The sequence below is a fragment of the Rhizobium sp. KNZ14-9A genome (assembly GCF_056755015.1).
This window is the reverse complement of the sequence record NZ_JBPGXB010000004.1, coordinates 2,070,641-2,182,625: the sequence shown is the minus strand read 5'-3', so window position 1 is coordinate 2,182,625 and position 111,985 is coordinate 2,070,641. Positions and strand designations below refer to the sequence as shown.

Sequence of the window (111,985 nt, the reverse complement as noted above, 5' to 3'; positions counted from 1 at the left end):
GCGCTCGGCCTTGGGCTGGCGATGTTGCTTGACCGGGCGCTGTTTTTGCGCGGACCGATCCGCGCGGTGGTCTTCATTCCCGTGACCCTCTCCTTTGCCGCCACCGGGCTGCTCTGGTCCTGGATCTACAATCCGGTCTTCGGCCTTCTGAACGCCGCGCTCGACCTTCTCGGCCTGTCGGGCCTGCAACAATCGTGGCTAGGCGATGCCCATATCGCGCTTTATTCCATCATCGCCGTCGACATCTGGAAATGGCTGGGCTTTCATGCCGTGATCTATCTCGCCGGCCTGCAGACGATCCCGCAGGATCTCTACGAGGCAGCCCGCTTAGACGGCGCCGGGCCTATTGCTCGATTTCGCCATGTGACACTGCCCCTGATGATGCCGGTCGTTCTCATCAACGTCATTCTTGGCCTCTCGGGCGCTTTCGTGCGCAACTTCGATATCGTGCAAGTGCTGACCCAGGGAGGGCCGAACCACGCGACCGAGGTCGTCATGACGCTGATGGTCAAGACCGCTTTCCAGGACGGCAATATGGGTTACGCCAGCGCCATGGGCTATGCCCTATTCCTCATCGTCGCTCTCGCCTGCGTGACGCTTCTCGGCCTGATGCGTCGTTCGAAGGTGGACCTATGAGCATGTCACTCCGCTCTCCCCTTCCGCTTACTGCACGTCGCGAACGCAGAACAGCTTCCGGACGGAGCTTATGGCAGAGCCGTATCGACGGCCGCTCGATGGGCGAACTCATCCTCGTCTATGCACTGCTCGCACTTGTGCTCGTGGAAACGCTCTATCCGCTTGTCTGGGTGCTCTTCGGTTCGCTGAAGACCAAGGACGAAGTCATTGCCAATATCTGGGGTCCACCCTCCGGGTTCGTCTGGCAGAATTACGTCGAGGCCTGGCGCGTCTCCGGCATGGGTGCGCGTATCGTCAATAGCGCCGTCGTGACCGCCACCGCGCTGGCGCTGCTTGTGGCAGCGGCGACGCCTGCAGCCTATGCCCTTTCACGGTTGGCTTTTCGAGGGCGCAACATCGTTTTGGCCCTGGTCGTCGCCGCCATGCTGGTGCCCCCGCAGGTCATGGCCATTCCGCTATTCATGACGGCGCGCGATCTCGGTCTCATCAACAGCCGGCTCGGTATTGCGCTGATCCATGCGGCCGCCAATCTGCCGCTCTCGATCTTCATCCTTCGCAGCTTCTTCCTGTCCCTGCCGATGGAGTTGGAAGACGCAGCCCGGATGGACGGAGCAAGCCGGTTTCAGACCCTGTGGCTGATCATGCTACCGCTGGTGCGCCCGGGGATGGCGCTTGTCACCATCTTCGGCTTCATCGAAATCTGGAACGACTTCTTCCTCGCTTTCCTGCTGCTGCGCGATCCGTCGGTGCAGACCATTCCGCTTGGCCTTGTCGCTTTCTTCCAGCAGTACGGCTCGATGTGGAACCTCTATTTCGCGGCACTGACGATCACGACCCTGCCGGTGATCGTTGTCTTTGTGCTGATGCAACGGCAGTTCATCGCCGGATTGACGGCTGGCGCGGTAAAAGCATGAGACGGAGCCCTTCTCCATGAACCAATCCACTATCCCTGCGCCGATCGGGGTCGGCGTCATCGGCTGCGGCGAAATCGCCCAGCTCATGCACCTGCCGATCATCCATGAGCTGCCGGAGTTGAAGATCGCCGCGCTCTGCGATTTGTCGGAGACCGTGCTCGACGCACTTGGCACACAATATGGCGTGGCCGCTCGCTATCGCGACTACCACGACCTTCTCGCCGATCCGGCCGTCGACGCGGTCGTCATCTGCACATTCGACCATGGCCCCGTTGTCGCCGCAGCTATCGAGGCCGGCAAACATTTCATCGTCGAAAAACCTCTGGCCTTCACGGCGGAGGAAGCCCGGCCGCTGGTTGCGGCAGCCGAGGCAAGTGGTCTCGTCGCCATTGTCGGCTATATGAAACTCTACGATCCGGGCTATCGCCTAGGCCTCGAACAACTTGCCCGCATCGGCCGACCGAAGATGATCCAGGTGCATGACTTTGCCGGTCGCTTCGATCGTTACCAGCAGCTCTACACACAGATACGTGGCACCGACGTCGATCCGGCACTTCTCAAAAGCACCCAGGCCGAAGTAGCAGCCCGGGTGACCAATGCGTTGGGCGACGGCCACGCTGCCTATCACGATCTCTACATGACACTGCTGATGCTCGGCAGCCATGATCTCGCCGTCTTACGCGGCGCCTTCGGCATGGCCGAACGGGTGGATTATGCTCAGGCCGTCGGTCCGACACATCTTCTGGCCGTGCTCGGCTTCCCCGACCGCGTGCCCGCCCTTCTGGAGATCGCCTTTGGCGCGCAATATGAATGGTGGGACGAGTGGATGACCGTCCACGGGGAGACCGACGAGATGCGCATCGAATTCCAGAACCCTTACGTGCGCAATGCGGCCGCCACCGTGCGCTTGCGCGAGGCGTCGGGCCAGAGCCCGAGTGAGCGCATCCTGCCCGGCACCCCCGACACCGCCTTTCGCAAGCAATGGCAGCATTTCGTCGCCTGCATTGCCGGAAAGGCGACGCCGCTCACGCCGCTACAGGGCGGTCTGGACGACCTTGAACTTGCCGCGCGCATCATCCGGGCGCTTCCCGCGAACGCCGTTACCGCCGAAGGAGCCGGTGCATGAGCCGTATCCTGGTCACCGGATCGAGTGGCCTTCTCGGCCGGCACGTGGGCGAGGCGCTGGTTCGGGCTGGCCATGCCGTCACCGGGCTTGATGTCGCTCCGCCGCCCGACAACGCGGCATGGACGCACGTCACCGGCGAGGCGGACACGCTTGCCGTGGTGGCGGAGCTTGCGATGGGGATGGATGCGCTGGTCCACATTGCCGCCATTCCAAGGCCGACGGGCCGGGCAGCCTCGGATGTTTTTCGCATCAATATGGCCGCCATGTATGCGGCGGTGGAGGCCGCACGGCTGGCGCGCATCCCCCGTTTTGTCTATGCCTCGTCCTTTAGCGTGCTCGGCTATCCCTTCTTCGAGAAGACAATCGTGCCGCCCTATCTGCCTGTCGACGAAGGTCATCCGCCCGGTGCGCAGGACGTCTATGCCGTCACAAAATGGCTGGGCGAGGAAATGGTGGAGGCGGCGGTTAGGCGTGGTGTCTTTTCCGCTGTCAGCCTGCGCATGCCCTGGATCCAGACGCCGGAGACTTTCCACGCCGCCGTCGGCCCGCGCCGCCGGCAGGCGGAAGCCGCGCGTGACCTCTGGGCCTATCTCGACGCCCGTGACGCGGCCAGTGCGTTCGTGACGGCGGTGGAGCGGCCCGTCGAGGGACATCTACGCCTCTTCCTCAGCGCCGCTGACAGTTACATGGAACGACCAAGCGCCGACCTGGTAGCGGAGGCCTATCCCGGCACGCCCATCAGGACACCGCTGGAAGGGACCGCCGCGTTGATCGACATAAGTGCTGCTCGGCAAGCGCTCGGCTTCGCGCCTCGCTTTTCATGGCGCGACTATCCCGCGCCGGCGCAGGAAGATTGAGCGCTACGGCCTGAAAACACCTCGGCTGAAGTCAAGAGAACTTGTAGACCGGGGTTGGCCGGGGCAAACCGGCCGGCATCTCTTACAAATGGACGGTCGTCTTCGCAGAAACGGGTGACGCCAATAGAGAGGAAATAACGATGCGGTTCAACGACAAGGTCGTGCTCGTCACTGGGGCGGCGGGCGTTATCGGTACAGCGGCTGTGCGACGCTTCATCGCCGAAGGCGCCCTCGTCGCGATTGCGGATCTGAACGCGGAGCGGGCCGAAGCCTTGGCAGCCGAGTTCGGCACGCGGGCCAGGACATTCCCTGTCGATGTCGCCTCTCCGGCCGCCGCCGAGACCATGGTGAAGGACGTGGCGCGCCATTTTGGTCGGATCGACGTGCTGTTCAACAATGCCGGCATTTCCGGCACGGTTGCCTCCGTTCATCAGCTCCCGATCGAGGATTGGCATCGTATTATCGGTATCAATTTGAATGGAATCTTCTACGTCCTGCGCGCCACGCTCGCTGCCATGATCGAAGGCAAGGTTGAGGGCGCGGTGGTCAACATGGGCTCCTCCATGGCCGGCTGGGACGTGCTTGCTGGCGGTGCGGGCTATGCCGCTACCAAGCATGGCGTGGTGGGACTGACACGCATCGCCGCACTCGACGCCGCCCCCTATGGAATCCGGGTCAACGCCATCTGCCCCGGCGTCATCGAAACCCGGCTCGGCGTGCCGGCAGAAGATGACGCCGCCTATCAGGCTGGGATCCGCCGCTTCGCCGACCGCATCCCACTGCGCCGTATCGGCCAGCCGGAAGACGTCGCCGCCGCCGTCGCCTTCCTCGCCTCCGACGACGCCCGTCACGTTACCGGTGTCGACTGGCTTATAGACGGTGGCCAGACGCTGCAGAGTTGGGCCAATGCCCCGGATACGACAAGCTTCCCGCGCTTCGTGTGATGACATTTCGACGTTCTGATACGGGGTGTCGGAGCAAAGCATCCTCGGTTAACTTGACGGGTCTTGAGATCCCATATGTGGACGGCCCCAACTCGCAAGATATTTCGAGATAATTTGACCAGATCGCTTGCGTCCATATGTCCGGCCGGCGATGTCACGTTGGTTCATCGAAGTGCGCCAAGGCGTTTTCCAATGAACTCACGCAGCTGCGCCGGTCACGGCTTTCCACTGCGCCATTGCGCGGATCCGATGAAGGTGAGTGGCGAGCGCGGAGTTCTTTTGGCGCGGAGGGACGAAATGATTTCTGACCGCTGAAAACACCGACATAAATAGCTGCAGGCCACCTACGGATCGGAAGCCCTGCATCACGCGTTCCCGTTTTCCCAGAGGCAGATGGGAATTTTCCGCCCGATTGTTCAGCCCCTTGTGCGATCGATGCTCGACTGTCGGCATCACATCCCGCTTTGCCGCTCCATACGAGCGAAGTTTGTCGGTGACGATCCGCTTTGGTGCAAGGCCTTGCTTCTTCAACAGCCTGACCAGTAATCGCTTGGCAGCCCTCGTGTCGCGGCGAGCCTGTACGATTTCGTCGAGAACGTCGCCGTCCTGGTCGACGGCTCGCCAAAGCCAGTGTTTCCTGCCGCCAATGGAAATCACCACCTTTCGCGACGGCTTCTTTCTTCGCATCTGCTTTAAGTAGGCCGCCCCGAACTTGCGGCCCCATCGACGGATCGTTTCGTAAGAGACGACGATGCCACGTTCCAGAAGCATCTCCTCGACCAACCTCAAGCTCAACGGGAACCGGAAATAAAGCCAAACCGCATGGGCAATGATCTGCGGAGGAAAACGATGGTTCTTGTAGCTGACGATCGATGAGTTCATACGCGACGGCTTAGTCATCAACCGTTAAGCCACCAACAACGTGACATCACCCTCGACTGCATAGGGTAAAAATAAATCATGACATTTCACCCTACTTCCCGCCATGCGGGGGAACACCTTCGGAAACTACCGTATTGACAATACTGCATATATTGTTCGGAAAATTGCAACCTTTACTTCTCTCCGTCGATGTCCAGGGGCCGCACGACCGGCATCCAATACCTTCCCGGTCCCGCAAGCCTCTGCTACCGACAGAAATCACGAACCGGTACAAGGCGGGTTTCACGCAAGCAATGAAGAGCATCGGAGAAACCTACAGCGAGATAGCAAGCAGGATCGGGTAGGCGGACCGGCCACTCTTAGTATATCCAGAGTTTCAGGTGCCGCTTCCTTGACCGGTCTGCTTGTTTTTTATCTCTTTGCCGCACAAGACTTAAGCATCTGAACTTAAAAGCGAATTTTTCGGCCAAGAACGACAATAATATGTGCGCTTGCCGACAACGGCACCCGGCGCGATTGCCCCTAAGCTTCAATGTGTCTGCTGGGTGAAGAAAGCAGCACTTAACTAATGGAGCGGGACATGAGAATATTTGAAACTGGGAGCATCAAGACACTTCGCCGGACATGGCTTGGCCTCGGCATCGCTGCTCATCTCTTGGCGGTAACAATGGGCGCCGCAGCCTTCGTGCCGTCGTCAGACGCCCATGCCGCAGCGCCGGCCGCCTGCGCCGACCTCCAGGCGAAATATCCGTCGCTGAAAGGCAAGACGCTGGTCAACGCGGTCAATCCCCACACGCCGGGCTATGAAGCCATCGACCCGAACGATCCGACCAAGTATGTCGGTTTCGATATCGATCTCGGCGAGGCGATCGGCGAATGCCTAGGCTTTAAGCTTGAATACAAGGCCGTCACCTTCGCGGCACTCCTGACGACACTGCAGGCCGGCCAGGCCGATATCGTCATTTCCGACATCTACGCCACCAAGGATCGCGCCAAGGCCGGCGATTTCATTACCTATCTGAAGGTCTATGACGGCGTTCTCGTCGCTAAGGGCAATCCGAAAAAGATCGACGGCATCAACAAGTCGCTCTGCGGCACGGTTGCTGCTGAGAACACTGGCTATGTCGAAGTGCCGCTGATCCAGGCACTGGAAGCGGAGTGCAAGGCGGCCGGACTGCCGGCGCCGGAAATCCAACTCTACGACAATAACGCCAATTGCATCCAGGCAATCCTGGCGGGCCGTGCCGACACCTATATCAACGACGTCAACACCGTCGATGGTGCAGTCAAGGCTTACCCCGACAAGCTGGAAAAGGCGACGGCCGTCACCTTGCCCTACTCGGTCGGCATCGCCGTCCCGCTCGGCAAGCACGACTTCCGTACGGCGGTCATGGCAGCTCTTACTGAAATCCAGAAATCCGGCCAGCAGTTCGAGATGATGAAGAAATGGAACCTTCCGGAAGCGCAGATGGAAGAGCCGAAGCTCGTGCTCGCCGACTGAGCCTAGCTCCACGAACTGGCCGGGCACTACCAAGCCCGGTCAATGCTCCTCGAACGCCAAAGCGGGCTAAGATGGATCTATTCTTTCATTATCTCAGTCAACCTTATCTTGTCACCGGTATCGTCTACACCTTGCTGATTACATGTTACGGGCTCCTCGGCGGTGCCGTCATGGGCGTTGTGCTCGCTGGCATGCAGCTCAGCCGGTTTCGCATGCTGGCCATTGTTGCTCGCGCCTATGCGATCATCTTTCGTGGCACGCCGCTAATTCTGCAGATGATCTTCTGCTACAACGCCTTGCCGCTGATCGGCATCCGGCTAACGGCCATCGACGCAGCAAGCCTGGCGCTCGCCTTGAACGAGGCGCCGTTCATTGCCGAGATCGTTCGCGCGAACGTAATCGCCGTCGATCGCGGGCAGATCGCGGCAGGCCAGGCTCTCGGCATGCGGCCATTTGCGATCATGCTGCGCATCGTGGTTCCCCAAGCTGTCCGCACCATGGTGCCAGGGCTCGGCAACGAAGCGGTCAGCGCCCTTAAAAATTCTTCGCTCGCCTCGGTCGTGTCGGTGCAGGAGCTAACCCTTCGCAGCACCCAGCTCGCGTCGGCAACCTTCGATTTCTTCTCGATCTTCTTCGCTTCGGGGCTGATGTATTTGGTTCTGACCGGCGCCATTGCCGTTATCCAACTGGTGGTCGAGGCAGCACTCGACCTCGAAAGGCAAAAGGCCGGCAACCGATTCGCGCGGCTGCTGCCGTGGCGCAGGGCGGTGACAGTCGACGAGGCCGCGCCCGATCCTGCGCCCTCGGTCGTCGCCGTAGATGCGCCGCTGCCGCCTGCGACGGCGAAAGCCTCGCGGCCACTGGACAAGGAGAAGCGCTGGGCAGCAGTCGCTACCAGCCGTGCGGCGGTGGAAATCCGCGATCTGCGCAAGAGCTATTCCGGCCGCACCGTCCTGGACCAGCTGAGCCTTGATGTGCGCGTTGGCGAGGTCGTTGCATTGCTCGGACCGAGCGGCTCCGGCAAGAGCACGCTTCTTCGCTGCATCAATCGCCTGGAAACCTGGGATAGCGGTATAATCGAGGTTCTGGGGCGCCGGATTGGGACGCGAGCTGATGGCCGTCCGCGCTCTCCGCGCGCGATCGCCAACGAGCGGGCAAGTGTCGGCGTCGGCATGGTGTTCCAGAACTTCAATCTGTTCGGCCACTTGACGGCGAGGGAAAATATTGCCGGTCCGCTGCGCTGGGTGCAAGGTCTCTCCGTCAGTGAAGCAAACCGTCGGGCAAACGGACTTCTTGACCGCGTCGGCCTTTCGCATCGGGCGGATGCTCTGCCGCGCCACATGTCGGGTGGCCAGCAGCAGCGCGTCGCCATTGCCCGGGCACTGGCACCCAATCCCGCCGTGTTGCTTCTCGACGAACCGACCTCGGCGCTCGATCCGGAACTGGTCAGCGAAGTGCTTGAGGTCATCCGCAGGCTAGCGGTCGAGGACGGGCTGACAATGGTAATTTCCACCCATCAGATCGGCTTTGCCCGCGATGTAGCAGACCGGGCGGTGTTCCTCGCCGATGGCGCAATCGTCGAACAGGGTGCTGCAGACGAGATGCTTGTCCGGCCCAAGAGCCCGCGCACCGCGCAATTCCTTCAGATCATGGAAGACGAGGCCGGACAGACCGCATGACGGTCCATGGCGAGCCTCGCAATCGGAGAACCAGATGAAACACCACACATTGCCAGTTTCGCCTTCCACGGTGCATTGGGGTTATTTCAGCAAAGCGGTAAAGCCTGCACTGGTGCTGAAGTCCGGCGACCGGGCGACGATTGAGACGCTCACCCATCATGCCAATGACGATTACGAGCGGATGATCGAGGGCGACCCCGCTGCGGAAGCGATCTTTCACTGGACGAAGGAACAGAAGACGATCTCGCGTCGCGGTTCCGGCCCGACCGAGGGGCCGTTCAAGATCGGTGCGGGTGAGGGGGTGGGCGTCCATCTGCTGACCGGACCCATTGCCATCGAGGGCGCCGAACCCGGCGATATCCTGGAAGTGCGCGTTCTTGATGTCAGGCCGCGTCCGAGCTGCAGCGCCTGCTATGCCGGCCGTTGCTTCGGCTCCAACGTGGCGGCGAACTGGGGTTTTCACTATCACGACCTGATCGAGGAGCCGAAGCCACGCGAGGTCGTGACCATCTTCGAGCTCGACACAGCCGGCGACCCCTATGCCAAGGCGGTCTACAACTACATCTGGACGCCGCAGACCGATCCGGACGGCATCGTCCATCCCACCATCGACTATCCCGGCGTGCGCGTCGACCATCGGCTGGTGAAGCGGCGTGAAAACATCCTGCAGAATGTGCGCGTGCCGGCACGGCTGCATTTCGGCACGATGGGCCTGGCACCGGCGGAAGCGGATTTCGTCAGCTCTATCCCACCCTCCTATACGGGCGGCAATATCGATGACTGGCGCATCGGTCGCGGTGCACACATGTATTATCCAGTCGCCGTTGACGGCGCCTATTTCTCAGTCGGCGATCCCCATGCGGCACAGGGTGACAGCGAACTCGGCGGCACGGCGATCGAGACGTCATTGACGGGCGATTTCGAGTTCATCCTGCACAAGAAGGGCGTTCTGGGTGGCACGATCCTCGAAGGCCTGTCACATCCGATGCTGGAGACCGACGAACAATGGTCAGTCTATGGCTTTACCTATGCCAATTATCTCGAAAGCCTCGGTGACAATGCACAAGCTGAGATCGCCCAACATTCCAGCGTCGACCGTGCCATGCGCGATGCCTTTCGCAAGCTTCGCCGGTTCCTGATGACAGCGCATAAGCTGAGCGAAGACGAGGCAATTGCGCTGATGTCGGTCGCCGCCGATTTCGGTGTGACGCAGGTGGTCGACGCAAACTGGGGTGTCCACGGATCGATCCGCAAGAACGTGTTCCGATGCTATTGAGACCGGCTATGGCGTTTCCTACTTCGCAGGTGCAATATAATCAGACCAAGGCGCTGCACGCGCCGCTGCGCACCTCGGATGAAGGGATGAATGTCAGGCAGTTCATAGCCGAATCCTATCCCAGCGATACCCGTGCCCACATGTGGCGCGAGGTACTGGCGGAGCTTCATCTTCATTCGGTCGCTGTCGACGGAGAGAGCGGCAGATATTCGAGCGCGATCCTGCGAGGCGACCGTGAAGGCGTTATCGTCGCCCGCCTCGTTGCAAGCTCGCAGGTTCTGTCTTCGATCCCGCAACGCTCGCGCATCCTAATGGGCATGATCCCGCTAGAGGCAGCTCTGGACGTCGCCGGCGGCAGCTTCAGCCTGAAAGTCGACAGTGGCGCGCTGGTCGTGGTGCAGATGGACAGGCCATGGGAGATCAGGATTTCGGGCAGTAACCGAATCCTTATCTTTGGCCTGTCCGACGCGGCCATGCAACGACGCGGTGCGGGCTGGACGCCATTTGCTCAACCGCGTTGTTATTCGCCGAAGGGGCTTGCCTCAGTCTTCATTCGCGCGATGGAAAGTGCTGCTACGGAAATCGACGGCTTTTCGAATGCGGAATGGCAGTCGCTCGAGCAGTTCATCGCCGACCTGTTCGTCACCATGATTGTCGAGACCGAAGCGACTGATATGCGCTCGACGCCAAGCCTTGCGGCATTGTTCAACCGGATTACGGTGGCGATCGAAAAGCGCCTGCATGACTCGGACCTGTCGTCTGCCAAGGTCGCGCGGGTCGAGGGGATCTCGGAACGCTACCTGCAAAAACTGTTCGAGCAGAATGGCGAGAGCTTCACCCATTACCTGCGCGAGAGACGCCTGCAGCGCGCCCGCGCGGCTCTGGTCACTTCAGCGGAAATCAGGCTTCCGATTGCGGATGTCGCCTATAGTTGTGGTTTTGGCGATGCGGCGAACTTCAATCGTGTCTTCAAGGAACGTTTCGGCCTGCCGCCGGGAGCCTTCCGTATCCGTCACCTCGAAAGCCAAATCGACGGGCCCAATGCCGAACAGCGCGGATGGCCGGTAAAGGCGCTTGCCGCCAAAAAAGCAGCATCGCGGACAAGGGCGGATGATAGCCCAAGACGAGACGAATGGGATCTGCCGACCGCGGGGCGTCCTGCGAGCACGCACCACAAGCTCGACGTCAACGCCTCGAATGTTCACTGGGGGTATTTCAGCCGGTCGCTTGAGCCGGTTTTGGAGATCAGTTCCGGCGACACGGTCGAGATCGAGACGCTCAGCCAGCACGCATCCGACGCACCCGACCTGATGATTGCGGGCGATGCCGCAGCCGAGGAGGTCTTTCACTGGACAAGTGACCGCAAGTCGGTCGACCGCCGAGGCGCCGGGCCAGTTGACGCCTCGATCTTCGGGAGGGGGGCCGGCGAAGGCTTCGGCGTGCATATCTGCACTGGCCCGATCTATGTGAAGAATGCCGAGCCTGGTGATGTCATCGAGGTCCATATCGAGGACATGCTCCCACGACCGAGCCGCGGGCCGGGCCATGGAGGGCGGTATTTCGGCAGTAACGTCGCAGCCTGGTGGGGCTATCACTACGGTGAATTGCTGAGCGAACCCAAGCCGCGCGAGAATGTCACGATTTACGAGGTCTTTCCCGAGGATGGCTACGCTCAGGCGCTCTATTCCTATCCCTGGGCCGCGCAGACGGATCCCTATGGTGTCGTCCATCGGACCTATGATTATCCCGGCGTGCCAGTAAATGCGGCGAGTGTCGATATCCGCCGGGCGACGCGCAGTGACATCCGCATTCCGCTTCGACCGCATTTCGGCGTCATTGGGCTGGCCCCACGGGAGGTGGATCTCATCGATTCCGTGCCGCCGGCCTATTTCGGGGGCAATCTCGACAATTGGCGGCTTGGCAAGGGTGCGAGTGTCTTTCTTCCGGTATCGGTTCACGGCGGGCTTCTGTCCATCGGCGACCCGCATGCCGCCCAGGGTGACGGCGAGCTTTCAGGTACGGCGATCGAATGCTCGATGACTGGACGGGTGAAGATCACGCTGCACAAGAAGGATCCACGCTTCAAAGACCTGACCTATCCTTTGATCGAGACGCCCGGTGAATGGGTACTGACCGGTTTCAGCCACCCTGATTATCTGGCAGAGTTCGGCGCTAAGGGGCAGGGAGAGGTCTATGCCAAGTCCTCCCTCGACCTTGCGATGAAAGACGCTTTTCGCAAGGCGCGACGTTTTCTTATGTCCGTTCAAGGGTTCAGCGAAGACGAGGCGATTGCGGTCATGTCGGCTGCCGTCGATTTCGGCGTGACTCAGGTGGTCGATGGAAACTGGGGCGTCCATGCCATCATCCGTAAGGCCATATTCGAAAGCGAACAGGAATAGCGAAATGCAGTTTCACATGATTTCCGGCGGACCGAAGCCGGTCGCGCCCTTCAGCCATGCGGTGGAAACGGATGGCTTCGTCTTCGTCACCGGTCAGATGCCGGATACGCCGGAGGCCCCGGGCGTTTTGCCGGACGGTATAGAAGCCCAGACGCATCACGTCATGGCAAACCTGAAGACGGTCCTCGCCGGGCTTGGCCTGGGGCTCGAGCATGTAGTGATGGCGCGGATTTACCTGACGCGCTTCAAACAGGACTATGAGGCGATGAATGCCACCTATCGCAGCTATTTCCCCGCCGACCGACTGCCGGCGAGGACATGCGTCGGGGTGACCGGCCTCGCCTATGACGCACTGATCGAGATCGATCTCGTTGCCCGACGCCGGGATTAGGGTCATCTCGTGATCAATGGAGAGCTGTCTTTCTCGGCTAGATCAATCGAAGCCGCCACCATCATGCATCCAGGAAAAGCGTGGTGTGCTCTACGAACAAGTCCGGATACTGGCTACGGCCCGTGGTTGGCGTCCGGATGAAGCACGACGAACTGAGCGTTTGGGAGACAGTGTTGCACGGCGAAGGCGTTGATCGGCGGCATCAACACATCCAGCCGCCGTGCGCCATGAATACCGGAAGCTGGATCCTCTGAAGATATCCGCGCTCAATCTCGCTGCCGGCGAACCTCACTCACCATCGCGTCGGGCCGAAGACTCTCCGAAACGATCTATGCCTTCACTGTGAATCAGCGTCGTGAAATAACCCCACCAGCACATGTCTTTACAATGGCTTGTCGTGCGTATCGGCATCGGGCCCCTGCCGATTTACAGCGTGAATTTCAGCAGCAAGAGACGCACTGTAGAGAATGATGCTTTTCCGCCGATGGGGTCGCAAGTGCCGCAAGACTCAGTCAGTCGCAGGAATTCGCAGCCAAAACGCTGCCGTATAGTCGTGGAACAAATTTCTCCATCAAGAAAAAATTTCTTGATGGAGAAAATACTTTCTGCTTATAAGTTGGTCAGAGATTTAAAATGCTCTTTTATTGTGCTTCTCGTCAATCAGGAGTTCCGCATGCATCTTCGTCTCTCATTTGTCCTGATTGCCCTGACAAGTGTCGCTGGAATCCCATCCGCCTTCGCCGTGGAACAGAAGACGCTAGTGGTGTCCGAATGGGGTTATACGCAAAAGCAGTCTGAGGAATTCCTCTACGCACCGTTCGAAAAGCTCTGTGGCTGCAAGGTGGTCGTTGATACCGGCAATAATGCCGACCGACTGAACAAGATGCGTATTCGCGGCGGCATAGACGTCATGTTCATCACCGATGCTTTCACGCAGCAGGGCATTGATGCCGGTGTGTTTGCTAAGATCGACCCGACAAAGCTGCCTCATCTGGGCGAGATTTACGATATCGCCAAGGCGCCGCAGGGGCCTGACTTCGGCCCCGCCTATGTCGCCGGCCACTACGGCATCATCTATGACGCCTCAAAGGTCAAGCAGCCGATCACATCATGGAAGGACCTTTGGAGACCGGAGCTCAAGGGAATGGTTGCTGTTCCCGGCTTCAATACAACGACCGGTCCTGTCACCGCGCTGATCGCCGGCGACCGGGTCGGCGTCGATGCCTTCAAGGATCCAGATGCAGCCTTCAAGAGCCTCGCGGAGCTGAAGCCCAATATCCGCAAGACATACAACACGGGATCGGAGTTGGTGAACCTGTTTTCAACCGGCGAAGTGGTGGCCGCGGCGGTCCAGGACTTTGCCGCGCCGGCCATCCACGCAGCCGTGCCCAATGCCAAGTGGGCGCCGCTGTCAGAAGGCGACTACGCCATCTTCAACACGCTGAACATCGGCGCGAAATCCGAAAACCAGGACCTTGCCTACCAGTTCATCGACTACAAGCTGTCGGCCGATGTGCAGCGGAAGTTCGTCGCCGTCGGCGACAGCCCCGTGAACAAGAACGTTGCCCTGAGCCCCGAGCAGGTCGGTGACATGGTCTACGGCGCCGATGAGATCGGCAAGCTTCGCAGGCCCGACTTCAAGGAAATCCTCGCACACAAGGCCGATTGGGAAGCCCGCTGGAACAACATTTTCGGCCAGTGAGCGGCTCTCTTTTGAACGGCCGGAGGGTAGCAGGATGACCTATCCGCTCAAGCGGACGCTGCCGATGTTGCTGGTTCTGCCGGGAACATTGATCGTGCTTGGCTTCCTCGTCCTTCCGGTGTTAGCAACCTTCTCCGACACAATCGGACCGGCCGGCCAACGGCTTTCACTCTACACCAAGTTCTTTGGGGTCAGTTACAACATCGTCGTCCTTGTTCGCTCGCTTCGCATTGCGCTGATCGCCACGATCATCTCGTTGTGTTTTGGTTTCTGCGCAGCGACGGTGATTTCGCGAAGTTCAGGAACGTATCGCCAAGCATTGCTGATCGCCAGCGTCTTTCCGCTGCTGACCGGGGCGATCGTGCGCAGCTTTGCCTGGATGGTGATCCTCGGCCGTAACGGCGTCTTCAATTCATCGCTGATGTCGCTGGGGCTGATCGACACGCCGCTACCGTTGCTGTTCACCGAGGGATCTCTGATCGTCGGTCTGGTCTATCTGTTCACGCCGCTTGCCATCCTGTCGCTGATCGGGGTCATCGAAGTGATCGACCAGAGCGTCATCGATGCGGCAACTTCGCTCGGCGCCAGCCCGTTCGGAGTTCTCAGGCAGGTGACACTGCCGCTGATCGCGCCGGGGCTTCTTGTTGGCGGTGTGCTTGTCTTCACCGGCAGTCTCGCAGCTTTTGCCACCGGCCATCTTCTCGGCGGCGAGGCTGAGACTATCTTGCCCACCCTGCTGCAGGACAAGGCAATGGTCAGCTTTGACTGGGATGCCGCCGGCGTCATCGCCGTGGTGATGGTCGCGATTACTTTTGCCGTTGTGCTTCTCGGTCAGTATGCCGCCGGCCGCCTCAACCCGGCCGCGGGGTGACGACGATGCCAACCAAAACCTCCCTTCCCGTGCTCATCCTCGCTGCTTTCGTCTTCTTGTTCCTGCTGTTTCCGCTCGTCATCATCGTTGGTGCTTCGTTGACCAATGGCAGCTATCTCGCCTTTCCGCCGCAGGGCCTTTCACTCAAGTGGTTTGCCTTCGTGCTGGGTGAAGAGAGCTTCATCGAAAGTTTTAACACCAGCATCATCGTCGCCACGGCGAGCACGTGCCTGGCGATGCTTGTGGGAATTCCGGTCGCCTATGCGTTGATCCGTCATCGCGGCAGCCTTCCGTCCTGGCTGGGGTCGATCTTCTTTCTGCCGGTTCTGGTTCCGGAGATCGTCTTCGGTTTTTCGTTGTTGAAGAGCGTCATCGTCGCGTTCGATCTGCCCGTCATGACAGCCCTGCTGATCGGTCATACGATGATCACCCTGCCCTATGCGGTACGGGTCGTCGGCGCCAGCCTCGCAGGCTTCGACTTCAGCGCCGAAGAGGCCGCGGTCAGTCTTGGTGCTTCGCCGATCAAGGCGTTCTTTGTGGTCGTACTGCCGAATATCAGTTCCGGCATCGTTGCAGCCTTCATCCTTGCCTTCATTACCTCGATGAACGACGTGTCAGTCTCGCTATTCCTCACCGGGCCGGGCATCAGCACGCTTCCGATCAACCTGTTCACCTATGTCGAACAGCATTTCGACCCCTCCGTCGCCGCCGTGTCGGTGCTGCTCATGCTGCTGACTGCGGCCGTGATCATCGTCGTCGAACGGACGCTCGGGCTGTCGAAAGTCATGAGGTAGCCGATGTCCAGCCCTCCCCTCTCCCTGCGCGGCATCAGCGCACATTATGGCCAGACCCACGTGCTCGACGATCTCAACCTTGAGATTGGAAGCGGAGAACTGATCTCGCTACTGGGCGCCTCGGGTTGCGGCAAGACCACGACGCTGCGCCTGATCGCTGGCTTCCTGCAGCCTTCTTCCGGCACGATCCGGCTCGGCGCAAATGAACTCACGACGCTACCGCCGCACCGCCGCGACATCGGGCTGGTGTTCCAGAACTACGCCCTGCTGCCGCATCTGAGCGTCCTCGACAATGTCTGCTTCGGACTGAAGCAGCGCGGCATTGCCGCGGCCGAGCGGAAAAAGCGGGCCATGGAAATGCTGGAGATCGTCGGCATGGCGCATCTATCCGCCCGCCTTCCCGCAGTCCTCTCCGGCGGCCAGAAACAGCGCGTCGCACTGGCACGCGCCTTAGTAATCGATCCGCCGCTGCTGATGTTTGACGAGCCGCTATCCAATCTCGACGCAAAACTGCGCGTCGACATGCGCGTTCAGATCCGCCGGCTGCAGATGGCCGGACGACGCACCGCCGTCTACGTGACGCACGACCAGGAGGAGGCCTTTTCGATTTCCGATCGCGTCGCCATCATGGACGCTGGCCGGGTCGTCCAGTTCGACACGCCGGAGACGCTGTATCGTCGCCCGGCCAACGCTTTCGTGGCGCGTTTCGTCGGCTTCGACAACATCCTTGCGTTCCGGGTCGTCGGACGCGGGCCGGAGGGCGCGACCGAGGTGGAATATGGCGGCGGCGCACGGAGCCTGCTGCACGCGGCGGACTACGGTGAAATTCCCGATCGCGGCCTGATCGCCGCACGGCCCGAAGGGCTGGTCGCCGGATCGGTAGAGGCCGGTATCGCGGCCACCATTGGCGTGCGGACCTTTCTCGGGCGCAGTTACCAATACCACTGCGAAAGTCCGGCAGGCAGGCTGATTGCCCTCGGTCCAACCGAGGCGCCGCTGGAGGCCGGAACAACCGTCGGGCTGTCGATCAATCCCCTGGCTGCCGCGGTGCTACCCTATGAGGATATTGGCGCAAGCAAGGAGCAATGACCATGAGCCGTCTTGTCAATATCGCCTGCGCGCAGATGGGACCGATTGCGCGCAGCGACAGCCGCACAGCCGTTGTCCGGCGACAGATCGCACTGCTCCGCGAGGCAAAGAGCCGCGGCACTGACTTCGTGGTCTTTCCGGAACTGGCCTTCACGACCTTCTTTCCGCGCTGGCTTCTCGACAGCCAGGCGGAGGTCGACGGATTTTTCGAACGGGAGATGCCGGGACCGGAAACGCGGCCGCTTTTCGATGAGGCCAAGCGCCTCGGCATCGGTTTTTACATCGGCTACGCCGAACTCGCGGTGGAAGACGGCAAAACGCGACATTTCAATACATCGATTATTGTCGGCGCCGATGGCGAACTGGTCGGTAAATATCGCAAGGTTCATCTGCCGGGTCATGCCGAACCCGTTGCTGACAGGCGATCACAGCATCTGGAAAAGCGCTATTTTGAGCCCGGAAACCTTGGTTTTCCCGTCTGGCGGACGCTCGGAGGCATTGTCGGCATGTGTATCTGCAACGATCGCCGCTGGCCGGAAACCTACCGTGTTATGGCGCTTCAGGGCGCCGAGCTTGTCTGCCTCGGCTACAACACGCCAGATGATCACACGGGCGTCTTCGACTTCGATCAACTGACAGGCTTTCACCATCAGCTCTCCCTCCAGGCGGGTGCCTACCAGAACGCCACATGGGTCGCAGCCGCGGCCAAGGCCGGCTGCGAGGAGGGCTCGAACATGATCGGTTTGTCGATGATCGTCGCACCTTCAGGCCAGATTGTCGCCATGGCCTCGACGACAGGCGATGAGCTTGTCACGGCCCGTTGCGATCTGGACATGGGGGCGCTGTACAAACGCACGATCTTCGATTTCGCCCGGCATCGCGAGCCGTCCCAGTACAAGCTTATTGTCGAGCGCAAGGGCGCGATCCTTCCGGAGTAGGAAGATGGAGGTATCCATGATCGACATCGAGAGCACATCCGCCAGGCCCAGCGGCGACAAGATTACCGGCAAGGCGGTCGGCGAAATGCTGGCACGGCTACGCTTCGAGAAGCGCTGGACGCTGGCCGAAGTGTCGCGCCGCACCGGCGTTTCGATCTCGTCGTTGTCAAAGATCGAAAACAACCAATCATCGCCGGCCTACAGCGTGCTTGTGCGGCTGGCGGAGGGATTGGATATCGATTTTGCCGCGCTGATCGGCAGCCCGACCGAAACGTTCGCCTCGGCCGCCCGCGTCATCACCAGGGCGGGCGAAGGCACTCGCTATACGACGCGGATGGGCCTCTACGAGGCCCTCGCCCCTGATCTTGCCGCAAAATCGATGCAGCCGATGATCATCGATCTTCCGGTGCGAACGGCAAGAAGCCGCCCGGTGCGCAGCGCCCACAGCGCCGAGGAATTCGTCTACGTGCTCGAGGGCGAGGTCGTCTTCTTCATGGCCCCCTATGCGCCAGTCGTGCTGTCGAAGGGCGATACAGTCTATTTCGATTCCGCCAGCGAGCACGGCTTTTCGTCCAACCTCGATCAACCTGCGCGCATTCTGTCGGTCTGCCTGGAGCGACCCGGCGCAAGCTCCCGCTCTGCAGAGGACCATCCTCATGAGTGACCCGAAAATCGAAGATGTGGCAATCGACGCGACCAACGAGGTGCTCATCCGCCAGCGGCTGACGTCGGTGGCGTTGGGCAAGGAGAAGGCGGACGTGGCATTGCGCGTCGGCAAGCTTCTGGACGTGGCGACGCGGACCTGGCTGGAAGACCAGGAAATCGTCATGAAGGATCGGCGTATCGCCTATGTCGGCAAAGCGGGGAGCTATGTCGGCGAAGTATCGCAGCGCGTGCATGAACCGGGCCTTACTGCTGTCCCCGGTTTGGGGGAAGTGCACAAGCATATCGAAAGTTCCCATCTCACGCCGGAATGGGAAGCTGCATTGGTGCTGCCGCGCGGCAACACCTGGACCTGCGAGGCCAGCCACGAATTCTCGAACGTCAACAGCGCCAGAACACTCGACTTCTGGCTCAAGGCACGCGCCGGCGGTTCGCCGCTGAAAATTTTCCCCCTGCCTGGCTCGGCCGTGCCGCCGACCGGCTATGAGCACGGCGGCGGCTATCTCGGCTATGACGAGCAGAAGGCTTTCTTGCAGGACAGCCTGATGACGGCCGGTCTCGACGAGGTCATGGACTGGCCGGCCGTCTGGAATCCGGAAAACCCGTCCTATGATCGGCTCTGGGGGATGATCCGCGCCACTTTCGAAAAGCGCGCTGTTGTTGAAGGTCACGCTGCCGGCATCCGTGACATCCAAACGATCAATGCTTTTGCAGCGGCAGGGCTTTCCTCAGACCACGAAGCCTGGACGGTGAACGAGTTCTGGGACAAGCTCACCCATGGACTGTTCATGGAATTGCGGCCGCACAGCGTGCCCGAGGTCATCAAGGGACTGCTTGAACGCGGCCTGTCCGACTGGTCACAGATTGCCCTGACCACCGACGACCGTTCGGCATCCGACACGTTGAAGCTGGGGGCAACGGACTACAACGTCCGGCTCGCGATCGAGGCCGGGTTGGCGCCGGAAATCGCCATCCAGTGTGTCACCATCAACCCGGCGCGCCACATGCGCCTGACGCCGTGGGTCGGCTCGATCGCGCCCGGCCGCTATGCCGATATCGTCCTGCTGTCGGATGTGGCGACCTTCCAGATCGCCAAGGTGTGGGCCGATGGCCGGCAGGTCTCGGAGGGTAAGGCCTATCTCCCGGAGGTTCCAAAGATCGCCTGGCCGGATTGGGCCACCAAGACGATCAACATCGGCCGCGCACTCGATGCCGCCGACTTCCAGATTGCGGCGGAGGCGGGCCGGGAGACCATGAAGGCGGCTGTTCTTCGGCCGTTCCACTGGACGGACGACTTTCTGACCTACGACCTGCCCGTGAAAGACGCCATGGTCCAGCGCGACGAGAGCCGAAACATTACCAAATTCTCGATCGTCGACCGGTTCTCTGGCAAAGGCAGTGTCTCAAAAATGTTCTGGATCGGCTGCGGGCCGCGCACGCCGAACACCGCACTTGCCTGCTCGATGGCCCATGACAAGCACAATATCTGGTGCGTCGGATCATCGGACGAGGCCATGGCGCTGGCTGTCAATTCCGTTGCCGACAATGACGGCGGATGGGCGCTGGTGCGCGAAGGCCGGCTGGTCGCACGCGTGCGTTACGAGGTGGCGGGCCTGATGAGCTGCCGGCCGGCAGAGGCGCTGCATGCGGACATGGAGGCGCTCTATGCCGAGGGCGCCTTGGTCGACTGGATGTATGAGCCGAGCTTCCAGCCACGCTGGTTCCCCGGCTTCCCCGAGCGCCTGGCCTTCGCCACGCTCACCTGCGCGCCTTGGCGTTGGGTGCTTGTCGCGCCGAGCGACTATGCCCCCGAAGGCTTCGTCAACGTCCAGACGGGTCAAACCCACCCGGTGGTGTTCTAGCGGCTGGAAACAAGCCGGCGCGGGCGACCGCTTGGTTCGACAACACATGAAAGCAACGCATGCTGACCGATACAGACAGGACGACAGAGATGAAGGGTCCGGCGCTCGATCACCGTTTCGGTGGCTTCGAGCGGCTCGAGGAGCCGCGTGTCGTAGTCGATGTGCCGACCCTTCGACGCAACCTCGCGCGCGCCATTAACCTGGTCGGCGGTCGGGCGGCGCTGCATCCGCACGTCAAGACGCACAAAAGTCTGGAGATCGCGCGTTTGCAGAGGCAGACGGGCGCTGTCGGTTTCACCGCGGCCAGGCCATACGAAGCCCTGATGCTGCTGGAAGCGGGGCTCTCTCCTGTCACCCTCGCCTACCCGATGACCAGCCATCGGACGGTGTGCGCGCTGCTGCAGGCGAGTAGCCGGCAGGGCGATATCCGTTTCATCGCCGACAGCAGCGAGACGATCGAAATCCTCTCCAGGGCCGCGCTTGAGACCGGCCGTACGGCATCGGTTTTCCTCAAAATCGACGTCGGGCTGCATCGATGCGGCGTCGATCCGCGAGCGCCGTCGACTCTGAAGCTGTGCGCTGACATCGACCACGATACGCGGCTGGCATTTGCAGGCCTTCTCTCCCATGCCGGCCATGCCTATGGCGCGACGTCCGTGACGGCGATCCGTTCCATTGCCGAGACTGAACTGAGCCTGCTGCAGGATTTGCGTCAACGGCTGCGCCTGTCCGGCGTGAATGTGCCCAGCTTGTCGATAGGCAGCACGCCGACCTTTTTCGCCAATGCCGGTTTTGACGGTGTCGATGAAGTCAGGCCCGGCAACTACGTGTTCATGGACCTGACGGCCGTCCGCCTGGGGTTTGCCGAACGTAGCGACCTTGCGTTGGCTATCGCGGCGCGGATCATATCCGTCAACGACCGCTACGCGATCGCCAATGTCGGCTCCAAGATGCTCTCGTCGGACCTCGGCGCGCATGGGACATCGGCGACAACCTCCTTTGGTGAGGCATGGCGGGACGATCGCACGGCACCATTGAGCGTGGCGAAGCTCTCGGAAGAGCATGCCTTCCTCGTCCATGACGGCGACCGCCCGCCGGTCGGCACCCCGGTCCTGATCCTGCCCAACCACGCATGCCCCGTAGCCAATCTTAGCGGCGGGCTGTTGTCGCTCGGCGAGCCCGATGGGTCGCGACGGATCGCAACCGAGGGCGTCTTTTCGTGGTCGTCAACATGATGACAGCGCATCGATCCGGACATGACCGTCATGGACCCGACAGAGGGCACCGAGAAGCGATCAGCCAGCCCGGCGCCCGTCACATCATCAACATCGGTGACCTCCTCGCAGCGTTCGCCTCCGCCCCGACATTCAACTCCAAAGGATAGAGAAGATGACATTTTCGCGCATACTCATATCAACCGTTGCGAGGCTCGTCGCCCTCTTGGCGCTCGTGCTTTCGCTCGCCGCCGTGGCAATGCCCGTCGGCGCACAGCAGTCCCTGAAGATCGCCATGATCCTGCCGGGCCCGATCAGCGACAATGACTGGAACGCCGGCGGCTATCACGGCCTGCAGGCAGCCGGGAAGGCGCTCGGCGTTGAAGTCGCCTACTCGGAAAATGTCGCCGACGCCGATGCCGAGCGCGTGCTGCGCGACTACGCATCGCGGGGCTACGGGCTGATATTCGCCCATTCCTTTTCCTATGGCGATGCCGTGCTCAATGTCGCCGCCGATTTTCCGAATACGGTGTTCATGGCCGGCACGGCCCAAAACCTTGCGCCGAATGTCGGCACCTACGACAATCCGGACTATCAGGGCGCCTATCTGAGCGGCATGCTATCTGCCGGCGCCAGCAAGAGCGGCGTTATCGGCTGGGTCGGCGGCAATCCTGCGCCGAACATGCTCGCGAACTTCCACGCCTGGAAGCTCGGCGCCGAGGCGGTCAACCCGAACGTCAAGGTGCTGATCACCTTCATCGGCTCCTGGTTCGACCCGCCCAAGGCCAAGGAAGCAGCCATTGCCCAGGTCGAGCAGGGCGCGGACGTTCTCAGTGCCCAGGCGGTCGGCGTCATCGACGCGGCGTCCGACAAGAAGGTGCTGGCGATCGGCGCCGTTTCCGACCAGAACCATCTGGGCCCGGATGCCGTGCTGACCAGCGTGCTGTGGGACCTCGGTCCCCTGGTGACCGATACCGCCAAGGCGGTGATGGACAAGAGCTGGACCAGCAAGGCCTGGACGTACGGCATTGCCAATGGTTCGATCAAGCTTGCAGACTTCCACGGCCTCGGTGACAGGGTTCCGGCGGACGTCAAAAAGAAGGTCGACGAGAAGTTCAGCGCCATCCAGGCTGGACAGTTCGAAGTTCCGCACGACATCACCATGGTGAAGTGAGCGAATGCCAGCCTTCTCCGCCACAGCGCAGCCCTCTGCGGACCGGAAGCCCGTTCCCCTCGAACTCAAGGGGATCACGGTCCGCTTCGGCCAGATGCTGGCCAACGACGACATCGGCTTTTCCGTTGGCCACGGAGAGGTGCATGCGCTTCTCGGGGAGAATGGCGCTGGCAAGAGCACGCTGATGCGCGTCGTGGCGGGGTTGCTGCGACCGCAGGCCGGCGAGATCCAGGTGGACGGCAAGATTGTCCACCTGCAGTCGCCGCTCGATGCGACGGCACTCGGAATCGGCATGGTCCACCAACACTTCATGCTGGTGCCGACACTGACGGTGGCGCAGAATGTCTGCCTCGGCCTTACCCGTGCCGGCCGCATTTTTCCGAATCTGCGCAAGGTCGCCGCCGAGCTCGACGAGCTTTCCCGGCTCTACCGGCTCGATATCGATCCGTTCGCCTGGGTTGGCGACCTTTCCGTGGCCGGCCAGCAACGAGTCGAGATCGTCAAGGCACTGTATCGCGGCGCCCGGATTCTTGTCCTCGACGAGCCGACCGCCGTTCTTGCGCCGCAGGAGGTCGATGGCCTTTTCGACGTGCTGCGAAAGCTTTCCGCTGCCGGCACGGCCATCGTGTTCATCAGTCACAAATTGCACGAGGTGATGACGATCAGCGACTGCGTCACCGTCCTGCGCGGAGGTCGAGTCATTGCCAGCATGGACAAGCAGGACACCTCCGTGGCCGAGCTTTCCCGGCTGATGATAGGTGGAGACATCCAGTTGCCGACGGTTGACGGGCATGCGCGACCCGCGACGGCGCAACGCCTGCAGGTCGATGGGTTGACCTACAATGACGGACAAAGCCTTCGCCTCGAAAATGTCGGCTTCACCGTCGGCTCGGGCGAGATCGTCGGCGTCGCCGGCGTCGATGGCAACGGCCAGCAGGAGCTCGCCGAGGTCATTGTCGGGCTGATCCGTCCACAGAGCGGCCGGATCGTTCTGGATGGTGAGGATATTTCGAATGCCCACCCGGGTGCACGCATCGCGCGTGGCCTGGCGCACATTCCGGAAGACCGGCATCGGACTGCCCTGGTTGATCTCGCCATACGCGACAATGCGATCCTGGAAGTCTCCGGCCGCCAGCCGTTCTCCCGCCATGGCCTGATGGCCCCCAAGGCTGCCGATCGTTTCGCGCGCGACCTGATAGACCAGTACGACGTGCGGTGCACCGGGCCGTCGCAGGCCATTCTCACGCTTTCCGGCGGCAACCAGCAAAAGGTTGTGCTGGGACGCGCGTTGATGCGCGACCCGAACCTAGTGATTGCGGTGCAGCCGTCCCGCGGCCTCGACATCGGCGCAACCGCTTTCATCCACCGCCAGCTGCTCGCCCAGCGCGAGCGCGGGGCTGCCGTCATGCTCATCTCCACCGAACTGGATGAGGTCCTGGCGTTGTCGGACCGGATCCTCGTGTTGTTCAAGGGGCGGATCGTCGGCGATCTCGCCCGCGCCGACGTCACGGTCGAGCGCCTTGCTACGCTCATGCTGGGGGGCGGAGAATGACGGCCATCGATCCTGCTTCTGAGACAGTGTCAGCGGCACAAACGCCCGTCCTACGGCGGCTGCGACTTTTGCTGCCAAGCGCCGCAGCCTTTCTTCTGGCCCTCGTCACCGGAGCAGTGCTGATCCTCCTGTGGGGTGGCAATCCGTTGAGAGCTTATGCCGCGCTGGCAGACGGCGCCTTCGGCAGCTGGAACAGCGTCGCGGAGACGCTGCTGCGCTCCGTCCCTCTGACCTTCACAGGTCTTGCCGTCGCCATTGCCTTTCGCGGCGGCGCTTTCAACGTCGGCGCCGAAGGCCAACTCTATGTCGGCGGGACGGCCGCCGCTATTGTTGCCCTGTGGCTGCCCGCCCTTCCCGGCTATCTGCTGCTGCCCCTGATGATGGCAGGCGCCATGGCAGCGGGTGCCGCCTGGGCGGGCCTTGCCGGCGTACTGAAGCTGCGCTTCGGCGCATCGGAGCTGATAACCACGATCATGCTCACCTATGTCGCCATCTACCTGGTGTCCTATCTCCTGCGTGGTCCACTGCAGGAGGCGGCAGGCTATCTGCCGCAGACCGACCGCCTGCCTGGCGCAGCCCGCTTCGCCGGGCTTGTCCCTGCAACCCGCCTGCATATCGGCTTCCTGGTGGCTCTCGCCACCGTCGCGCTGATGCATTTTCTGCTCTGGCGGGCGGTCTGGGGTTTTCGGCTGCGTGTGACGGGTCTCAACGCCCGTGCTGCAATGGCCGCCGGCATGGCCGTCGACGGTCTCAGTCTCTCTGCCTTTCTCATCAGCGGCGCCCTCGCCGGCCTGGCTGGCTTCATGGAGGTGGTCGGTGTACAGCACCGGATGATCGAGAACCTGTCGCCGGGTTTCGGCTATACCGGCATCATCGTTGCCCTGCTCGGCCAAACCAGCCCGCTCGGCGTGCTGGTCGCGGCGGTCCTGTTCGCCGGGCTGCAGGTCGGCGCCACGACGATGGAGGCGGCGGCAGGCGTTCCGGCCACCTTGACGATCATCATCCAGGCAATGGTGGTTCTATTTCTGATCGGGCGACCGGCCGTGGGTCAGATCGTCCGTGCCATGAGGCGGCTGAAACGATGATGTCATTTTTTTCGGATCCCGTCACACAGGGCTATCTCGAGGGCAGCATGCGCCTGGCCATGCCGATCATGCTTGCCGCCATGGGCGGCATCTTTGCCGAACGGGCGGGTGTGCTCAACATCGCCCTTGACGGCACGATGCTTGCCGGCAGCTTCACCGGCTTCGTCATCGCCTACCTCACCGGCAGCCTGTGGCTTGGGGTCGCGGCGGGCATGCTGGCGGGCGCGCTCGTCGGTGCTGTGCTCGCCCTCTATGCGGTATTGATCGGCAGCAACCAGGTGGTGGTTGGTGTGGCGATCAATCTCCTCATTGTCGGTGCCACCAGTTTCCTTTACCGGGCGATCTTCGGGGTCGGCATCACCCAGCCACGCGTGACGTCGTTTGCGCCGCTCGAATTGCCTGTGCTCTCGGATGTTCCGCTGATCGGCCCGCTGCTGTTCCATCAGGCGCCCATCGTCTATCTTGGGCTCGTCCTCATTCCCGTGGTCTGGATCGTGATGACAAGGACCGCGTTCGGGTGGCAGGTCGTCGCCGTCGGGGAGCATCCAGAGGCGGCCGAGACGCTTGGTATCTCGGTTGTGCGAACGCGCTTTCTCTGCCTGTTGCTTTCGGGCCTGCTTGCAGGCCTCGGGGGTTCCTTTCTGTCATTGAGTGCAACCGGCATCTTTATCGACAACATGACCGCAGGGCGTGGTTATATAGCGCTTGCCATTCTGGTTCTCGGCCGCAGGAATCCGCTGGGTGTGTTTATCGCCGCGATGCTGTTCGGGGCTGCGGATGCCCTGCAACTTCGCGGTCAGAACCTTGGCATAGAACTGCCCTACCAGGCATTCCTGATGTTTCCCTATATTCTGACCATTCTTGTGCTCATTTTCTTTGCCGGCAAGACGCGCAATCCCGCGGCTCTCGGCATTCCTTTTGACCGTGACAAAGCTGAGTGAGAGATCCTATGATTGTCGATAGCCATTGCCATCTGGACTTTGACGAGTTTGCAGCCGACCGCGAGATCGTCATGGCACGGGCGAGGGAAGCCGGCATCGGCGTGTTTCTGACAATCGGCATTCGTGTCCGCCAGTTCGACAGGGTGCTTGCCATGGCGGAGCGATACCCGGACGTGTATTGCAGCGTCGGCACCTTGCCGCATTACGCGGACGAGGAACGCGATGTTACCACTGCCGAACTGATTGCGCATTCGCGCCATCCTAAGGTGGTGGGGATCGGCGAGGCCGGTCTCGATCGATTTTACGGCAGCGCCTCCTGGGACGCCCAGCTAGATGTTCTGCAAGCGCACATCGCCGCTGCCCGCGAGACACAATTGCCGCTGATCATCCACTCCGTCCGCGAGGACGAAGCAATGGCCGAGATGCTGGTGCGCGAAAGCCGGAAGGGCAGCTTCCCGATCGTCATGCACTGCTATTCCGGAGGTGCTGAACTGGCTGAAAAATGCCTCGCGCTAGGCGCTTATTTCTCATTCTCAGGCCTGCTGACCTTCGAGGAAAATGACGCCCTTCGCGCCATTGCCGCGGGGCTTCCCGAGGATCGAATCCTGGTCGAAACAGACGCACCTTCGCTGGCTCCGGTTCCCCATCGCGATGAGCGGAACGAGCCAGCGTTTATCAGGCACACGATCGATATGTTGGCGCTGATCAGGAGGACAAGCGTGGAAAATGTCATGGACCTGACGCAGGGAAACTTCTTCAAGGCTTTTGCGAAGATAAGGCTGTAGCCAGCAAGCGTGTCGCGACCGCGACGAAATTTAAGCGTGGATAGTGAATGTCCAATGAGCGGCAACGTTACGAAGCAGCGCGGAACTGTACGCCTTGAGGGATTGGAACCAATGGCCCTGTTATTTCAAATTTCCTCTGTAACAGATTCGTTAGGGGAGCCAAGAACTTGGCCTGGCTGGAATGACTGATTGGGGCCGGAAGCACACTGGCAACTTCAGGTGCGGATCTTCAAAGAGCGGACATACGGGTGGACGCGGACATCGTCATGACCTGACCCTCGGTGGGCTTCGGACGGCCGGGAGCCCGACAGAACTGTCATTGCGTGGGCTACAACGTCGGCTGCGTCCACATGAGCCATGGCCAACTCGATCTCAACCAAGATCGCTCTGAGCAGCGGCTAAACTTCTTTCTTGCCCCCTGTCTCCCTGCTATCGTGGGAGTTAGGAGACGGCGCCATGAGCGAGAACCGAAAGCTGGTTGCAATCCTGGCCGCGGACGTGGTTGGGTACAGCCGTCTTGCCGGCGCCGACGAGGACCTCACCCTGGCGAGGTTGCGGACACTGCGCAGCGATCTCATCGATCCGACGATCGCCGTGCACCATGGCCGGGTGGTGAAGCGCACCGGCGATGGTGCGCTGGTCGAGTTCCGCAGCGTGGTGGACGCCGTGCGCTGCGCCATCGAGGTGCAGAACGGTATGGTGGAGCGCAATGAAGGCGTCCCGCGGGACCGTCGCATCGAGTTCCGGATCGGTATCCATTTGGGCGATGTAGTCGAGGAAAGCGACGGCGATCTGATGGGCGACGGCGTCAACATCGCCTCGCGATTGGAGAGCGTCGCCGCGGCGGGCGCGATCTGCCTGTCCGAGGATGCCTATCGCCAAGTCAAGGCAAGACTCGACCTCTCGGTCAGCGATCTCGGCAGCACACAGCTCAAGAACATTGCCGAGCCGATCCGGGTCTATTCGCTGCAAGTCGGCAGCGCAGGGACCAAGTTAGCCGCGACCCCGGAAACCTCGACGAGCCAACCGGCGACGGCAGCGGCGCCGAAGCTGTCGATCGCCGTCCTGCCCTTCGCCAACATGAGCGGTGACGCCGAACAGGACTACTTCGCCGACGGCATTTCGGAAGACATCATCACGGCGCTATCGAAGCTGTCGCAGCTCTTCGTCATCGCTCGCAATTCGTCGTTCACTTTCAAGGGCAAGAACGTCCATGTGCAGGAGGTGGGCACAAAGCTCGGCGTGCGGCATGTACTTGAAGGCAGCGTACGCAAATCGGGGAACAGGGTACGCATTACCGCGCAGCTCATCGACGCGACCACCGGCGGGCATCTATGGGCGGAGCGGTTCGATCGCGACCTCACCGACATATTCGCGGTTCAGGACGATGTCACGCAACAGATCGTCGGCGCGCTGGCGGTCAACCTGACAGAGGGCGATCGGCAAAGGCTTGCACCGGGGCAGACCCGGCACCCCGAGGCGTATGACTGCTTCTTGCGTGGCCGGGAGCTGTGGCACCGGCTGACGAAGCAAACGAACAGCGACGCCCGCGACCTTTTGCAACGTGCCGTCGAACTGGACCCGAACTTCGCCTCGGCGCACGCCTTCCTCGCCCTTACCCACGGGCTCGACTACCTGAACCGGTGGAGCGCGTCGCCGCAGCGCTCGATCGAGCAAGCCGAAGAGGCTGCGACGCTGGCGGTAGCGCGGGATGATAGCGATCCCGTGGCGCACTGGTCGCTAAGTCTGGTCAACCTTTACTCGCGACAGCACGATGGAGCCATCAGCGAGGCCGAGCGTGCGATAGTCCTCAATCCGAACTTCGCGGAAGGGCAGGTCAGCCTCGGCGAGGCACTTGTCTATTCAGGCAGATCCGAGGAGGCACTCGGCTATTTCGATCGCGCGAGGGTTCTGAACCCTTACTTTCCGGATGTCGTTCTTCACTTTCAGGCCTGGGCCTTGTTTCAACTGGGAAGGTACGAAGAGGCCGTCGAACCGTTGCTGCAGCGCGTGAACCGCAACCCCGTCACCGATGTCTCTCGCGCGCTTCTGGCTGCCTGTTACGGGCACCTCGGCCGTTTCGAAGAGGCTCGCGCAACGTGGCAAGAGGTGCTGCGCGTCAATCCCGACTACTCCTTGGAATACCGGCGCAAAGTCTTGCCCTTCAAGAACCCCGCCGATTTCGAGCTCGTCATGGAGGGGCTACGCAAGGCCGGTGTCGTACAATGACGGTGATTAATGTCCGATCCTGAACCTGTTGCCGCCATTTGCACAGAGTATGAGCAATAGCCAGTGCCGGCGCAACGACGACTCCAGCAAGATCTGCTTTCAGGAAGCTGTGAAGCCGCCCTCTATGCCAGGCATGAAAGCGCATAGCTGCCGAAGCTTTCGACGCCGACAGATGCCCGCTCGGCCTGGGTGCGCTCTATACACTCCAAACTCCTGAAAGGATTCGAACCCGTCGCGACGCCGTCCAGTGGATTGGATAAATAGAGATGTAGGCTCCAGAGCACCTGTTGCGCCCTTCCAGACTCTGCCTGCGGTGCCATGGCTCTCTCTCAATTGAACACAGTCGCGACATTAATCGGAACAGTCGACGGGACACCCGATGGTCCGGCCACGACAAAAGAGGCGCCGACCGTCCGTTCGCCGCCTCTTTGATTTTGAAGGCGCTTCGCGATCCTTTATGAAAAGGGTTGCGCGCAGGCATCGGCTCCCAGGCAAGGACACAGATGGCGCCTCGGCCGCGCGGAACCCCTTGCTTCGCCTTTATTTGGTCCTCCTGACGCTCGTCTCAATTCTCCCCAATCGAGAGCTCACGTAGTCGCCGTGGCGAAGCTTTGCGAATTCGTCGGTTGCTTGTGCCGGTGCGCTCTTGAAAACGTACCATTGACCGTCCGGTTCGCGTTTTTGATAGATCAGGCCGCCCTTCTTGCGGTGGCTGAAGCAGGTGATTGCCGTCGCCGTTCCGGTCTTGGCGTGCCAGTCGGCGTTGAAGCAGAGTTTACCCCGCTCCGTGATGAACCAGCGGCCCACGCCGAAGGACGGCGAGCCGTTTTCCCGCGACCAGGCGGTAAAGCGGCGCGCCTTTGTGGAGAAGTAGCCGGCGCCGGCTTTCCACATCCAGGAATTCTGGTTGTAGAGCTGATAGATTTCCGCGCTGCTCATCGGCTTTGCGGTCTCGATCCCCGCAGGCTCATTGGTTCCCGCAGCGGACGCGGCCGTGGCGATACCGCCGGTCAGGGCCACGGCCAGGAGCGTTTTTTGAAGCATGGACATGTTCAGGTTCCTTCTTGTTCAATTGATGCTTTCGCGGACGACCCGCCAGTCGGGGCGGCCATAGCCGTCCGGCCACGGATAGACTTCACGGTCGTTGAAGTAGATAACGGCGCTCAGGGCCGGGAACTGTGGATGGCGTTTCGCTACGCTCTCAGCCCAGTTTCGCACGTATGAATCGTCGCCTTCGTAGCCGAGTTCCGCAACCATGATGGGCTTGCCGTAACCAGCGACACGGGCGTATCCGGGCGCAAGGCGCTCTGCAAACGTCTGGTCATGGCCGGTCTTGTCCCTGTCGTATTGCTGCAGGCCAAAGACCGAGAGCCCGATGAGATCGACGACATCGTTGCCGGGATAAAAGGCTTGAAGCCCCTCATTGCCCTTCGGTGACCACATGTATCTGGCCGTCTTCAGGTGAACTTTGCAGACCTCCACCATTCGACGATAGGCCTTGGCATAATCGGCGCCATGCCAATGCGACCAGGAGAACTGGTTGTCGGTTTCGTCCATTTCCTGTGCCCAGCGAATGATGACCGGACTTTTCAACTTGGCAGCAGTCGAGCAGACGGCGGCCATGTTCGCATCGCGCGAACCGTCCAGGATGCTGTGCAGCAGTTCTTGCGAGGTTTGGCGCCAATCGGGTGACCAGGTCCAGGGCTCGACCGAGATCAGCAGGGTGCGGCCATGCGCTCGCGCATAATCATCGGCGAGGGTGAGCGTGCGCAGATCGACGTCTTCCCAGGGCAGGAAGAGGTGTTCGATCTTCGAATCGGGCGAGGCGCCGAAATCTCCGTGCGGATCATAGGCGCCGAACGTGATCGACTCCTTCGTGACGACCGGCATCTTGGTCGGCGGCGCGATGGACGATGTCGTCATGGCAAGCGGGTTGCCTTCGGCAAAGCTGCCCGGAGCGGTCGGTAGGACCGCAACTCCCGACAGCAACAGGCCGGTGAATGACAACAGGGCTATTTTGGATGGGCTATACATTGTCTACTTCCTCTAGGCTCGGCCGCAAATCCGGGTGAGCGGCATCCGTTCTCAGTTGGATTTCCTCCGGATCGGAGATCCATCGTGGTTTGAAGAAGATCGTGCGCAGGGCGGTTCCGCCCCGGCCTGCACCGGAGACGGCGTAGCGTTCTTCGAACAGCTGAAGACGGCCGCTGCCCCAGGCGAGTGCCTCGGTCGCATCCTTTCCGCGCATGATGGTTGCAGCCCCCGGCAGCGCGACGAGCGCAAGAAGCAAGGTCGCCATTACCGGACGGTAGAAACGCGGGGCCGCCGCAATCTTATTTTCCTTCGAATGGCGCCCGACGATCACCAGCAGCAGCGCGCAGTAGATTGCCGCGTTCAGGACGGTAAAGAAGTAGCTCCCCTTGGAGGCGCCGGCATCGCCGATCGCCAAGGCAGGCAATACCGCCATGAGCGCCAGCGCAGCGTAGGGCGCCAGGACTCGCGCCGGCAGCAGATCGACTTCGGACCGCCCTTTTGGCGTGACGCGAAAATCGACGAAGGAGCCCGTCAGAAAATCGTGCACCGCAGCCAGGGTGCCGGCGAGCGCCCAGGGCCAGCGCGCGAAGAGAAAGAGCATGCATTCCCAGCTCAGGATCTTGGCATCGTTGGGACGAAACGAGCTGCTGGCGCGCCAGCGATAAGCCATCACCACGAGCGCGATAGAAAGCGGCGCGAAATGCGCGAGGAAATCGAGATAGGTCACCGTCACGAAGTTCTGGCCGCGCACGAGCGCGATGATCGGCATCGCAAACATGAGCAACATGAAAAACGCAAACAGGGGATACCAGAGTTGCGAAAAGAGGAACTGGAACCTGAGCCGAGGCGGCAGCCGGCCGACGAGGCTCGGCGAGTACCGCAACAGCAGCATGACCAGGCTGCGCGACCACTGGAATTCCTGCGTCACGAGATCGCTGAAGGTTCTGGGGCCGTCACCATGGGCGATGGCATCCAGCGCATGCACACCCCGCCAGCCGCCGGCATTCATCATCAATGTCGTCGAATGGTCTTCAGCCAACTCTGGGCCAAGGCCGCCGATCTGTTTGAGGGCGACGGTACGCACCGCGTAGTGCGACCCTATGCACAGCGGCGCCAGGCCGTCATTGTAACCGGCTTGGAGCGAGCCATGCATGCTGGCTTCGGCATAGAGCCTTCCCCGCGCCGACCAGCTTTCGGAAGCGTTCTTGTCGCAAATGCTGGGGGCCGAGACATAGCCGACCTTTGGATCGGCGAACGGACGCAGCATGTGGAAGAGATAGTCGGGCGCGGGAACATGATCCGCGTCGAGTTGCGCCACGAAATCGTAGCGGCTGTAGCCGTAGTGGTCGTAGAAGAAGGCGAGGTTGCCTTCCTTGCACCGCGTGCGTCTGGGCCACGACGTCCGATGGTAATCGGATCGCCCCTTGCGGGTCGAGACGAAGACCCCGTGCCCGGAGCACCAGTCGAGGGTCTCGGGGGAAGGGTCTTCGTCGGCAAGCCAGGTGTCGTGTTCCACATCCTGGGCAAGCATTGCCAGCAGGGTTTCACTGACGACCGAGAAAGGTTCCGACGGCGCCTTGGTCACGACCATGGCCACTCGGCTGCCGGCCGGTAAGCGCAAGGGACCGTTCGGTCTTGCCGCCCGATAGAAGACGACGATGAAATAGGCCGGCAGAGCGGTAACCCAGGCAAGAACGAGGCTCACCGTAATTGTGCCGAAAGCATCGACGTGATGGCGCGGCTCCAGCCACCAGATCCAGAAATAGGCGAAGGCGCAGGCCCATACAGCCGCCGAGAACAGATATTCGGCCCGCCGATATCCGGTCAGAACCGGGACAAGAAGCGGCTCCCGGCAGGGTTCCGGAGCATGCTTCGCTTGGGTGATCGCGGGTTCGGTCACGCGCGCCTCCAGTCCGAAGAACGGAGCCGCGGTCCTCACGATGGTTTCCAGGTCGGAATATCGAGGCTGGAAGCAGAGCGTCTCGCGGGCCAGGCTGGCGTCGGCGTAAAGGCTGGGCGGATCGCCCGGCCGGCGCGGATGGATGACGACCGGGACTTCGCACCCGGTCGTTTCCTCGATCACGCGCAGCACTTCCCCAATGGAAAACCCTCGCCCGGTGCCTAGGTTGACAGCGAGGTTTGATCCGCCATTGGCGAGATGGGTGAAGGCCTGAACATGGGCACGCGCGAGATCTGCGACGTGAATATAGTCCCTTATGCAGGTCCCGTCAGGGGTGTCGTAGTCGTCGCCAAATATCTCCAGGTGCGGAATCCGGCCGGCCGCGGCCAGCAGTGCCCGCGGAATGAGATGGGTTTCCGGAACGTGCCACTCGCCAAGCTCGCCGTCCGGATCGGCTCCACAGGCATTGAAGTAACGCAGGGCAACATAACGCAGGCCGAAGGCCGCCGCATAATCGGCGAGCATATGCTCGCCGATGAGCTTCGTCATGCCGTAGGGATTGATCGGCGCCTTTGGCATCGTCTCGTCGATCGGCAGCACAGAGGGGACGCCATAGACGGCACAACTCGATGAGAAGATGACGTTCTGAAGCCCCGTCTGCCGGCAGGCATCGATAAGCGACAATGTACCGCAGACATTGTTGTTGTAATATTTTGCCGGGTTTTGCACGGACTCGCCCACGTAGGCAGAGGCGGCAAAGTGGATGACGGCATCGGGAGCATATTTCTCGATGACCTCGATCAGGCTTGGCGAGTCGAGGACGTCACCTTCGACGAAAGGGCCCCAGCGCACCGACGAACGGTTTCCGGTCGTGAGATTGTCGTAGACGACAGGCTCAATCCCCTCCGAGCGGAGGAGCTTGGCGGTGTGGCTGCCGATATAGCCGGCACCGCCCGTAACAAGGACCCGGGGCGCATCCATCAGACCGCCTCCAGTTCTCGTGCCGAACGGGTGAGAAGGCCATCGAAATAGTCGATCGTCTGACGCAGGCCGCTCGACAAGGCCATCTTCGGCCGCCAGTCGAGTTCCTGCATGGCAAGCGAAATATCGGGGCGACGCTGACGAGGATCGTCAACCGGCAGAGGGAGATGGATGATTTGCGACCGGGAGCCGGTCAATCCGATCACCTGCTCGGCCAACTCCCGGATCGTGAATTCGCCCGGATTGCCGAGATTGACCGGCCCCGTCAGCGACGACGGCGAGGCCATCATGCGCACGATGCCGCCAATGAGATCATCGACGAAACAGAACGAGCGGGTCTGCGAACCGTCGCCATATATGGTGATGTCTTGCCCCGTCAGGGCCTGAACGATGAAATTCGAGACGACGCGGCCGTCGTCCGGACGCATCCGCGGGCCGTAGGTGTTGAAGATGCGGATGATCTTGATCTCGACGCCGTGCGTGTTGTGGAAGTCGAAGAACAGCGTCTCCGCGCACCGCTTGCCCTCGTCATAGCAGGCGCGTGGCCCGAACGAATTGACGTTGCCCCAGTAGCTTTCAACTTGCGGGTGGACGCTCGGGTCGCCGTAGACTTCGGAGGTGGATGCCTGGAGGATGCGTGCGCCGGTGCGCGCGGCCAGCTCCAGAAGGTTGAGGGAACCCAGCACGCAGGTCTTTGTCGTATGGACCGGATCAGCCTGATAATGCGGGGGCGATGCCGGGCAGGCGAGGTTATAGATCTCGTCGACTTCCAGATCGAGCGGGTGGACGATATCGTGGGCGACGACATTGAAGCGATTAACGCGCTTCAGATGGGCGATATTGCGCCTCATGCCGGTGGAAAAATTGTCGAGGCAGATCACCTTGTGTCCGGCGGCCAAAAGGGTCTCGCACAGATGTGATCCGAGGAAACCTGCACCGCCGGTGACAAGAACTCTCTTAGGCGCACAAGATTTTCTCGATGAATAATTTGCGTCACGAGCCGACGCTTGCGCAGAGCGCGCACGAATTTTACCAAGATAGTTCACGACTACCTCCCGTTTTTTCAGATTTGTCCTGTGGAAGTTTCGTTTTTTACTTCGCCATTCCGAACAACTACGTCGTTCGACCAGGAGAATATTTTATTAACCTGGCTTTTTCTCTGGAAAGAACCGTTGTTTATTTAGATACAGCCAAGGGAGGCAATTGTCGTTATCCTCACATCCTGGAAATTATCGCTCCGTACATTTCTGAGCGAAAAGGAGTATGATAAACAACTTATGGAGGTGGCTTCGGGCACATCCGCTTTTTAAGGCGGGGTTCTGCGGAGATTTCAGCCGCAAAACAATTGCTTTTGTCAATTTCCATGGCTCGCGTCGGGTCATGCGCTGGAGGAATTGGATGGCTACAGGGGCTGAATCCGACGATGGTCCTCCTCCAGAACAGGAACGGCCGGCGCATATGGAGCGGCGGCGCTGGCCGCGTGAACCGGCCGTGCGCAAGGAACGCCCGCCCCATGCCTCCCCTGCCCTCGTGCCGCTGCGATTCTCGACGCAGGACCTACCACCAGCAGAACAATTCCCGGCCTGGCGGGCACATATGGCGCCGCTCGTGGATGTTCATCTGCCGCAGGGAAAATCACCGGAAGACGGGTTCCTCGCGGAGCAGATCGGCTGGCATCTCGGCGATATCCTCATCGTCCAGCAGCGCGCGCAGGCCCACAGATATATCCGCGATCAGGCCGTGCTTCGATCAAGCCCCATCGACCATTGGAACGTCGGCCTGCTGCACAGCGGCCAGGCCTGGACCGAGGTCAACCGTCGTGTCACCGAGACCGGCGCCGGCGAGATATTTTTCATGTCTCTGGGCAGCCCCTATCGCGGACGGATGACCGACACCGAAGCTTTGCTCGTGTTCTTGCCCTATGAGCTGCTGGCTCGCGATGCGAGCCTTCTCCAGAGCGCCGGCAACACGGTTCTCTCGGGCAGCCTCGCCGAGCTGCTCACGGGCTATCTCACGGGCCTCGAAACGAACCTCGGCAATCTGACGATAGAGGAAGTGCCCCGGATCATCCAAACCATCGGCGATATGGTCGTTGCGGGCGCGGCATCGTCGACAAGGACGGATACCGGTCAAAACCAGACCAACCTGGGACTGATGGAGCGGGCGCACCGCTACATTCACGTCAATCTCCATTCGGAAAACTTGACACCGGACATGATGTGCCGCGCGTTGGGGATTTCTCGTACGCGGCTTTACCAACTGTTCGAGGCGAACGGAGGCGTGCTCAATTATATTCGCAGGCGGCGATTGCTGCAGGCCTATGCGGATCTCAGCATTCCGGCCGACCACAGGCCGATTTCAGAAATCGCAGAAGCCGCCGGTTTCGAGGTCGCCGCCAATTTTACGCGCGCCTTCATCCATGAATTCGGGCTGAGCCCGCGTGAAATCCGAAGGGCGGTGGCAACCGAACAGCGGCCGGCGCCGGCCGTCCGCTCCACGCGGCGTTACGGAAAAACGATCGGCGATTGGCTGGCGCTGACGGGTTGATCCGGCATGCCGTTTTTCGGATCATTCAAATCAAAATTGCCGAAAGAGCTTGCTCGGCCTGAACATTGTATCGGCGTTGATCGGAACCGATCTGGCGCCCTTTATGCCCTCACCTCCTACGCCCCGCCTTGGCGAAGGCGATTTCGAGAAAGCTGACAACGCGCTTCAGCGTGCCCTTCATCCGCATCAGGCAAAAGCCTCAACTCAATTCTGGTGCCGTTGAAAGATTGCCGATGTACGAAGGCGGTGACGGCGAAGACTAGGCTGCTGTAGCATTCTGCCTCGCCGTTGACATAAAGCGTCGCAAGTTCGTCCATACTGACATTATCCCGAAATGCATTATCGATCTTCGTTTGGCGATCGAGTAGGCATTGATGAAGTCGAAGGTAATTTTCATTTGCTCACCTTCCGGCTGTCGCTAGAGCAACGAATAGAGGTGGGTCATCTTGACGAAGGTAGATGTGTTTGTGATCGACCAGCGCTCAGGTCGAAGTTTTTAACCTCAGTATAGTCAATTTGCCGGCGAGCGATCACGAGCCGAGCGATGTCACCGTCCTTGTCGGCAAGAGCGACCTCGTAGTTGTCCTTGATTTGCTGCGGTACAAACGTGCTGCGCGTCGGCAAGGGATTCCGAGAAGACACGGTTCTCTTCACCGATCCACAGCACGTCAAAGGTAGCTGTAAGCTGCGCGGATGTGATGTAGTTCTGGATAGCAACAGACAACACGACGAACAGGCCGAGACGACCGAGACGACCACGAGCAATGTGGCACCCGAAGATTAATCCACGCCTCAACAGTTGAGTATCTAACAGGTCTCGCAAGGAATCGAACTCGGGCTCACCTGTTACAGCGAGATAGAGTCTGGGCAGAGCCTGCCTAAAATCGAGTCGAAAAGCTGTTCACAATGCCGCTTCAGGTATCAGTTGCGCTCCCAATCGAGCGACCTCAGTAGCCAGTTCAACAGACCGAGCCGACGAGATCAACGCCGCGTAAGAACTAATGCGTATGTTCGGAGCCAGGTGCTGCGTGCTTAAACTTTGAACCCGATCACGTCCCAGCATCAGGATTTCCCTAACTGAAGATGACGAAACCCGCACGCCAAGATCGTCGCGATATTTCTCCGCCTAGTTGACGTCATCTCGGTCTATCGGGTGGCTCGGCCTCTTGAATTCGACAAGCATAAACTTGTCGCCGAAGTCCTGCGCGAGTAACAAATCTGGCCCCTTGGTGGCTCGTGAGCCGCCAAATTCGCTGTCGCAATAAGTTTCAAGTATCGATAGTGATCGATGTGCGGGGCGCAGATCATCGATGCCAGAATTGCGATAGTCAGCGGAAACGCGCGGTTTTCCGCCGCTTCCGGATCGATTTCACATTAGGTAATCGGACATATATGGTCGGGATCATACCCGGTTGGAACTGTGAGGCGTTCCGGCAGCAACTCGTTCGAGGAAGCGCGGATGACCACCAAGCCCCATTGATGATTTAGGGGGGCGGTATCTCCATCCACTGCGAGAATGTCGCCGCCTGGCCCAAATCCTGTCCTTCTGCGTTCCGGAGCTGCCAGACTATTCCGTCTTCCATCCAGAACCGGCTGCCCGACTTCGTCACCCGCAAACCACGATAACCCGTCATAAACCCGTTTCGCGCCACCGCATCGAGCAACGCCTGACGCTCCGACCGTTCACTTGGACCAGCGGACAACCGGGATTGCAGCTTCACAAACTCGCTCCAGCTATACCCGAACCGCCTCTGTGCTGCACCATTAGCATAGACAAAGACGGGATCGGGCGCGGAATTGTGTGCAAGGACCACAAACGGGGCATCGCCGTAGAGCCACTCGGGGCCCCGATCCCTGGGAAGAAGGTCCCGGCCGACAAGGCGCCGGAAGCTCCCAGTGAGAAGTTCGAAGAATTCGGGATCGTTCGGATTCAATTCGCCGTTCAGCTGCATCTCGTCTCCTTCTCCAGTGCGGCCGCTTCGCGAGCCTGTTCCGATCTAGTCACGGGATATGGCATCGGTGCGGCAATCCGCACCGATCAGAAGGGCTTAATTCGGCAGGAGATAATTCTTGCGGATATAGGATGGATTGAAGCCTGCCTTCGTCAGGTTGGCGAAGGAGATGTTCGGTTGATCTTCCCGAGGTTCGGCAGTCTCCACAGCAAAGAGAGAAACGCCCTGCGCGAGACCCTCGTTCAATCGAGCGTTGATCAGCGCCTTTTGTGCGCCACGGTTCCGGTACTCAGCATGTGTCGTTCCGCCTCCCAGCCAAGCGCATCCGTCCTCCATGAACATCGCCCCGGTTCCGATCGCCGTTCCCTCCAATTCCGCAATGAAGCAAGCCCAGCCTTTCTTGCCGACCAGGCATGACCACAACGGCTCAAGTTCCGTCGGAAAACCAAAACCTGCGCACATCAGCCTGCCGAAAATCGGCGCGTCATCGATACCGGCCAAGCGCGTGTGCACAGGTCCTTCGATTGCAAGCGGAGCCGATGGCGCAGGCCGCGTGAGTTTCATCCAGGCGCCGTTTTCGACCAGTTCCTGATCCAGTATCCAGCCACGCAGCTCGTTGGCGGCAAAGGTTTCGCGGATCTGGACATGCCGCCTGCCTGTTTTGGTCTTCAGCCATTCGAATGCGAGATTGAGTTCGTCTCTGTCATTCAAAGCAAAAATGCGATTGAGCCCAACGGCGGGAGCCGCGGGCAGCGAAATGGCGCAGCCGGTACCCACCGGCATGCAGGTAAACTCGACGCTGTCTTTAAAGGGCTGGGGCGTGATCCTGGCCATATCAATGAAAGCCTTGGCCTCGATAATCTCTTCCCAGGAGATTCTGTCGCTTGAAATGCTCAATTTATTTCCTCTTTAAATGACGGGCCCCCGAGAGCCGCTGCGCAAGCCCTGGCGGATTTTCCCGTCCCTTTCACGAGCGGTATCGCGGATGTCGAGATAACCTGCATCGCACTCACGAATAAAGTGTACGGCTGGTTAAAAGAGAGTATGGGCAGCCATCGGGAGCGTAGACAGGCTGTCAATTGCGCCACTGTTGCGGCAATCGTCGTGCACTCGTCGTCCGTCAGAAATAGATCGACATGACCAGATCCTGGTCGAAATCACCAAACCCCTTGCCGAAGAGGTTCATACCACCTGGATTTTCGGCCTTTTCGTCGATGCCGATGCGAAAGCGGATCGAATGGTGATCGGCTATGCGCAGCGAGGCGATGGTCTGGGTCGAAACCATCGCGCCATCGATCCAGGTCCCGGTCTCGTCGATCGTCCACGTCTTGAGCTTGCCGTATTGCGAGCCGGACAGCTTCCACCAGGAGGGCGAATACATGCCGCGGCGGTCACCGAAATCGCCGGGCGAGGTCCAGTGCCCGGCCTTTATACCATTCACCCAGATCGAAATGTCGGAAGGCCAGTTGGCATTCGTGGCCGGCGTCTCGGAACTCAGTTCGGCCGAGAATTCCACCTTGCGGATCTTCTTGCCGGAGACCTTGGCGTTGTTGGGAAACTTGTATTCGACATAACCGCGGGTAAACCAGAGCAATGCCGCCTGCATGCGCTGCGGATCGAGGAAGACCTCCTGCACGTCAAGCATGCCGATGACGTTGTTGACCGAACAGAGCCCGCAAGGCGCTCCCACGTCGAATTCGGTGAAGAGGCCGATCGGCATGCTGACAGTGACCACATCCTCGCTCGCCTTGGTGCCGTTGGTATCGAAGCGGATCAGGATTTCATCGTAGATGCTGGAGCAGACCTTCTGATTTCCCTTCGTCGCCTTCATCGTCTGAGTCTGGATGAGGCCGGCCTGCTCGAGCGACTTCAGATTGGTTGCCGTCGTCGATTGCGGCAAGCGCATCTGCGCCGCAATGTCGTTGACATTCAGCGGCCCCTTCTGGCGCAGCAGGTTGAGGATTTCGATGCGCGTCGGAGAGCCGAGAGCCTGAACGACGTCAACGTCCCTCATTGGATCGACGGTTAGAAGTTTCGTCTCCATACTTTAATACTGGTTCTCCAGTCTTTCTTGCTGGTTTCAGCTGATATCACGGCGTCATGTCCGATGTCGCCGCTCTTTTTCATAAGCGCCGGTCCGCGCCTCGGGAGAGCTCTCGCGGACCGGCAGGGCCTTCTCACCTCGGCCCGGAAGCAAATCTCTCACGCACTTATCCCTTGATGCCCGACGACAGCATCAGCGCCTGCGTTACGCGTTTCTGGAACAGGAGGTAGGCGACGGCGACCGGCATGGCAGCAAGGATCGCCACCGCCATATCGCGTGCATATTTGACGCCGAAGGCATCTCTCGTCTGGGTAATGCCGACCGTGATCGTCATCATGTCGTCGGAGTTGGTCACGAGGAATGGCCAGAGGAAGGCATTCCACGCCATGATGTAGGTGATGATGGCAAGGGCCGTGGTAATTCCCCAGTTCAGCGGCAGATAGAGCTTGAACAGGATCTGGAATTCACCACAGCCATCGAGTTTGGCGGCCTCGCGCAGTTCCTTCGGCACGGAGTCGAAGAACTGTTTGTAGACGATGACGACCACGGGAACGATCAACTGCGGCAGGATGATGCCGCCCCAGGTATTGATCAGGTTCAGCTTATGCATCAGCACGAATTGCGAAATCACCAGCGCCTGCGAAGGCACCATGAAGCTTGCCAGAATAATGCCGTAGAGAAGCTTGCGGCCGGGAAAGACGATCTGCGACAGTGCGTAGGCGCACATGACGCTGATGAAGATGACGACGACAGTCACGCTCACCGAGGTGACGATGGAGTTCAAGTACCACGTCGAAAGCTTCGTCTCGAAGAGTGCGTAGTAATAGGCAGAGAAATTGAAGACGTCAGGGAAAAGGGTTGTCTTGTTGACCACATCCTGTTCCGGCTTGATGGATGTCACGATCGCCCAATAGATCGGGAAAGCCCAGGTGCAGGCAATCACCAGCGTGAGGATCAGAAGCAGCGCGTTGCCGATTGTCTTGCCGGGCATCTCAGCGCTCCCGTACACGCAGGAGCTGATATTGCAGCACCGAGACGACGACGATGATGACGAACAGGATCACCGCGACAGCTGAGCCGAGACCACCATGGTTCGATCGGAAGGCCTCGCGATAGACGAGCTGCAAGAGCACATAGGTCGAATTGAACGGCCCACCCTCGGTCAAGAGATAGACCTGGTCAAAGATCTTGAGCTGAAGGATGAGCTGCAATGTCAGCACCAGCGCGGTCACCGGCCAGATCAGCGGCCAGGTGATGCGCTTGAAGCATTGCCAGCGCGTCGCGCCATCGAGCATCGCCGCCTCGTAATAGTCGTGGGGAATGTTGCGCAGGCCGGCGATGAAGAGCAGCAGGTTGAAGCCGTTGGTCCACCACACTGTGACGAGCGCCACCATCGGCATCGCCCAGATCGGATCACGGAAGACACTGACCCGCCCGCCGGTGAAGGCCTCGATGAGGAATTGCGCGATCCCGAATTGCTGGTCGAGGACCCATTTCCAGATCTGGGTGACTACGGAAACCGGAAGAATATAGGGGATGAAGAAGAGCACCAGCACCAGGCTCTGCACCCAGCCTTTCAGGCGCACGACCATCAGCGCCAGCCCAAGGCCGATCAACGTGTTCGGGATGACCGTCAGCACGACGAAATATCCGGTATTCCAGACCGAAGTGTAGAAGAGCTTCTGATGGAAGAGCTTCACATAATTGTCGAGGCCCACCCATTGCCCCTCGCCGACGAGCGGGGCGTCGGTAAAGCTCAAGGCGAACATCTTGTAGACCGGATAGGCAAAGACGGTCGCATAGGCGATCAGGAACGGCGCGATCATGACGATCGCCGTCAGCGTCTTGCGTCGCTTTTCAGTATTGACCACAGATCATCTCCCTGGACGAAGGGCTGGCCGGAGACAGGCTCCGGCCAGCATCTTCTCACTGCTGGCTCTGCAGCTCTTCGCGCATCTGTTCGATCGCATCTTCCGGATCGAGTTGACCGTTGAGTGCGGGAACCACGAAGTTCTGCGTTGCCTCGTAGATCGGGCCGGCAACGCCCGCGAGCTTGGAGACCGGGTCGAAGACGGCGGTATCGGCAAGCTTCGCATAGGTAGCGTTCGGCTGCATTTCCTTGAATTCCTTGCTGTCAGTCACCGGCTTGTAAGCGGGGATGTGGCCAGCACTTGCCCAGGAGATGCTGTGCTCGTTCATCCAGGCGATGATCTGCAGCACGGCCTTCAGCTTTTCAGGCGTGATCGGCTTGCTCTCGCTGTTTGGAACGGCGAAGGAATGCGAGTCCGCCCAGGTGGCCTGCGTGCCCAACAGGTTCGGGATTTCGATAGCCCCCCATTCGAAGCCGAGCTCACCCTTCTTTGCGAGGTCGGCCATCGTCGGCACTTCCCAGACGCCGTTGACATGCATCGCAGCCTTGCCCGAGGTGAAGAGCGCGATTGAGGCTTCATAGGAAATCAGCTTCGGCGAATAGCCTGAGGAGACCCAGTTCGCCATGGTCTTCAGCGCCTTTACGCCGGCATCGCCCGGCAGGATCTGGTCACCGTCGATAAACTTGGCGCCCTGCTGAGAGAGAAGCGTATAGAAGACGCGCCACATGGAACCGCCTTCATCCGTGTGCAGCGACAGCGGATATTCCACCTTGCCCGTCGCCTTGATCTTGTCGAGCGCAGCATTGAAATTGTCGAGACCGTCGAGACCCTTCGGCAGACCGTCGTCGCCGAGCAGGCCGGCTTCCTTCAGGATATTCTTGTTATAATAGAGGACGATCGAATGGACGTCGAAGGGAATGCCGTAGACCTTGTTGTCGAAGGTCGCCTGCTTCCAGGCCGCATCGACATAGTTTTCCTTCTTGATGCCGGCGGAAGCCAGTTCCTCATCCGTGAAGGGACGCAGGATGCCGGTCGGTACGGCAAGCGGATAACGCGACATATGATAGGTCATGATGTCGGGCTGCTGGCCGACGGCAGCCGACGTTTGCACCTTGGTGTAGAACGGCACGCCCCATTCCAGGGTCGTGGCATTGATCTTGATGTCGGGATGGGTGTCGTTGAATTCCTTGATGAGCGCTTTCATGCGCACGCCGTCGCCGCCGCTTAAGAAATCCCACCAGGTAATGTCGGTCTGGGCGAATGCGGCTGCCGAGGGCAGCAATGCGATGGCCGCCGAAACGGCAAGTTTTAAGAGTTTTCTCACGTTTGTTCCTCCTCTAAAGCATGGGTTGGGATCATCCCGCGTCACGGGATGACTTGTGCCGCGAGCCTCCTCCAAAGGCGCGCGATCAAGATCTCCTGCATTCCTTTCCGGTCTCCGGATCTCAAGCTCCGGACCCGTTCATCAGCTGAGCCTCCTGCCTTCGGCATCGAAAGCCAGCATCTCAGGCACTCTCAGAGAGAGGCTGATCTTCTCCTTCGGCTGAGGCCTGCTTTCGCGGCACTCGACCGTCATCTCCGCATCGGTTGCGGTCAGCACGTGAAGATATCCGGTGCCACCAAGCTCTTCGGTGAACTCCGCAGTGACGGGCAGCGTCAGGCCGGCCTCCCCGTTGTTGAGCCCGATATGCTCGGGCCGGACGCCGATATTGATGGCAGCGCCTTCGGCGACCGGCGTGCGTGTCGGCAGCTCGAAAGCCTGGCCTGGTGCGTCATCGAGCTCGACGCGGGCAGAGCCCTGTCCGGCGCCGATGACCTTGCCCTTAAGGAAGTTCATGCCCGGCGATCCGATGAAACCGGCGACGAACATGTTCTGCGGATCGCGATAGAGCTCCAAGGGCGCGCCGACCTGCTGGACGATGCCCTCCTTCAAGACGACGATCTTGTCGGCAAGCGTCATCGCCTCGACCTGGTCATGGGTGACGTAGACCATGGTCGCTCCGATCTGCCGGTGCAGGCGGGCGATTTCCATGCGCATTTTCACGCGCAATTCGGCATCGAGATTGGACAGTGGCTCGTCGAACAGGAAGACGCGCGGCTCGCGCACGATGGCGCGGCCGATCGCCACGCGCTGGCGCTGGCCGCCTGAAAGCTGGCTCGGCTTATGCTGGAGATAATCGCCAAGGCGAAGGATATCGGCGGCCGCCTTCACCTTCTCTTGAATCTCTGCCTTCGGCCGTTTGGCGATCGACAGGCTGAAAGCCATGTTTTCGAAGACGGAAAGATGCGGATAGAGCGCGTAGGACTGGAAGACCATCGCGACGCCGCGCTTCGATGCTTCCCTGTGCGTGACGTCTTCATTCTCGATGCTGATCTGCCCGCCGCTCGTTTCCTCGAGCCCCGCAATCATTCTCAAAAGCGTCGATTTTCCGCAGCCGGAAGGGCCGACGAAAACGGCAAACTCACCCTGCTCGATCTCGATATCGACGCCGTGGATGACCGCGAAGGCCCCGAACGACTTCCTGACGTCAGTCAGTTTTATCCCAGACATATATCCTCCCGATGGACACTCCAGACGGGGCAGCCTCCTCTGCTGCCCCGATGGCGATCAACTCACGCCGAAGCGACGGAGAGCAGGATGAAATGATAGGATTTCGCCGGCAGCGATCCGGTGAGCCTGCCCTCGTCGGTGACCTGGAAGCCGGATCCTGCCGTCGGCACGATACGGTTCTGATCCTCGACGGAGTTGCGCGCCTTGAGGTCTTCGCCCGCCATCGTGTGATGCTGGATGACCTTCGCGCCCTTGAAGCCCTGCAGGGCAACATCGAGATCGATGGCCTCATCGAGACTGCGGTTAATTGCAAAGAGCGCGATGCTCTTGCCATCCTCCTGCAGCACGGCCGAAAGATCGAGATAGGGAACGTCCTGCGCCACATCGCAATCATAGGTCGGGCCAGAGGCCGAAACCGTCAGCGCCGTGCCACGGCCATACTTCGATGCGAACTGTAGCGGATAGTAGATCGATTGGCGCCAGGCCGGGCCTCCCGCCTTGGTCAGGATCGGGGCGATGACGTTGACGAGCTGCGCCATGCAGGCGATCTTGACGCGGTCGGAGCGGCGGATGAAGACGTTGATCAGCGAGGCGACGAAGATCGCGTCCTCGAGATTGTAAAGCTCTTCGAGCAGCGGCGGCGCTTCCGGCCAGTCCCAGTTCTTGTAGCGCTGATCGTCTTCCTTGCGGTCGTGATACCAGACGTTCCATTCGTCGAAGCAGATCTTCACGTCGCGCTTGGAGCGCTTCTTCGCCTTTATGTAGTCGATGACGCCGCCGATCGTGACGATGTAGCGGTCGAGCTCGATCGCCTTGGCATAGTAGTTCAGCGTGTCGCTTTCCTCGTTGCCGAAATACTTGTGCAGCGAGATATAGTCGACGCTGTCATAGCTCGCATCGAGAACTTGTGCCTCCCATTCGGGATAGGTCTTCATCTTGTCGTTCGACGAGCCGCAGACCACGGTTTCGAGCGTCTTGTCGAAATATTTGAAGGCTTTACTGACTTCGTTGGCAAGCAGACCATATTCCGTTGCGGTCTTGTGACCGACCTGCCAGGGGCCGTCCATCTCATTGCCGAGGCACCAGATGCGGACATTGTGCGGGTCCTTGTATCCGTGCTTGGCGCGTAGGTCGCTCCAGTAGGTGCCGCCCGGATGGTTGCAATATTCCAGGAAATTGCGAGCGTCATTCAGGCCGCGCGAACCGAGGTTCATGGCGAGCATCATCTCGGTCTTGGCGAGCTTCGACCAGTCGGCAAATTCGTTGACGCCCATCTGGTTGGTCTCGCGGGTCCGCCAGGCAAGATCGAGACGCGTCGGACGCTGGTCGCGCGGACCGATGCCATCCTCCCAATGATAGGCCGAAACGAAATTGCCGCCCGGATAGCGGACGATCGGCATATCGAGATCGCGCACCATATCAAGAACGTCGGTACGGAAACCGTCCTTATCAGCTTTTTCGTGACCCGGCTCATAAATACCGGTGTAAACGGCACGACCCATATGCTCCAAGAAGGAGCCATAGACGCGCTTATCGACGGTCGAGATGGTAAATTCCCTGTTCAGGGTCGCTTTAGCCCGCATTGATGTTCCTCGTTTATTGAATTTGATTTTTGAGCAAGCTATTCTGAGAGATTTTTTTAATCAAGTAATTTGTTTAATATCCGAAAATCAGTTTTAGTATGGCGAAGGATCAACGAAATCTGTGAGAAACCAGGCGTTTCAGGCCCAATCGTCGGTCTCCGCCGGGTCGTTAAAGCCGCGATTAACCAACCAGCCTCTGGCGCGGGAACAAATTCTGCTCGGCAACGTTTTGGCGCTCGCGACAGGAGGAGGAAAAACAGATGCCAAATGCCCAATGGAGCGAACCGGTCGAAATCGAGTTCGACGATGCCGGATCCCGGACCGTCAGAGGCCCCTTCGACGCACTCATCTATCTCCACGACATGTGGCCGCGGCGCACGGGAGCGAAATTCGTCAGGGCAAGCAATGCCTGCAAGGGCGCCGTCGAAGGACGCGTTAGTCTGGAAACAGCAAGGGAAGATTTTCTCGCGGCGGCAGCAGAAGCGAGACTAACCACACATTGACCCCGAGGGGTGGACGCGCACATGCCGCGTCCACCCATATTTCTGAGGAAGGAGACTGCATGCGCGCCCTGTTGGTATCGTTGCTGACCTTGGCCGTGACCGCCATTTCGACAGGCCCGGCCCTATCTGCCGACATGATCCAAGGTTATGAACGCCCCCATGTCGTCAAGCATCGACCGAAGCCGGTCATTCGTGCACGCTATGTGCAGCGCCGGCATCTCGATTGCACGGATATGACTGTCGAATACCGCTACATTCCGCGTACGGATTTCGTGACCGTGTGCCATCGTATCTGAGGCCAGCCAAGGCCGGTGTCAGATTGGATAGTGCCCGGGCTGCGATGCCACCGTCATCCACCTGAGGTCGGTGAATTCGTTGATGCCGGCCTTGCCGCCGAAGCGGCCATAACCGGAGGCTTTCACACCGCCGAAGGGCATCTGCGCCTCGTCATGCACGGTCGGTCCGTTCACATGACAGATGCCGCTTTCAATCCGTCTTGCGACCTCCATGGCGCGGGCCGCATCCCTACCGAAGACGGCGGCGGACAGGCCATATTCGGTATCATTGGCAACGCGGACAGCCTCATCGATACCGCGCACGCGCACCATGCAGGCAACCGGACCGAAGCTCTCCTCTCCATAGATCCGCATCGATGGTGTCACGTGGTCAAGCACCGTGGCGTCCATCAAGGTCCCGATCGCACGGCCTCCCGCAAGCAGGCGGGCGCCCTTGGACACTGCATCCTCGATCAAGCCATTGACGCGTTCAACCGCATCGAGGCCGATCATCGAGCCGAGCGGTGAATTGCTCTGGCGCGGATCGCCGGCAACCAGCGTCGAGGCCTTGCGGGCGAACTGATCGGCAAACTCGTCGGCCACCGCCTCGTCGACGACGATCCTCTCGGTCGACATGCAGATCTGCCCCTGGTTCATGAAGGCACCGAAGGCAGCGGCTTTCACGGCTTCGCCGATATCGGCATCATCGAGCACGACGAAGGGCGCCTTGCCGCCAAGCTCCAGCAGCACGGGCTTCAAATGGCGGGCGGAGACCTCGGCGATGATCCGGCCGACGCGGGTCGAGCCGGTGAAATTGACACGGCGCACGGCCGGGTGGGCAATCAGCTTTTCGACGATGGATGCAGCATCGGCGGGTGCATTGGTGAGCACATTGACAACACCGTCGCCGAGGCCCGCTTCGCGCAATGTCTCGCCGATCAGATGATGCGTCTTCGGGCAAAGCTCGGACGCCTTGAGGACGACGGTGTTGCCGCAGGCAAGCGGCAGGGCGACGGCGCGCACGCCGAGAATGACGGGCGCGTTCCAGGGCGCAATGCCAAGGACGACACCGGCCGGCTGGCGCACGGCCATCGCCAACAAGCCGGGCTTGTCCGAGGGGATCACTTCGCCGGTGATCTGAGTACACATGGCGGCGGCTTCCCGCAGCATATTGGCGGCGAGATAGACGTTGAAGCCCGCCCAGGCGGCTGTGGCGCCCGTTTCCTCGGCCATGGCGGCGATGAATTCGCCGGTGCGGGAATCCAAGAGGTCGGCTGCCTTCGAAAGGCGCTTGCGCCGTTCTGTCGGTGCAAGCGCCGACCAGGCAGGAAAGGCCGCGGCCGCAGCGGCAACCGCTGCATGCGCATCCTCCAGCGTTGCTGCGGCCGCCTTCGTCGCCAGCTGACCGGTAATCGGGTTCAGCCGTTCGAAGGTCGCGCCGTTCGAAGCCGGCATGGCACGACCGCCAATGAGAAGCATCAGGTCAACCATCTCGTTCCCTTTCAGATATGCGCCTGATTCCCTCCCAAAGGGCTGGCGCGATGATGTCTGCTGGTTTCCGGCATCCGCCGGGAGTCATGTATCCCGCGGTCACGCCGGGAGATCGACGTCTTTCATTGGAAGATCCTCACCCATATCGCCTGAATTCAGGCGCTCCTCAGGAGCCAGTAGGAACCAATCCATCGGCGAAATGAATGGATTTTCCTGGCAGCTTATTGTACTTTTCCGCGATTTTTTCAGATTCCCGCTTGGCATGTGGTTGCCGGCCGGTTGCGCGCCCGGAGTTCATGATGCCGGAAAAGTTGCTCGATATGCCGGCTTTGTCGGTCACCGCATCGACGATTTCCGCCGGCCTCGGCAGCCAGACCTGGAGCCTTGACGCCCACGGCAGCCGTCCCTTCTATCAGGCCTTTTTCGTCTCGCGAGGCAGAGCGAGCCTATCCATCGACGGACAGGCGGGGCTTACGCTTTCGGCGCCTGCGGTACTTTGGCTGCCGCGGCGAATTTCGGGGGCTTTCGTTCTTACCGCCGGCAGCGAGGGGGCGATGCTCTCGGCAGCCTATGACTTTGTCGGCAGAACGGTCGGCGACAGCCCGGCCGCCGTGCAGTTGCACGATATGATCGAACGCGTAGTCGTGGCTCAGAACGAAAATTTGGCGGGGCGTGCAGGCGATATCGGTCGTGCCTTCGAGGTCATGACGCAGGAGACACGGGACCACCGACCCGGCGGGACAGCGATTGTCGGCGCCTATTTTTCCGTGCTGCTGCTGCTGATATGGCGGGCCTCAGGGGCATCGGCCCCGACGAAGACGTCAGGCACAGGGGCGACCACCTTGCAGCGGTTCAGGCAGATCGTCGAATTGCGTTTCCGCGAACAGCCGGCGATCACCGATATCGCCCGCGCCATGGGCATCACCTATGATCACCTGCATCGGGCCTGCATTTCCGGCACCGGACGAAGCCCGATGGAACTGATCCATGAAAGGCTGATCGCCGAAGCAAAGCTGCGGCTTGGGCAATCGGAGCAATCCGTCGAGCAGATCGGCTTCGGGCTCGGCTTTCGCGATCCGGGCTATTTCAGCCGCTTCTTCAAGAGCCGCGTCGGCGAACCGCCCGGCGCCTACCGGCGCAAGATCGCCGCGCAGTCGCAGAAGGGCCTCGCCCCATCCTTTGCCGCCTGGCCGTGAGGCACTCGCGATTGAGGAGACGGCCGTTTAGAACTTCCGCAACTCACGCGTCAGCGCCTGGAGTTGCTTGAAGCCCTCGTAGCGCTTTGCGTGAAGATCAGCGATCACACCCTGCGCCGGCTTGTAAGTCCCTTCTGCCGCCGAGAGTTTCGTCATTGCTTCACGCATATCGGTAAAGAGCCCGCCGGCGACGGCGCCGAGGATCGCAGCACCCAGCAGCACCGGTTCCTCGGCCTTCGTCGCGACCACCGGCTTGCCGCTCGCATCGGCAAGCATCTGACGGACGAAATCATGCTGGCCAGCACCCCCGCTGATGACGATGTTCTCGATGGTGACGCCGGCATCAGCCTGCGTGTCGATGATTTGTCTCAGGCCATAGCCGATGCCGCAGAGGCCTGCGACATAGAGCGAGACCAGACTGTCGAGACCCCTCTCCATGTCGAGACCGGCAATCACGGCGCGGGCGTGCGGATCGGCGAAGGGCGCGCGATTGCCGAGGAATTCGGGAACGACATGCAGGCCTGCGACGAGTTTGACGGCATCGGAAGAATGGCCTGCCTTTTGCGCGGCCATGTCAGCCAGAAGGACCGGCAGCGGAACGCCGTTGCGTTTCGACAATTCCTTTGCCTCGCTGGCGGCGGGATGGAAGGACAAGAGCTGTTCGATCGCCGCACCCGCAGCACTCTGACCACCCTCGTTCAACCACATGCCTGGCACCATGGCTGAATAATAGGGACCCCAGACGCCCGGCACGAAGGCCGGTTCGACGGTTGATGTCATGGTGCAGGACGACGTGCCGAAGACGTAGCCCAGATTGGCCTGCGGACCGGCGCCGATACCAACGGTTCCGATGCCGCCAGCATGGGCATCGATCAGCCCCGCGGCGACAGCCGTTCCCGGAATGAGGCCGAGTTCACCGGCGGCCGCCGCTGTCAGGCCCTGACCGAGCGGCGAGCCAGGCTCGACGATCGACTGGCCGATGCGGGCAAAACCTTCGTCGGCCAATGCGCCGAGGCCGATCTCATGAAAGTAGGTCGCATCCCAGCGCTTCTCATGGGCGAGATAGGTCCATTTGCAGGTGACGGTACAGGTGGAACGCGCGAGATCGCCGGTCGCCCGCCATGTCAGGAAATCCGCCAGATCGAAGAATTGCCAGGCAGCATCGAAGACCTGCGGCCGCCTTTCCCTCAGCCAGAGCAGCTTCGGCGTTTCCATCTCGGGGGAGATACGACCACCGACATAGCGCAGCACGTCATGGCCGAGCGCGTTGATACGCTCCGCCTGCGGGACCGCGCGATGGTCCATCCAGACGATGATATCCCGGTTCGGGTCTTCCGAGGGACCAATGGGCAGCGGCCGGCCAGCCTCGCCGAGCACGACGAGCGAACAGGTGGCGTCAAACCCCAGGCCAGCGACCGAAGCCGGATCGATACCGCTTGCGGCGACGACCTCGCGGACGCAAGCGCAGACGGCCCTCCAGATTTCCGTACTCGACTGCTCGACGATGGAGCCGGCTTCATGAAACAGCGTGATATCCCGCTTGGCGGATGCGAGCATCAGGCCATCGAGGTTGAAGAGGCCGGCGCGGGCGCTGCCGGTGCCGACATCGACGCCGATGACATGTTTGGCACCCGCTGATGGCGTGTGTGAAGTGTCGCTCATGATCTCTCGTTCAAATCGGCAGTATCAGGGTTCCAGAGCATTTCCATCTTTCCTCGAATCGCGGAAACGCTCTATCTCTTTGTTTTCATGCAATTGCGGACGCAAGACCGCTACGCATACTTGCTGGAATTGCTCTAGAGCAATCCACAACCGGACCTGTCAACCTCTCAGAGGTCGACGCTGTTCGGCAGGATCACCAGATCGCGCACAGTGACGTTACGTGGCCGTGACAGCATGAAGAGCACGGCATCGGCCACCTCCTTTGGCTGCATCAGGCTGCCATTGGCCAGCGCCTCTTCCATCTTGGCTTTCGGCCAGTCATCCAGGAGCGCGGTGACGACCGGTCCGGGCAGCACCGCACCGACACGCACGCCATGCTGGGCGACCTGGCGGCGGGTCGAGTGAACGAAGGCCTGAACGGCGAATTTCGAGGCGGTGTAGATCGGCTCCCAAACGACAGGCACGACGCCGGCGATCGAACTCGTAAACAGGATATCGCCGGACTTCTGAGCGATCATATGCGGCAGCACCGCATGGACCGAACGGAAGGCCGCATTGATGTTGAGGTTCAGCATGCGGTCCCAGGCATCCGGATCGCCGTCGGCGACCGGGCCGCCAATATAGGCGCCGGCATTGGCGTGGAAGATATCGAGCCGGCCGGCCAATTCCAGAATGCGCGGCAGCATGCCGGAGACCTGCGGGCCATCGAGAAGATCGACAACAAGCGGCAGGGCGCCCTCACCGATCTCCTTGCAGAGGGCCTCGAGCCTGTCCTTGGCACGATCGATAAGAACAACGGTTGCGCCTTCGGCACGCAGGGTGCGGGCGCATTCCAGCCCGATGCCCGATGCCGCACCGGTGATGGCGGCAACCTTGCCCTTCATGAGATCAGTCATGCAAATACTCCTTGAGAATGCGTAATCAGGCGCGGCCATGGCTGACACGGGACCGGCGAGCTAGCGAATCGACGATGACGGCGATGGCGAGAACGGCACCAGTGATCATGTAGCGCAGCGACGAACTGAGATTGAGCAGCGTAAGCCCGTTGGAAATCGCCTGGATGACGATGATGCCGAGAAGAGCCGAATAGGCGCTGCCGCGGCCACCGAACAGGCTGGTGCCGCCGATGACTGCTGCGGCAATGGCATTGAGGTTCACGTCGCCCGTGCCGGCTTGCTGGCTGGACGAGGCAAGACGCGAGGCCGAGAGAATGCCGCCGATGGTGGCAAGCGTCGAGCAAAGCACGAAGGCGCTGAGATAGATGCGGCGCACATTGATGCCGGCACGGCGAGCCGCCTCGCGATTGCCGCCGACGGCAAACATGGAGCGTCCCCATTTGGTGCGCGTCAGCGCATAGTTCAGGATGACAGCGATTGCGACGAAAAGGCCGAACATCCACGGCACGCCACGGCCGAGATTGAGATAATAGACGGCAAATTCCAACGCGGCGGTAAGAATGATGGCCTTGACCGCAAGCGCCCCGACCGGTGGCGAGGAGAGGTTCGAAGCCTGCCGCTGGCGGCGCTTGCGCATCTCGTTGACGACGAGGACCACGCCCGGCAAGAGCGCCAGCACGTAGGACAGCCAGTCGGGCATGACGAGAATCTGGCCGAAGCGCACGAGCGGCGAGGCATAGGGAAGGTTGATGCTGCCGGTCGGCCCCAGGATATAGAGCTGCATGCCGAGGAGGGCCAGCAGACCGGCAAGGGTCGCAACGAAGCTCGGCATTCCAAGCCTGTTGTAGAGCACCGCATACAGCGCACCAACGACGATGCCGGCGACGATCGCAACCAGGATCGCGAGCGGGATCGGCCAGCCCATATTGACCCAGAGCACGCCGAGGATGGCGGAGGAAAGTCCGCTCATCGAGCCGACCGAAAGGTCGATTTCGCCGAGCATCAGCACACAGACGATGCCGAGCGAGATGACGCCGACGGTGGCACAGTCAAACAGCAGGTTGACGAGGTTGTTTGGCGCCAGAAACACCGGATTGAGCAGCGAGAAGACTGTGGAGATAACGATCAGGCCGACGAAGACCGGCAGCATGCCGAGATCGCCCGAGCGTACGCGGTCGAAGAAGGCCTTGACCATGCCCATGATGTTGTCGTCGTGGCGGACGCGTTCGTCGCTGCGATCAAGGGCAGCCGGCTGGCTGACTGTATCGGACATCTTCTGGCTCATGCGGACCTCCCGCTGGTTTCGTGTGCACCGCTCTTGCGCTCGATCCGCCGGGAGACGGCGTTTTCGGTGGCGCCGGTGATGGCGGCGACGAGTTCCTGATTGGACGAATCGGGCGTGAAGACGCCATTGTTGCGACCGAGGCGCAGCACGACGATGCGGTCTGCCACAGCGCGCACGTCTTCCATATTGTGGCTGATGATGATGACGCCGAGGCCGCGCTCGCGCACGCGTTCGATCAGGTTCAGCACTTCCGCGGTCTGGGCGACACCGAGAGCCGCCGTCGGCTCGTCGAGCATGATGATCTTCGGATCGAGCAGCAGCGAGCGGGCAATGGCAACCGTCTGGCGCTGGCCGCCGGAAAGCGAGGCGATCGGCTCGCGCACCGAGGGGATACGGGCGGCAAGTTCTCTGAGCAACGTCCAGGCGCGCACCTCCATAGCAACCTCATCGAGGCTCCAGGGGGACATTTCATGTCCGAGAAAGAGATTGGCGACGACGTCAAGGTTCTCGCAGAGCGCCAGGTCCTGAAAGACGGTGGCAATGCCGAGCTCCAGCGCCTTGCCGGGACTATCGAGCGTGACATTGCGGCCGCAAAATTCGATCGTTCCCGAGGACGGCTGATGCACGCCGGCAAGAACCTTGATCAAGGTCGACTTGCCGGCGCCGTTATCGCCAACCAGCGCCACGACCTCGCCGGCCTTCACTTCGAGATCGATGTCGGTCAGCGCCGACACCGCGCCGAAATTCTTGGAAATATTGCTCAACCGGAGGATCGTCTGTCCCTTCTCCGGCATATCCTTCACATCCCTAGTCATGGGGCAGCCCTTCTTGCCATAGGGGCATCCGGCCGCGACAAGCGCGGCCGGAGCTCACTCAAGCGCGTTTAGTTGGTAATGCCAAGTTTCTTGCAGCCTTCGGCATATTCGCCGGTGCAGATCTGCTCGGGCGTCTGGATCTTCTTGTCGAAGATTTCGGCCTTGATGTTTTCTGCCGTCACGACGGCGGGGATGAACAGCTGAGACGGCGTATTGTAGAGCGTCGTCTTGGCCTCAGGCTTTTCACCCTTGATCATCTGCACCGCCACATTGGCAGCGGCTGCCGCGACGATTTCGGATGGCTTCGAAATCGTGTTGTACTGGTCGCCGGAAATGATCAGCTGAAGGGCTGCGATCGTGGCATCATTGCCGGTGACCGGCGGAACCGGCTTCACGCCTGCGGCCTTGAAGGCGGCAATCGCGCCGCCTGCCGTGCCGTCATTGGCGGCAACCACGCCCTTGATATCGGCCCCGAAACGGGTGATCTGGCCGGCAGCCCATTCCTGCGCCTTCGGCGGCGCCCATTCCGGCGTGTCATATTCGGCAAGCGTCTTGTAGGTGGATTCCTTCAGGCCGCGGTGGATGCCGTCGCGGATGAGGCCTGCGGCCGCATCGGTCGGCGAGCCGTTGATCTCGAGCACGCCTGCGCCATCGGCAACGCCTGAAGCCTTGAGATGCTCGACGAGCGACTTGGCGATCGCATAGCCGATGCCTTCATTGTCGAAGGAGACGTAATAATCGGCCGGCTTGTCCGGGATCGGGCGGTCATAGGCGATGACCTTGACGTCCTGGGACTGGGCGATTTCGACGAGGCCGGCTGCAGCGGCGGAATCGACAGGGTCAAGAACGACCACCTTGGCGCCCTGTGCAATGACCGAGTTGAACTGCTGCTGCTGCAGCGAGGCATCGGCATTGGCGTTCTGGTAGATCACCGTGCACTTCGGGCACAGCTTCTCCATCTCGGCCTTGAAGCCCGGGAAGTCGTGCTGCTCATAGCGCGTGGATGCCTGGTCGGGCATAAGGAACGCGACGGTCGCCGCTTCCTGAGCCGAGGCCATGCCGGCAAAACCGATGAAAACGGTCGCCGAGGCCATAAGCAAATTGCGATAATTCATTTTCTCCTCCTTGGTGTGATCGAAAGACAGGCCCAGGCATTGCTGGAAGTCACCACGGTTCGCCCGCTCGCCGCAGCCTTCGCCGGCATGAAAACGACGAGCAAAGCGCCCCAGAAAAAGGACAACCTCTCCGCAGCTTCTTAGAAATACCTCCCTGTACCGGCCTGCTGTCCGGTTTGTATCATCGATTGCGCAGCCTTGCTCAATCGATGAAGCAAGAATTGCCACTTCCACCGATTGATGTCAAGTTACCGTCAAACGGAGACGACGTTTTGAATCAGGTGAAGCAGACGAAGAGGACGACGATTTACGATCTGGCGGAGCTTGCCGGCACATCCGCCAGCGCCGTCAGCGCCGTGCTCAACGGCAATTGGAAGAAGCGCAGGATCAGCAGCCAGCTTGCCGAAAAGATCATGCGGATCGCCGAGGAACAGGGTTATGCGCTAAACATGCAGGCAAGCCTGCTGAGGCGCGAAAAGTCCCACATCATCGGCATGATCGTGCCGAAATACGACAACCGCTACTTCGGCTCGATCGTCGAACTCTTCGAGGACATGGCGCGTGCGCGCGGCCTTTTCCCGATCATCACCTGCACGCGCCGCGATCCTCAGCTGGAGGTTGAGGCAGCGCGCACCATGCTCTCCTATCAGGTCGAATGCCTGATCGCGACGGGTGCCACGGACCCCGACCGTATTACCGAAATGTGTGCGGCTGCCGGCGTGCGCAGCCTCAATCTCGACCTGCCCGGTGCGCTTGCCCCCTCCGTCATCTCGGATAATTTCGCCGGCGCACGCGAGCTGACGCGTCGCATCCTGAAAAACAGCGAGCAACGGCTCGGCAAGATGGAGCCGCTGCTCTTCATCGGTGGCCGCGGCAGCGACCACAACACCGCCGAGCGTATCCGCGGCTTTCGCGAGGCACATGCCGACCTCGGCGTTGCCGTGCATGAGGAAAATATCCTTGCCTGCGGCTATGCGCCGGAAAAGGCTGAAAAGGCGTTGGACGAGCGCGCGCTTGGCGGCAATGCACTGCCTAAGGGAATGTTCGTCAACTCGACAATCTCGCTCGAAGGCGTCATGCGCTGGATCCGCCGCTCCGGCCATCTCGACGATCGCAGTCTGGTGCTCGGTTGTTTCGACTGGGACCCCTTCGTCACCCTGCTTGGAAACGGCATCGAGATGGTGCGCCAGGACGTGCCGGGCATGCTGAACAAGGTTTTCGAGCTCATCGAATCCGGAGCGAACAAACCTGTCGTCATCCAGGTGCCGCCCCTCATTCCGGAAGCGCAGGAAGCGTAAGCGTCTTTCCTGGCCAGTCTATCTTGGTTCCGTTGGCCACCCAGGAACAGCTTAGCTCTCGCTGTGTAACATCAATGTAGCGGAAGCTGCCCGGCCCTGCTAGCCGTCCAGATAGCCGCAACAGGTGCCTTCAACATTGTCGACGGCCGCTGGCTGGCTCCCGACGCCAAGGCAGGACTGATGCTTGAGTTGGTTTCCGAGGAACAGAGCTGAGAACCGCTAATTCGCTACCGTTTGATCGTAAGTGTGGACTTTCGCAATACCCTTGGTTTGGGGATGTTGACGGCGGGAGAATCGCTTTCTATGGAAAGCCGCCGACCCAGTGCGGCGGCAGCAACAGGCGTCCGGTCATACGAGGTGACCGGGCGCTTTTTCACTTGAGAATCAAGCCTATTTCGCCGCCTCCGGCGTGAAGCGGGCATAAAGAGCGTGGCGATTGCCGGGATAGACGAAGCGCACATGCGTGACCGGCCCTGACTTGTTCCAGGTGCGTCGTTCGACGACGAGGCATGCGGTTGACACCGGGATGGAAAGCATGGCTCCCTCCTCCTCATCGACGCCGATTGCGAAGATCTTGTGCTCGGCAGCACTCCAGGGAACCTGGCTTAAGAGCCAGGGGCCGGGTGCCGTCTGCTCAAACGCCTCGCCGGCTGCCTCGGGCACGGTTTGAAGATTGATCAACCGCTTTTCCAGGCAAAACGGTTGCGTCCCAGCGTAGTGGGTGCAGATAATTTCGACGAGGCTGGAATTTTGCTGCAGGTCCAGCATCTGGCGGTCCTGCGCCTGTGCCTTCCTGCGGATACGCTTTGCGACCTTGTAGGAATAGGCGAGATTGAGGGACTGGACCTCCGCCTTGATATCGTGAATCTCAAGCACTGCGGACTGCGCCTGCGGCTGGATGACGAAGCTGCCGGATTTCTTGCGGCGCTCGATGAGACCGGCTTTCACCAGTTGGGTCAGAGCCTTGTTCACCGTCATACGCGAGCAGTCATATTGCTTCGTCAGCTCTATTTCGAACGGAATGCGGTAACCCGGCGGCCATTCGCCCGAGACGATGCGACCTTCGATATCCGTGAGGATACGCTGGTGTAAGGTCGTTTCCTTGGGTTCATTCATCATCACGCTCCGGCTCTTCCTCCGCTGTAACGCCTGGGAAGCGCCGAGGAAAGGTCGTCATGCTGCCAACAGCTCGTTCATCGCGGCGATGAAGCGGCGGTCAATCAGGTCGCGGCGCAGATGCCGGCCCTTTTCGACCTGCTTGCGGCCGAGCGACCAGACGCAGTCGACCGACACACCACCGGCAAAAATCCAGTGATCGAGAAGCCGGTCCTCGGAGAGGTAGGAAACGGCATTGGTCTCGAGCGATATGATGTCGGCATGGTTGCCGGCGACAAAACCCGCCGGCGCCTTCAGTGCCGCGCCACCGCCAGCAAGTGCCTGTTCGAAGAGGGCCTGGCCCGTGGAACCGCCCGTCGATGCGATGACATTGCGGGCACGCAGCGCGAGACGCTCGGAATATTCGAGCTGACGAAGTTCCTCGGCGATGGAAATCAGAATGTTGGAATCGGAACCGATGCCGAAGCGCCCGCCTTCCGACAGGAACAGGGGCGCCGAAAATGTCCCATCGCCGAGATTGGCTTCGGTAATCGGGCAGAGGCCGGCAATGGCGCCGCTCCTTGCCATCTGGCGTGTTTCGTCGTCGGTCATGTGGGTCGCGTGGATGAGGCACCAGCGCTGATCGACCGGTGCATTCTCAAGCAGCCATTGGACAGGCCTTGCGCGGGACCACGCCAGGCAATCCTCGACTTCCTTGACCTGTTCGGCGACGTGAATGTGGATGGGGCCGTCGTCGGCAAGCCCGATCGCGACAGACAGCTCGTCCGGCGTGACGGCGCGCAGGCTGTGCGGCGCAACACCGATCTCAGCGCCGTGGAGCCGGCCCGTGACTTTTCGGCAGCCGTCCATCAGCTGCGCAAAACTGTCTGCGGAGTTGATGAAGCGGCGCTGTCCTTCAATGGGTGCGGCGCCGCCGAAGCCGGAATGGGCGTAGAGAACCGGCAGCAGTGTCAATCCGATGCCGGTCTCCGCACTCGCAGCACCGATCCGTTCGGCCATTTCGGCGATATTGGCATAGGCGCTGCCGTCCTTGTCGTGATGCAGATAGTGGAACTCACCGACGCGGCTAAAGCCGGATTCCAGCATTTCCATATAGAGCTTGGCTGCCACCGCCTCGACATGGTCAGGCGTCATCGACAGGGCGAACTTATACATGACAGTGCGCCAGCTCCAGAAGCTGTCATTGGCCGGACCGCGCACTTCGGCAAGCCCCGCCATCGCCCGCTGAAAGGCATGGCTGTGGAGGTTTGGCATAGCCGGCAAAAGGGTGGCATGGCGCTCGTCATCGGCATCCGGCGCGACATCCGTCTCGATTGCGGAAATGCGGCCGTTTTCGAGCGTCAGGCGCACATTCTTGCGCCAGCCCTCGGCCAGCAAGGCAGTCGTTCCATGAAGTTTCGTCATGATTGCTCCCCTTCTTTCTTATTGGCCCACCGCTTGCCTTTGTGCACAGGGCCATAAATTTCCACTTGTCACCACTACTATTATGTATATACATATTAACCCATAAAGAAAGGCGTAAAGCTGATGAGTGGGAACAAATTTTCCGGATCGGGTCGCGGCTCCGCCGCCCGTTCGCTTTGGCGCAACGCGCGCCTTGCGACGCTGCGGGAGGATCTAACGGGCCTCGGCATTATCGACAAAGGCGCCATCGTTTGCGAAGGCGGCCGTATCCTTTTTGCCGGGCCAGAAGGCGAATTGCCGTCCGCCCTGATCGAGACGGCCGAGATCACGGATCTTGAAGGCCGCTGGGTCACGCCGGGCTTCGTCGACTGCCACACGCATATCGTCTATGGCGGCAATCGGGCGCGGGAATTCGAGATGCGCCTTGAAGGCGCGACTTATGAAGAGATTGCGCGCACCGGCGGCGGCATCGTCTCCTCGGTGAAAGCAACCAATGCACTGTCCGTCGAGGGCCTGGTCGAGGCCGCGCTGCCGCGGCTCGATACGCTGCTTTCCGAAGGTGTCACCACCATCGAGATCAAATCCGGCTATGGCCTCAACATCGAGGCGGAGCTGAAGATGCTGCGCGCTGCTCGCGCGCTCGCAAATGTCCGACCCGTGCGGGTCGTCACCTCCTATCTCGGTGCTCATGCAACACCTGTCGAATACAGGGGACGCAATCAGGATTATATTACTGAAGTGGTCCTGCCTGGACTGGAACGGGCGTATGCGGAAGGCCTCGTCGATGCCGTCGACGGCTTCTGCGAAGGCATTGCCTTCTCGGTCGACGAGATTGGCCGTGTCTTCGACAAGGCCCGTTCGCTTGGTATTCCCGTCAAGCTCCATGCCGAGCAGCTTTCCAATCTCGGCGGCGCAAAACTCGCAGCCTCCTACGGCGCGCTTTCGGCCGATCATTTGGAATATCTGGATGAGGATGGCGCGCGGGCAATGGCTGCGGCCGGCACGGTCGCCGTACTGCTTCCGGGCGCTTTTTACGCGATCAACGAAAAGCAGAAGCCACCGGTTCAGGCCTTGCGCCAGACCGGGGTGCATATCGCAATTGCCACGGACTGCAATCCCGGCACCTCGCCGCTGACGTCCATGCTGCTCACCATGAACATGTCGGCGACGCTGTTCGGGTTGACCGTGGAAGAATGCATTGCCGGGGCAACCCGCGAGGGCGCACGCGCGCTCGGCCTGCTTGCCGAAACAGGGACGCTCGAAGCCGGCAAGTCCGCCGATCTGGCGGTCTGGAATATCGAGAGCCCGGCCGAGCTCGTCTATCGCATCGGCTTCAACCCGCTTTATGCGCACATCTTCAAGGGCGAGAGGATCGACCGATGACCATCACTCTCCATCCGGGTTCCGTTTCACTTCAGGATCTTGCCACCATCTACTGGACCAGCGTTCCGGCAAAACTCGATCCGTCGTTTGATGCGGGGATCCTCAAGGCGGCGAAACGCATTGCCGAGATCGCTGCCGGCAATGCGCCGGTTTACGGCATCAATACCGGCTTCGGTAAACTTGCCTCGATCAAGATCGACAGCGCCGATGTCGCCACACTCCAGCGCAATCTCATCCTTTCCCATTGCTGCGGCGTCGGCGAGCCGCTGCCGGAAAATGTCGTGCGTCTCATCATGGCGCTGAAGCTCGTTTCGCTCGGCCGTGGTGCCTCCGGCGTCCGGCTCGACATTGTGCGGCTGATCGAAGCGATGATGGCGCGCGGCGTCATTCCGGTCATCCCGGAAAAGGGCTCGGTCGGCGCCTCCGGCGATCTTGCACCCCTTGCCCATATGACGGCCGTGATGATGGGTCATGGCGAGGCGTTCTTCGGCGGCGAGAGACTGCATGGTGCAACGGCGCTTGTCAAAGCCGGGCTGCAACCTGTCGTGCTGGCCGCCAAGGAGGGCCTGGCGCTCATCAACGGCACGCAGACCTCGACCGCTCTTGCGCTTGCCGGCCTTTTTCGCGCCCACCGGGCGGCGCAATCGGCGCTGATTACCGGCGCCATGTCGACGGACGCGGCCATGGGCTCGTCCGCACCATTCCATCCCGATATCCATACTCTACGCGGCCACCGCGGTCAGATCGACACGGCAGCGGGCCTACGCGCCCTGCTCGAAAACTCGCCGATCCGCCAGAGCCATATCGAGGGCGATGAGCGTGTTCAGGATCCCTATTGCATCCGCTGCCAGCCGCAGGTCGACGGCGCCTGCCTCGATCTCCTGCGCTCGGTGGCCGGCACGCTCGCGATCGAAGCCAATGCGGTGACCGACAATCCGCTGGTTCTGTCGGATAATTCCGTCGTCTCCGGCGGCAATTTCCATGCCGAACCCGTTGCCTTTGCCGCCGACCAGATCGCGCTTGCCGTCTGCGAGATCGGCGCGATCGCCCAGCGCCGCATCGCGCTGCTCGTCGATCCCGCCCTTTCCTACGGTCTGCCGGCCTTCCTCGCCAAGAAGCCGGGGCTCAATTCCGGCCTGATGATCGCCGAAGTCACATCCGCCGCGCTGATGAGCGAAAACAAGCAGATGTCGCACCCGGCCTCCGTCGATTCGACGCCGACCTCGGCCAACCAGGAAGACCATGTGTCCATGGCCTGCCACGGCGCGCGCCGGCTTCTGCCGATGACCGAAAATCTCTTCAGCATCATCGGCATCGAGGCGCTCACCGCCGCGCAAGGGGTGGAGCTTCGCGCACCGCTTGCGACCAGCCCCGAACTCAAGAAGGCGATCGCCGCTATCCGCGCTGTTGTCCCGTCGCTAGAGGAAGATCGCTACATGGCGAACGATCTGAAGGCGGCGACAGTGCTCATTGCGAGCGGCGGTCTCAACGCATCCGTTTCAAGCGGCATCCTGCCCGCTCTGGAGGTTTGACATGTCTGTTTTCGAGGTCAAGCAAGGCACCTCCCCCGTCATCCTCGGCTTTCCTCATACGGGCACAGAGGTTCCGGCCGATATATGGGAACGCCTTGATGATAATGGCCGGCTGCTTGCCGATACCGACTGGCACATTCACCAGCTCTACGACGGCTTGCTCGACAATCCGACCACGGTGCGCGCGACTTTCCACCGCTACGTGATCGATGCCAACCGCGATCCCTCGGGCACCAGCCTCTATCCCGGCCAGAACACGACCGGGCTGATCCCGCAGACAGATTTCGACGGCAAGGCAATCTGGAAGGATGGGGCTGCGCCGACCGAAGCCGATATCGCCGTCAGGCTGCGCGATTTTCACGCGCCATACCATGGCGCCCTTGCGGCTGAGATCGAACGGATCAAATCCATTCATGGTGTCGCCGTTCTCTACGACTGCCACTCCATCCGCTCGCATATCCCCTTCCTCTTCGAGGGCAAGCTGCCGGATTTCAATATCGGCACCGATATGGGCAGGACCTGCGATCCGGCGATCGAGCAGGCGACCATCGCCATTGCGTCGACTGCGGCAGGCTATGACAGCATCCTGAACGGCCGCTTCAAGGGCGGCTGGACGACGCGCCATTACGGCAAGCCGGAAACCGGCGTGCACGCCATCCAGATGGAGCTCGCACAATCCACGCATCTTGCAACCGAAGCGCCACCCTTCGCCTATGACGGCGAGGAGGCCGACAATCTGCGCATCCATCTCAAATCCATTCTGACGCGGATCGAAGAGATCGCGCTTGGTCTGAAACGCTAGAAAGGGAACATCATCATGACCGTAAACCCGCGCCACAATATCCGCGAAATCCGTGCGCCGCGCGGCGATCAGCTGAACGCCAAGAGCTGGATGACCGAAGCGCCGCTGCGCATGCTCATGAACAATCTCGATCCTGACGTCGCAGAGAATCCACATGAGCTCGTGGTCTATGGCGGTATCGGCCGCGCAGCCCGCACCTGGGACGATTTCGATCGCATCGCTGCGACGCTGAAGACGCTGAACGAGGACGAGACGCTGCTGGTCCAATCCGGCAAGCCGGTCGGGGTGTTCCGCACCCACAAGGATGCGCCGCGCGTGCTGATTGCCAATTCCAACCTCGTGCCGCACTGGGCGACCTGGGACCATTTCAACGAGCTCGACAAGAAGGGTCTGGCCATGTACGGCCAGATGACGGCCGGTTCGTGGATCTATATCGGCACGCAGGGCATCGTGCAGGGCACCTACGAGACCTTCGTGGAAGCGGGCCGCCAGCACTATGGCGGCAATCTCACGGGCAAGTGGATCCTGACCGGCGGCCTCGGCGGCATGGGCGGCGCCCAGCCGCTCGCCGCCGTCATGGCCGGCGCCTGCTGCCTGGCCGTCGAATGCGACGAGACCCGCATCGATTTCCGCCTGCGCACCCGTTATGTCGACGAAAAGGCCCATACGCTGGATGAGGCGCTGGAAAAGATCGAACGCTGGACCAAGGCCGGCGAAGCAAAGTCGGTCGGCCTCGTCGGCAATGCCGCCGAGATCTTCCCGGAACTCGTTCGTCGCATGAAGGCCGGCGGCCCGCGTCCCGATATCGTCACCGACCAGACCTCGGCGCATGATCCGCGTAATGGCTACCTGCCGGTCGGCTGGACCGTTGCCCAAGCCAAGGCCAAGCGCGAGAACGACCCGAAGGCGGTCGAGACCGCCGCGCGCGCCTCGATGAAGGCCCACGTGGAAGCCATGGTCGCCTTTTGGGATGCCGGTGTTCCGACACTCGATTACGGCAACAACATTCGCCAGGTCGCCAAGGACGAGGGCCTGGAAAACGCCTTCGCCTTCCCGGGCTTCGTGCCGGCCTATATCCGCCCGCTCTTCTGCCGCGGCATCGGTCCGTTCCGCTGGGCCGCCCTGTCCGGCGATCCCGAAGATATCTACAGGACCGACGCCAAGGTGAAGGAGCTGCTGCCCGACAACAAGCACCTGCACAACTGGCTCGACATGGCGCGCGAGCGCATTGCCTTCCAGGGCCTGCCGGCACGCATCTGCTGGGTCGGTCTTGGCGACCGCCACCGCCTCGGCCTTGCCTTCAACGAGATGGTCAAGAATGGCGAGCTGAAGGCACCCGTCGTCATCGGCCGCGACCACCTCGATTCCGGTTCCGTCGCCTCGCCGAACCGCGAGACGGAAGCCATGAAGGACGGCTCGGATGCCGTCTCCGACTGGCCGCTCCTGAACGCCCTGCTCAACACCGCCTCGGGCGCCACCTGGGTCTCGCTGCATCATGGCGGCGGCGTCGGCATGGGCTTCTCGCAGCATTCCGGCATGGTCATTTGCGCCGACGGCACCGACGATGCGGCCCGCCGCCTCGGAAATGTTCTCTGGAACGATCCGGCGACCGGTGTCATGCGCCATGCCGATGCCGGCTACGACATCGCCATCGATTGCGCCAAGGAAAAGGGCCTGCGCCTGCCCGGCATTCTTGGAAACTGAGCCATGAAGGTCCTGCGCGCTGCCGGTCACAAACGCATGCCGTGGAAGAACGGTGGCGGCGAAACGGTGGAGATCGCCATTTCGCCAGAGGGCGCAGGACTTGCCGATTTCGATTGGCGGGTCAGCACGGCAACCGTTGCCTCCGACGGGCCCTTCTCCGTCTTTCCCGGGATCGACCGCACGCTGTCGATCCTGAAAGGCAAGGGTATGCGGCTCTTCATCGAGGGGCGTGAGCCGGTGCTCCTGACGCAGGAGAGTGAACCCCTCGCCTTTGCCGCCGATATCGCCGTCTCGGCAACGCTGCCGGATGGCACAATCACCGACCTGAACGTGATGAGCAGGCGGGGTACCGTGAGGCACGCAGTCGCGCGGCATTTCATCGATGGCAAGAAGAGCCTGGCATTTGCGAAAGCGATTTTCCTGCTCTTTTGCGCCAACGGAACTCTGGCGGCAAGACCAGGTGCGGCAAGCATCGAACTCGACGCCGGCGATGCAATTCTGCTTGAAGAGAACGATGGCGGCAGGCTCGATCTTTCCGGCCAGGCGCTCTGCTACGCCATCTCGATCGAGAGGGCGTAAAGATCATGGAATGGGCTAGGGAGATCGCTTTTTCGAAACAAGTTCCATATACAACTGGCCTATTCCTCGAACATCTTGCCGCTGCGCGTTTCCAGCCGGTAGCGGTGTCCGGGATAGACGAGACGGGCAGTCGAAACCACCTGACGGGCCGACCAGGTGCGGCGGCGGATGGCAAGGCATGGCTCATTCTGCAGGATTGTCAGCAGCTTGCATTCCCAGGCGCGCGGCACCACCGCCTCGACGATATGCTCCGATGCGCTGAGGGGTGCGGCCGCCGTCAGATAGGCATTCGGCGTCAGCGTCGAAAAGTCCTGCACCAGATAGTCGGGCACCGCCCCCGGATTGACGAAGCGGTCCTCGATCTGCACAGGCACGCCGTTCTCGCTGTGGACGATCAGCGAGTGGAAAACCGGCGCGCCGATCTCAAGCTCCAGCGCATCGGCAACCTCCGGAGAGGCCGGCTCTTCAGCCAAAACGATGACTGTCGCCTCATGGACATGGCCGCGCTCGGCGATCTCGTCGGCGATATTGCGCACCTCGAAGAGCGCCGAATAGCCCTTGCGTTCCGCGACGAAGGAACCGACGCCCTGGATGCGGAGGAGCTCGCCTTCGTTCGCCAGTTCCCGGAGCGCCCGGTTGGCGGTCATCTTGCTGACGCCGAGCTCCACCACCAGCTCGTTTTCGGAGGGCACGCGGTGCCGCGGTGGCCATTCGCCGCTGCGGATCCGGTCGAGAATGACCTGCTTGACGCCGGCATAAAGCGGGCCGCCGTCATTTTCCGCCAGTTCGCGTTTCATCTCGCTGGAACGCTTCATTGCCTATTCCCTTTGCATGAATGGAATCTGCCTTTTAAATCGACTTTCCACTTGCATATCACAAAATATCTCATATGGTACCCTATACAACCTGCCGATCCAAAAATGAAACAAAGGATCAGGACAGGCAAGCCGGCGAAGATCGGCATTCATACCGCAAGGTCTGTCCAATCTCAGAGGAGATCACATCAATGAAGCTCAGCACGATTCTTCTTTCCTGCGCGATGACGGCAGCCGCCTTTGCGGCTCCTGCCTCGGCCAAGGACTGGACGAAGGCGACCATCACGCTCGAAGGCGCCTACGCCCCCTGGAACCTCACCAATGCCGATGGCTCGCTCGGCGGCTTCGAACCGGAGCTTGCTAAGGTCCTGTGCGAACGCGCCAAGATCGAGTGCACACTGGTCGCATCCGACTGGGACGGCATGATCCCGGCGCTGAATGCCGGCAAGTTCGACGTCATCATGGACGCGCTGTCGATCACGGAAGAGCGCAAGCAGGTTATCGACTTCACCATCCCCTACGCTGCAACGCCGGCAGCCTTCGCTACCGCCAAGGACAGCCCGCTTGCTAACGCTTCCGGCACCGGCGCGACGATCAAGATGACGCCCGGCCAGACCGGCGTGAAGGAAATCGAAGCCTTGAAGGAAGCCTTCAAGGGCAAGACGATCGGCATTCAGGCAGCAACCGTCTATGCCAAGTTCGTCTATGACAATTTCGGCAGCATCGCCGAGATCCGCGAATACAAGACGGGCGCTGACCGCGACCTCGACCTGCAGAATGGCCGCATCGACCTCGGCTTCGACGACGCCGTCTACTTCAACAATGCGTTTGAAGCCGCCAATGGCGCGCTTGCCTTTACCGGTCCGGAAATCGTCGGCTCGATCTGGGGCGAGGGCGAAGGGCTTGGCATCCGCAAGGCCGATACGGACCTGCGCGACAAATTCAGCGAGGCGATCAAGTCGGCCCTTGCCGACGGCACGGTCAAGAACCTCTCCATGAAGTGGTTCAAGGTCGACGTCAGCCCGCAGAACTAAGCGTTCGAGGGAATCCGCGTTCCGTGGTCTCCGCTTTGCGATCGGAGACCACGTGCTATTCTGACCGCCCGTCATCACGACGAAGACAGCGCTGGGAAGGCCCATGGCGATACTCGAACTGATTGGATTCGGCTCAACCGGGTGGGGAGCGTTCCTCCTCCTCGGCACATTGCTGACGCTCTGCGTGACCGCAACCGCACTTGCGATCGGCGCCGTGCTCGGCGCGATCATCGCAGCCGCGAAGCTCTCCAGCAATTTCGTGCTCGTCACGATCGGCCATATCTACACCACCGTTTTCCGCGGTGTTCCGGAACTGCTGATCATCTATCTGATCTATTTCGGCGGTTCTTCGGCCATTACCGCGATCGGCCAGTCCATGGGATATGAAGGCTTTCTCGGCCTGCCATCCTTTGCCGCCGGCGCGCTTGCCATCGGCATCATCTCGGGCGCCTATCAGGCGGAGGTCTATCGTGGCGCCTACAACGCCATTTCCAAGGGCGAGCTCGAGGCAGCTTCGGCGATCGGCATGCATCGCGGTCTCAGGTTTCGCCGCATCATCATTCCCCAGGTTCTGCGCCTTGCCATTCCCGGCCTCGGCAATGTCTGGCAGCTCAGCCTGAAGGATTCGGCGCTGATTTCGGTAACCGGCCTTGCAGAATTGATGCGTTCGAGCCAGGTCGCCGCGGGTTCGACCCGGCAATATTTCCTCTTCTATATCGTCGGCGGTGCGCTCTATCTGATCCTCACCAGCCTGTCTGACCGCGTCTTCAACGGCGCCGAGCGCAAGGCCAATCGCAGCATGCCGGCTTCGGCCATGGGCCAGGCATAGGAGGGACAGATGGATATCGCCTTCCTGTTCAGCACCATGGTCACGCTCTTGAAAGCCGTGCCGACGACGCTGATCCTGTTCTTCCTGTCGATCTTCTTCGGCGGATTGCTGGCGCTCGTCATCGTCGCCATGCGCGTCAGCGGCAATCCGATCCTCTCCGGCTTCGCCAAGGGCTACATCTTCATCTTCCGCGGCTCGCCGCTCTTGATCCAGATGTTCCTGGTCTTTTACGGGCTCGGCCAGTTCGGCGTCATCCGCTATTCCTTCCTCTGGCCCTTCCTGCGCGAGCCGATGGTCTGCGCGGTTCTCTCGCTCGCTCTCTGCACCGCCGGCTACTCTGCCGAGATCTTCCGCGGCGGCATTCGCGCCGTCTCGCCGAAGGAAATCGAGGCAGCGCGCGCCATCGGCATGTCCGGCTTCCTGATGGTGCGCCGCATCCTGGCGCCGATCGCCTTCCGGCATGCGCTGCCGGCCTATTCGACCGAAATCGTGCTGATGATGAAATCGACAGCACTCGCAAGCCTCGTGACGGTCTGGGAAGTGACGGGCGTTGCACAGCGGCTGATTTCGCAGACCTACCGCACGATGGAAGTCTTTCTCTGTGCGGCCATCATCTACCTCGTTTTGAACTTCATCATCCTGCAGGCCATGTCCCTCCTGGAATACTGGCTGTCCCGACATCGCCGCGCCATTCCGGCGGCGCTGAAGGCTTGAACCCGACTGAACGTGATTGGAGCTTCCATGCCCGGCGTAACCCGACTTTCGGTCCGCAATATCAGAAAGAGCTTCGGCACCCATGAAGTGCTGCGCGGCATATCGCTCGATGCCGAAGATGGCGATGTAATCTCGCTTCTCGGCGCGTCGGGCTCCGGCAAATCCACTTTCCTGCGCTGTATCAACCTTCTTGAAGTGGCGAGCGACGGCGAAATCTGGGTCGACGGCGAACACATCCAGATGATCCACAAGAACGGCAAGACGAAACCGGCGAGCCAGAAGCAGGTCGACCATATCCGCTCGGAACTCGGCATGGTTTTCCAGTCCTTCAATCTGTGGTCCCACATGACCATCCTGCAGAATGTCATCGAAGGACCCGTCCATGTCTTGAAGCGGCCGCGGGCCGAATGCATCGCCGAAGCCGAAGCGCTGCTCGAAAAGGTCGGCATTGCCGACAAGCGCCATGCCTACCCGGCGCATCTTTCGGGCGGCCAGCAGCAGCGGGCGGCCATTGCCCGTTCGCTCGCCATGAAGCCGAAGGTCATGCTGTTCGACGAGCCGACGTCGGCGCTCGATCCGGAACTGGTCGGCGAAGTGCTGCGCGTCATGCGCGCGCTCGCCGAAGAAGGCATGACCATGCTCGTCGTCACCCACGAGATGAGCTTTGCCCGCAATGTGTCGAACCGCGTCGTCTTCATGCGCGAAGGGCTGGTCGAAAGCAGCGGCACGCCGAACGAAATGTTCGGCGGCGGCGCATCGCCGGCTTTCCGCCAGTTCATCGGCCATTTCGGAACCGGCCAATGACCATCACCATCGACAGGGTTGCCGGCTGGCGCGATATCGCGCGCGTGGCCGAGGGGGAAGCGCTTGGCCTATCGCAAGCGGCCTGGGATCGTGTCACGCATGCAAGCCGCATCGTCGAGCGGATCGTCGAGACCGGCGTGCGGGCCTACGGCATCAATACCGGTGTTGGTGCGCTTTCTGATACCGTTGTCGACAGGGCCTCGCAGAGCAGACTGTCACGCAACATCATTCTCAGCCATGCGGTTGGCGTCGGCGAATTGCTGGCACCGCGCGAAGTGCGCGCCATCATCGCCGCGCAGATCGCCAATTTTGCCCACGGACATTCCGGCGTACGTCCCGAGATCGTCCGCCATCTCGCCATTTTTCTCGAAAAGGGCTGTATTCCCGACGTTCCCTCCAAGGGTTCGGCGGGCTACCTCACCCACAACGCCCACAATGCGCTGGTGCTGATCGGCGAAGGCAGCGCCCGCGTCAAGGGCGGCCATATGAGCGGCCGCGACGCGCTAGCCACCATTGGGCTCGAACCGTTGGTGCTCGGTGCCAAGGAGGGTCTCAGCCTCGTCAACGGTACAGCCTGCGCGACCGGGCTCGCAAGCGTTGCCCTGGCGCGCGCCGAGCGGCTTCTCGACTGGGCCGATGCGATCGCGGCACTCACGCTTGAAGCGGCCGGCTGCCAGATGGGGGCCTTCGATGCGGCTGTTCTGGCACTGCGTCCCTCCAAGGGCATCGCCAGCGTCGGCGCCTCGCTGCGCGCCAGGCTTGCCGGCAGCGGGCTGATATCGGCTGCGACAGGCAAACGGACGCAGGACGCGCTCAGCCTGCGTTCAATCCCGCATGCCCATGGCGCCGCGCGCGATGTCTTCGATATTTCGGCCCTCGTCGTCGATCAGGAGCTTGCCTCGGTCACCGACAATCCCGCCGTGTCAGGCACGCCCGAGGAGCCGATCATATCCTCCGAAGCACATGCCGTAGCCCCTGCCCTTGCGCAGGCTGCCGATAGTCTTGCGACGGCTCTCGCTCAGATTTCCGCCATGAGCGAACGGCGCATGGACCGCCTCGTCAATCCGCTCGTGAGCGGCCTGCCGCCATTCCTGGCAAGCGACGCCGGCAGCAATTCCGGCCTCATGATCGCGCAATATACGGCAGCAGCCCTTGCCAACGAGAACCGGCGACTTGCCGCACCGGCCTCTACCGATGGCGGTATCACATCCGGCCTGCAGGAGGATTTCCTGGCCCACCCGACGGCCGCCGCCAACAAGCTTCTCACGCTGATCGATAATGCCGAATACATCCTGGCAATCGAATTGATGGCGGCTGCGCAGGCCCACGAGTTCCTCGTCGGTACCGCGTCGAGGGCGACGGGTACGGATGCTATCTACAAAGCCGTTCGCACGATCGTGCCTGCCTATGCCGACGACCGGCCGCTTTCGCGCGACATCGAGGCCTTACGCGGACTGATCCGTAAGGCCGCAGCACCAGCAATTCCCTGAGGAGACTTCATGACCGCCAGCTTCGACGTCGCCGTTATCGGCCTCGGTGCCATGGGGAGCGCTGCACTCGCCTTTCTGGCAGTCCGCGGTGTCAGGGCGATCGGCTTCGATGCCTATTTTCCGGCCCATGCGCTGAGTTCCTCGCATGGCGACAGCCGCCTGATCCGGCTCGGTTATTTCGAAGATCCCTCTTATGTGCCGTTGCTCAAGCGCGCCTATCAGAATTGGCGGTCGCTTGAGGCACGACTGCGCACCGAGATCCTGACGATAACAGGCGTGTTGCAGATCGGCGCACCGGACAGCAAGATCGTTGCCGGTACGCGCGCTTCCTCCGAACTCCACGGACTGGCCTATGAGGCGCTGGACAAGGAAGTGATGGCGCGCCGCTTTCCGGCCTTCCAGCTCGACGATCATGAGATGGCGCTGTTTGACCCGCAGGGCGGCTATCTTCGTCCCGAGGCGGCTGTGATGGGCTACCTGAGGCTCGCTGTCGAGGACGGCGCAGTCCTCCATTTCGGCGAGAAGGTAACGGCAATCGAGCCCGATGATGCCGGCGTGACGATCATCTCTGAAATCGGGCGATATCGAGCAGGAAAAATCGTTGTCGCGACCGGATCGTGGATTGCCGAACTGGTACCCCAACTGAAGCAAGCGGCGGTGCCAATCCGTCAGGTGGTTGCCTGGTATCAGCCGCAGGATGATGTCGCCACTCAGCCGCAGCGCATGCCCTGTTTCCTGCGGGACGAAGGTGCGCAAGGCACCTATTTCGGTTTTCCCGCCATCGGCGTCGACGGGGTGAAGGTCGGCAAGCACGCACATTTCCGTGAGCCGATCGATCCTAACAAGCCAAACCCGCCCGTCAACGATGCCGACCGGGATTTGCTTGACAGCTTCATCAGGAAGCGTGTTCCGGCTGCGGCCGGTCTTCGCATGAAGGAAACGACCTGCCGCTATACGATGCTGCCGAGCGAAGACTTTCTTCTCGACCATGTGCCAGGCGAAAAGAACATTGTCGTCGCTTCGCCCTGCTCCGGCCACGGTTTCAAGTTCACGAGCGTCGTCGGCGAAATCCTGGCGGATCTTGCCATTGATGGGCAGACCGACCTGCCGATCAACGCCTTTTCCTTTGCCAAGATCTAGAACCGCGGGCGGCAGCCCGGAGGTATCGGCGGCTGAGTAAGCCGCCGACGGGGGAAGAGCTCGTGGATGATCTCAAGATCGTCGATCTCATCGAACCGCAGAACGCCAAATTCACTGATCTGTCCCTTGTTCGGGCGGACAGTACCGCCAGGCAGATCGGAAGGACCGGAGGAAGAGCAACGTTCTGCTTTGCATTGCGAGGCTAGGAAAGTGGCGTTGCTTTTTCGACCAGCTATATGGGATAATGAGGGGCGCGCATGAACCGCCAGCTTGGCAGGAGCCAACCTGAAATTAATTCTTCACCAATATTGCGCCGATTCTGGCGCAGCGGTTCGTAACCGCTGCACCCTGAGCGAAGAGCCGACCCTTTGCGAAGCCGAGATTGACGCGGCGAGTTTAGACTTGACGAATAATGTCATCGGTGATGTCGCTTTCGATATGCGGGCGGATCCGATGACCGCGACGCGTTCGACCTGATAGTCGGATAAGGCTTCGACATCGATGCGTCCGCATCACCCTCCGTGATTGCAGCCAATCGATTATTCCCGTAAAAGGTTTGAATTACGATGGACACGATTCCCACCGAAGGCTTTGATGCGGCATTGACCCTGACCGATACCCTTGACCATCTCCCGGCCAACAAAAGGCGCGAACTTGCCCGCGTACTGGAGATCATCTTTGCCGAAGTCTAGCAGTTCTGCGCGACCAAACAGTCTGCAAAGAAAGCCAATGGCAAAATCCTCAAGGTCATCCTCTATGGTTCCTATGCCCGCGGCGACTGGGTGGACGACCGGTTGAGTGGTTATCGCTCGGACTACGATATCCTGATTATCGTCAACACCGAGAGTTTCGTTCAGGAGCGGGACCTGTGGCTTTCGCTCGACGAGAGGTTCCTGCAGGAGCAGATCACCCACCAGATCGAGACACCGGTCATCCCGATCGTCCATTCGCTGCACGATCTCAACGACCAGCTGTCGCGCGGCCGCCCTTTTTTCGTGGATATCGCCAGAGACGGAAAGGTCCTCTACGAGGAGGAGGGGCATCCGCTGGCCAAGCCGAAACCGCGGACAACAGAGGAAGCCAACGCCGAGGCACGGAAACATTTCGATCGGTGGTTTCCGCTATCACTCGACGCGCTTGCTTTCGCGCAGTTCGGCGTTTCAAACGAGAAGCCGCGTGACAGCGCATTCATGTTCCACCATACGAAGTGCATCAAGGAGCAGAAGCTGGAGTTTCCCGCTCTATGACTGGCTTGTCCATGTGTCGGCTAAGCTCTTCATAGAGAAGTTCATGTGATTGCTTAGCAAGAAGGACCATGCTCACCGTCTCACACATCGCACGGCGTCCACGCTGGCTGTCCATGGACGTACTATGAGCGGAAGACCATTTCTGAACGACTGCTATAATCTGATCGATTTCTTCGTCATGCAACGAAAGCAGATTGAGTAGAGACATCGCCGGCACCTTGTGTTGCGGCAAGAGCACCCATGGTCTCCCAAGCGGCCACTACCGTTGTACTACCGGGCCGACGTGAGGATCGTACTCCTTAATGCGTGCAGAGTCTTAATTAATTCAATCGCAAGATTGTAAGGCACAAAGATCCCACTTGTGGATCTGGAAAGAATTATTGGGTGGCGTCGAGTTGATTTTCAGCCAATGGCGGATCGCGGCGAACGTCCCGTCACCGATTTAGGCGACAATGCCGCCGATCGTCAGGCCGGCGAATGCGATCAGTCCTGAGATCCTCAACCGGGAGCGTCTTCATGCGCTTCCACTCCTCAGGCGCCGGCTGAACGGATGCCTGGTTCCTGTCCACGGTGTTTTTGAGGGCTTTGATCTCCTCCCGGATCTGGGCGTCGACGCCACCGCTGATCGCAACCGTGGTATCGAGGTGGGCGATCGGCTTGGCCTGGTCATCGAGCCTGGAATGAATGACGGCCCCGCTCTCGTGGGCGTTTTGCTTTTCTTCTTGCAAGTCCTCACGTATCCGTTTCACCCCCTCCTCGACGCGGCGGAGGACGCGAAGGATATCGTCATTCGAAGTCATTAAGCGCGTGCCGTTTCAGTTCACGGACCTCTTGCAGTAATCGATAATATTCCCTTCGATAGGCCTTGAGGTAAAGACTGAGATAGAGAAACGGTTTGAGTTAGGTCGTCTGCTTGTCAGTCTTTAACTGTGCATGAACGGCGCTCTCGGGCGCCTCATTCCCAACACCGCGGCAAACACGCGCACGATCGATGTTGAGGCGCAGATTGTTTCGGAGAGCCTTCGGTCCGGTGCGAAGGTGAATGGGCAAACTGGTTCTGCCCGCACCTGAAGATGCGGTAGAGTTTGCGGCAGTGATCGTCGATCCGCCCGTTTCGCAGCCGTCGGCTAACGAAGGCGGTCGGCCCGAGATCATCATCGGTTCCATTGCTATCCGACTGGAAGAGGGAGCGTCTGTCGTCCGGATTGCAGCCGTCGTGCGTGCCTGCGCGGTTCCGGCATGAAAGAAGTGGTTGTCTTGATGGCTAAGGATGGTACCCTCCTGCCAGTCACCTTACCGGGTGCGGACTTGAGCGTGGTGACCTTCAACTGCCCCGCTTCGGCGGGGCTTTTGGCGTCTTTTGCCGGCCTTCTTTTTCCCTTTCATGTCATCCGGCAGGATGTGCATTCTCGATGCGTGTGCCGCCTCCACGAACGCCTTGCGGGCAACTTCCGGGTCCACATAGAGCTGCATGGCGTCCATCGAGGTCGCCAGCGCATGGTGGAACAGGGCGGGATCGTTTTCGAGATGCGGCCATTGTTTGCTGAGAAGAAATGCAGCGAGATCTTCGACGCTGTGTGCCTGGCGGTATTTCTCCATTCCGTCGATCTCGACGTGAAGCGGACGAATCGGGGTTGGGATCTGAACATTGCCCATGACGCAGTACCTCTCGACATCTCGACAGATTCACATGGGACGCGATTCGAATGCGTCGAGTCGCTCCCTGCGGAATCAGGGGAACTGCAAGGTGGACTGCCAGCTCATCGATCCAAAAGATCGGCCAGAAAAACAAAGGAGCGTAGCGGAGCTTTCAGCGTCGCGACGCGCGGACACGCGCGGGAAAGCGGTAATTCGCGTCACACGAGGGCGTGAAGAAAGGCAGCCGCAGGAGCGTCAGCGTTAGCGGTGCGAAGCAGACGCGGGACCGACTGCCGCACGCCGTCGTGTTCCGTTTTCGGGCCGACGTTGCGACCATTGGCGCTCGTCGTAACACCGACCGGCCTTGCGCTCCCCTCACCGCCCCGGCCGCGCGAGCGACCTTGCGATATCGATGATGTCGTCGCGGCGGTCTGCGCTGAAGGAACCCCCGCAAAAAATCTTCGTCCATGTCGGGAACGGATCTCCTCGTACGTCTATTAGAGGTGGGACCGTAGAAAATCATCATGCGCGCTCGCCAGCCTCGAAGAGAAGACGCGAAAACGCCGAAAGGCTGATCGGATAGCGAGACGGTCAGAACGGATCAAGGGAGCAAGCACATGGACACGAGTGAGTTGAGACCTGCGAAGGAACTGGCGGAGAAACGCGCAAGCAGATTCACGACCGAAACCCCGGACTACGCCGAGGCAAGGAAGGCCCTCTTGGCGGAGGAGATCGAAGTCCGACGACATCTCTCCAAGCTTGCGGAGCAGCGCCGGCGCCTGCCTCCCGGCCCGGTCGTCCAAAAGGACTATCGCTTCAAGGATGAAAACGGTGACGAAGTCGGTCTCGCGGACCTGTTCGGGGATCATGATACGCTTGTGACGTACTTCTGGATGTTCGGCCCGCAGCGCGAACGGCCCTGCCCCATGTGCACGAACTTCCTCGGGGGAGCGAACGGCAACGGCGCCGATGTCAAGCAGCGGGTCGCGTTCAAGATTATCGGTCGCAGCCCAGTGGATCGGCAGCGCGCGTTCGCCATCGAACGCGGCTGGCGCGACCTCGATTTCGTTCAGACCGTCTGCGACGACTATGCGCGAGACTTGGGCCTGCTCGACGGCAAGGGCTACGAATCTCCTGGGTTCACGGTCTACCAGAAGATCAGGAATGAGGTTCGGGTCTTCTACAATGCCGAGATGCCGGCTGAAGCGGCGGATCCCGGCCAGGATCCGAGGGGCGCGGTCGATATCGCACCGCTTTGGAACATCCTGGACATGACGCCGGACGGCCGCGGTACGGACTGGTACCCGAAGCTCAATTACTGAGTTCGATCGCTCCAGTCGTCGGACGCGAAGCGACGACGCTGTCGGTACCCCGTGGACTTGGTGTTTGCGAAAAGGCCTCCCCTCGCCTGAGTCCGCGCCGATTTCAGTCCAGCCATGGATCGATTATGATCAAGTTTGTGCCACCGAAATCCTGAGCATTCCGTGTGACCACAGTTAATCCATGAACCAGCGCAGTAGCCGCTATCAAAGCATCAGCCTCGTTGCGGCGGTCTGGAATATGCAGATGGGCACAACGCGTAGCTACCGCGTCATCGATTGGCAGTATTCGCTCAGCAAATTCAGGGCGAACCCGGCCATCCATCCATCGCCGCAAGCGAGAACCCTGGTCAGCGTCGCGACGCTGGATGCCTAGTATCCCACGCTCAAGTTCTAGGATCGTAATCGCGGAAATGAACAGGTCGTTGGAGTCTTGCGCACCCACCCACTTCGTCACATTCGGATCGGCTTTCCCGTCGCCAACTTTGCGCAACTCCGAGACGACATTTGTATCTAGCAGATGCTTCAAGACAGATCGATCCGGCGAGGCGCGATTTCGGCTCGAGGTAGATCGAAATCAATGGATGACAAACCAGGCATTGAAAGCGCATCGACCAGATTGCGGCGCTTACCAGTCAGGCGCTCGAACTCGCTGTAGGTCATCAACACATGGGACGGCTTCCCGCGATCGGTGATAACTACAGGTCCGTTTTTGGCGGCCTTCTTTGCCCTGCTGACATCGTGGTTCAGCTCCCGACTAGATAAACTCGTTAAGCTCATAGAATGCCTCCATGTAGGAACGTACCTACATATAAGGTATCATTTGCAGTGAAGCAAGATCTAACAACGCTCTGAACCAATTCGAATCAGCGTTCTTCAATTGAGTGCCAAAGGAAGAACTTCGTCGACGAAAAACCAGCGCGCTGGCGAGGCTGCGGCAGTTCGATAACGTGGCCGTCGTTGATCTGGTCGAGCGCTTTTTCGAGATCGGTCGCCACGTCTGACCGCGAGCGAATACCAGGCAGAGTTCGACGCCCAGCTTGCCGCCGGCTTCAGGCCTCAATGGGCCGCTGGGGCGAAGAGGCAAAGCCATAGCTCACGTAGCAATGCCGGCGCGCAGTTTCAGCGCTAGATCCGGGCTGTCCGAGGTCAAGCTGCCGATGCTGCGCTCCAGCCAGTGGCGGATGCCGGGCTCGTCGTTGAGGGTCCAGACACAGAGGCGGTCGAGCGGCAGCCGGCTGCGGATCAAGTCCCATTCGGCTTCCATCAGCTCGTGATGAATGGCAACGATCTCCACCAGCCCGTTCAGGCGGTCGATGAAGGCGGCGAGCCCGCCCTGCTTCTCGGCCCAGGCGGCGTTGACGGAGACTAGGCGGGAAACATCAGGCGCGTGAAGACGGCACTCCTCCAGCACCGACGTATCGAAGGAGGTCAGGTAGGAACGTTCGCTGACACCGAAGCGAAAAAGCTCGGCTGCGACGCGCGCGGCAATGTCAGGATAGGGCGTACCGGTCTCGTCGATCTTGATCTCGACATGTAGGTCGATGCCCTTGTTGACGGCAAGCACGTCGAGCACATCGGCGAGCGTCGGAATGGCCTCGTCCGTGCCTTTCAACCTGACGGACTTGCGGGCTTCCACCGACAGGTCCTGCACCGGGCCAACACCTTCGGCGGTGCGTTCCAGCGTCGCGTCGTGGATGACGACGAGTTCGCCCGAGCGCGTCAGGTGCACGTCGAATTCGATGGCGTCGACCCCGAGCGCGGTCGCGTTGCGGAAGCCGGCGAGCGAGTTTTCGGGCCAGAGGTTGCGGGCGCCGCGGTGGCCGGTGATAAGCGTCATGAAATATCCTTCAACCTGTTGATTTCATAAGCGTTAGCGGATCGTCGGGTCGAGCTTGTCGCGCAGCCAGTCGCCGACGAGCGAGATCGAAAGTGTCGTCAGCATGATGACGGCGGCGGGCGCCAGCATGATCCAGGGTGCGCGCGTCAGATATTCGCGCCCGAAGCCCACCATGTTGCCGAGGCTGGTTTCTGGCGGCTGCACGCCGAGGCCAAGGAAGGAGAGCCCGCTTTCCATCAGGATGATTTCCGGGAAAGTGAGGGTCATGGAAACGATCAGCGTCGAGGCGACGTTCGGCAGGATATGATGCAGGTAGACGCGGGAAGGTGTGGCACCAAGCTGCACCACCGCCGCCGCATAACCCTGCGCGCCGGCGGCAATGGCGAGGCCGCGGGCGATGCGCGCATAGCGCTCCCAGCCGTAGAAACCCATGAGGCAGACGAGCAGCAGCATCGAGGAGCCGAAGAAGGCGAGAACCGCGAGCGACATGATGAGGAAGGGAAGTGCCGCCTGGAAATCGGCGAATATCAGGACCAGATGCTCTACAAAGCCGCGCAGCTGCGCCGCCAGGAACCCGAGCAGCGTGCCGAAGAGTGCCGACAGGATCGTCGCGCCGAAGGCGATGACGAGCGAGACGCGGATCGACTGGATGAGGCGCGAAAGCACGTCGCGGCCGAGTTCGTCCGTGCCAAGCAGATGCTTGAGCCCGCCCGGCGCCGAAAGCCGGCTGCTGAGATCCATGGCCGTGATGTTGAACGGGCGGATGGTATCGGCGAAAATGGCGGTCAGCACCATTGCCGCAAGCCACAGCAGGCAGACCGCCACCGAAAGCGGCACGTTGCGGCGCAGGAAGGAGACGGGGCGGTTCGGCTTTCCGGAAGCCGGCGTACCAGCGAGATCGACAGTTGCCATCGGCTTTCTCCTCAATGTCCGGCCGCGTGCGAGCGAAGGCGCGGATCGAGCCAGCCGTAGAGCAGGTCGACGACGAGGTTCGACAGGACCATGACGGCGGCGATGATCAGCAGGATGCATTGAACGACGGCGAGGTCGCGATTGCTGACGGAGACCACCAGCAGGCGGCCGATGCCGGGCCAGGAAAAGATCGATTCCACCACGACTGCGCCTGCTATCAGCGAGCCGACCATGAAGCCGACGATCGTGACGATCGGCACCGCCGCATTGGGCAATGCGTGGTTCCAGACCACGTCGCGCCATGTCAGCCCCTTGGCCGAGGCGGTGCGAATATAGGGCTGGCCCATCACCTCGATCATGGCACTGCGCGAAAAGCGGGCGAGGATGCCGATGCCGCCGATGCTCATGGTCAGCGTCGGCAGAATGCCGTGCACCCAGGTATCCTGCCCGCCCGAGGGCAGCCAGCCGAGGATGACCGAGAAGAGCAGCACGAGCAGCAATCCCATGACGAAAGAGGGAATGGTGAAGCCGAGGACGGCTAGCAGGATGACGCCGCGATCGGAGAAGCTTTGCCGGTGCAGCGCCGCGTAGACGCCGGCCGGAATGCCGAAGACGAGCTTCAAAATGAGGGCCGGCACCGTCAGCTGCAGTGTCGCCGGCACACGTTCCAGCACCAGCTGGATTGCGGATGCCTTGTCACGCATCGAGACGCCGAAATCACCGGTGAATATCGACTTGATATAGGCGAGATATTGGATCCAGAGCGGCTGGTCGAGGCCCCATGCCTTGCGGAAGGCATCGACCGCCTCCCGCGGCACGTCAGGCCCGAGCATCACCATGGCGGGATCGCCCGACATGCGCAGGACCACGAAGGCGAAGGTGACGACCGCCATGATGGTCACCATCGCACGGAACAGGCGGACGAGTACAAAACGGATCATGGAACCCTCCCTATGCGGCCACCGGCGCGGTCTCGCCCGCCACGACATGGCAGGCGGCGGCGCGGTACTCGCCGATCCCTTGGAGCTCCGGCACGACGGAACGGCAGATGTCACGGGCCAGCGGACAGCGCGGATGGAAGGCGCAGCCAGAGGGGCGCTTGGCCGGGTTCGGCGGCTCGCCCTGCAGGATGACGCGGCCTTCGAGTGGCTTGCCGGGAATGGGCACGCTGGATACCAGCGCCTTCGTGTAGGGATGCTGCGGGGCGCGGAAGATGACGTCGGAAGAGGCCTCCTCAACGATGCGGCCGAGATACATGACCGCGACACGGTCGGCGATGTTGCGCACCACCTTCAGGTCGTGGCTGATGAAGACCATGGCGATGCCGTTCTTTTCCTGCAGGTCGCGCATCATGTTGACGACCTGCGCCTGGATGGAGACGTCGAGCGCCGAAACCGGCTCGTCGCAGACGAGCAGTTTTGGTCGCGAAGCCAGCGCCCGGGCGATCACGGCGCGCTGGCGCTGGCCGCCCGAAAGTTCGTGGGGATAGCGGTCTGCCTGGTCATCGCGTAGGCCGACGGCCCGCATCAGTTCCGTCACTCGCGACCCCTGATGCTCCCTAGGAATGAGCTTGTGGATATCAAGCGGCTCGGCGATCTGCTTCGCAATCGTTACGCGGCGGTCGAGCGCTGCGAGCGGGTCCTGGAAGACGAACTGCATCTTGGCGCGCAGTGCCCGCCATTCCGCGGTATGGCGCGCCGGCATCGGCTGCCCCTGGAAGCGCACGCTTCCTTGCTGCGCGTCATCTATGCCGAGCAGCATGCGCCCAAGCGTCGATTTGCCGGAGCCGGATTCGCCGACGATGCCGAGTGTTTCGCCCGGCATGACCGAAAGCGAAACGGCGTCGACGGCGCGCACCGGCGTCGGGCGGCCGAAGAGGCCGCGACGGATCTGATAAATGCGGACGAGATCGTGGACTTCGATGAGCGGTGTCATTGCAGCAGGCCTTCGGCGATACGGGACGGCCGGGTCTCGACGGCACCCGCGACGGGCACCGGGCGCGTGCAGGCGAGCTTGCGGCCGCCATCCAGGGAAACGAGCGGCGGGCGCTCGCTGCGACAGGCCTCGACGGCGCGCGGACAGCGCGGCGAGAAGGAACAGCCCTCCGGCAGATGTTTCGGATTGGGAACGGTGCCGGGAATGGGGATCAGCCGTTCGCGGGTGCCGTCGAGGCGCGGAATGGCATCGAACAGGCCGCGCGTATAGGGGTGGCGCGGCTCGGAGAAGAGCTGTTCGACACTGCCCTCCTCCACGATGCGTCCGGCATACATGACGCAGACGCGCTCGCAGACTTGGCTGACTGCGCCGAGATCATGGCTGATGAAAACGGTCGCCATGCCGGTTTCGGCACGCAGGCCGATCAAGAGATCGAGGATCTGCGCCTGGATCGTCGCATCGAGCGCGGTGGTCGGTTCGTCGGCAATCAGAAGATCGGGCTGACCGGCGAGCGCCATGGCGATCATCAGGCGCTGGCACTGGCCGCCGGAAAACTCGTGCGGATAGAGATCGAAGCGGCGGCGCGAATCGGGAATGCCGACCATATCGATCAGCCGCAGCGCCTCGACCTTTGCCGCCTCGCCGACGAGGCCGCGATGGACCGACAACGCCTCGGAAATCTGCCGGCCGATACGCAGCACGGGATTGAGCGAGCTGGACGGGTCCTGGAAGATCATGGCGATGCGGCTACCGCGCACGCTTTCGAGCACCGTGCGCGATCCGCCGATCAGTTCGCGTCCTTCGATTTGCACCGAGCCGGAAACGCTCGCCTTGCCGGGCAGCAGGCCAAGGGCTGCAAGCCACGTGACCGACTTGCCGCAGCCGGATTTGCCGACGAGGCCGAGCGCCTCGCCTCTGGCGACATCGAGATCGATGCCGTGGAGAACCTGCACCCCGTCGAAGGCGACCGCCAGGTCACGCAGTTCCACGAGATTGGAGCCGGTCGTGGCCATCTTTCATCCCCGCTCTTTGTTTACGTCAAAAAGAGGATCTCCGGCAGCGCTTCAGCCGCCGGAGACCGAAGTGACGGACCGATCAGATCGACCAGTTGGTGGCGCGGAAGTCCATGGCGAAGGCCGGAGCGGCCTTCCACTTCAGCGACGACTTCATGCCGGTGAAGACGGCATTCTGGTGGAGGACCTGATAGACCGGGTCTTCGCGCTCGGCGATTTCCAGCATGCGGGCGATGGCCTTCTTGCGCTGTGCGCGGTCGGTGGAGGTTTCCATGACGACGGCGAGCTTGTTCATCTCCGCGTTCGACCAGTCCTTCTTCTGCTGCACTTCGCCGTTCGGACCGAATTGCACGACCATCGGCGTGATCGGGTCGTTGATCGAGTTGCCAGCCGACCAGTCTCGCACGCCCTTGACACCGGCCGGATCGTGGATCTGCGCCCAGTTCTCCTTCATCTCGATCTCGACGTTGAGGCCGACCTGCTTCCACATCTCGACCATGATCTGGCCGTTGGCCGTCTGGTTCGTGTAGTAGTTGTTGAGCAGGCGGTAGGGGATCGCATCGCCCTTGTAATTGGCCTGCTTCAGGAGGTCCCTGGCGAGCGCCGGATCGAATGCCGGGGGTGCCCAGCCATCGATGAACATGTCGCTGTTGCGGAAGGATTCGAACTGCAGGCCGGCCGGGATGACCGTCTTGCCGGCCCAGAGCGCATCGACGATCGCCTGGCGGTCGATGGCATGGGTCATCGCACGGCGAACCAGCGGGTTGGCGAGGATCTCGTTCTGGGTGTTGAAGACCGAAATGCGGTGGTTCCAGATCGTCGAGTTCTGGATCTCGTAGCCCGGAGCGGCCTGAACGGCGGCGATCTGGTCCGGCGGCAGGTCGCAGGCGAAGTCGTATTCGCCAGACAAGAGGCCGTTGACGCGCGAGGCGACTTCCGGAACTTCCACGAAGCGGATCTGCTGGAGCGGCGGGCGGCCGCCCCAATATTCGTCGAAGGCAACGAGGGTCAGCGAAACGTCCGGCTTGTACTCGCCGACCATGTAAGGACCCGTCGTGATCGGCTTGCGCGACCATTCGGTGAAGCTTGCGGCCTCATCCCAGGCGCGGCGGTTGGTGATCTGGCTGCCGCCGGAATAGAGGCGCCCTTCCAGCGTCACGTCGGGCGTCGTGTTGTGCAGGCGCACGGTGTACTTATCGACGATCTCGATGCCGGCGAGCGCCGGCCACAGGCGACGTCCGACGCCGGGAACGGTTGCCGGCAGTTCCTTGGCGGTCGCAGGCTTGTGGTCGGCTTCGAAAATAGTCTTGCCGCCGGCGGGCTCCGTGTTCCCGAACACGCGTTCCTTGGAGAAGGAGAAAGCGACGTCCTCGGCGGTCATTTCATCGCCGTTGTGGAACTTGACGCCCTGGCGCAGCTTCAGCTCGAGCGTCTTGTCGTCGATACGCTTCCACTCGGTGGCAAGACCCGGAACCGGACCCTGATTGCCCATCCAGTCACGCAGGATCAGGCCTTCCCAGAGGTTGGGGAAGAAGATGCGCTCGCCGACGTTGGACTGCTCGTGGTAGACGTCGAGCGAGTTGTTGTTGGTGATCTTCTGCACCGCGATGGTGATGGACGGGCGCTTGCCCTGGCTGAAAGCGAGGCGCGGCAGAACGAGCGTGCCGGCTGTGGCGGCGCCGATAAGGCCGAGCGCGCCGCGTCGATTGATCGAAATCATCGGAAACTCCTTTTGTCTTGACCGACGAGCCCCCGCTCGTGGTCTGTGTTGTTAAAATCAGCTAGATGTCGCCGCATTGACGGCTTCATGAATTTTTCAATAAAGGCGCCCGTCGCGGATGCCGCGAAGAGCCGTTCCAGCGCGTGAGGCAGGGCCCCGCGCGACGAGATCAGCCGGCGACGGGAACCACCGGTTTGCTTGCAGGCGAAGCGGCGGTTCCCGCCGAAAACGCTTCGAGCGCGCGCGCCAGTTCACCCGCTCCCTCCACCGTTTGCAGAGCGCCTGCCGCCTTCAGCGCCTCGTGCCGTCCGCTGCGCGGATCGGCCGGATCGACGAAGCCGATCGCCGCCATGCCGGCCGCCACGGCACCCGTAATCCCGAGCGCGCTGTCGTCGATGACAAGGCAGCGGTGCGGCGCCACGCCGAGATTTTCGGAGCAGAGAAGGAAAAGGTCAGGCGCAGGCTTGGGCCTCGCCACCATCTCGGCGCTGTAGATATGCGGGGCAAATTCCGTCCACAGATCCAGAAGACCGAGGCTGCGGCGCAGTCTCTCCATATCGCTGTTGGACGCGACGCATTTGCGCTGCTTCACATTCCGCACCAGCTCTTCCATGCCGGCCATCGGCCGCAGCGAACGGGAAAATTCCGCGTAGAGCGCGCTTTTGGCATCGGCGAAGACACGGTCCGGATCGGCAAGGCCGAGTTCCTCGCGACAGAGGCGGCCGGCCGCCTCCCCCGAAAGACCGGTGAAGCGACGGTAGACCTCAGCGTGGCTCAAGGGAACGCCGGCGCGCTGCAGGGCCTGCGCCAGCGTGCCGCTCGCCACCGGCTCGCTGTCGATCAATACGCCGTCGCAATCGAAGATCAGAAGTTCTATCGTCATGCAGACGGCATTACGTTACATATGTTACACCAATGTGAAATATGTAACGCCGAGGCGTTTAGGGCACATCTGGATGGGGATTGATGGAATCGCATGAACTGAAAATCCGGGCGGCCTGGCTCTATCACGTGGAGGGGCTGACGCAGGCGCAGATCGCCGAGCGCATGTACCTCACCCGTCGCCGGGTGAACGAGTTCCTGGCCGCAGCCCTTGAGGAAGGCATCGTCAGGGTGAGCTTCGCCTCGCCGCTTGCCGCCGGCATGGAGCTGGAATCGCGCCTGCAGGAACGTTTCGGCCTGGAGGCGGCAGTCGTCGTGCCCACCCCTGCCGATCCGCAGCTTCTGCACCAGGCGCTCGGCCGCGGCGCGGCCGCCTATCTCGACCGGCTGATCCAGGCCCGCAAGCCCCGTTCTATCGGGGTGGGCTGGGGCGCAACGCTGCGCGAGACCGTCACCAACATGACGCCGGCAAGCGAGCCCGGGATCGAGCTGCGCTCGATGATGGGCGGGCTGACACGCGGTTCGGAGATTAACACGTTCGAGATCGTGCGCGCCTTCGCGCAGGTCCTAAAGGCGCAATGTCACTATTTCGCGGCACCGATCTATGCGGAGAGCCCGCAATCGCGCGAGGCGATCATCACGCAATCGGTCTTCGAGCGCATCTTCCGCCAGACCTGCGAAGTGGATATTTCCTACCTGAGCGTCGGCGACGTGACCAGGCAATCCCTGCAGGTGCGCTACGGCCTGCCGGCAGGAACCGACGTCGGTGATCTCATCGCCGTCGGCGCCGTCGGCGACCTGCTCGGCCGCTATATCGATGCCGAGGGCCGGCCCGTCGCCCACCCGCTGAACGCACAGGTGCTAGCCCCCGACCTCACCGACTACCGCAAGATCCCCTGCCGCATCGTCGCCTCGGGCGGCATCCACAAACACGCCATCCTCACCGCCACCGTACGCGCCGGACTCGCAACCGCGCTGATCACGGATGAGGAGAGCGCAAGGGCGTTGCTGGCGGGCGGATGAGGTGAGGTGCGTGCCTGCGTAATGGGAGGGAGCTTGGCCGCCGCTTCAATCGGTGATTTCCTTCGTCGGCGAACACTGTAGCATCGGCATTGTTACCAGGCCAGCTTCAGTTCTGCGCTGAGATAATTGCTGTCGCGGCCGCCCTCAGCTTCGAGCGCCGAGCCGACCTGGTAATGAACAGCCTCCAGCGACCCCGTGAGATTGGGATTGAAGCGGTAGTCCGCCTTGACCTGCACATAAGCTCCGGTCCATGCCTGCCCGTTACCCGCCGTGCCAGCGACGGGAACGCTTGGCAGGGTGTAGACAGCGTCCTGTGTTGTCTGTCGCCAGAGCAGTCCGACCCCGGCCACCAGGGTCAGGTCTTCTGTCGGCTGAACGGTAATCGACGGCTTGAGGTGAATGAGGTTAGCATATCCGGTATGGCCGCCAAGCGAGAAATAGAAGCCGTTCGGAAACAGCGGGTTGAAGGTGCCAAGCGTGCCATCACTTGCGTCCCGGTCGCCGGACGCCACGTCGAACTGCAGACCGATCCGCGGCAACCAGGGGACATCCTCGAAGGTGTAACCAGTCCTCGCACCGACGGCCCAGGCCAGAATATCGGCTGAGCCGACCTGGCCAACCTGTCCCATCGCTTCCGCATCCCAGTCGAAACCGGCATATTTGCCGGCCGACCGGATATCGAGCACATGCCTGTCCTCCTCACCCGACGCGGTGAGAAAAGTGGCGTCCTTGCGCTGATAGAGCGCGTAATAGGCGGAGGCTTCGATCGTCGGCGAGAGTTGCCGCTCAACGCGGGCGCCGCTGAACAGTGCATCGCCGCTTGATCGATCATCGAAGGGGTTGTCATCCCGATACTGAACCGGCTGGCTGACCAGACCATAGAAGCGCCATGCTTCCGTCTCCCACCCGGCCCAGACGGCATCGAACGCCTGGCGGACATTGGGCCCATCGCGCACCGATACGAACCGCTCCAGGTCAAACGCGAAGTCTTGGCGGCCGACCCTTGCTCTGAAGGTTCCTAGGTCAGTCTCCTGCGTATAGCCGATGAATGCGAGCCGAAGGTCAAATCGGTTTGCGTCGTTAGGGCTGACCACAGTCTTGTCGAACGCACGCACATCCTCGAACTGTGTAAACAGTTGCCAGTTTTCATTCAGGTGAACGTCGATCTGAAACTGCGCACGCTGTAACCAATAAGAATCTCTGGGATACGCCGGCACGGTTCCGAAAGCCGGCGCATCACTGACTTCGAAGATTTCGCGTAGATTGAGCCCTAACGAGATGTAGCTGTCGGGATTGGAGGGAAACAACGGAATGTATTTGAGACCATCCAACGGCTCATTCCGCAGTTTCGGATCCGCGAGAAGCGACCAGTCCTCCTGCGAACGGTCGGCTTTTATCGAGGGCCTCTTCTGCTTCAAGGAAAAATCATCCGCCGCCAGGGCTGACCGGTAGCTCCCTTGAGCAAATGCAAGGGCGAAAAGCGAAAGCAGGAGTGACCGCACCATGGATACGAACCGAAGGCTGAGCGTCATTGAAAAAAGCGAGGTGAAACATCTCTGTTGGTCAATCATCTGCTCGCCTTTCAGCCTTCGGCACGTGGCCACATCCTGCGTGGGTGGTCGACGCCGTCCGCCATTGGCACGGCGAAGCATGGGGCGCACACGGCCACCCCAGTTGCGCATCGACCGGCTGAAGGTGGATTCCGTCACCCGGCGCGTTTATGGTGAAATCGTTTTGGGCTCGTCCGTGGGGCGTGCGCGGCTGCGCTGCTAGATGACTTCGGCCAACTCAACCACGTTCCCGAAATGATCGGCGAAGAAAGAAATCTTGCGGCGAATCTCGTTGACCTGAAACGGTTCGGTGAGGATCTTTACGTTGCGGCGGCGCAGCTCTTCCACAGTGGCTTCGATATCGGCGCCGGTCAGGCAGAAGTAGTGACAACTGGCATGCTTCAAGCTGTCGCCAGATCCTTGTAAACCGGTACCGTATGCGGACCTCGATATAACGACAGACCCCTTGACGCGCGTTGTTTTCGACGGGGTATTGAACGATCGCCGTCAATGTAGACGATGGTTCTTTCGCCGCGGTAGGGTACGGCCGGGCGGCGAAACCGCGGTCCAATGAGCTCCTGCAATGGAACTGTCGGTGGAGCAGGGGGAACCATTCCGCCGGGTTCATTTTTCCCCATGATAGCTGCCGAAGTATTTTACGGGTGACCAAGCCGGAAGGATGTCGGGCAGTTTTGGCGATAGAGCGATGTAGTCCTGTGCACCAAACACTACCTTTCCGTCCATAATAGTCAGTACAGAAGATATAGAGCTGATTTGATCTTCCGGCACGGCGAAGTAGTCCCTGTCGAGCACAACAAAATCCGCCAGGTATCCGGGAGCGATTACGCCCATTTCTGATTCTGTGTTCATGAACCACGCTGCGCCACTGGTGAACAGTTTCAGCGCCTCGGTGCGGGATAGGCGATTGTCCTCGGCAAGAATTTCGGATCCGGACACAGACTTGCCAGATACCATCCAGCTTATACCAACCCAAGGGTTGAACGTGGCTGCCCGGAATGCATCGGTGGTCATGGCCAGCGGCATGCCGCTATCGACGAGCATGCGCAGACGCGGCGTCTCCAACGCCTTCTCGCGACCATATGTCCTGATGAAGCCATCGCCGTGGAGCGCCATTTTGGCGTCCAGGGCAATTCCGCCACCCAGCTTTTTCACCCGAGCGATGTTCTCCGGACTGATGGTCTCAGCGTGCTCAAGACTCCATTTCAGGCCATCGAGCGGGATCGTCTTGTTCACCTTCTCCAGCGCGTCGAGAAAGGGGAGATGTTCTCGTTGTAGCTGACGTGCATTCGGAACGGGATGCGCCGCTGGACCAGCTTCATCACATCCTGCTCGACGAAGCGCCGCATCTTCTCGGGCTCGATGATGACCGCCGGACGGTCGAAGTTCTCATGATCGTGCACTTCCCCGCTCAGAACCTCCCCGGCACCTTGATATTCATGGCCATGTGCCAGGGTGGGATGCAGGTTTTGTCCTGGACTTATCGGCGCCGTTTTTGTGATCGCCTCGATTTCCAGATCCACCATGTTCACCGGTCCGCCGTCGCCGAGTTGCAAGTCCACAAAGGGCATGCGCACATTGAGACGGTTGTCTCGCGCAAGCACGTCTACCCTCGCCTGGGCCTCCGGGTAGGGCCACCTACCGCCGTTATCAATGATCGAGGTCACGCCGAACCGGTTCAGACCGTGAATGCTATAGACCATCGAACTCACTTGTTCGTCGAACGTGGGCTGCGGCACCATGCTCTCGAGGGCGAGAAACAACCAAGTATAACCGTGGATCACACCAGTGGGATTACCGCGGCTGTCCTTTTCGAATTCGGTGTCCGGCACCTTTGGGAACCGATCGGTACCCACGCCAAGCGCCTCCATCGCCTGCTTGTTCAAGAAGGCTTGGTTATAGGCATATTGCACGATCAGGGGGCGATCGGGCACGGCGCTGCGCAATTCATCCAGCGTGGGGAAGCGGTTCTCCTCAAATTGGTAGGGTGACCAACCTCCGATCACTTTGACCCATTGGCCCTTCGGCGTACGTGCGGCCTGCTCGCTCAGCATAGTCAACGCCCGGCGCAGCGTCGGCACGCCATCCCATCGAACATTGTAGTTATAGGCCAGATCGTTGAGGACATGGATATGGGCATCAATGATGCCGGGAATGAGTGTGCGGCTGCGAGCATCAATAATCTCGGTGTTGGAGTTCTTTAGACCGAGAATGTCCACATCGGAGCCGACGGAATAAATGCGGCCATTCTTGACCGCCAAAGCCGAAGCTTCAGGCTGAACACGGCTGCCGGTGAAGATCTTTGCATTGATAACGATCAGATCGGCGCCGGGCTGTTCCTGCGTCGTTTGTGCCTGAACTACAGAGAAAGAAAAAGTTGTCACAAACGCGATGAATATCTTTCTGATCATTTTATCCTCGTTCTACTGATTTTACGAAATGCGGTCATTCGGAGCCGGTGCCATGCGGATGCGCGCGATGGGCGAAGAAGTGAGTCCAAGCGCTCGCGAAAGGTCATCACTTTATTCGCATGCCGTCGTTGAAGGCCGACTTGTCGGAAGACAAAACCCTTGTGAAAACGTCCAAGTGGACAGTGCCATTGCAATTTCGGCTACGGTAGGCCATCAAACTGACACACCATGTCGCCAAAAAGGAAACACCAATGGATATTGAGGAACTGCGCACCTTTGTGGAGGTTGCTGACGCAACCGGCGTCACACAGGCAGCGCGCCGGCTTGGCGTTTCCAAATCGCTCGTCAGCCGACGGCTTGCGCGACTTGAGCAATTCCTGGGCGTTCAGTTGCTCGCGCGAACGACGCGTGGTGCCTCCTTGACCGAAGCTGGCGCAACATTTCGCGAGCATGCGGCAAAAATCTGCAGCGAGTTTGAAGTTGCGAGGGAAGCCACTCTCCCTTCAGGAGATCTTCGCGGCCGGTTACGTGTCGCTGCGCCGCTTTCTTTTGGCCCAACACATTTTGCTCCTATCCTCTCACAAATGGCGCGGAGGCATCCGCAACTGCAAATCCTTTCTTCCTATACCGATCGTTTCGTAGATCTCGTCGGAGAGGGGTTTGACTGCGCTATTCGGCTTGGCCACCTTCAAGATTCTGTCCTAATCGCACGACGTGTCGGATCGATCTTCGGCATTCTGGTTGCGAGCCCCGAATACATAGAAGCTCACGGCGCTCCCGAAAAACCCGGCGACATCGTAGATCATCAAGTCGTCATGCGAGACGACGAGAGGTGGCAATTCATGGATGGCGATAAAATTGTTACGGTGCGTCCCCAGGGACGCTTCGTAGCTGATAGCGGAGTATCACTCGTATCTGCCGCTCTGGATGGTATTGGGATCGGCTACCTGCCGGAACCGCTTGTCGCGGATCATATTCGTTCGGGCGCACTGGTGCCAATCATGACGCGTCATCCGATTCCGCCAGCCGGCATGTTCGTCGTAAGGCCGCCCGGCCAGCATCCCTCGCGAAAGGTGAGGATCCTCACTGAAATGCTTATCGAACGTTTCGGAACCGCGGCCGTCAAGGACGGCGCGGCAGGCCTCGGCAGGCAGGGTGAATGATCAGCATGTGGGTAACGGGTCGCCGCGGATTCCCGATTATACAGGAATCTGACCTGCATCAGCGATCGCGGACGCGGCCAGTCCTCCCCAACGTCACGAAATGGCTTCTCTTAGTGCCGAGTTGATCAGCAACGAAAGGTGCCGCCGATGCAATAATGGCGCGGTGCTGGATGCCGATGGATGATCCACCGCTATTTCGCTGGGTAAGGCTCAACGTCTGCTGACCAATAATGCTTGGCGATATTCTGGCTGTTGCGGATGACGTGGTAGGCAGTTTCAGGGTTTCCCCCTTCAAATGTATCCGGGTCTGCGCCACACATGAGACAATACATTCGCTGGTGAACAACTGCCGCGAAATATTGCATCGCCGGCACAGCATCTTCCTGGCCGATTGCTCGCATATCCTCGGCAGCTTGTTTGGTCGCCTCTTCCAGAGCACAGGAGACCGCGGCAGCAAGAGTCTTGTCGGTGCGACTGATGACCTCGGCGATCTGGCGCTCTGCCAAAGTTAGATCAGGAGTGTTTTCGGCCATTGTTTATCTCTCCGGCAGCAGCTTGAAGGGCCTGCTTCGCCTCTTGAAACAGGTGGGTGTTCTTCCGCGTTCGGCAAAATTATCACTTTCTCAAAACATCCTGCCATTCCGCATGGCGCTCTATCTGCGCTTTCGCGAATGGGCAAAGCGGTATGATCGTGATGCCTTCGCGCCGGGCGTCCTCTACCGCCTGCCGGACCAATTGCTCGCCGATTTTTCGACCGCGCAACGCGGCAGGAACATCCGTGTGGTCGATGATGATCAGCTTTTGACCCGCACGACTGTATGTCATTTCGGCTTCGTTCCCATCAACAACGATCAGGTAGCGCCCCTTGGACATGCCATCTTCCCGTTCAACCTCTTCGCTCATCGCATTTCCTCCGTGTTTAAGGCGCCGACCCGCCCCATCCTCAGATGGTCTCCAAATTAAAGCTGATCGGCAAAAATCAATCGGGCAAGGGAATGTGCTCATCCCTGTCGTCAACCGGGAGATCGAAACGCCCCTTCCCCCAGTTCTCGGCCCGCCATTCGGCCTTGGCCTCTTCGATGCGCTCTTTCGAGGATGCGACGAAATTCCACCAGATATAACGTGGTCCTGAAAGCGTCGCTCCGCCCAGTGCCATCAGCCTTGCACCTTGGCCGCCTGCGGTTACCGTGATCCTGTCACCGGGACGGAACACCATCATCTGCGGCGCTTCGAAGTCCTGGCCGGCGATCGAGATAGAGCCTTCGACGATATAGATCCCACGATCCTCGTGATCGTCGGGCATGGGCAGGCGAGCACCTGCTTCCAGCGTGATATCGGCATAGAAAGTCTCGGAAAACATCGTCGCGGGAGCGGCCTTGCCATAGGCATTTCCTAGGATAAGCCGAACCGTGACGCCACGATCCTCGATCATCGGAAGCGTGTTCTTACCATGATGTTCAAAAATGGGCGTCATGTCTTCGTGGCTGTCGGGAAGCGCCACCCAGGTCTGGATTCCCAGCAGGCTTTGCGGCCCGCTGCGGCTCTCTGGCGTAGTGCGCTCTGAATGCGTGACACCCCGGCCCGCGACCATCCAGTTCAGAGCTCCGGGGCGAATGATCTGGTCGGCGCCTGTGCTGTCGCGATGATGGAATTCACCGCGATAAAGATAAGTGACGGTGCCGAGTCCTATATGGGGGTGCGGTCGAACATCGATGCCCTGACCAGTCAGAAGTTCCGCAGGCCCGACCTGATCGAAGAAGATGAACGGGCCAACCATCTGACGCTTCGGCGCAGGCAAGGCGCGCCGAACCTCAAAGCCACCGAGGTCGCGCGAACGTGGAATGATGAGGGTGTCGATCGCATCCAGGCCGATCTCTTCAGGACAGGCTGGCGCAATGGCGGGATTCCAACTCATGCATGTTCTCCTCTTCAGTCTGCAGGATTAGCGCCGCCGAGCTGCCCTTCCGTTCTGCTACCCGGTTGGCCAAAGCCGCCACCGAAACTAGAAAGCTACAGCACCCGCGACTAGGTTTGGGAAACGCTACACTGTGTCGCGGAAAGCGGAACATGCTGTCGCGGCATCAAGTCTCGGCGCCCCAAAGATGCGCGTCTTTCTCAAAGGATTCGATCAGGAATTCCGAGAGGATCCGCACCTTTCGGGATGGATGCGGGCTGGGAGGCCGTACGACATAGACCCCGCCGACCGGTAGCGGAAAACGGGTCATGATCGGAACGAGAGCCCCTGAAGCGAGATAGTCGTGGGTGACGCAATCGGGGAGCCAGGCGATGCCGAGCCCTTCAGCGGCTGCGCTCGCAAGCGCCATGCCGTTGTCGGTCCTGAAGCGACCCTGCGGTTGCACTGTGATGATCTTTTCGCCATCCATGAATCGCCAGCTCTCCGCACCGACCAGAGCCTGGTGCGACGCGATGTCTTCCGGCGTCTCCGGCGAGCCATGCAATCTTATGTAGTCCGGGCTCGCCACCAGCTTGCCGTAGATCTGGCCGACGCGTTTTGCGATCAAATTCGAATCGCGAAGAGCGCCGACACGGATTGCACAATCGAACCCGTCGACGATCAAGTCAGCGAACCGATCGCTGTAGTCGGCATGGATCTGAAGCTGCGGGTGGTGGCGCGCCATCTTGGCCAGAACCGGTGCGAAATGTACCGGGCCCGATGTCAGCGGAACTGCAATCCGGAAACGTCCACGAAGGTCACCTTCCGGCAGGATCGCCTCGCGCGCAATGTCGATTTCGGCACAGGCCTTTGCTGCATGATCCCGAAACAAGACCCCTGCTTCCGTCAGACCGGCTCCCCGTGTCGTTCGCGCAAGAAGCTGGGTGCCGAGCGCACCCTCGATCCTGGTGAGAGCGCGGCTGACCATGGACTTGGAGACCCCAAGTCTACGCGCAGCCGAAGTGATACCTCCCGAATCGGCAACCTCGACGAATACCCGCAGATCTTCGATGTCCATTTGGCATTACTCCGTTGCGACACGGTGGATACCCGTCCTATCGCGCCGCCCTGATGATCGGCGCGACCTCCGTGCCCAGAAGCTCGATCGACTGCTTCATCGCGGCCGTTTCAAGCGAAGCGGTACTCATCTGGAAGGTGATGCGCGATAGACCGCCAAGCCTTTCGTTGGCCTGCAGCATCTTGGCGGCAACAGTTTTCGGATCGCCGACCAGGAATGCACCGTCAGGACCCGCCATGATCTCGAACTGCTGTCGCGTCGGTGGCGACCAGCCGCGCTCACGACCGATCTTCGTCGTCAGATGCGCCCATCCGGGAAAGAAGGCATCCTTTGCAGCCATGTCGGTCTCACCGACGAAACCCATTGCATGGACTCCCACCTTGAGTTTTTCGCGATCATGCCCGGCGCGCAGGCCACTTTCGCGATAGAGATCGACAAGTGGCCGGAAGCGCTCGAAGCTGCCACCGATGATCGCCACCATCAAGGGAAGGCCAAGTGCACCGGCGCGTGCGAAGGATTCCGGCGAACCGCCGACGCCAATCCAGACTGGAAGCCGCGATTGATGTGGACGCGGAAAGACGCCTTGCCCTTTGAGTGGCGGACGAAAGCGGCCTTCCCAGGTGATATCTCTCGTCTCGCCGAGCTTGAGAAACAGATCGAGCTTTTCGGCGAAAAGCTCGTCATAATGACGCGTATCCAGCCCGAATAACGGATAGGCCTCGACGAAGGAGCCTCGACCGACCACGAGCTCGGTACGCCCCCTGGAAATCAAGTCGAGCGTCGCGAATTCCTGGAAGACACGCACCGGATCGGCCGCGCTTAGAACCGTGACCGCGCTCGCCAACCGGATACGGGTAGTGCGGGCCGCGGCCGCGGCCAAAATGACAGTCGGGGCGGAGTCGAGAAACTCAGCCCGATGATGCTCGCCGATACCGAAGACATCGAGCCCGACGCGATCAGCGACAACGACCTCCTCGATAAGCTCGGCCATGCGATCCGACGGTGAAGGGAGCTTACCCGTTTTCGGATCAGGAAGGATGGCTGCAAAACTGTCGATACCGATTTCCATGTTTGGTCCTTAAGTTGATTGCGCGGTTCGTTGTCGTCGCTACCAGGCCGGCTTCATTTCCGCCCTCAGATTGTCGCCGTCACGGTGGTCGCAGGCGCATCTTTCGCGTCGGTGCACGGCTGGGCCAAGCGTGAACTCGCTTGAGTCGGGATGGCGAGGCTCGACTTTGGGGCCTTTACGGTGACATCAATTCGAGATTCCGCCATCCCAGTCAGCTTTTAAAGACCGGCCTGGCTGGCCGCCTGTACGGGCGTATTGAGGAGCTGCTGCTCCCACAGATAGGCGATGCCGCTACCACCGGCATGCTCGATGATGACGTCCGTCAGCGCAGCCGCAGTTTCCTCGCGAGCCCAATCGCGCTGCCATTCTGCGGCGATCGCGAGCCAGGTCATCATGTTGATGCCGGCCCCGATCATCCGCTGGATGGCGACCTGATGCGCCTCGACCGAGGTGCCACCCGATGCGTCGGTAATCACCGTAACGTCCCAGCCCTCGCCGGCAGCCTGGATAGCCGGCATCGCAACGCAGACTTCGGTCCACAGACCAGCAATGATGAGCTGCTTGCGGCCGGTGGCCTTGACCGCGTCCACCACTTTCGGGTCCTGCCAGGTGTTGATGAATGTACGGTCGATCACCTCCTGCCCAGGGAAAACATCGGTGAGGTGTTTGAAGAGCAGACCACCGCGACCGGCAATCACGCTTGTCAGGATCGTAGGGACGTTGAAAACCTTTGCCGCTTTCGCAAGCGCCGTGGTGTTGTTCACGACCGCCTGCGGATCGTGGCTGTTCACGTTTGCGAGCTGATAAGGCTGATGGTCGATCATGACGAGGACGGAGTCTTCGGGACGAAGAAGTGAGTCAAGGCCGTTACGAAAGGTCATACTTACATCCTGTGTTGGCGGTTGATTGAGACACACTGCAGGAGGGGCGAACACCCTCCGAAGCGTCGTCTGCGAAAGGAACTTGTCATTCCCAATTTCGATGCGGTAGTCATCGTTTGTGCCGAACAGTGTCGCGGAACGGGGAACGCAGCATGGACATCGAAGATCTGCGGACGTTTGTGGAGGTTGCGGATGCGGGCGGAGTGACGTCTGCTGCGCTCCGGCTGGGTGTCTCCAAATCAATGGTCAGCCGACGGCTCGTAAGGCTCGAGGCTGAGCTTGGCGTCCAGCTGCTTGCAAGGTCGACACGCGGGGCGTCCTTGACGGAAGCGGGCGCCACTTTCCGGGATTATGCCGCCAGGGTCAGCGCCGAGATCGATGTCGCCAGAGACACGATCCTGCCCGCCGGCGAACTGAGCGGGCGCCTGAGAGTTGCCGCACCCCTTTCCTTCGGACCTACCCACTTTGCATCTGTTATTGCGCAAATGGCATCTCGCCATCCGCAACTTCAGATCCAGACCAGCTATAGCGACCGTTTCGTGGATCTGATCGCGGAAGGGTTTGATTGCGCAATCCGGGTCGGCACACTTCAGGATTCCAACCTGATTGCAAGACGCGTCGGCCCCCTCTATGGAAAATACGTCGCGAGCCCCGCCTATATCAAAGCCCATGGCTCCCCGGAAACACCGGAGGAACTCGTCACGCATCAGGCGCTTATGCAGGGGATGGAAACGTGGCAGGTGATGGACGGCGACAAGATCCTGACCATTCGCCCGCAGGGCCGTTTCAAGGCTGACAACGGGGCAGCTCTCGTCGTCGCTGCCGCGGCCGGTTTGGGTATCGCGGCCCTCCCCGATGGCCTCACCCAGGACTATCTCAATTCCGGCGCGTTGGTGACGGTCATGAAAAATCATCCGCCGCCACCGGCCGGAATCTATGTCGTTCGTCCGCCGGGACAGCACCCCTCAAGAAAGGTCCGCGTCCTGACCGAAATGCTGATCGAGTGTTTCGATCATAGCGGGCAAGGAAACGAACAGCCCATCTAACGGATATAGAGCGGCAGATCGAGACGGTCCCGGAGCTGACGCGCAGGCCTGCGATTATGTCGGCAGATACTTTGAGTAGAACGCCGTCAGCCGGTCAATTGCCGGACCCACATATTCCGGCTTGTAATACATGTCGTAATGGCCGGCGCCCTCGACCACGAAAAAGTCCTTCTCATCGGCAGGTGAAAGATCGAATAGTCGTTGGCCGGCCTCGTATTGGCCGGTAGCGCCGCGGCGACCTCCGACGATGACCTGAAGAGGCTGAAACAACAGCTCGGGAACGAGGTTGAAGGCATCGAAGCCGAGCAGGTTCGCGTAGCTTACGAACAGCAGACGGTTGGTGGTAAGGTGGCGATAGCCGGACTCCCTCAGCGTCAGGGTGTCATCACAACGCGGCCCAATGGCTTTGCCGTTTCGGCATATTCGTGTGCTTTTGACGCGTCTCGCAGCGGGAAGGCCTTATCGATGACGACGTCCAGACGCCTTTCCGCCACGGCCTCCAGAAGTTCGTCAACCGTCCGATGCACGGCACGTCGTTCGAACAGCGATCCCATGAAAACACCATGAAGGGTCTGATTGTTCTGCAGGGGCGACCAGAGATCGACGTCGAGGCCGCCGCCGGCATTTCCGACGAAGACGAGACGCCCCTCGACTGCCAGTGAGGAAAGAGAACTTTGCAAGGTCGATCCAACAGGGTCGATCACGAGATCAGCCCCCTTGCCATCGGTCAACCGACGGACTTCACCAACAACATCCTGCTCAAATCGATCAATGACATGGGTGGCGCCAAGCTCGGTCAGACGCGTTTGTCGTTCGCGACCGCCGGCAACAGCAATAACCGTCGCCCCCGCTTGATGCGCGAGCTGAATGGCTGCCAGACCGACGCCGCCAGCGGCGGCCTGGATCAGAACTGTTTCGCCTTCATTTAGCCTGCCCTTGGTGATGACGCAGTGGCGGGCCGTCCCGAAGGAGATTGGTAGCGCCGCGGCTTGCGCCATGTCGACGTCGTTCGGCATCAACCATGTGCGTGAGGCGGGCACGGCCCAGAGTTCGGCATGCGATCCCTGCATGTCGAAGGCTGTCACTTTTTGGCCAACCGTCCGATCCCTCACATTTTCGCCGATCGCGACGATGGTCCCGGCAGCAGCATAACCGACGATCCACGAAGGGCGCTGCGGCGTCGAGCGCCGATTGACAAGATCGCCGCCTTCAATCGAAATCGCCTCGACGGCGATTAGAACATCCCCCGGTCCACAGACGGGATCCGGCACATCGGCATATCTTAAGACTGTCGGGGGACCGGGGCTGTCATAGACTGCAGCCTTCATGTGCTATTCCTTTCCCGTATGGGACGTCCTGCCTTCAAATGGTCACAACGGCTGCAGGCCGCCTCTCAGCCCATCCGTGCCACCAGGATATGTTCCAGATCCTTCAGCGCCGCAGCAGCCGTCGCCAGCGGCTCTTTGCCGGACCCGATCGCGAGCGTCGTGCCCATACTACGCAAGAGCGCCGCCGTCCACCGTAAGGATGGTGCCGGTGATTTGCCGGGCGGCCGGCGTTGCGAGGAAAGCGACTGCCGCCGCGACATCCTCCGGCTGGTTAAAGCGGCCAAGGGCGCTGAGACCACGCTGATAGTCGGCGAATTCCCCCGTCTCGGGGTTCGAGTCCGTGTTTGTCGATCCCGGCTGGACGAGATTGACCGTTATATCTCGGGCGCCCAATTCGCGGGCGAGGCCACGGTTGAATGCCTGGAGCGCGCCTTTGGTCATATAATAGACCGTACCAGGCACCCCGGCTATGCGATCCGCGCCCGCTGATCCGATGGTAATGATGCGCCCGCCCTCCTTGAGGTGTGGGATGGCAGCCTTTGCGGTCAGAACAGGCCCACGCACGTTAACGGCAAGCAGCGCGTCGATGTCCTCGATCGTGAAATCTGCAATGTTGTTGTATCGCGCGATCGCCGCATTGTTGACGAGAATGTCGAGACCGCCCAGTGTGCGGACAGTTTCGTCCACTGACCGCTGGATGGCCGAGGGATCCGCGCTGTCGGCCTGTATCGCGATTGCCTTGCCCCCATTCCCTTCAATAGTCCGGAAAAGTCGCTCCGCGCTGTCGGCGGATCGCTCGTACGTTATCGCAACGTTCGCACCTTTCTCCGACAGAGCAATCGCGATCGCGGCCCCGATGCCACGCGATCCACCCGTGACGAGCGCATTCTTTCCAGCTAGTTCCTGCATGGTCGAACCCTTTCCTATTCCTGTCGCCTTGACGCCGATTGGGAGGTTCATTCCTCACTACGGGCTGCTCCGGCAGGCTTTTTGTTGAGCCTCAAAATAGGCAATTGCGACGCAGGCAACATTCCTGATCTTCCCAGACACTTGCCTGATCCTACCAAATCACTACATGCTGACGTGATGTTCGACCCTGTGAAGCCATCGACACTTCTGCTGAACGCCGTTGCTCCGTTTGTTTCGGCGCATGCGGGTACAGTCGGCGTTCCCACCTCCGTTCCGCGCTTGACGATTTGGACAAGCACAAGGGCCACGTCGCCCACTCCGGCGGTGTTCGAACCCATGTTCTATGCGGTGTTGCGCGGAACCAAAGTCTTGATCATGGGCGCCAATCGGTTCGAACTGGCCACAGGCGCTTGCGCGGTATCGTCCTTTGGCCTGCCCTACAGCCACCAATTGACCGGCGCTAAGCCCAATTTCCCCTATGTCGGCATCAGCCTTCATCTTGATGCCGATATTTTGACGCGCGTCATGCTCGATATCCCCAAGCGTGAGGACCGTTGGACATGCGCAGTCGCCGCCGGCGGTCTGGACGGACCCGTCGGCGACGCATTTGCTCGCCTCGTCGGGCTGCTGAACGCGCCCGACGATATCGGTGCGCTGGCACCACACTACGAGTTTGAGCTTTATTATCGCCTGCTTCAGAGCTCGATGGGCGACACGCTGCGACAGGTCAGCCAGAGAAACGGCCGCTTTCAACAACTCAAGTCGGCGGCCGATTGGCTCGCTTCCAATCATAGTGAGCCTGTCAATATTCCTGAGCTGGCGGCGGCTTCTCACATGAGCGTTACAAGCTTTCACAGGCATTTCAAGGAAGTCACCGGGTTCAGCCCACTTGCGTTTCAACGCCATATCCGCTTGCTTGAGGCGCGGAAGCTCCTTGCCGGCGGCAGCACCAATGTGTCGCGCGTGGCGTATGAGGTGGGTTATAAAAGCCCGTCGCAGTTCAGCCGCGAGTACAAGAGCATGTTCGGCAGCGCGCCGGTGGCTTATCTTGCGCGGTGAACCCAGTCGTTATCCGCTGACGGAAGAAAAAAAGTCGATGGCTTCGGCGGGGACTAGTCCAGGCTGCACACGAAACTAGGAATATCGTGCCCGGCGCGGTATGATATTCCACTTCGCCGTTAGCGGAATGGAGACATCTTCTGGAGAGGTTCTCCTCCCGCGGCAGACAGTGGTGCGAACGAGGTCGTGATTCAGCGCGGGCGCTTCCGATAACGCATACGCGCCATCCAAAGACCGAAACCGCTATGCAACAATTTCTTGCAGCGGTTTCGTTGTTCTCTCATCAGTCAGTACTCACACCTTCAATGCACGAAGCAAGCCTTCCAGATTTCTCTCGCCCTCCTTGGTCTGCGCTCCTGCTTTCAGTCCGCCCCGGATGAGCTTTTCGGCAGCAGGGAGTTCGAACAATCCTGCCCAGGCCTCATGCTCGCGCTGAAAGCCATCCCGCAGGTCTTCGGGAGGCAACGCCCTCTTGGCCGCGGCGATGACGCCGGTGGGCAGTGCGGCGATGTTGCGTGCCAAACGCTCGACGAAGCCGTCGAGTTCAGAGGCCGGCAGTGCCCGGTTGATCCACCCGTATCGCTCCGCCGTCATCGCATCGACGAGATCGGCGGCAAGGATCACTTCAAGAGCTCGGCCACGCGTCATCCGGCTGGACAGATACTGGGTGGCTCCGCCGCCCGGCGTAATCCCCATCAACGCCTCGCATTGAGCCAGCCCTGCCTGCGCTTCCGCAGCAAACACCATGTCCGCCGCCGCGACAAACTCAGCTCCGCCGCCGCGGGCCAGCCCGGCGAGCTTGACGATCGTCACTTGCGGCTGCTCTCGTAGAAGTTCGCCAAATGCCTGGAACGGGTTGAGGGCTTCCGGAGCTTCACGGGCGATCTCGTCGAAGGCGTGCGGTTCATCGATCAATGTCATGTCGACATGGGCAATGAAGAATTCGGGGTCCGCACTTTGGAAAACCAGTACACGGGTGTCCGGATCGTTGCGAACAGAAAGGAGAAAGCGGCGGATCTCGCTCATCAGGGGGACATCGAGAACGTTTACCGGCGGGTTGTTGATCGTGATCGTGGCAACGCCGTCTGTCCGAGTAATCCGAAGCCGGCTGAAATCTGTGTCGGTCATATGTGAGTCTCTGTTTCTTCAGGAACCTCTGGCGCCGCATATGCGCCATTGACCCTAAAGTATTCATTGGATACCTAGCGTCAATTACGCACCAGAAGCATCCCAGGGATGCTGGAGGATACCGATGGATGAACCGACCGATGAAAATGGCCCGGTCTACCGTGCCGACTGCCCGAGCCGCGTGATCCTCGACCAGATCGCCGACAAGTGGTCGATGATGGTGCTGGCCGTGTTAAGCGAGCCCCGTCGCTTCAATGCGATCAAGCGTCGCCTCGATGGCGTGACCCAGCGTGTGCTGACACAGACACTTCGAAAGCTGGAGCGCAACGGCATGCTGACGCGCAGGATCCTGGATGGGCGTGTGCTCGGGGTTGAATATGCATTGACACCCCTCGGCAGGTCACTGCAAGGGCCGTTCTCAACCCTGTTCGACTGGACTGTCGAGAATATCGACGTCATCCAGGATTGTCAGCGCAGCTACGATGCGCGCGTGGATTAGGGCCGACTTGAGCGGCGGTTTGCGCGCAGCCCAATTCGGCGGGTGAAATAGTATGTGGAGCGCAAGGGTGCCCCAATCTCTTTTGAGAGATAACCTGATATTCTGCGTTGTAAGTTTTTCGGTCTTGAACCGGTTCGAACCACCGACCCGTTGATTCCAGGCATCGAGCTCGAAGTCTAGCTAGTTGGCAAAGTGTCTGGCCATTCCTGCGCGCCATGGAGGACGCGAAGAATACGAACAGATGCTTCCATTACCACATATGCCGCGACATACGCCGTGCTGTTGATTACCAGTTCGCGCGTGCCAGCAATTCTGCCAACACGACTTGCTCGCGGGGAAATCAATCAGACGACGAACGGCAGCGATGATCGGTTCATCGACAAGGACGGCGGCTGAAGGATTATCTGCCTCGATATATGTGAAGATGGCGTCGCGATCCGATAACGCGAACGCAGACCAGGTAAGCTTCACGATTTGCGTGTATCCGCTTTAAGGCGGGCTGCCGCTCGACGTTTCGCAAAATGGGCCTCGACTTCATCATCCGAGACGTCCGGTCGAGTATCGTTCAATGCTTCAAGTACCTTGGTCCGCAACCAAGCGTCATGGGCCTCGCTGCCTGAAAGAAGTTCGAGTGGCAGCGCACCCTCGTTGGCCGTCCGGGCGAGCAAGATACGAACCGCATCCGATACCGTGAGGCCCAATTTTTCAAGCACGGCGGAGGCGCGATCCCGAACTTCGGCAAGCGGAGCTGACGCCCCTGCCCTCCTCCAAATCCGCTGGTTTTCAAGCATTTCCGACATAAAGGCCTATCAGCGCGCCTTTCTCCACCTCAATGGCCTACAACTCGTTCTCCGCTCGCTTTCGACCCTGGCGAGGCTGCATTTAGATCATAAGACACGCTTGCAACTGGTCAGTAATCATGACATTTCAATTTGAAACGGCATGGATATGCGTCTGATGAGCGATTTCCCGCTTCTCGCGGATGAGATTCAGGAAGGCGCGCTCATCCAGGTTTTCGGCATCAAGCCCTTCCCAGTCGAGCGCCGTCTGCATGAGCGCCATATCCACCAGACGCACGAGATCCATGAGCTCCAGTGATGAAGCACTATCTCTTGCTGCAGAAATAAGACGAAAAAGCCGCAGGAATCCCACCGGCTCGTTGCTGTCAATCACATTAGAAATTCCATCGGCCATCGCCTTGATTTGCCTCCGAGCTTGGCGAAAGTTTCGCGATCGGGCAGGTCCGCCTGCATCGGTCCCGAAACGGAATGTTGAAATCGGGTCTTGCCCGCCGCAAACGCTAACACACCCCATCAGTTGCGTAAATGACCCGATTAGATCGATTTAAACGGCTAAATCAACGTCACTTTATCGAAACGTCGGAATTGAAATGAACACCTGATGAGTAGTATTCCGGAGGAGCCAGCGACCGGAATGGACGCTCGCGATCGTTAAACGGCGACTTCTCAGCACCGATAAGCTGTCATTCTTCAACAATTGCCCGTAATCCCTGATTAAGTATATTGTTGCGCCTCCACTAATACGCGAGGCGGCCGTGAACAAACCCTTCCCTCCTCTTCCATTCGGCAGCGAACGCGCCGATCTGGATAAATCGCCACTTGAAATCAGAGGCCTGCTTTCGCAGCCGATCTGGCGCGAGCTCAGGACCTTTCTGGCGGTCGCCAAAAGCCCTTCCTTTGCTCAAGCCGCTGAGCTGCTCGGCACCAGTGCGCCAACCGTCAGCCGTGACGTGAAGCGCCTCCAGGATCAGATGGGTTCGCAACTCGTCATCTCTACCTTTTCCGGCGTCACGCTGACCGAAACCGGGCGCAAGCTCGCCATCCAGGTTGCAGAGCTCGATTTCCAGCTGTTTTCCCTTTCCAACGACCTGAAGGATGAAATGGACGCCGTCACCGGACGGGTTGCCATCAGCGTGACCTCCGGCCTCGCTGTCGCCATCGTCGCTCCCGCCGTGCCCCGGCTGAACGACAGCTATCCGCGCCTCAATCTCGATATCCGGGAACAGGTGTCGCTCGTGAATTTCGAGAAGAACCAGGCTGATCTGATGATCTCGCTCTCTCCGATTTCGAGGGCGGATGTCGATTGCATCGAGATCGGCACTCTTCATCTCATTCCGATCGCCAGCCGTGATTATCTGAAGAAATCCGGTGTTCCGCAGCGCCAGTTCATCTCCCAGCATGTCTACGTGCAGTGCAACTATTATGCTTCCGAACGCGAGATCTGGGATGGCTGGCGCGGTCTTGTCGAAGCCGGCCACCAGACCCACAACTGCGAGAATTCGCTTGCCTACTTTGCCCTCGTTCGCAACGGCGCCGGCGTGGGGCTGCTCGGCAATTACGTGCTTGCAGATCCCGAACTCGTACCGCTCGAACTCGGCGTACATGTCGCCTTGCCCGTCTACCTGACCTCGGTTGCCAATCGCCGGCAATCGAGACCGGTGGCCGCCGTCTATGACTGGATCGTCGATATTTTCAGGACCAACCCGTCTTTCAGCAGCAGATTGACCTTTCCGTCCGGGCGGCACGAACAGGAAGAGAGCTTGCGCAAGATGCTCGAAACTATCGCTCCTCCGCCGCCTTCACAATTTGGCTGAGCTCTTCCGAGATCGAAAGATAGGCATTTGCGACATCCTCCAGGAAGCCGGCGAGCTCGACCGGCTGCACTGTCGGATCATTGATGAGCCGACGCACCATTTCGGTGTGTAGTTTCGTGCGCGTGAGAATTTCCTCCTGCAGCGCAGCCGTTGCAGACATGTCGCCCGCGTTGTCAAAACCTGCCATTGTTATGCTGTCTCAAACGAACTCGGGGCGTCCCATTGACCTTCGATGCGCAACAGCATTGCGCTGCTGCTTTCCATGGTAATCGGATCAGATGACGCGGGGATCGTGCCGACAACGGTCAGATAGGGTTCCGGATGGCCGGCGATCTCCACCGGCGGGCTGTCGACGATCTCCAGATCGAAGAGAATGGTCCACAGCCGCGCGAGGCGCTGCTCGGCCTGGGTCAGAACTTTCGTATAGCCCTTGCGCGCTACGTGATCGAAGGTCATCTGAATGCAACGCTTAACCGTAAAAGGGTGTCGGTACTTTTCGCGGAAGCAGGTTCGTTCATACTTGGCAAAGTCGGCGAACCAGCGGATGCGAAGCGAACCAACCGGCTCTTCGCCATCATAAAAGACGAAATGCGTGGCCTGGTGATCATTACCGTCGAAGATGAAGGAAGGCGAGATACCGTGCTCATGGACAAAGCAGATGCTTCTCAAGATCATCGCATCCCGAACATGGTCCTGGGTCGTTGCGACTTGGCATCGAAGATTGGGATATTTGTTCACCATCGGTCGGCCTCTTTTTCTGCACAACCCACTTCAACCGCAGAACGACTGCGGCGCGAAGGACGAAGATTTCAGGGGGGATTTCAAAAATGACGGACCCTGCCAATCCGATGGCAACCATCATCGCTCTCTGCGCGGAAGGGGCACGCCGGTATGGCGACGACCCACGGGCCATCGCGAGCTTCGTCGAAAATGAGATTGCGCGTCTGTCCGAGAGAGAACAGCGCCAACTCAAAGAACAACTGACGCTTTTGACAGATGGAGGTGGATCTCAAAAGCCGATCATGTAAAGAGAACCTGCAAATTCTGCAGTCGACGAAAGTATTCTCAAGGATAGGCATGAAAGATCAGGAACTGAATTTGGCAATCGGCCAGAGATTACGCTCCGTGCGCGCCGCTCGCGGCTTCACCCAGAGCGAACTCGCTGCGCATATCGGCGTCGCGTTTCAGCAGATCCAGAAATACGAGAATGGTACAAACCGCCTGTCCGTCGCGGTCATGCTGCGGTTATGCGACTTCATGAAAGTGAATGCCGGCTGGTTCATCAACGGCATCGAAACCGAGGCGGGCGCTGGCGTCGAGGACGAGGCAGCCTATCTTGCCAGGGAAATCGAGCGTATCTCGGATTTGAAGATCCGACGCGATCTGACGATGCTGATCCACTCCCTGGCCGCCACCGATGTGGCGAACTGACCCCGTCTCCAGTAGGAGAACCAACAGCAATCCATTTGCCTACGCGCGGCGCTCACCTGATGGGCGCCCTTCATTGAGCGGCCTCGCAGGCAAGCTGCGAGGCCGAAGCGTTCCTGACAGCTTCAGGCGGCGGTCGGATAACGCGCAGCGTACCAGGTCTTGAACAGGCGATACTGGTTTTCGAGGTGACGGCGCTGCGAGTTGCTCAGCTTATCGGTCTCGTTGAAGTGCAGCGTGTATTCCTTCTCGCCGTTCAGCACCATCAGATACTTGTAGTGCAGCACGAGATCTGGACCTTCGTCATAGGTCGACAGAACCATCAGCGCCTCTTCGAGCTCGCGGGCGGCGCTGCGGGCGGCCGCATCACCCTTGGCTGCCTGTTCGCAGAGCGAAACGAGATGCAGCACTTCCTTCGGCAGCGCGTTGCCGATGCCGGTGATGGCCCCGCCCGCGCCGCAATTAACGAAGCCGTGATAGACGCCGGTATCGACACCGACCATCAGCGTCAGCGCATCATCGCCCGACGTGATGTTTTCGGCCGCATAGGTCATGTCGCTCTTGCCGCCGAACTCCTTGAAGCCGACGAGGTTCGAAAAGCGCGAACGCAGATCGAAGAACAGATCGGCGCGCGTCGCAAAGCCGTAATAGGGGCTGTTGTAGATGACCGCCGGCAGGCCTTTGGCCGCTTCGAGAACCGCCGAGAAATGGTCCCTTTGGGCCGAAACGGACGAACCGCGCGACAGAACGCGGGGGATGACCATCAACCCCTTGGCGCCCACAGCCGCAGCATGGGCGGCATGGGCGACGGCCGACTTGGTGTTGACGGCACCGGTGCCGACGATAACGGGAACACCCGCCTCGACGAGGCGCTTGACGCCTTCCTGACGCTGCTCATCGGTCAAGAGCGGCCAGTCGCCCATCGAACCGCAATAGACGACGGCAGACATGCCGAGGTCGATCAGTTCCTTGCCCTTGCGGGCAAGCGCGTCAAAATTTGGGGTGCGGTCGTCATTGCATGGCGTCATGAGCGCCGGGATGCAGCCTTGGAATACGGAACCAGTCATCGCCAATCTCTCGTTCTCTGGAAAACTCCCCGGACAGCGGGGTTGATGAGGCATGTAGCATCCTGCCGACTTCTTGTCGACAAGAAAAATACAGGAAACGATTTTCCTTCAATGCTGAACGAGGCACTGCTCTTGTGGTGCGAGAATTTTGCGGGCGGCTAGAGCGCCAGCTTCGCGTTCTGGCGGGAATCGGCGGTGATGTAAGAGCGGATTTGGCCGACGATCTGATCAGCGTGGGCAGATGCCAGCCTGTCGGCCAGCGTGACGTCGCGATTGATGATCGCCTGGATCAACTCCTCGTGCTCGCCGACATATTGGCGCGGCAGCACATCGTTGAAGGAGGAATAGTAGAGCCTCAGAATGCGGCGACCTTCATCCAGCAGCCGGGTGAAAAGCTCGACGTAATATCTGTTCCGGCCGGCCTGGGCGATCGCGATATGGAAGTCGCGATTGGTCGAAATCATGCCGAGCACATCGCGGTTGCTGACCGCCGCCTCGAAAGCCTTCTGCTGCACAAGGATAGCGGCGATATCGCCTTCGGCGTGATTGGCAGCCGCAAGCCGGGTGGTGACGCGGTACATCAGCGTCAGCGCATCGAAAAATTCCGGCAGGCCGAGGAAATCGATGTTCGAGACGATCGTCGCGCGGTTGGTGAGCGTGGTGATCAGGCCTTCGGCGGCAAGCCGCACCAAGGCTTCGCGGATCGGCGTGCGCGACAGCGCAAAACGATCCGACAGCTGCTGTTCATCGATCGGGCTGCCCGGCGGCAATTTCAGCTCGATGATCTCGTTTCGAAGCGTCTCATAGACCGTCGATACGCCGGAGCCGCGCCTGTGCGTTTGCAGTTTTTCGGTCTCGTCCACGCGCCCATCGTCCTTTCAAGCAGCCGAGTTTACACCCAGTTACTAGCGAATCCGCAAAAGGACTTCAAACTTAATATACTTTCTGTCGGCAAGCGGAATTTTGAATGTTCCTATTACCTCGGCGGGGAGACGGCGGTGCCTCTATTCCTGTTTGCCCGGCTTGCCGACGCGCAACGCGTCACTCAATTCCATCCGCGCCGTGCCGATCAGCTGCTCCATGGCAAAACGCGCCGCATCTGGCCGCCGCATGCGGATGGCATCAAGCACGTCCTGATGCCGGGCGATGGCGTAATCATGGCTCTGGCTTGCCCGGTTGGTCAGACGAAAGCTTGCGAGCAGGGCAGCGCGAATAGCGGTGGCGAACTGGCGGAACACCCAGTTGCCACTGGCATTGATGATGGCGGTGTGGAATTCGAGGTCGGCCTGGCTCCAGGCCTCGTTGTCGCGGGCGTTGGCAGCCACCATGTCCTCGAAGGCTTCGGCGATCTGGGCGAGCTGCTTGGCTGTGGCGTTCGCAGCGGCCTGTGCGGCTGCTGCCGGCTCCAGAAGCTGGCGGGCATCGAGGAGCGAATCGTAAAAGCTGCGGTCGTCGCTGAATTCGAGCGTCGCATCGAGGACCATCGGATCAAGATAGTTCCAGTTCTCGCGCGGCAGCACGCTGGTGCCGGCACGCGTGCGGGAGCGGATCATGCCGAGAGCCGACAGATATTGCATCGCCTCCCGAAGGCTGGTGCGGCTGACGCCATAGACCTCGGAAAGCTCCGCTTCGTTCGGCAGCAGCGAGCCTTCGGCAATGTCACCGGATACGATCTGCCCGATGAGCTTCTTCAACAGCTCCTCGCGCACCGTGCGCCGTCCCTGCTCCAGGTTGGCTGATGTACTTCCCGTTCGCAGAAGTCCCGATCGCGTGCTCATAACGTCCCCCGTACCGCTGGTCTCGATGTCACCATGAGCAACGCCATGCTTTCTCATCAATGTGCAACCGCAGGCTCAGCCGGCTTCTCCCAAGAAATCTAGTCATCACGTGCGACTGCCGCGCCCGGCGGCCGACGAGCGCATATTGTCGAGCAGGACGGCGATCAGAAGAATAAGACCGCGCACCACATATTGATAGAAGGCCTGGATGTTGAGCAGGTTCATGACGTTTTCGGCAATGCCCATGATCAGCACGCCGACGATCACACCGGTCATCGCCGCGCGGCCACCGGCAAGCGATACGCCGCCGAGCACGCAGGCCGAGATGACGGAGAGTTCCAAGCCGGTTGCCGCATTGGGCTGGCCCGACGTGATGCGCGAGGCGAGCAGAATGCCGGCGATGGCGCAGACGAAGCCCTGCAGTGCGAAGATCCAGATGCGCATGGTGACGACATTGACGCCGGCAAGGCGCGAAGCCTCCGGATTGCCGCCGATCGCCAGCGTGTTCTTGCCGAAGACGGTGCGGTTCAGCACGAAGCCGAAGACGATGAAGAGCAGAGCCATGATCCAGATCGGCGTCGGGACCGTGAGAAAGCGCGACAGCGCCAGTTGGTAGAAGGCCGGATCGTTGATGCCGACGGCGCGGCCGTCCGACGCGATCAGCGCCAGACCGCGGACGATCTGCATGGTCGCGAGCGTTGTGATCAGCGCATTGATGCGGAAACGGGCGATGACGACGCCGTTGACGACGCCGACGATGCTGCCGCAGACGAGCGCTGCCAGCAGGCCAAGCGGAATGGAGCCGGTCGCGTTCGATACCATGACGGCGATCATGCCGGAAAAGGCGACGGTCGAGCCGACCGAAAGGTCGAAGTCGCGTGAGGCAAGGCAGAACATCATGGTGCAGGCGACGATGCCGATCGTCACCACCGATTGCAGCAGACCCAGCATGTTGCGTTCGGTCAGGAAGCTCGGCACGGTCAGTGAGACGATCACGAAGGCGATCGAAAAGATCACCACCAGACCCTGTTCGCCGAGAAGGATTTTTTTCAACGCGTTCATCACTGCTGTTCCTGATTTATATGGTACCGGCGGCATTCTTGTCGGGGAGGGCCGCGGTCAGAATGCTGCGTTCGTCGAAATCGGCGCGCGCCACGTCGGCGGCAACGCGGCCCTGGCACATGACGATGATGCGATCGGAAATGCCCATGACTTCGGGCAGCTCACTGGAGATGACGACGATCGCCATGCCGCCGGCTGCAAGCTCGTAGAGGATTTCATAGATTTCCGACTTGGCGCCGACATCGATGCCGCGCGTCGGCTCGTCGATGACCAGCACCTTGACGCCTTGCTCGGATAGCCAGCGGCCGAGAATGACCTTCTGCTGGTTACCGCCGGAGAGATTGATGATGTCCTGCTTGCGCGAGGGCGTGCGCACCCTGAGCTTGGCGATAAACTGGTCGGCAACCGAAGCTTCCTTCTTCGGGTTCAAAACGCCGAAGGGCGAGAAATGCCGGCGTGAGGAGATTGCGATATTTTCCTCGATCGAGCGGCCCTGAATGATGCCGTCGAACTTGCGGTCTTCCGGGCAGAGAACCATGCCGGCATTGATCGCCGCCTTCGGATTGCTTGGGGAGACAGCCACGCCATCAATCGCAACACTGCCCTGATGGCGGTGGTCGGCGCCATAGAGCAGGCGCGCCATTTCGCTTCGCCCGGCACCGATCAGGCCGAAGAATCCGAGGATTTCGCCCTTGCGGACGGAAAAGCTGATTGGGGTGCGGAGCTTGGAACCGGAGAGGGCCTTAACCTCGAGGCATACCTCACCGAGCGGGCGTTCGCGCCAGCCCCAGATATTGTTGATCTCGCGCCCGACCATTTCGGCGATGATCTGTTCGCGGGTCGTCTCGGCGACTTTTGGGTGGTGGGCGGCGAGCTTGCCGTCACGCAGGACGGTCAGGCTGTCGCAAAGCCGGAAGATCTCGTCGAGGCGATGAGAGACATAGAGGATAACGGTGCCCTTGGCCTTCAGCTTGTCGATGAGGGAAAACAGGATATCGCTTTCGCGCGACGAGAGCGACGAGGTCGGCTCGTCGAGCGCGATGACGCGCGCATCGAGCATGACGGCCTTGGCGATCTCCACCATCTGGCGGGCGCCAATCGAAAGTGAAGACACTTTTGCCGAGGGATCGACGTCGATACCGATCTCATCGAGCCTGGCGCGAACGGTTTCGACCAACGTCTTGCCGTTGATGACGCCGGCCTTGCCGGGAAAGCGCCCAAGCCAGAGGTTTTCGGCAACCGTCAGTTCCGGAACGAGCTGGAGCTCCTGATGGATGACGATGACGCCGGCATGGAAGGCATCGCGAACGGAGCTGTATTTCTGCTCGAGGCCATCGATGAGAATGCTGCCTTCATCGGCTGACTGGTCGCCCGAGAGTACGCGGATCAGGGTGGACTTGCCGGCGCCGTTTTCGCCCATCAGCCCGTGCACGGCGCCCTTGTCGACGCCGAAGGAGACGTTGGACAGCGCCTGGACCCCCGGATAGCCCTTGGAAATGGTTTTGAATTCGAGGAAAGCCATCGTCGCTCCGTCGAGAATATGCCCGGCGGCCGAAAATGCCGCCGGGATGAAATCATCATCAGAGGATGATTATTCGATGCCGAGGTCCTTGCGAACCTTTTCA

The 111,985-nt window shown here is 60.5% G+C and carries 109 protein-coding genes and 5 pseudogenes (2 of these 114 cut by a window edge); 54 read left to right on the top strand and 60 right to left on the bottom strand.

All coding sequences use genetic code 11. From position 1 onward, the window contains the following. The 5 genes from ACR9ZQ_RS40380 to ACR9ZQ_RS40360 form a co-directional block, all read left to right on the top strand. A protein-coding gene (locus ACR9ZQ_RS40380) for a carbohydrate ABC transporter permease (protein WP_481430746.1) crosses the window boundary here: on the top strand, positions 1-636 show its 3' portion. It extends 270 nt beyond the left edge of the window; the window shows 636 of its 906 coding nt (coding positions 271-906); the start codon falls outside the window, past its left edge; the stop codon is at positions 634-636. After that, on the top strand, positions 633-1,550 hold the full coding sequence (locus ACR9ZQ_RS40375) for a carbohydrate ABC transporter permease (protein WP_481430745.1): 918 nt from the start codon (positions 633-635) through the stop codon (positions 1,548-1,550). Before ACR9ZQ_RS40380 ends, ACR9ZQ_RS40375 begins: the two co-directional genes overlap by 4 nt. A 16-nt stretch (positions 1,551-1,566) precedes the next feature. After that, on the top strand, positions 1,567-2,676 hold the full coding sequence (locus ACR9ZQ_RS40370; protein ID WP_481430744.1) for a Gfo/Idh/MocA family protein: 1,110 nt from the start codon (positions 1,567-1,569) through the stop codon (positions 2,674-2,676). After that, the gene (locus ACR9ZQ_RS40365; protein WP_481430743.1) at positions 2,673-3,533 is read left to right on the top strand and encodes an NAD-dependent epimerase/dehydratase family protein; all 861 of its coding nucleotides are present in this window, start codon (positions 2,673-2,675) and stop codon (positions 3,531-3,533) included. The genes ACR9ZQ_RS40370 and ACR9ZQ_RS40365 overlap by 4 nt, the downstream gene beginning before the upstream one ends. A 140-nt stretch (positions 3,534-3,673) precedes the next feature. Continuing rightward, the gene (locus ACR9ZQ_RS40360) at positions 3,674-4,477 is read left to right on the top strand and encodes an SDR family NAD(P)-dependent oxidoreductase (RefSeq protein ID WP_481430742.1); all 804 of its coding nucleotides are present in this window, start codon (positions 3,674-3,676) and stop codon (positions 4,475-4,477) included. A gap of 198 nt (positions 4,478-4,675) precedes the next feature. Here the strand turns inward: ACR9ZQ_RS40360 and ACR9ZQ_RS40355 are convergent, their stop codons facing one another. Next, the gene (locus ACR9ZQ_RS40355; protein ID WP_481430741.1) at positions 4,676-5,359 is read right to left on the bottom strand and encodes an IS6 family transposase; all 684 of its coding nucleotides are present in this window, start codon (positions 5,357-5,359) and stop codon (positions 4,676-4,678) included. Between the two features lie 580 nt (positions 5,360-5,939). Between ACR9ZQ_RS40355 and ACR9ZQ_RS40350 the strand changes: the two genes are divergently transcribed. The 19 genes from ACR9ZQ_RS40350 (at position 5,940) to ACR9ZQ_RS40260 (ending at position 29,504) form a co-directional block, all read left to right on the top strand. Further along, positions 5,940-6,860 (top strand): ABC transporter substrate-binding protein, encoded by a 921-nt coding sequence (locus ACR9ZQ_RS40350; protein ID WP_481430740.1) that lies wholly within the window; start codon positions 5,940-5,942, stop codon positions 6,858-6,860. 71 nt (positions 6,861-6,931) lie between these two features. Next, positions 6,932-8,539, top strand: a complete 1,608-nt coding sequence (locus ACR9ZQ_RS40345) for an amino acid ABC transporter permease/ATP-binding protein (protein ID WP_481430739.1) — start codon at positions 6,932-6,934, stop codon at positions 8,537-8,539. Positions 8,540-8,573: 34 nt separating this feature from the next. Further along, positions 8,574-9,815: an acetamidase/formamidase family protein gene (locus ACR9ZQ_RS40340; RefSeq protein WP_481430738.1), complete on the top strand. Its 1,242-nt coding sequence runs from the start codon at positions 8,574-8,576 to the stop codon at positions 9,813-9,815. A gap of 86 nt (positions 9,816-9,901) precedes the next feature. Further along, positions 9,902-12,214, top strand: a complete 2,313-nt coding sequence (locus tag ACR9ZQ_RS40335) for an acetamidase/formamidase family protein (protein WP_481431006.1) — start codon at positions 9,902-9,904, stop codon at positions 12,212-12,214. 4 nt (positions 12,215-12,218) lie between these two features. Beyond that, on the top strand, positions 12,219-12,605 hold the full coding sequence (locus ACR9ZQ_RS40330) for a RidA family protein (RefSeq protein ID WP_310380694.1): 387 nt from the start codon (positions 12,219-12,221) through the stop codon (positions 12,603-12,605). A 397-nt stretch (positions 12,606-13,002) separates the two neighbouring features. Continuing rightward, positions 13,003-14,307 carry an ABC transporter substrate-binding protein gene (locus ACR9ZQ_RS40325; RefSeq protein WP_310380692.1) on the top strand — a complete coding sequence of 435 codons (1,305 nt, stop codon included), beginning with the start codon at positions 13,003-13,005 and terminating at the stop codon, positions 14,305-14,307. A gap of 34 nt (positions 14,308-14,341) precedes the next feature. Further along, the gene (locus ACR9ZQ_RS40320; RefSeq protein ID WP_310380688.1) at positions 14,342-15,178 is read left to right on the top strand and encodes an ABC transporter permease; all 837 of its coding nucleotides are present in this window, start codon (positions 14,342-14,344) and stop codon (positions 15,176-15,178) included. A gap of 5 nt (positions 15,179-15,183) precedes the next feature. After that, positions 15,184-15,972 carry an ABC transporter permease gene (locus ACR9ZQ_RS40315; RefSeq protein ID WP_310380685.1) on the top strand — a complete coding sequence of 263 codons (789 nt, stop codon included), beginning with the start codon at positions 15,184-15,186 and terminating at the stop codon, positions 15,970-15,972. A 3-nt stretch (positions 15,973-15,975) separates the two neighbouring features. Beyond that, positions 15,976-17,061 (top strand): ABC transporter ATP-binding protein, encoded by a 1,086-nt coding sequence (locus ACR9ZQ_RS40310; protein ID WP_481430737.1) that lies wholly within the window; start codon positions 15,976-15,978, stop codon positions 17,059-17,061. Positions 17,062-17,063: 2 nt separating this feature from the next. Then, complete coding sequence (locus ACR9ZQ_RS40305) at positions 17,064-17,999, top strand: N-carbamoyl-D-amino-acid hydrolase (protein ID WP_310380680.1); 936 nt, start codon at positions 17,064-17,066, stop codon at positions 17,997-17,999. Positions 18,000-18,015: 16 nt separating this feature from the next. Next, positions 18,016-18,663: a helix-turn-helix domain-containing protein gene (locus ACR9ZQ_RS40300; RefSeq protein ID WP_310380677.1), complete on the top strand. Its 648-nt coding sequence runs from the start codon at positions 18,016-18,018 to the stop codon at positions 18,661-18,663. Then, a complete protein-coding gene (locus ACR9ZQ_RS40295; RefSeq protein WP_481430736.1) occupies positions 18,656-20,524 on the top strand; it encodes an adenine deaminase in 1,869 nt (622 codons plus the stop codon). The genes ACR9ZQ_RS40300 and ACR9ZQ_RS40295 overlap by 8 nt, the downstream gene beginning before the upstream one ends. 89 nt (positions 20,525-20,613) lie before the next feature. Then, positions 20,614-21,759, top strand: coding sequence for an alanine racemase (locus ACR9ZQ_RS40290; protein ID WP_481430735.1), 1,146 nt, complete (start codon positions 20,614-20,616; stop codon positions 21,757-21,759). Positions 21,760-21,913: 154 nt separating this feature from the next. Further along, positions 21,914-22,912 (top strand): BMP family protein, encoded by a 999-nt coding sequence (locus ACR9ZQ_RS40285; protein WP_481430734.1) that lies wholly within the window; start codon positions 21,914-21,916, stop codon positions 22,910-22,912. Between the two features lie 4 nt (positions 22,913-22,916). Then, positions 22,917-24,464 carry an ABC transporter ATP-binding protein gene (locus ACR9ZQ_RS40280; RefSeq protein WP_481430733.1) on the top strand — a complete coding sequence of 516 codons (1,548 nt, stop codon included), beginning with the start codon at positions 22,917-22,919 and terminating at the stop codon, positions 24,462-24,464. After that, positions 24,461-25,549, top strand: coding sequence for an ABC transporter permease (locus tag ACR9ZQ_RS40275; protein ID WP_481430732.1), 1,089 nt, complete (start codon positions 24,461-24,463; stop codon positions 25,547-25,549). The genes ACR9ZQ_RS40280 and ACR9ZQ_RS40275 overlap by 4 nt, the downstream gene beginning before the upstream one ends. Next, positions 25,549-26,490, top strand: a complete 942-nt coding sequence (locus tag ACR9ZQ_RS40270; RefSeq protein ID WP_481430731.1) for an ABC transporter permease — start codon at positions 25,549-25,551, stop codon at positions 26,488-26,490. Before ACR9ZQ_RS40275 ends, ACR9ZQ_RS40270 begins: the two co-directional genes overlap by 1 nt. An 8-nt stretch (positions 26,491-26,498) precedes the next feature. Beyond that, entirely contained in the window at positions 26,499-27,275 is a 777-nt protein-coding gene (locus tag ACR9ZQ_RS40265) for a TatD family hydrolase (protein WP_481430730.1), read from the top strand. A gap of 456 nt (positions 27,276-27,731) precedes the next feature. Then, the gene (locus ACR9ZQ_RS40260; protein WP_481430729.1) at positions 27,732-29,504 is read left to right on the top strand and encodes an adenylate/guanylate cyclase domain-containing protein; all 1,773 of its coding nucleotides are present in this window, start codon (positions 27,732-27,734) and stop codon (positions 29,502-29,504) included. 540 nt (positions 29,505-30,044) lie between these two features. On the opposite strand, the gene ACR9ZQ_RS40255 is transcribed toward ACR9ZQ_RS40260, so the two are convergent. The 5 genes and pseudogenes from ACR9ZQ_RS40255 to ACR9ZQ_RS40235 all read right to left on the bottom strand — a co-directional run bounded on the left by ACR9ZQ_RS40255 (position 30,045) and on the right by ACR9ZQ_RS40235 (position 35,465). Further along, positions 30,045-30,554 (bottom strand): DUF995 domain-containing protein, encoded by a 510-nt coding sequence (locus ACR9ZQ_RS40255; protein ID WP_481430728.1) that lies wholly within the window; start codon positions 30,552-30,554, stop codon positions 30,045-30,047. 18 nt (positions 30,555-30,572) lie between these two features. Further along, a complete protein-coding gene (locus ACR9ZQ_RS40250; RefSeq protein ID WP_481431005.1) occupies positions 30,573-31,511 on the bottom strand; it encodes a glycoside hydrolase family 26 protein in 939 nt (312 codons plus the stop codon). 19 nt (positions 31,512-31,530) lie between these two features. Further along, positions 31,531-33,438: a glycosyltransferase family 2 protein gene (locus ACR9ZQ_RS40245; protein ID WP_481431004.1), complete on the bottom strand. Its 1,908-nt coding sequence runs from the start codon at positions 33,436-33,438 to the stop codon at positions 31,531-31,533. Between the two features lie 39 nt (positions 33,439-33,477). Next, positions 33,478-34,419, bottom strand: a pseudogene (gene galE / locus ACR9ZQ_RS40240) (UDP-glucose 4-epimerase GalE); the annotation flags it as partial. Continuing rightward, positions 34,419-35,465 (bottom strand): UDP-glucuronic acid decarboxylase family protein, encoded by a 1,047-nt coding sequence (locus ACR9ZQ_RS40235; protein WP_310380650.1) that lies wholly within the window; start codon positions 35,463-35,465, stop codon positions 34,419-34,421. The pseudogene galE and the gene ACR9ZQ_RS40235, both read right to left, overlap by 1 nt. A gap of 352 nt (positions 35,466-35,817) precedes the next feature. Between ACR9ZQ_RS40235 and ACR9ZQ_RS40230 the strand changes: the two genes are divergently transcribed. Continuing rightward, positions 35,818-36,966, top strand: coding sequence for an AraC family transcriptional regulator (locus ACR9ZQ_RS40230; RefSeq protein ID WP_310380647.1), 1,149 nt, complete (start codon positions 35,818-35,820; stop codon positions 36,964-36,966). Positions 36,967-37,082: 116 nt separating this feature from the next. Here the strand turns inward: ACR9ZQ_RS40230 and ACR9ZQ_RS40225 are convergent, their stop codons facing one another. The 9 genes from ACR9ZQ_RS40225 to arfA form a co-directional block, all read right to left on the bottom strand. Further along, positions 37,083-37,283, bottom strand: a complete 201-nt coding sequence (locus ACR9ZQ_RS40225) for a hypothetical protein (protein ID WP_310380645.1) — start codon at positions 37,281-37,283, stop codon at positions 37,083-37,085. A gap of 1,167 nt (positions 37,284-38,450) precedes the next feature. Then, positions 38,451-38,918: an MEKHLA domain-containing protein gene (locus ACR9ZQ_RS40220; RefSeq protein WP_310380638.1), complete on the bottom strand. Its 468-nt coding sequence runs from the start codon at positions 38,916-38,918 to the stop codon at positions 38,451-38,453. Positions 38,919-39,014: 96 nt separating this feature from the next. Then, positions 39,015-39,815: a GNAT family N-acetyltransferase gene (locus tag ACR9ZQ_RS40215; protein WP_481430727.1), complete on the bottom strand. Its 801-nt coding sequence runs from the start codon at positions 39,813-39,815 to the stop codon at positions 39,015-39,017. A 223-nt stretch (positions 39,816-40,038) separates the two neighbouring features. Further along, positions 40,039-40,962, bottom strand: coding sequence for an ArsR/SmtB family transcription factor (locus tag ACR9ZQ_RS40210; RefSeq protein WP_310380632.1), 924 nt, complete (start codon positions 40,960-40,962; stop codon positions 40,039-40,041). Positions 40,963-41,128: 166 nt separating this feature from the next. After that, positions 41,129-41,953, bottom strand: coding sequence for a carbohydrate ABC transporter permease (locus ACR9ZQ_RS40205; protein ID WP_113321107.1), 825 nt, complete (start codon positions 41,951-41,953; stop codon positions 41,129-41,131). Position 41,954: 1 nt separating this feature from the next. Then, positions 41,955-42,788 carry a carbohydrate ABC transporter permease gene (locus ACR9ZQ_RS40200; protein WP_310382160.1) on the bottom strand — a complete coding sequence of 278 codons (834 nt, stop codon included), beginning with the start codon at positions 42,786-42,788 and terminating at the stop codon, positions 41,955-41,957. A gap of 100 nt (positions 42,789-42,888) precedes the next feature. After that, positions 42,889-44,157 (bottom strand): ABC transporter substrate-binding protein, encoded by a 1,269-nt coding sequence (locus ACR9ZQ_RS40195; RefSeq protein WP_113321108.1) that lies wholly within the window; start codon positions 44,155-44,157, stop codon positions 42,889-42,891. Between the two features lie 141 nt (positions 44,158-44,298). Further along, the gene (locus tag ACR9ZQ_RS40190; protein ID WP_113321109.1) at positions 44,299-45,384 is read right to left on the bottom strand and encodes an ABC transporter ATP-binding protein; all 1,086 of its coding nucleotides are present in this window, start codon (positions 45,382-45,384) and stop codon (positions 44,299-44,301) included. A gap of 62 nt (positions 45,385-45,446) precedes the next feature. After that, on the bottom strand, positions 45,447-46,967 hold the full coding sequence (arfA, locus tag ACR9ZQ_RS40185; protein WP_310380624.1) for an arabinosylfuranosidase ArfA: 1,521 nt from the start codon (positions 46,965-46,967) through the stop codon (positions 45,447-45,449). Between the two features lie 260 nt (positions 46,968-47,227). Between arfA and ACR9ZQ_RS40180 the strand changes: the two genes are divergently transcribed. Beyond that, the gene (locus tag ACR9ZQ_RS40180; RefSeq protein WP_481430726.1) at positions 47,228-47,470 is read left to right on the top strand and encodes a DUF982 domain-containing protein; all 243 of its coding nucleotides are present in this window, start codon (positions 47,228-47,230) and stop codon (positions 47,468-47,470) included. Between the two features lie 59 nt (positions 47,471-47,529). Then, complete coding sequence (locus tag ACR9ZQ_RS40175) at positions 47,530-47,766, top strand: hypothetical protein (protein ID WP_310380621.1); 237 nt, start codon at positions 47,530-47,532, stop codon at positions 47,764-47,766. Between the two features lie 18 nt (positions 47,767-47,784). On the opposite strand, the gene ACR9ZQ_RS40170 is transcribed toward ACR9ZQ_RS40175, so the two are convergent. Then, a complete protein-coding gene (locus ACR9ZQ_RS40170) occupies positions 47,785-49,236 on the bottom strand; it encodes an aldehyde dehydrogenase (RefSeq protein WP_481430725.1) in 1,452 nt (483 codons plus the stop codon). Positions 49,237-49,535: 299 nt separating this feature from the next. On the opposite strand from ACR9ZQ_RS40170, the gene ACR9ZQ_RS40165 reads away from it, so the two are divergent. Further along, positions 49,536-50,432, top strand: a complete 897-nt coding sequence (locus ACR9ZQ_RS40165; protein WP_481430724.1) for a helix-turn-helix domain-containing protein — start codon at positions 49,536-49,538, stop codon at positions 50,430-50,432. A 27-nt stretch (positions 50,433-50,459) separates the two neighbouring features. Here the strand turns inward: ACR9ZQ_RS40165 and ACR9ZQ_RS40160 are convergent, their stop codons facing one another. The 5 genes from ACR9ZQ_RS40160 to ACR9ZQ_RS40140 all read right to left on the bottom strand — a co-directional run bounded on the left by ACR9ZQ_RS40160 (position 50,460) and on the right by ACR9ZQ_RS40140 (position 56,205). Further along, positions 50,460-52,094, bottom strand: coding sequence for an FGGY-family carbohydrate kinase (locus tag ACR9ZQ_RS40160; protein ID WP_481430723.1), 1,635 nt, complete (start codon positions 52,092-52,094; stop codon positions 50,460-50,462). A 167-nt stretch (positions 52,095-52,261) separates the two neighbouring features. Continuing rightward, the gene (locus tag ACR9ZQ_RS40155) at positions 52,262-52,990 is read right to left on the bottom strand and encodes an SDR family oxidoreductase (protein WP_481430722.1); all 729 of its coding nucleotides are present in this window, start codon (positions 52,988-52,990) and stop codon (positions 52,262-52,264) included. Between the two features lie 25 nt (positions 52,991-53,015). After that, a complete protein-coding gene (locus ACR9ZQ_RS40150; RefSeq protein WP_310380606.1) occupies positions 53,016-54,275 on the bottom strand; it encodes a sugar ABC transporter permease in 1,260 nt (419 codons plus the stop codon). Next, positions 54,272-55,090 carry an ATP-binding cassette domain-containing protein gene (locus ACR9ZQ_RS40145; RefSeq protein WP_481430721.1) on the bottom strand — a complete coding sequence of 273 codons (819 nt, stop codon included), beginning with the start codon at positions 55,088-55,090 and terminating at the stop codon, positions 54,272-54,274. The genes ACR9ZQ_RS40150 and ACR9ZQ_RS40145 overlap by 4 nt, the downstream gene beginning before the upstream one ends. A 68-nt stretch (positions 55,091-55,158) precedes the next feature. After that, on the bottom strand, positions 55,159-56,205 hold the full coding sequence (locus tag ACR9ZQ_RS40140) for an ABC transporter substrate-binding protein (RefSeq protein ID WP_310380600.1): 1,047 nt from the start codon (positions 56,203-56,205) through the stop codon (positions 55,159-55,161). A gap of 272 nt (positions 56,206-56,477) precedes the next feature. Here ACR9ZQ_RS40140 and ACR9ZQ_RS40135 point away from each other — a divergent pair, with 272 nt between their 5' ends. Further along, positions 56,478-57,503, top strand: a complete 1,026-nt coding sequence (locus tag ACR9ZQ_RS40135; RefSeq protein WP_310380597.1) for a LacI family DNA-binding transcriptional regulator — start codon at positions 56,478-56,480, stop codon at positions 57,501-57,503. A gap of 390 nt (positions 57,504-57,893) precedes the next feature. On the opposite strand, the gene hutC (ACR9ZQ_RS40130) is transcribed toward ACR9ZQ_RS40135, so the two are convergent. Further along, positions 57,894-58,619 (bottom strand): histidine utilization repressor, encoded by a 726-nt coding sequence (gene hutC / locus ACR9ZQ_RS40130; protein WP_481430720.1) that lies wholly within the window; start codon positions 58,617-58,619, stop codon positions 57,894-57,896. Between the two features lie 57 nt (positions 58,620-58,676). Beyond that, a complete protein-coding gene (locus ACR9ZQ_RS40125; RefSeq protein ID WP_481430719.1) occupies positions 58,677-60,023 on the bottom strand; it encodes a formimidoylglutamate deiminase in 1,347 nt (448 codons plus the stop codon). A 123-nt stretch (positions 60,024-60,146) separates the two neighbouring features. Here ACR9ZQ_RS40125 and hutI point away from each other — a divergent pair, with 123 nt between their 5' ends. Genes hutI through ACR9ZQ_RS40100 form a run of 5 tightly spaced genes read left to right on the top strand, consistent with a single transcriptional unit; the run spans position 60,147 to position 66,023 of the window. Beyond that, positions 60,147-61,406 carry an imidazolonepropionase gene (gene hutI / locus ACR9ZQ_RS40120; RefSeq protein ID WP_481430718.1) on the top strand — a complete coding sequence of 420 codons (1,260 nt, stop codon included), beginning with the start codon at positions 60,147-60,149 and terminating at the stop codon, positions 61,404-61,406. Next, positions 61,403-62,938 (top strand): histidine ammonia-lyase, encoded by a 1,536-nt coding sequence (hutH, locus tag ACR9ZQ_RS40115; RefSeq protein WP_310380590.1) that lies wholly within the window; start codon positions 61,403-61,405, stop codon positions 62,936-62,938. Before hutI ends, hutH begins: the two co-directional genes overlap by 4 nt. Before the next feature lies 1 nt (position 62,939). Beyond that, positions 62,940-63,740 (top strand): N-formylglutamate deformylase, encoded by an 801-nt coding sequence (gene hutG / locus ACR9ZQ_RS40110; protein ID WP_481430717.1) that lies wholly within the window; start codon positions 62,940-62,942, stop codon positions 63,738-63,740. A gap of 15 nt (positions 63,741-63,755) precedes the next feature. Further along, positions 63,756-65,444, top strand: coding sequence for a urocanate hydratase (gene hutU, locus ACR9ZQ_RS40105; protein WP_310380584.1), 1,689 nt, complete (start codon positions 63,756-63,758; stop codon positions 65,442-65,444). A gap of 3 nt (positions 65,445-65,447) precedes the next feature. Further along, positions 65,448-66,023, top strand: coding sequence for a HutD/Ves family protein (locus ACR9ZQ_RS40100; RefSeq protein WP_481430716.1), 576 nt, complete (start codon positions 65,448-65,450; stop codon positions 66,021-66,023). A gap of 59 nt (positions 66,024-66,082) precedes the next feature. On the opposite strand, the gene hutC (ACR9ZQ_RS40095) is transcribed toward ACR9ZQ_RS40100, so the two are convergent. After that, on the bottom strand, positions 66,083-66,838 hold the full coding sequence (hutC, locus tag ACR9ZQ_RS40095) for a histidine utilization repressor (protein WP_481430715.1): 756 nt from the start codon (positions 66,836-66,838) through the stop codon (positions 66,083-66,085). A gap of 191 nt (positions 66,839-67,029) precedes the next feature. On the opposite strand from hutC (ACR9ZQ_RS40095), the gene ACR9ZQ_RS40090 reads away from it, so the two are divergent. The 9 genes and pseudogenes from ACR9ZQ_RS40090 to ACR9ZQ_RS40050 all read left to right on the top strand — a co-directional run. Then, positions 67,030-67,872, top strand: a complete 843-nt coding sequence (locus ACR9ZQ_RS40090) for a transporter substrate-binding domain-containing protein (RefSeq protein WP_310380576.1) — start codon at positions 67,030-67,032, stop codon at positions 67,870-67,872. Between the two features lie 103 nt (positions 67,873-67,975). Further along, complete coding sequence (locus ACR9ZQ_RS40085) at positions 67,976-68,701, top strand: ABC transporter permease (RefSeq protein WP_481430714.1); 726 nt, start codon at positions 67,976-67,978, stop codon at positions 68,699-68,701. Positions 68,702-68,710: 9 nt separating this feature from the next. After that, positions 68,711-69,415, top strand: a complete 705-nt coding sequence (locus tag ACR9ZQ_RS40080) for an ABC transporter permease (protein WP_007817207.1) — start codon at positions 68,711-68,713, stop codon at positions 69,413-69,415. A 27-nt stretch (positions 69,416-69,442) separates the two neighbouring features. Continuing rightward, positions 69,443-70,219: an ABC transporter ATP-binding protein gene (locus ACR9ZQ_RS40075; RefSeq protein WP_310380572.1), complete on the top strand. Its 777-nt coding sequence runs from the start codon at positions 69,443-69,445 to the stop codon at positions 70,217-70,219. Continuing rightward, the gene (locus ACR9ZQ_RS40070) at positions 70,216-71,709 is read left to right on the top strand and encodes an HAL/PAL/TAL family ammonia-lyase (protein WP_481430713.1); all 1,494 of its coding nucleotides are present in this window, start codon (positions 70,216-70,218) and stop codon (positions 71,707-71,709) included. Before ACR9ZQ_RS40075 ends, ACR9ZQ_RS40070 begins: the two co-directional genes overlap by 4 nt. A 9-nt stretch (positions 71,710-71,718) precedes the next feature. Continuing rightward, entirely contained in the window at positions 71,719-72,849 is a 1,131-nt protein-coding gene (gene solA, locus ACR9ZQ_RS40065) for an N-methyl-L-tryptophan oxidase (protein ID WP_481430712.1), read from the top strand. Positions 72,850-73,119: 270 nt separating this feature from the next. After that, positions 73,120-73,326, top strand: a complete 207-nt coding sequence (locus ACR9ZQ_RS40060) for a hypothetical protein (protein WP_481430711.1) — start codon at positions 73,120-73,122, stop codon at positions 73,324-73,326. A gap of 89 nt (positions 73,327-73,415) precedes the next feature. Beyond that, positions 73,416-73,541 (top strand): hypothetical protein, encoded by a 126-nt coding sequence (locus tag ACR9ZQ_RS40055; protein ID WP_481430710.1) that lies wholly within the window; start codon positions 73,416-73,418, stop codon positions 73,539-73,541. A gap of 36 nt (positions 73,542-73,577) precedes the next feature. Beyond that, a pseudogene (locus ACR9ZQ_RS40050) lies at positions 73,578-74,096 on the top strand (nucleotidyltransferase domain-containing protein); the annotation flags it as partial. A 442-nt stretch (positions 74,097-74,538) separates the two neighbouring features. On the opposite strand, the pseudogene ACR9ZQ_RS40045 reads toward ACR9ZQ_RS40050, so the two are convergent. Further along, a pseudogene (locus ACR9ZQ_RS40045) lies at positions 74,539-74,896 on the bottom strand (DUF1515 domain-containing protein). 242 nt (positions 74,897-75,138) lie between these two features. On the opposite strand from ACR9ZQ_RS40045, the gene ACR9ZQ_RS40040 reads away from it, so the two are divergent. Next, positions 75,139-75,339 carry a hypothetical protein gene (locus tag ACR9ZQ_RS40040; protein ID WP_481430709.1) on the top strand — a complete coding sequence of 67 codons (201 nt, stop codon included), beginning with the start codon at positions 75,139-75,141 and terminating at the stop codon, positions 75,337-75,339. 50 nt (positions 75,340-75,389) lie between these two features. Here ACR9ZQ_RS40040 and ACR9ZQ_RS40035 read toward each other — a convergent pair whose 3' ends face one another. Further along, a complete protein-coding gene (locus ACR9ZQ_RS40035; protein WP_481430708.1) occupies positions 75,390-75,752 on the bottom strand; it encodes a DUF982 domain-containing protein in 363 nt (120 codons plus the stop codon). 599 nt (positions 75,753-76,351) lie between these two features. On the opposite strand from ACR9ZQ_RS40035, the gene ACR9ZQ_RS40030 reads away from it, so the two are divergent. Further along, on the top strand, positions 76,352-77,056 hold the full coding sequence (locus ACR9ZQ_RS40030; protein ID WP_481430707.1) for a DUF899 family protein: 705 nt from the start codon (positions 76,352-76,354) through the stop codon (positions 77,054-77,056). A 103-nt stretch (positions 77,057-77,159) separates the two neighbouring features. Here ACR9ZQ_RS40030 and ACR9ZQ_RS40025 read toward each other — a convergent pair whose 3' ends face one another. The 3 genes from ACR9ZQ_RS40025 to ACR9ZQ_RS40015 all read right to left on the bottom strand — a co-directional run bounded on the left by ACR9ZQ_RS40025 (position 77,160) and on the right by ACR9ZQ_RS40015 (position 78,051). Next, on the bottom strand, positions 77,160-77,582 hold the full coding sequence (locus tag ACR9ZQ_RS40025) for a PIN domain-containing protein (protein ID WP_481430706.1): 423 nt from the start codon (positions 77,580-77,582) through the stop codon (positions 77,160-77,162). Beyond that, positions 77,579-77,833, bottom strand: a complete 255-nt coding sequence (locus ACR9ZQ_RS40020) for a type II toxin-antitoxin system Phd/YefM family antitoxin (protein WP_481430705.1) — start codon at positions 77,831-77,833, stop codon at positions 77,579-77,581. The genes ACR9ZQ_RS40025 and ACR9ZQ_RS40020 overlap by 4 nt, the downstream gene beginning before the upstream one ends. Before the next feature lie 86 nt (positions 77,834-77,919). Further along, on the bottom strand, positions 77,920-78,051 hold the full coding sequence (locus ACR9ZQ_RS40015) for a hypothetical protein (protein WP_310380554.1): 132 nt from the start codon (positions 78,049-78,051) through the stop codon (positions 77,920-77,922). 2 nt (positions 78,052-78,053) lie between these two features. On the opposite strand from ACR9ZQ_RS40015, the gene ACR9ZQ_RS40010 reads away from it, so the two are divergent. Further along, complete coding sequence (locus ACR9ZQ_RS40010; protein WP_405049700.1) at positions 78,054-78,185, top strand: hypothetical protein; 132 nt, start codon at positions 78,054-78,056, stop codon at positions 78,183-78,185. On the opposite strand, the gene ACR9ZQ_RS40005 is transcribed toward ACR9ZQ_RS40010, so the two are convergent. The 7 genes from ACR9ZQ_RS40005 to ACR9ZQ_RS39975 form a co-directional block, all read right to left on the bottom strand. After that, positions 78,150-78,893: a glycerophosphodiester phosphodiesterase family protein gene (locus ACR9ZQ_RS40005; protein WP_481430704.1), complete on the bottom strand. Its 744-nt coding sequence runs from the start codon at positions 78,891-78,893 to the stop codon at positions 78,150-78,152. The two genes, ACR9ZQ_RS40010 and ACR9ZQ_RS40005, sit on opposite strands and share 36 nt — an antisense overlap. 33 nt (positions 78,894-78,926) lie before the next feature. Further along, positions 78,927-79,805, bottom strand: coding sequence for an ABC transporter permease (locus tag ACR9ZQ_RS40000; protein WP_481430703.1), 879 nt, complete (start codon positions 79,803-79,805; stop codon positions 78,927-78,929). Between the two features lie 11 nt (positions 79,806-79,816). Beyond that, positions 79,817-80,746 (bottom strand): ABC transporter permease, encoded by a 930-nt coding sequence (locus ACR9ZQ_RS39995; protein WP_113320742.1) that lies wholly within the window; start codon positions 80,744-80,746, stop codon positions 79,817-79,819. Between the two features lie 10 nt (positions 80,747-80,756). Then, positions 80,757-81,740: an ABC transporter ATP-binding protein gene (locus ACR9ZQ_RS39990; RefSeq protein WP_481430702.1), complete on the bottom strand. Its 984-nt coding sequence runs from the start codon at positions 81,738-81,740 to the stop codon at positions 80,757-80,759. Beyond that, positions 81,737-82,753, bottom strand: a complete 1,017-nt coding sequence (locus tag ACR9ZQ_RS39985) for an ABC transporter ATP-binding protein (protein WP_481430701.1) — start codon at positions 82,751-82,753, stop codon at positions 81,737-81,739. Before ACR9ZQ_RS39985 ends, ACR9ZQ_RS39990 begins: the two co-directional genes overlap by 4 nt. Before the next feature lie 82 nt (positions 82,754-82,835). Then, positions 82,836-84,473: an ABC transporter substrate-binding protein gene (locus ACR9ZQ_RS39980; protein ID WP_481430700.1), complete on the bottom strand. Its 1,638-nt coding sequence runs from the start codon at positions 84,471-84,473 to the stop codon at positions 82,836-82,838. Positions 84,474-84,642: 169 nt separating this feature from the next. Then, positions 84,643-85,356, bottom strand: a complete 714-nt coding sequence (locus tag ACR9ZQ_RS39975) for an HAD family hydrolase (RefSeq protein ID WP_310380542.1) — start codon at positions 85,354-85,356, stop codon at positions 84,643-84,645. 83 nt (positions 85,357-85,439) lie between these two features. Here ACR9ZQ_RS39975 and ACR9ZQ_RS39970 point away from each other — a divergent pair, with 83 nt between their 5' ends. Further along, the gene (locus ACR9ZQ_RS39970; protein ID WP_310380540.1) at positions 85,440-86,378 is read left to right on the top strand and encodes a sugar-binding transcriptional regulator; all 939 of its coding nucleotides are present in this window, start codon (positions 85,440-85,442) and stop codon (positions 86,376-86,378) included. Positions 86,379-86,470: 92 nt separating this feature from the next. Here ACR9ZQ_RS39970 and ACR9ZQ_RS39965 read toward each other — a convergent pair whose 3' ends face one another. The 3 genes and pseudogenes from ACR9ZQ_RS39965 to ACR9ZQ_RS39955 form a co-directional block, all read right to left on the bottom strand. After that, a complete protein-coding gene (locus tag ACR9ZQ_RS39965; protein ID WP_481431003.1) occupies positions 86,471-87,949 on the bottom strand; it encodes an alginate export family protein in 1,479 nt (492 codons plus the stop codon). 198 nt (positions 87,950-88,147) lie between these two features. Next, positions 88,148-88,333 (bottom strand): VOC family protein, encoded by a 186-nt coding sequence (locus ACR9ZQ_RS39960; protein ID WP_481430699.1) that lies wholly within the window; start codon positions 88,331-88,333, stop codon positions 88,148-88,150. Positions 88,334-88,552: 219 nt separating this feature from the next. Next, a pseudogene (locus ACR9ZQ_RS39955) lies at positions 88,553-90,357 on the bottom strand (amidohydrolase). Between the two features lie 251 nt (positions 90,358-90,608). Here ACR9ZQ_RS39955 and ACR9ZQ_RS39950 point away from each other — a divergent pair. After that, positions 90,609-91,520 (top strand): LysR family transcriptional regulator, encoded by a 912-nt coding sequence (locus ACR9ZQ_RS39950; protein ID WP_007825991.1) that lies wholly within the window; start codon positions 90,609-90,611, stop codon positions 91,518-91,520. 191 nt (positions 91,521-91,711) lie between these two features. Here the strand turns inward: ACR9ZQ_RS39950 and ACR9ZQ_RS39945 are convergent, their stop codons facing one another. The 6 genes from ACR9ZQ_RS39945 to ACR9ZQ_RS39920 all read right to left on the bottom strand — a co-directional run bounded on the left by ACR9ZQ_RS39945 (position 91,712) and on the right by ACR9ZQ_RS39920 (position 96,442). Continuing rightward, on the bottom strand, positions 91,712-92,053 hold the full coding sequence (locus ACR9ZQ_RS39945) for a hypothetical protein (RefSeq protein ID WP_481430698.1): 342 nt from the start codon (positions 92,051-92,053) through the stop codon (positions 91,712-91,714). An 82-nt stretch (positions 92,054-92,135) separates the two neighbouring features. Beyond that, the gene (locus tag ACR9ZQ_RS39940) at positions 92,136-92,423 is read right to left on the bottom strand and encodes a GNAT family N-acetyltransferase (RefSeq protein ID WP_481430697.1); all 288 of its coding nucleotides are present in this window, start codon (positions 92,421-92,423) and stop codon (positions 92,136-92,138) included. Positions 92,424-92,499: 76 nt separating this feature from the next. Continuing rightward, positions 92,500-93,435, bottom strand: coding sequence for a pirin family protein (locus ACR9ZQ_RS39935; RefSeq protein ID WP_481430696.1), 936 nt, complete (start codon positions 93,433-93,435; stop codon positions 92,500-92,502). A 166-nt stretch (positions 93,436-93,601) separates the two neighbouring features. Then, positions 93,602-94,492, bottom strand: coding sequence for a LysR family transcriptional regulator (locus ACR9ZQ_RS39930; protein WP_481430695.1), 891 nt, complete (start codon positions 94,490-94,492; stop codon positions 93,602-93,604). 37 nt (positions 94,493-94,529) lie between these two features. Then, the gene (locus tag ACR9ZQ_RS39925; protein WP_481430694.1) at positions 94,530-95,561 is read right to left on the bottom strand and encodes an LLM class flavin-dependent oxidoreductase; all 1,032 of its coding nucleotides are present in this window, start codon (positions 95,559-95,561) and stop codon (positions 94,530-94,532) included. A 218-nt stretch (positions 95,562-95,779) separates the two neighbouring features. Further along, the gene (locus ACR9ZQ_RS39920) at positions 95,780-96,442 is read right to left on the bottom strand and encodes a hydrolase (RefSeq protein ID WP_481430693.1); all 663 of its coding nucleotides are present in this window, start codon (positions 96,440-96,442) and stop codon (positions 95,780-95,782) included. Between the two features lie 152 nt (positions 96,443-96,594). On the opposite strand from ACR9ZQ_RS39920, the gene ACR9ZQ_RS39915 reads away from it, so the two are divergent. After that, complete coding sequence (locus ACR9ZQ_RS39915; RefSeq protein ID WP_310380517.1) at positions 96,595-97,488, top strand: LysR family transcriptional regulator; 894 nt, start codon at positions 96,595-96,597, stop codon at positions 97,486-97,488. A gap of 54 nt (positions 97,489-97,542) precedes the next feature. Here ACR9ZQ_RS39915 and ACR9ZQ_RS39910 read toward each other — a convergent pair whose 3' ends face one another. The 3 genes from ACR9ZQ_RS39910 to ACR9ZQ_RS39900 all read right to left on the bottom strand — a co-directional run bounded on the left by ACR9ZQ_RS39910 (position 97,543) and on the right by ACR9ZQ_RS39900 (position 99,725). After that, positions 97,543-97,758: an alpha/beta hydrolase family protein gene (locus ACR9ZQ_RS39910; protein ID WP_310380516.1), complete on the bottom strand. Its 216-nt coding sequence runs from the start codon at positions 97,756-97,758 to the stop codon at positions 97,543-97,545. Between the two features lie 104 nt (positions 97,759-97,862). Then, positions 97,863-98,816, bottom strand: a complete 954-nt coding sequence (locus ACR9ZQ_RS39905) for a quinone oxidoreductase family protein (RefSeq protein ID WP_310380514.1) — start codon at positions 98,814-98,816, stop codon at positions 97,863-97,865. 168 nt (positions 98,817-98,984) lie between these two features. After that, positions 98,985-99,725, bottom strand: a complete 741-nt coding sequence (locus ACR9ZQ_RS39900) for an SDR family NAD(P)-dependent oxidoreductase (RefSeq protein ID WP_310380509.1) — start codon at positions 99,723-99,725, stop codon at positions 98,985-98,987. Positions 99,726-99,809: 84 nt separating this feature from the next. Here ACR9ZQ_RS39900 and ACR9ZQ_RS39895 point away from each other — a divergent pair, with 84 nt between their 5' ends. Continuing rightward, positions 99,810-100,784 carry an AraC family transcriptional regulator gene (locus ACR9ZQ_RS39895; protein WP_481430692.1) on the top strand — a complete coding sequence of 325 codons (975 nt, stop codon included), beginning with the start codon at positions 99,810-99,812 and terminating at the stop codon, positions 100,782-100,784. A gap of 294 nt (positions 100,785-101,078) precedes the next feature. Here the strand turns inward: ACR9ZQ_RS39895 and ACR9ZQ_RS39890 are convergent, their stop codons facing one another. Beyond that, positions 101,079-101,912, bottom strand: coding sequence for an enoyl-CoA hydratase/isomerase family protein (locus ACR9ZQ_RS39890; protein WP_481430691.1), 834 nt, complete (start codon positions 101,910-101,912; stop codon positions 101,079-101,081). Between the two features lie 124 nt (positions 101,913-102,036). Here ACR9ZQ_RS39890 and ACR9ZQ_RS39885 point away from each other — a divergent pair, with 124 nt between their 5' ends. Continuing rightward, positions 102,037-102,411 carry a winged helix-turn-helix transcriptional regulator gene (locus ACR9ZQ_RS39885; RefSeq protein WP_310380503.1) on the top strand — a complete coding sequence of 125 codons (375 nt, stop codon included), beginning with the start codon at positions 102,037-102,039 and terminating at the stop codon, positions 102,409-102,411. 176 nt (positions 102,412-102,587) lie between these two features. On the opposite strand, the pseudogene ACR9ZQ_RS39880 reads toward ACR9ZQ_RS39885, so the two are convergent. From ACR9ZQ_RS39880 to ACR9ZQ_RS39870, 3 genes and pseudogenes are all read right to left on the bottom strand, one after another. Beyond that, positions 102,588-102,882 (bottom strand): annotated as a pseudogene (locus ACR9ZQ_RS39880) (type II toxin-antitoxin system RelE/ParE family toxin). Beyond that, positions 102,879-103,202: a type II toxin-antitoxin system RelB/DinJ family antitoxin gene (locus ACR9ZQ_RS39875; protein ID WP_481431002.1), complete on the bottom strand. Its 324-nt coding sequence runs from the start codon at positions 103,200-103,202 to the stop codon at positions 102,879-102,881. The pseudogene ACR9ZQ_RS39880 and the gene ACR9ZQ_RS39875 overlap by 4 nt, the downstream one beginning before the upstream one ends. Before the next feature lie 136 nt (positions 103,203-103,338). Beyond that, on the bottom strand, positions 103,339-103,605 hold the full coding sequence (locus ACR9ZQ_RS39870; protein WP_481430690.1) for a hypothetical protein: 267 nt from the start codon (positions 103,603-103,605) through the stop codon (positions 103,339-103,341). 361 nt (positions 103,606-103,966) lie between these two features. Between ACR9ZQ_RS39870 and ACR9ZQ_RS39865 the strand changes: the two genes are divergently transcribed. Beyond that, positions 103,967-105,025 carry a LysR family transcriptional regulator gene (locus ACR9ZQ_RS39865; RefSeq protein WP_310380500.1) on the top strand — a complete coding sequence of 353 codons (1,059 nt, stop codon included), beginning with the start codon at positions 103,967-103,969 and terminating at the stop codon, positions 105,023-105,025. Here the strand turns inward: ACR9ZQ_RS39865 and ACR9ZQ_RS39860 are convergent. Continuing rightward, on the bottom strand, positions 104,991-105,212 hold the full coding sequence (locus ACR9ZQ_RS39860) for a hypothetical protein (RefSeq protein WP_007825337.1): 222 nt from the start codon (positions 105,210-105,212) through the stop codon (positions 104,991-104,993). The genes ACR9ZQ_RS39865 and ACR9ZQ_RS39860 overlap by 35 nt on opposite strands. Before the next feature lie 2 nt (positions 105,213-105,214). Next, positions 105,215-105,700 (bottom strand): GNAT family N-acetyltransferase, encoded by a 486-nt coding sequence (locus ACR9ZQ_RS39855; protein WP_113182666.1) that lies wholly within the window; start codon positions 105,698-105,700, stop codon positions 105,215-105,217. A gap of 152 nt (positions 105,701-105,852) precedes the next feature. Between ACR9ZQ_RS39855 and ACR9ZQ_RS39850 the strand changes: the two genes are divergently transcribed. Together ACR9ZQ_RS39850 and ACR9ZQ_RS39845 are read left to right on the top strand one after the other, a co-directional pair. Then, positions 105,853-106,053 (top strand): hypothetical protein, encoded by a 201-nt coding sequence (locus tag ACR9ZQ_RS39850; RefSeq protein WP_481430689.1) that lies wholly within the window; start codon positions 105,853-105,855, stop codon positions 106,051-106,053. 49 nt (positions 106,054-106,102) lie between these two features. After that, positions 106,103-106,456 (top strand): helix-turn-helix domain-containing protein, encoded by a 354-nt coding sequence (locus ACR9ZQ_RS39845; protein WP_481430688.1) that lies wholly within the window; start codon positions 106,103-106,105, stop codon positions 106,454-106,456. Positions 106,457-106,578: 122 nt separating this feature from the next. Here ACR9ZQ_RS39845 and ACR9ZQ_RS39840 read toward each other — a convergent pair whose 3' ends face one another. The 6 genes from ACR9ZQ_RS39840 to ACR9ZQ_RS39815 form a co-directional block, all read right to left on the bottom strand. Then, positions 106,579-107,520 carry a dihydrodipicolinate synthase family protein gene (locus tag ACR9ZQ_RS39840; RefSeq protein WP_481430687.1) on the bottom strand — a complete coding sequence of 314 codons (942 nt, stop codon included), beginning with the start codon at positions 107,518-107,520 and terminating at the stop codon, positions 106,579-106,581. A 158-nt stretch (positions 107,521-107,678) separates the two neighbouring features. Then, complete coding sequence (locus ACR9ZQ_RS39835; RefSeq protein WP_310380490.1) at positions 107,679-108,383, bottom strand: GntR family transcriptional regulator; 705 nt, start codon at positions 108,381-108,383, stop codon at positions 107,679-107,681. A gap of 141 nt (positions 108,384-108,524) precedes the next feature. Next, positions 108,525-109,298, bottom strand: a complete 774-nt coding sequence (locus tag ACR9ZQ_RS39830) for a FadR/GntR family transcriptional regulator (protein WP_025668963.1) — start codon at positions 109,296-109,298, stop codon at positions 108,525-108,527. Positions 109,299-109,403: 105 nt separating this feature from the next. Continuing rightward, the gene (araH, locus tag ACR9ZQ_RS39825) at positions 109,404-110,360 is read right to left on the bottom strand and encodes an L-arabinose ABC transporter permease AraH (RefSeq protein WP_310380485.1); all 957 of its coding nucleotides are present in this window, start codon (positions 110,358-110,360) and stop codon (positions 109,404-109,406) included. Between the two features lie 16 nt (positions 110,361-110,376). After that, positions 110,377-111,882 (bottom strand): L-arabinose ABC transporter ATP-binding protein AraG, encoded by a 1,506-nt coding sequence (araG, locus tag ACR9ZQ_RS39820; protein WP_481430686.1) that lies wholly within the window; start codon positions 111,880-111,882, stop codon positions 110,377-110,379. 69 nt (positions 111,883-111,951) lie between these two features. Then, positions 111,952-111,985: the 3' end of an arabinose ABC transporter substrate-binding protein gene (locus ACR9ZQ_RS39815; RefSeq protein WP_310380483.1), read on the bottom strand. Its footprint extends 950 nt past the window's final position; only the last 34 of its 984 coding nucleotides appear in the window; its start codon lies off the right edge, out of view; it ends in the stop codon at positions 111,952-111,954.

Excerpts from the sequence above, each read along its gene's own strand:
- ACR9ZQ_RS40365 (WP_481430743.1), top strand. The coding sequence starts at position 2,673 with ATGAGCCGTATCCTGGTCACCGGATCGAGTGGCCTTCTCGGCCGGCAC.
- ACR9ZQ_RS39980 (WP_481430700.1), bottom strand. The coding sequence starts at position 84,473 with ATGATTTCGATCAATCGACGCGGCGCGCTCGGCCTTATCGGCGCCGCC.
- ACR9ZQ_RS40200 (WP_310382160.1), bottom strand. The coding sequence starts at position 42,788 with ATGATCGCGCCGTTCCTGATCGCCTATGCGACCGTCTTTGCCTATCCG.
- ACR9ZQ_RS40310 (WP_481430737.1), top strand. The coding sequence starts at position 15,976 with ATGTCCAGCCCTCCCCTCTCCCTGCGCGGCATCAGCGCACATTATGGC.
- ACR9ZQ_RS39830 (WP_025668963.1), bottom strand. The coding sequence starts at position 109,298 with ATGAGCACGCGATCGGGACTTCTGCGAACGGGAAGTACATCAGCCAAC.
- ACR9ZQ_RS40345 (WP_481430739.1), top strand. The coding sequence starts at position 6,932 with ATGGATCTATTCTTTCATTATCTCAGTCAACCTTATCTTGTCACCGGT.
- ACR9ZQ_RS40355 (WP_481430741.1), bottom strand. The coding sequence starts at position 5,359 with ATGAACTCATCGATCGTCAGCTACAAGAACCATCGTTTTCCTCCGCAG.
- ACR9ZQ_RS40205 (WP_113321107.1), bottom strand. The coding sequence starts at position 41,953 with ATGCCCGGCAAGACAATCGGCAACGCGCTGCTTCTGATCCTCACGCTG.
- ACR9ZQ_RS40230 (WP_310380647.1), top strand. The coding sequence starts at position 35,818 with ATGGCTACAGGGGCTGAATCCGACGATGGTCCTCCTCCAGAACAGGAA.
- ACR9ZQ_RS39850 (WP_481430689.1), top strand. The coding sequence starts at position 105,853 with ATGACGGACCCTGCCAATCCGATGGCAACCATCATCGCTCTCTGCGCG.
- ACR9ZQ_RS39995 (WP_113320742.1), bottom strand. The coding sequence starts at position 80,746 with ATGATCCGTTTTGTACTCGTCCGCCTGTTCCGTGCGATGGTGACCATC.
- ACR9ZQ_RS40055 (WP_481430710.1), top strand. The coding sequence starts at position 73,416 with ATGGACACGATTCCCACCGAAGGCTTTGATGCGGCATTGACCCTGACC.
- ACR9ZQ_RS39870 (WP_481430690.1), bottom strand. The coding sequence starts at position 103,605 with ATGGCCGATGGAATTTCTAATGTGATTGACAGCAACGAGCCGGTGGGA.
- ACR9ZQ_RS40080 (WP_007817207.1), top strand. The coding sequence starts at position 68,711 with ATGGATATCGCCTTCCTGTTCAGCACCATGGTCACGCTCTTGAAAGCC.
- ACR9ZQ_RS40085 (WP_481430714.1), top strand. The coding sequence starts at position 67,976 with ATGGCGATACTCGAACTGATTGGATTCGGCTCAACCGGGTGGGGAGCG.
- hutH (WP_310380590.1), top strand. The coding sequence starts at position 61,403 with ATGACCATCACTCTCCATCCGGGTTCCGTTTCACTTCAGGATCTTGCC.
- ACR9ZQ_RS40170 (WP_481430725.1), bottom strand. The coding sequence starts at position 49,236 with ATGGTTGACCTGATGCTTCTCATTGGCGGTCGTGCCATGCCGGCTTCG.
- ACR9ZQ_RS40265 (WP_481430730.1), top strand. The coding sequence starts at position 26,499 with ATGATTGTCGATAGCCATTGCCATCTGGACTTTGACGAGTTTGCAGCC.
- ACR9ZQ_RS40160 (WP_481430723.1), bottom strand. The coding sequence starts at position 52,094 with ATGAGCGACACTTCACACACGCCATCAGCGGGTGCCAAACATGTCATC.
- ACR9ZQ_RS40360 (WP_481430742.1), top strand. The coding sequence starts at position 3,674 with ATGCGGTTCAACGACAAGGTCGTGCTCGTCACTGGGGCGGCGGGCGTT.
- ACR9ZQ_RS40275 (WP_481430732.1), top strand. The coding sequence starts at position 24,461 with ATGACGGCCATCGATCCTGCTTCTGAGACAGTGTCAGCGGCACAAACG.
- ACR9ZQ_RS39965 (WP_481431003.1), bottom strand. The coding sequence starts at position 87,949 with ATGATTGACCAACAGAGATGTTTCACCTCGCTTTTTTCAATGACGCTC.
- ACR9ZQ_RS40330 (WP_310380694.1), top strand. The coding sequence starts at position 12,219 with ATGCAGTTTCACATGATTTCCGGCGGACCGAAGCCGGTCGCGCCCTTC.
- ACR9ZQ_RS39885 (WP_310380503.1), top strand. The coding sequence starts at position 102,037 with ATGGATGAACCGACCGATGAAAATGGCCCGGTCTACCGTGCCGACTGC.
- ACR9ZQ_RS39970 (WP_310380540.1), top strand. The coding sequence starts at position 85,440 with ATGGAATCGCATGAACTGAAAATCCGGGCGGCCTGGCTCTATCACGTG.
- araG (WP_481430686.1), bottom strand. The coding sequence starts at position 111,882 with ATGGCTTTCCTCGAATTCAAAACCATTTCCAAGGGCTATCCGGGGGTC.
- solA (WP_481430712.1), top strand. The coding sequence starts at position 71,719 with ATGACCGCCAGCTTCGACGTCGCCGTTATCGGCCTCGGTGCCATGGGG.
- ACR9ZQ_RS40180 (WP_481430726.1), top strand. The coding sequence starts at position 47,228 with ATGCCAAATGCCCAATGGAGCGAACCGGTCGAAATCGAGTTCGACGAT.
- ACR9ZQ_RS40090 (WP_310380576.1), top strand. The coding sequence starts at position 67,030 with ATGAAGCTCAGCACGATTCTTCTTTCCTGCGCGATGACGGCAGCCGCC.
- ACR9ZQ_RS40000 (WP_481430703.1), bottom strand. The coding sequence starts at position 79,805 with ATGGCAACTGTCGATCTCGCTGGTACGCCGGCTTCCGGAAAGCCGAAC.
- ACR9ZQ_RS40165 (WP_481430724.1), top strand. The coding sequence starts at position 49,536 with ATGCCGGAAAAGTTGCTCGATATGCCGGCTTTGTCGGTCACCGCATCG.
- ACR9ZQ_RS39900 (WP_310380509.1), bottom strand. The coding sequence starts at position 99,725 with ATGCAGGAACTAGCTGGAAAGAATGCGCTCGTCACGGGTGGATCGCGT.
- ACR9ZQ_RS40290 (WP_481430735.1), top strand. The coding sequence starts at position 20,614 with ATGAAGGGTCCGGCGCTCGATCACCGTTTCGGTGGCTTCGAGCGGCTC.
- ACR9ZQ_RS40125 (WP_481430719.1), bottom strand. The coding sequence starts at position 60,023 with ATGACGAAACTTCATGGAACGACTGCCTTGCTGGCCGAGGGCTGGCGC.
- ACR9ZQ_RS39940 (WP_481430697.1), bottom strand. The coding sequence starts at position 92,423 with ATGAGCGAAGAGGTTGAACGGGAAGATGGCATGTCCAAGGGGCGCTAC.
- ACR9ZQ_RS40255 (WP_481430728.1), bottom strand. The coding sequence starts at position 30,554 with ATGTCCATGCTTCAAAAAACGCTCCTGGCCGTGGCCCTGACCGGCGGT.
- ACR9ZQ_RS40020 (WP_481430705.1), bottom strand. The coding sequence starts at position 77,833 with ATGAGCTTAACGAGTTTATCTAGTCGGGAGCTGAACCACGATGTCAGC.
- ACR9ZQ_RS40040 (WP_481430709.1), top strand. The coding sequence starts at position 75,139 with ATGGGCAAACTGGTTCTGCCCGCACCTGAAGATGCGGTAGAGTTTGCG.
- ACR9ZQ_RS40140 (WP_310380600.1), bottom strand. The coding sequence starts at position 56,205 with ATGAATTATCGCAATTTGCTTATGGCCTCGGCGACCGTTTTCATCGGT.
- ACR9ZQ_RS40320 (WP_310380688.1), top strand. The coding sequence starts at position 14,342 with ATGACCTATCCGCTCAAGCGGACGCTGCCGATGTTGCTGGTTCTGCCG.
- ACR9ZQ_RS40100 (WP_481430716.1), top strand. The coding sequence starts at position 65,448 with ATGAAGGTCCTGCGCGCTGCCGGTCACAAACGCATGCCGTGGAAGAAC.
- ACR9ZQ_RS39875 (WP_481431002.1), bottom strand. The coding sequence starts at position 103,202 with ATGCTTGAAAACCAGCGGATTTGGAGGAGGGCAGGGGCGTCAGCTCCG.
- ACR9ZQ_RS40210 (WP_310380632.1), bottom strand. The coding sequence starts at position 40,962 with ATGGAGACGAAACTTCTAACCGTCGATCCAATGAGGGACGTTGACGTC.
- hutI (WP_481430718.1), top strand. The coding sequence starts at position 60,147 with ATGAGTGGGAACAAATTTTCCGGATCGGGTCGCGGCTCCGCCGCCCGT.
- ACR9ZQ_RS39945 (WP_481430698.1), bottom strand. The coding sequence starts at position 92,053 with ATGGCCGAAAACACTCCTGATCTAACTTTGGCAGAGCGCCAGATCGCC.
- ACR9ZQ_RS40335 (WP_481431006.1), top strand. The coding sequence starts at position 9,902 with ATGAATGTCAGGCAGTTCATAGCCGAATCCTATCCCAGCGATACCCGT.
- ACR9ZQ_RS40270 (WP_481430731.1), top strand. The coding sequence starts at position 25,549 with ATGTCATTTTTTTCGGATCCCGTCACACAGGGCTATCTCGAGGGCAGC.
- ACR9ZQ_RS40220 (WP_310380638.1), bottom strand. The coding sequence starts at position 38,918 with ATGCAGCTGAACGGCGAATTGAATCCGAACGATCCCGAATTCTTCGAA.
- ACR9ZQ_RS40075 (WP_310380572.1), top strand. The coding sequence starts at position 69,443 with ATGCCCGGCGTAACCCGACTTTCGGTCCGCAATATCAGAAAGAGCTTC.
- ACR9ZQ_RS39905 (WP_310380514.1), bottom strand. The coding sequence starts at position 98,816 with ATGAAGGCTGCAGTCTATGACAGCCCCGGTCCCCCGACAGTCTTAAGA.
- ACR9ZQ_RS39925 (WP_481430694.1), bottom strand. The coding sequence starts at position 95,561 with ATGGAAATCGGTATCGACAGTTTTGCAGCCATCCTTCCTGATCCGAAA.
- ACR9ZQ_RS39990 (WP_481430702.1), bottom strand. The coding sequence starts at position 81,740 with ATGACACCGCTCATCGAAGTCCACGATCTCGTCCGCATTTATCAGATC.
- ACR9ZQ_RS40350 (WP_481430740.1), top strand. The coding sequence starts at position 5,940 with ATGAGAATATTTGAAACTGGGAGCATCAAGACACTTCGCCGGACATGG.
- ACR9ZQ_RS40030 (WP_481430707.1), top strand. The coding sequence starts at position 76,352 with ATGGACACGAGTGAGTTGAGACCTGCGAAGGAACTGGCGGAGAAACGC.
- ACR9ZQ_RS40035 (WP_481430708.1), bottom strand. The coding sequence starts at position 75,752 with ATGGGCAATGTTCAGATCCCAACCCCGATTCGTCCGCTTCACGTCGAG.
- ACR9ZQ_RS39890 (WP_481430691.1), bottom strand. The coding sequence starts at position 101,912 with ATGACCGACACAGATTTCAGCCGGCTTCGGATTACTCGGACAGACGGC.
- ACR9ZQ_RS40155 (WP_481430722.1), bottom strand. The coding sequence starts at position 52,990 with ATGACTGATCTCATGAAGGGCAAGGTTGCCGCCATCACCGGTGCGGCA.
- hutU (WP_310380584.1), top strand. The coding sequence starts at position 63,756 with ATGACCGTAAACCCGCGCCACAATATCCGCGAAATCCGTGCGCCGCGC.
- ACR9ZQ_RS39840 (WP_481430687.1), bottom strand. The coding sequence starts at position 107,520 with ATGACTGGTTCCGTATTCCAAGGCTGCATCCCGGCGCTCATGACGCCA.
- ACR9ZQ_RS40340 (WP_481430738.1), top strand. The coding sequence starts at position 8,574 with ATGAAACACCACACATTGCCAGTTTCGCCTTCCACGGTGCATTGGGGT.
- hutG (WP_481430717.1), top strand. The coding sequence starts at position 62,940 with ATGTCTGTTTTCGAGGTCAAGCAAGGCACCTCCCCCGTCATCCTCGGC.
- araH (WP_310380485.1), bottom strand. The coding sequence starts at position 110,360 with ATGAACGCGTTGAAAAAAATCCTTCTCGGCGAACAGGGTCTGGTGGTG.
- ACR9ZQ_RS40370 (WP_481430744.1), top strand. The coding sequence starts at position 1,567 with ATGAACCAATCCACTATCCCTGCGCCGATCGGGGTCGGCGTCATCGGC.
- ACR9ZQ_RS40280 (WP_481430733.1), top strand. The coding sequence starts at position 22,917 with ATGCCAGCCTTCTCCGCCACAGCGCAGCCCTCTGCGGACCGGAAGCCC.
- arfA (WP_310380624.1), bottom strand. The coding sequence starts at position 46,967 with ATGCGGGCTAAAGCGACCCTGAACAGGGAATTTACCATCTCGACCGTC.
- ACR9ZQ_RS40295 (WP_481430736.1), top strand. The coding sequence starts at position 18,656 with ATGAGTGACCCGAAAATCGAAGATGTGGCAATCGACGCGACCAACGAG.
- ACR9ZQ_RS39935 (WP_481430696.1), bottom strand. The coding sequence starts at position 93,435 with ATGAGTTGGAATCCCGCCATTGCGCCAGCCTGTCCTGAAGAGATCGGC.
- ACR9ZQ_RS40375 (WP_481430745.1), top strand. The coding sequence starts at position 633 with ATGAGCATGTCACTCCGCTCTCCCCTTCCGCTTACTGCACGTCGCGAA.
- ACR9ZQ_RS40190 (WP_113321109.1), bottom strand. The coding sequence starts at position 45,384 with ATGTCTGGGATAAAACTGACTGACGTCAGGAAGTCGTTCGGGGCCTTC.
- ACR9ZQ_RS39975 (WP_310380542.1), bottom strand. The coding sequence starts at position 85,356 with ATGACGATAGAACTTCTGATCTTCGATTGCGACGGCGTATTGATCGAC.
- ACR9ZQ_RS40150 (WP_310380606.1), bottom strand. The coding sequence starts at position 54,275 with ATGAGCCAGAAGATGTCCGATACAGTCAGCCAGCCGGCTGCCCTTGAT.
- ACR9ZQ_RS39950 (WP_007825991.1), top strand. The coding sequence starts at position 90,609 with ATGGATATTGAGGAACTGCGCACCTTTGTGGAGGTTGCTGACGCAACC.
- ACR9ZQ_RS39930 (WP_481430695.1), bottom strand. The coding sequence starts at position 94,492 with ATGGACATCGAAGATCTGCGGGTATTCGTCGAGGTTGCCGATTCGGGA.
- ACR9ZQ_RS40225 (WP_310380645.1), bottom strand. The coding sequence starts at position 37,283 with ATGGACGAACTTGCGACGCTTTATGTCAACGGCGAGGCAGAATGCTAC.
- ACR9ZQ_RS40145 (WP_481430721.1), bottom strand. The coding sequence starts at position 55,090 with ATGACTAGGGATGTGAAGGATATGCCGGAGAAGGGACAGACGATCCTC.
- ACR9ZQ_RS39860 (WP_007825337.1), bottom strand. The coding sequence starts at position 105,212 with ATGGCAGGTTTTGACAACGCGGGCGACATGTCTGCAACGGCTGCGCTG.
- ACR9ZQ_RS40285 (WP_481430734.1), top strand. The coding sequence starts at position 21,914 with ATGACATTTTCGCGCATACTCATATCAACCGTTGCGAGGCTCGTCGCC.
- ACR9ZQ_RS39920 (WP_481430693.1), bottom strand. The coding sequence starts at position 96,442 with ATGACCTTTCGTAACGGCCTTGACTCACTTCTTCGTCCCGAAGACTCC.
- ACR9ZQ_RS39845 (WP_481430688.1), top strand. The coding sequence starts at position 106,103 with ATGAAAGATCAGGAACTGAATTTGGCAATCGGCCAGAGATTACGCTCC.
- hutC (WP_481430720.1), bottom strand. The coding sequence starts at position 58,619 with ATGAATGAACCCAAGGAAACGACCTTACACCAGCGTATCCTCACGGAT.
- ACR9ZQ_RS39985 (WP_481430701.1), bottom strand. The coding sequence starts at position 82,753 with ATGGCCACGACCGGCTCCAATCTCGTGGAACTGCGTGACCTGGCGGTC.
- ACR9ZQ_RS40305 (WP_310380680.1), top strand. The coding sequence starts at position 17,064 with ATGAGCCGTCTTGTCAATATCGCCTGCGCGCAGATGGGACCGATTGCG.
- ACR9ZQ_RS39855 (WP_113182666.1), bottom strand. The coding sequence starts at position 105,700 with ATGATCTTGAGAAGCATCTGCTTTGTCCATGAGCACGGTATCTCGCCT.
- ACR9ZQ_RS40300 (WP_310380677.1), top strand. The coding sequence starts at position 18,016 with ATGATCGACATCGAGAGCACATCCGCCAGGCCCAGCGGCGACAAGATT.
- ACR9ZQ_RS40005 (WP_481430704.1), bottom strand. The coding sequence starts at position 78,893 with ATGACGCTTATCACCGGCCACCGCGGCGCCCGCAACCTCTGGCCCGAA.
- hutC (WP_481430715.1), bottom strand. The coding sequence starts at position 66,838 with ATGAAGCGTTCCAGCGAGATGAAACGCGAACTGGCGGAAAATGACGGC.
- ACR9ZQ_RS40175 (WP_310380621.1), top strand. The coding sequence starts at position 47,530 with ATGCGCGCCCTGTTGGTATCGTTGCTGACCTTGGCCGTGACCGCCATT.
- ACR9ZQ_RS40260 (WP_481430729.1), top strand. The coding sequence starts at position 27,732 with ATGAGCGAGAACCGAAAGCTGGTTGCAATCCTGGCCGCGGACGTGGTT.
- ACR9ZQ_RS39915 (WP_310380517.1), top strand. The coding sequence starts at position 96,595 with ATGGACATCGAAGATCTGCGGACGTTTGTGGAGGTTGCGGATGCGGGC.
- ACR9ZQ_RS40315 (WP_310380685.1), top strand. The coding sequence starts at position 15,184 with ATGCCAACCAAAACCTCCCTTCCCGTGCTCATCCTCGCTGCTTTCGTC.
- ACR9ZQ_RS40070 (WP_481430713.1), top strand. The coding sequence starts at position 70,216 with ATGACCATCACCATCGACAGGGTTGCCGGCTGGCGCGATATCGCGCGC.